Source organism: Amycolatopsis sp. NPDC102389 (assembly GCF_044765885.1).
Lineage (GTDB): Bacteria > Actinomycetota > Actinomycetes > Mycobacteriales > Pseudonocardiaceae > Amycolatopsis.
Window position 1 is genome coordinate 222,411 of sequence record NZ_JBIWKX010000002.1, and the last position, 113,640, is coordinate 336,050.

The following is a 113,640-nucleotide window of genomic DNA, read 5'->3' on the forward strand; positions in this document are numbered from 1 at the left end:
CGTGCACGTGGATGCCGCGGTCCTTCAGATCACCGACCGGGAGTTCCAGTTCGGCGCCGTGCGAGCGCAGGTACGACAACGCGATCTGCACCGATTCCTTCATCACTTCGCCCAGCTGACCGGTCAGCTGCAGCCCGGTCGACCCGGATTCCGGATCCGCCAGCGACGCCTCGATGTAGAGGACGTCACCGCCGGCGCCGGTCACCGCCAGCCCGGTCGCCACACCCGGGGTCGACGTGCGCTGTGTCGACGCGGGCAGCGAGGACTCCGGCAGGTGCCGCGGGCGGCCGAGGTAGGTCTCCAGCCCGTCGGCGTCGATGGTCAACGGCAGCTCGACTTCGTCCAGCGCGACCTTCGTCGCCACCTTCCGCAGCACCTTCGCGATGGTCCGGTTCGCGTTGCGCACCCCGGCCTCCCGCGTGTATTCGGCGGCGATGCGGCTGAACGCGCCGTCGGTCAGCGTGACGTCGTCCTTGCCGAGACCGGCGCGCTCCAGCTCGCGGGGGAGCAGGTGGTCGCGGGCGATGGTGACCTTCTCGTGCTCGGTGTAGCCGTCGAGGGTGACCAGCTCCATCCGGTCCAGCAGCGGGCCGGGGATCGTCTCGAGCGCGTTCGCCGTCGCCAGGAACACGACGTCGGACAGGTCCAGCTCGACCTCGAGATAGTGGTCGCGGAACGTGTGGTTCTGCTCCGGGTCCAGCACCTCCAGCAGTGCGGCCGTCGGGTCGCCGCGGTAGTCGGCGCCGACCTTGTCGATCTCGTCGAGCAGCACGACCGGGTTCATCGAGCCAGCTTCCTTGATGGCGCGGACGATCCGGCCGGGCAGCGCGCCGACGTAGGTGCGGCGGTGACCGCGGATCTCGGCCTCGTCACGGATGCCGCCGAGCGCGACGCGGACGAACTTGCGGCCCATCGCCTTCGCCACGGACTCGCCGAGCGACGTCTTGCCGACCCCGGGAGGGCCGGCGAGCGCGAGCACGGCGCCCGAACGGCGTCCGCCGACCGGGCCGAGCCCCGACTCCGCGCGACGTTTGCGCACGGCCAGGTACTCGATGATGCGTTCCTTCACGTCGTCGAGACCGGCGTGGTCGGCGTCGAGGATGTCGCGCGCGGCGGCGATGTCGTGGACGTCGGTGGTGCGCTCGTTCCACGGCAGTTCGAGGACGGTGTCCAGCCACGTGCGGATCCAGCCGCCCTCGGGGGACTGGTCGGAGGTGCGCTCCAGTTTGTCCACTTCGGACAGTGCGGCCTTCTTGACCGCGTCCGGCAGCTCGGCGGCCTCGACGCGGGCGCGGTAGTCGTCGTCGTTGGCCGTGCCGTCGAGTTCGCCCAGCTCCTTGCGGATCGCTTCGAGCTGGCGGCGCAGCAGGAACTCCTTCTGCTGCTTCTCCATGCCCTCCTGGACGTCCTTGCGGATGGTGTCGGTGACCTCGAGTTCGGCCAGCTGCTCGCGGCTCCATTCGAGGGCCTTTTCGAGCCGTGCCGAAACAGCGAGCGCGGTGAGCAGTTCGAGCTTCTGCTCGGTGTTCAGATACGACGAGTTGCCCGCGAGGTCGGCGAGCGCGGACGGATCCTCGACCTCCTGGACCGCGTCGATCATCTGCCAGCCGCCACGCTGCTGGAGGATCGCGAGGACGACGCTCTTGTACTCGGAGGCGAGCTTCGCGGAGTTGTCGTCGGTGGTCTCGGTCGCGACCTCGGCGTGGACCCAGCGGGCGGCGCCGGGACCGTCGGCGATACGGCCGACGACGGCGCGGCGGGTGCCACGCAGCAACACCGCCGTCTTGCCACCGGGCACGCGCCCGATGCGCTCGACGGTCGCGATGGTGCCGAGTTCGGCGTACTCGCCGTGGACGCGGGGGACGATCAGCACTTCGGCCTTGGTGGCGGCGCTGGACCGGATCCCCGGGAAGGAAGCCTGGGCAGGCGTGTTGGCCTGGGCGGACTCCACCGCGGCGCGCGTCTCCGTGTCGGCGAGGTCGAGCGGGACGATCATGCCCGGCAGCACGACGTCGTCATCGAGCGGGAGGACGGGCAGGAGGCGGTTGTCGGTCATCTGTGCACTCCTCGGTTAGTTGAGTCTGCCTAGCTCAACTCTCCGATCGACCCGTTTGTTTCCTTTCCGCGTTCGCCGTCAGCGATCACCAGCCCCTCCGACCTCTGCGCCCAACGCGTCGCGTTTAGCCCGCTAAACGCGACGCGTCCAGGCGAGAGGTCGGATGTCAGGGGTGGACCGAGACGCCACACCAGGCGAACGGCCGGGCGCCTTCCTCGTCCCGTCGCAGCTCACGCACGGGCCGCCAGTCGGGCAGGTGGACGACGCCGGGTTCCAGCAGCGGCCAGTCCCCGAAGAGCGGCTCGATCTCTTCGCGGTCCCGCATCCACACCGGATTGCTCGTCTTCCGGTACTGCTCGACCATCCAGTGGAGCCCGTCGGCTTCCTTGCCCGTCTGGCCGCCGAAGCTCATATGCGACAGCCCCAGCCAACTGCCCGGCGCGAGCGCGTTCCGGTACGTCGCGACCAGCGCGGGCGGATCGTCGTGCGGCCCGGCGAAATGCAGGACGGCCATCATCATCAGGCACACCGGCCGGTCGAAATCGATCAGCCGCAGCGTCTCCGGATGCCGCAGGACGTCCTTCGGCCGCCGCATGTCCGCATGGACGATCCCGGCCCAATCGGTCGCCTCGTGTCGTTCGAGGATCAGCTCCGCGTGCGCCACCGCCACCGGCTCGTAGTCGACGTACACGACCTTCGCCGCGTCGCCGGGCTCCAGTTCCTCCTGGACGATCTCGTGCACGTTCCCGGCGGTCGGGACACCGGAGCCCAGATCGATGAACTGCCGGATCCCGGCGTTCAGCGCCGCGCGCACGACGCGGTTCATGAACTCGCGGTTGTGCCGCGCGCCCGGTTTGACCCAGCGCCACTGCTTTTCCAGCGCGCGGGCGAACTCGCGGTCGACCGCCCAGTTGTGGGTCCCGCCGAGGAACCAGTCGTAGATCCTCGCCGCGGACGGCTTTTCGGTGTCGACCCCGGTCGGCGCCACCGGGGCCGCGTCATCGTCCCTCTTCACGAAAACGAGCCTATCCGGATCAAGGCACCGCGGGCCGCCGCTGCCAGTACGTCCAGAGCGGCCGATAGCCCTGCGCGTACCAGAACGGCGTCGAGCGCGGGTTGGCCAGCGCGTGGTGCAGCAGCACGACTTCGGTGCCGCATTCGTCGAAGACCTGGTGCGCGTGCGCGGCGAGCGCCGTCCCGACGCCGCTCGAACGCGCCTGTTCCGCCACCGCCAGCGACGACAGATAGCCGACCTTCTCGGCCGCGACCCGCCCGCGGATCCACGCCGTCTCGCCGGGGAACTGCACCCGCACCATGCCCAGCGGACGTCCGTACAGCTCGGCGATCCACAACGTCGGATTTTCCCGGCCCAACTGTTTCGACAGGTCCTTTGTGATCGTTTCCTCGGCGCCCTCGCGCAAAGTGACAGAACCGAACTGCGCGTCATAACGCTGCAATTCGAGTTCGAGTCCGACGGCGGTTTCGAGATCATCCGCTTCGGCAGGCCGGATGTGCACGCCGGGAGTGGCGGGCGGTCCGGTCGCGGCGAGCCGGTCGGCCGGGCGGACGGCGATCACCAGCACCGGCGCGAAGCCGCGACGGAGCAATTCGGTCGAGCCGGGGGAGTCCCGGCTGGGCCGCACCACGGTCGCCGCCGTCTCGACATCCCCAGGTGGGGCCACGGTCTTCAGATGTTCATCCCATCGGGTGAGTAATGCGTCGAGGGCGGCTTCCGGGTGGGGTCCGGTGAGGCGGGCTTCGAGGCGATGTTCGACGAGCGCCCGCCACGGAGAGTCAACAGAATCGGGACCCGCCTCGGTCCGTACCGACAATCCGGCGGCGGCCGAGTCGCCTGCCGTCGCGGAGAGTGACACGGAGTCCTCGGCAGGCTCCAGTGCAGGCATTTCAGGGAGCAGGGCGTCCACGGTGGCCAGCCGCTCGGCATGCCCGGCGGCGATGGCGTGGCTATTCATAGGCCTATTCAAGACCCTACTCACGGGTCCGCCGGGAACTTCACGAGATTGGCCGGAGCGTGGCGCCAGGTGACTTCCGGTAGTCGGAGGGAACGCGAATAACGCTCCCATTTCACCCCTTGGTCCACGCAGGTCAGCGCGACGCGCCCATTGTTAACCCTGGGGTGATCTCATACTGTCTCGAATGGGACTCGGGTACGCCCTCCGGGGTACTGTATTGCCCTCGTCCCCGAGGTCGCGGTAGGACAAGACCGGTTGGGCAGCCGGGAAGGAAGGTCGGATGCCGGACACGAACGGCAGGCCCGGGAGCGCCGCACAGGCGGCGACGGGCAAGGGAGGCGCCGTTACGGAGGCTCGTACCGACGAGCGACGGTTCCGCGTCTACACCTTCGCGGTCCTCACCATGGGCATCGCCGCCGCGGCCGCGGTCAGCCTCTGGCTGGACTTCGAGGCCTCGGACGATCTGCTGTGGATCGGGCCGATCCTCGCGCTCGCGTTCCTGCTCGCCGAACAGCTCGGCATCAACGTCGACGTCCGCAGCGGCATCTCGTGGACGATCTCGTTCACCGAGATCCCGCTGGTCATCGGATTCTTCGTCGCTCCCTTCGAAGTCGTGCTCGCCGCGCATCTCGCGGCGGGGATCGGGACACTGCTGGCCCGCAAGGTCGCGGGCCGCGTGCTCTACAACGCCGGCGCCTTCCTGCTGGAGATCACCGGCGCGTTCGCCGTGGCAGGGCTGGTGAAACAGGCCTCCGGCGCCCACGACATGACCTGGATCGCCGCGCTGGCCGGGACTTTGACCGCGCCGCTGGTCAGCACGCTGCTCGCGCTCGCCGCCGTCCGCGTGCTGCGCCGCCGCATGCGGGTGAGCACCGCGATCCGGCTGACCGGCCGCATCCTCGTCGTCGGCTTCGTCAACGCTTCGGTCGGTCTTTCCGGATATTTGGTCATTTCCGGGACGCCGAAGGCCTGGCCGCTCGTGCTGGCCGTCTTCCTCGGGCTCACCGCGTTGTACTGGGCGTACTCCGATCTGCTCCGCGAGCAGCGCGACATGGAAGCGCTGTCCGACGTCAGCCTGATGGTCGCGCGATCCGGTCAACAGGCCGCCGCGCGCCCGGCCGGCCGGGCCGACGAACTCGTCGGCGGCGTGGACGTCCGCGAGTGGGCGACGATCGCCGAACGCATCAAGGACCAACTGGCCGCCGGCCGCGTCGTGCTGAGGCTTCGCTTGGAACCGAAGGACACCATGCGGATGGTCGTCGCGGGCGACGAACTGCCGCCCGTCGACCCGGCCGCCGACGATCCGTTGCTGCGCCTGCCCGGCGCCCACGTCCGGCACTTCCGGATCACCGAAGCCAACCCCGACGTCCGCTCCGCGCTGCTCGATCGCGGCGCGCAGGAGGCGCTGGTCGTCCCGCTCCGCAGCGCGAACCAGCTCCTCGGCGTCGTCGAAGCGCACGACAGGCTGTCCCGCTGGCGCGGGTTCGGCAAATACGACGTCCAGCTGCTCGGCACGATGGCCAGCCACCTCGCGACGTCGCTGGACAACCGGCGCCTGCTCGCGACCCTGCGCCACGACGCCTACCACGACCCGCTGACCGGCCTCCTCAACCGGCCGGGCTTCCGCCAGGTCGCCAAGGAACCGTTGCGGGAACAGGTCGACGCGGTCGTGCTCCGGGTCGATCTGGACGTCTTCTCCACCGTCAGTGACGCCCTCGGTTACGTGTGGGCCGACCGGATGGTCATCGCCGCGGGCCGCCGGATCCGTGACGCGCTCGGCCCCGACGTCCCGCTCGCCAGGCTGGAAGGGGCGTCCTTCGCGGCGCTCCTCGTCGGCTGCGCGCCGGAACGCGCCCAGGCCGCCGCGGAACTGCTCCGCGCGGAACTCGTCGCCCCGTACCCGGTGGACCGGCTCTCCGTCGAAGCCAACGCGATGATCGGCTACGCCACCTCGTCGGCGGAAGACGACGACCAGGTCGACGTCGACGGGCTCCTGCAGCGCGCCGACGTCGCCGTCCGCGCGACCAAGGGCGGCGAAGAGGTCCGCGGCTACATGGCCAGCATGGGCCAGATCTTCATGCGCCGGTTCCAGATGGTCACGCAGTTCCGGCAGTCGCTCGAAGAAGGCCAGCTGAGCGTCCACTACCAGCCGAAGATCACCTTGCCGAACCGGCAGATCCAGGGCGTCGAGGCGCTCGTGCGCTGGGTGCATCCGGAGTTCGGCAGGCTCGGCCCGGACGAGTTCGTCCCGGCGATCGAAGCGGCGGGCCTCATCGGCGTCCTGACGTCGTTCGTGCTCGAAGAGTCGTTGAAGCGCGTGCGGAAGTGGCTCGACGAGGGCCTGCGCATCTCCGCCGCGGTGAACCTGTCGGTGCGGAACCTGGCCGACGAGGACTTCCCGACGAAGGTCGCGCGCGAGCTGGACCGCTTCGGCATCCCGCCCGAGCTGCTCACCTTCGAGCTCACCGAGTCCGGCGTGATGTCCGACCCGCAGAAGGCACTGCCGATCCTGCGGGAGCTGCATTCGCTGGGCATCGTGCTCGCCGTCGACGACTTCGGCACCGGCTACTCGTCGCTGGCGTACCTGCGGCAGCTCCCGGTCGACCAGGTCAAGATCGACAAGAGCTTCGTCCTCGGCATGGGCACCGACCTCGGCGACCTCGCCGTCGTGCGCTCCATCGTCGAACTGGGCCACTCGCTCGGCCTCACGGTCGTGGCGGAGGGCGTCGAGGAGGACGTCGCGCGGGATCAGCTCGAGGCGATGGGGTGCGACGTGGCGCAGGGTTATCTCATCTCGCGGCCGCTGCCGGAGGACCGCCTGGAGGCGTGGCTGCAGGCCCGCACGGCACGCTCGCCGGGGCGGCACTCCGAGACCGTCCTGACCCTGCTGACCTGAGGTTTTGCGGTAAACCGCCCCCCGTGACGACCCCCCTTCGAGGGCTTGGTAATCTTTCCAAGTCCTCGCGAGAGGGCAAGGCCCCTTTAGCTCAGTCGGTAGAGCGTTTCCATGGTAAGGAAAAGGTCTACGGTTCGATTCCGTAAAGGGGCTCGCAACCTTAACCGCGTCACGCAAGCGTGTCGCGGTTAAGGTTATGTAAGGCGGTGTAGCTCAGCTGGCAGAGCAAGCGGCTCATAATCGCTGTGTCGCCGGTTCAAGTCCGGCCACCGCTACGCGGTAATCCTGGGTATCCCAGGCCTAGTAGAGAAGGAAATGCTGTGGCTGCCACTGACGTGCGACCGAAGATCACGCTCGCGTGTGAGGAGTGCAAGCACCGCAACTACATCACCAAGAAGAACCGGCGCAACAACCCGGATCGCCTGGAGATGAAGAAGTTCTGCCCGAACTGCGGTACGCACCGGACTCACAAAGAGACCCGCTGAGCGTCTAGCGGTTCTACCTGTCTTACCCGAAGCCGCCCTGGTCACCAGGGCGGCTTCGGGTATTTTTCGGGTTCGGTAGCCTGCTCGGGTGGCCTTGGACCAGTCGTTCACCGGGCGGGTGTACCCGCCGACCAGTACCTATGAAGTGAGTCGCGAGAAGATCCGGGAGTTCGCCGACGCGCTCGGCGACGCGAACCCGCTCTACCGCGACCCCGAAGCGGCGAAGGCGGCCGGCTACCCCGACGTCATCGCGCCGCCGACGTTCCTGACGATCATCAACCTCGCCTCGATCAACGCGATCGTCACCGACCCCGAGCTGGGTCTCGACTACGCGCGGATGGTCCACGGCGATCAGCGGTTCACCTACACGCGGCCGGTGCACGCGGGCGACGTCCTGTCGCTCACCACGTACATCGACAACATCATGACCCGCGCCGGGAACGACTTCATCAACCTGCGCGCCGAGATCTCCGGCGCCGACGGTGGCCCGATCGCCACCACGTACGCCCAGCTCGTGGTCCGAGGGGAGGGCGCGTGAGCACGTTCACCGCCGGAGAAGAACTGACGCCGCTGACCATCGACGTCACCCGCGAGCAGCTGGTGCGCTACGCCGGCGCTTCGCTGGACTTCAACCCCATCCACTGGAACGAGGCCTTCGCCAAGGAGGTCGGCCTTCCCGACGTCATCGCGCACGGGATGCTGACCATGGCGCTCGGGGCGCGGCTCGTCACCGACTGGCTCGGCGACCCCGGCCGCCTCGTCGACTACTTCGCGCGCTTCACGCGCCCCGTGGTCGTGCCGAACGACGGCGCGGCGACGATCGAGTTCACCGGGAAGGTCGCCGTGGTCAACGACGACGGCACCGCCCGCGTCGACATCACCGCCAAGTTCGAGGGCAAGGCCGTCCTGGGCAAGGCGCAGGCGGTCGTCCGCGCCTGACCTCAAAGCGGGAGCAAGGGACCTTTGCTCTCACTCGCTTAGCGTGCCTAAGTAAGTGGGAGCAAAGGTCCCTTGCTCTACGCGAGCTTGAGCAGCTTCTCGATGACCTCCGCCATCCCGGCCGCACCCCGGGCGTTCGGGTGCAGCGGCGCCGCGGGCACCGACGGCGCGGGCCCTTCGACCCATCGCCGGTTCGCGGCGCTGCACATGTCCCGCCCCTTGCTCGCGGTCGACATGTCGGCGAAGCCCGCTTCGTGGGCCTTCGCCGTCTCCTGCAGGGCCGTGTTCAGCCGTTTCAGCGAGTCGCGGAAGTAGGCCACGTCCCCCGCGCCGACCGGCAGGACCGGCCAGCAACCAGCGTCGTCGTCCGGAAGGACCGTCGGGTACCCCACGACCACGACGCGCGCCGAAGATGCCTTCGCACGAATCTGGTCCAGGATTCCGCCGAGCCGGTCCGCCGCGGTCGTGATCCGTTCGGCGAGCTGGTCGCGTCCGCCCGCGGTCAGCTGGGTCTTGCAGGGCGAAGCGGTCTGCACCTGCGTCGCGCACTGGCTCGCGAAGCCGACGAAGCCCACGTCGTTGCCGCCGATCCCGACGGTCACCAGTGTCGTGTCGCCATCGACGGCGTCAAGCTGCGGGGCGTTCGTGCCGTCCCGGGTCTTCTGCTCGCCGGTGAGATGCTCGGTCGTGGCACCGCCGCAGCTGACATCGACGAACTCGGCCGGACGCAGCTTCGCGGCGAGCAGGCTCGGGTAGTTGTTGTCCGAGCGATCGCAGCCCGCTGGCGCGCCCACAGGCCGTCCGGTGCCCGGCGAAGCCGTGTAGGAATCGCCCAGCGCCACGTACCGGCCCGTGCCGTCCGAAGTGGTGACGCCCGCGGGCGTCACCGACGTTCCCCGCTCCCACAGGTGGTAAGCGATCCCCAGGACGGACAGCACGATCACCAGGAAGAGGCAGCCGCCGCCCGTTCTCCGCTGCGTCACCCGTTCGTTGTACGCGACCCGGGTCACGTTTGTCATCGGTCCGACCGTCGGTGAACTGAGCGTGAACGGGTGATCTCCGGTTGCCTGAGACGTGGATCACGTTCAGGGTGGTGCGCGTACCTGCCCCGAGGAAAGGCGAAAACCGTGAGCCTGAACTTGAACAAGCTGGTCGACAAGGCGTGGGAGGACAAGGGGATCAGCGAACTGCTGGACGCGCCCCCGTCCGCTCTCGAGGGCCTGACCAAGAAACACGACGAACTCCTCGCCGAGCTCAAGATCAAGACCATCCGGGACCTCGGCAACTGGAAGTACGCCGCGAAGGCCCACGCGCTCGTCCAGCTCGCCGACGGCGAATCCTGACCTTCTGAAGGCCCTTCCCGGGTGAACCGGGGAGGGCCTTCAGTGGCGGGGGACCAGATCGCGCAGCTCGGCGGCGAGATCGAGGGCGTGCGTGACGTCCCGCGCGAGGTAGTGCGGGTCGACGAAGGCTTCGGTGATCCCGGTTTCGGCGGCCGCCTCCAGTTGCGCCGCCACGTCCTTGAGATCCGTTTCCGGCTTCGGGTTGATCCGCAGCACCCGGCGCAGCGTGCCGGGGTCGCGGCCCGCCTTCTCGGCCGCGGTCGCCACGGTCTCCCAGAGCTTCGCCAGATACGGCGCGGGCAGCCCCGCCGGAAGCCAGCCGTCCGCGCGACGTCCGACGCGGTCCAGCGCCGCCGGGGAAAGCCCGCCGAGCAACACCGGCGGATGCGGGCGCTGCGCCGGTCGCATCCCGACCTTCGACGCCGGGATCCGCCAGCGTTCGCCTTCGTGCTCGACGGGGTCGCCGGTCCAGAACTTCCGGAGGACGTCGAGAAGCTCCTCCAGCTGCCTGCCACGGCCCTGCCAGGGCGTGCCTGTCGCGGTGTACTCGTCGCGAAGCCAGCCGATGCCCAGCCCGACGTCCAGGCGGCCCCCGCTCACCTGATCCAGTGAAGTGAGCATCCTGGCGAGCACGACGGCCGGATACACCGTCCCGGTGAGGGTGCTGGTGCCCAGCCGGACCTTGTTCGTGACGCTCGCGGCCACCGTCAGCAGGATCAGCGGATCGGCGAAGGTGACGAATTCGGGCGGGTACGGCCGTTCCGGTGTACCGCCGGGGTAGAAGTCCGACGGCGAGACCGGGGCCAGCACCCGATCCCCGACCCACAGGGACTCGTACCCGAGTTCTTCGGCCGCCGCGGCGAAACCGGTGACGGCGTCCATCGACGCGAGGGGGCCGTACTGCGGAAGGGCGATTCCCAGGCGCATCGCGGTCACCGGGCTTCCGCGAGCAGCCGGCCCATCCTGGTGATCCCCTCGGCGAGATCGTTTTCGTCCAGCGCATAGGAAATCCGGAAGTATCCGGGGGTCCCGAACGCCTCACCGGGCACCACGGCCACTTCGGCTTCGCGCAGGATCAGATCCGCCAGCGCCACCGTGTCCGCCGGACGCTCACCGCGGATCTCCTTGCCCAGCAAGGCTTTCACCGACGGATACACGTAGAAAGCGCCGAGTGGCACCGGAGTCTCGACTCCCGGGATCTCGGAAAGCAGGGAGAGAGCCTTCTTGCGCCGGGAATCGAACGCTTCGCGCATCGCGAAAACGGCGTCGAGCGGTCCGCTCACCGCCGCCAGCGCCGCTCGCTGCGCGACGTTCGAAACGTTGCCGCACAAGTGGGACTGGTACGCCGTCGCCGCCTTGACCACGTCCTGCGGACCGAGGAGCCAGCCCACCCGCCAGCCGGTCATCGAGTACGTCTTCGCGACCCCGTTGAGGACGATCGTCCGATCGGCGAGTTCCGGGACCAGGACCGGCATCGAGGGCGCTTCGGCGCCGTCGTAGACCAGGTGCTCGTAGATCTCGTCGGTGATCACCCAGAGCCCGTTCTCGTGCGCCCAGCGCCCGATCGCCTCGACCTGCTCGCGCGGGTACACCGCGCCGGTCGGGTTCGACGGCGACACGAACAGCAGCACCTTCGTGCGCGGCGTCCTGGCGGCTTCGAGCTGCTCGACGGTGACCAGATAGCCCGTCGTCTCGTCCGCCGTGACCTGCACCGCGACGCCGCCGGCGAGGGCGATCGACTCCGGGTACGTCGTCCAGTACGGCGCGGGCAGCAACACCTCGTCGCCGGGGTCGAGCAGCGTCGCGAACGCCGAATAGACCGCCTGCTTGCCGCCGTTGGTCACCAGGACGCGGCCCGGGTCGACCTCGAACCCGGAGTCGCGGACGGTCTTCGCCGCGATCGCCTCGCGCAGCTCCGGCAGCCCGCCCGCGGCGGTGTAGCCGTGATTGACCTTGTCCCGGACGGCTGCTTCGGCGGCTTCGAGCACGTTGGCCGGGGTCGGGAAGTCCGGCTGCCCCGCGCCGAACCCGATCACCGGACGCCCCTGCGCCTTGAGCTCCCGTGCCTTCGCGTCGACGGCCAGCGTGGCCGACGGCGTGATGCCGCCGATCCGGGCCGAAACGCGGGCGGCGGGTGAAGACGAGGGTGCGGGAGCGCTCATGGCGACATCGTGGCACGATCATGGGGTCGGCCGTGGGGGAGTTTCCCCGCGGAAGGCTGCTCCGCGCCGCTTTGAGGGGCGCGGTTGCGAAGCTGTTCGGGGGTTGCCGTAGACTTCTGGTCTCGGAACGCACTACGGTCATCCCCGCCACGGCGGTGGGGACGATGGAATGCGTCCTCCGGAGCTCCAGAGCATCGGGGTTCCAAAGGGGTGTAGCTCAATTGGCAGAGCAGCGGTCTCCAAAACCGCAGGTTGCAGGTTCAAGTCCTGTCACCCCTGCGTAAGCGAACTGGTGAAGGCGGAGGAGTGGTCGTGAGCGACAGCGACGCCAGCGGTGAGAAGGCGCAGGACGGCGCCGGGCAGAAGCCCGACGAACAGTCCCGCCCGGTGACCGCCGCTGCCCGGCGTGAGCGCCGTGCGTCCGCGCGCCCGTCCGGTAAGGCCGACGCCAAGTCGGACGACAAGACCCGCCCCGCCGGCAAGGCGAAGGCCGGGGACAAGACCGAGAAGTCCAAGGACGCCAAAGGCACGGCGACCCCGAAGCGCGACCGCAAGCCGAAGCAGGCGTCGATCTTCGCCCGGCTCATGCGCTTCATCCGTGAGGTCTGGGCCGAGCTGCGCAAGGTCATCTGGCCGAACCGCAAGCAGATGGTCACCTACACCGCGGTGGTGCTGGTCTTCGTGGTGTTCATGGTGGCGCTGGTGAGCGGCCTCGACCTGGCCTTCAAAGAGGTCGTCGGTGCCGTCTTCGGCAGCTGAGGCAGCCGGTCGCGGCGCCTGAGCGGCACCGCACGCCTGCCCTGCGCCACGGCAACCGATCAACTGAGAGGACGGAACGTGACCTCCGACAACGGCACAGCAGCCGGTCATGAGCTGACCGAGCTTTCCGACGAGCAGGTGCACGCGGCACTCGGCGACGAGCAGTCCGAGCACCTGGACTCCGTCGAGGTGCCCGCCGCAGGCGACGAGGTCGACGAAGCCGGAGATGTCGCGGAGGCCGAAGAGGCGTCCGTCGAGACCGACGACAGCGCAGCCGACGACAGCGCCGCCGAGCCCGAGGCCGAAGAGGACGTCGACCCGGTCGCGAAGCTCCGCGCGGAACTCAACGCCGCTCCCGGTGAGTGGTACGTCGTGCACTCGTACGCGGGTTACGAGAACAAGGTGAAGACCAACCTCGAGACCCGGACCCAGACGCTGGACGTCGAGGACTACATCTTCCAGATCGAGGTCCCGACCGAAGAGGTCACCGAGATCAAGAACGGCCAGCGCAAGCAGGTGCAGCGCAAGGTGCTGCCCGGCTACATCCTGGTCCGCATGGACCTGAACGACGCCTCGTGGAGCGCGGTGCGCAACACACCGGGTGTCACCGGGTTCGTCGGTGCCACGTCGCGTCCGTCGCCGCTGACCGTGGACGAGGTGCTCAAGTTCCTCGCGCCCAAGGTCGAGACGGCCGCTCCCGCCAAGCCCGGCAAGGGCGAGGCCGCTTCCGCCGAATCGCAGCTGGGTGCCCCCGCGGTCGAGGTGGACTTCGAGGTCGGCGAGTCGGTCACCGTCATGGACGGCCCGTTCGCGACGCTGCCCGCGACGATCTCCGAGGTCAACGTGGACGGACAGAAGCTGAAGGTCCTGGTGTCGATCTTCGGCCGGGAGACCCCGGTCGAGCTGTCGTTCAACCAGGTCTCCAAGATCTGACGGCCGCCAGACGGCCGGCAGTCCCCGCGTACTGGCAGGTGTGCGGGGGACTCAAGTCAGTAAGAAGGAACAAACGAAATGCCACCCAAGAAGAAGAAGCTTGCGGCGATCATCAAGCTGCAGATCAAGGCGGGTGCGGCCAACCCCGCGCCGCCGGTCGGCCCCGCGCTGGGTCAGCACGGCGTCAACATCATGGAGTTCTGCAAGGCCTACAACGCCGCGACCGAGTCGCAGCGCGGGGACGTCGTCCCGGTCGAGATCTCCGTGTACGAAGACCGTTCGTTCGACTTCAAGCTCAAGACGCCGCCGGCCGCGAAGCTGCTGCTGAAGGCCGCGGGCGTGGAGAAGGGCTCCGGCGAGCCGCACAAGACCAAGGTCGCCAAGGTCACTTGGGATCAGGTCCGCGACATCGCGAAGACCAAGGAATCCGACCTGAACGCGCACGACGTCGACCAGGCCGCGAAGATCATCGCCGGCACCGCCCGCTCGATGGGCATCACGGTCGTCGACTGAGTTCCACCCAGCACCACCGTGGGAGAGCCAGTGCTGGCTCCAACACCACACTGATCCGTTGAAGAGTTAAGGACAGAAGCAATGCCCAAGCACAGCAAGGCCTACCGCAAGGCTCTTGAGCTGGTGGACCGCGAGCGGCTCTACGCCCCGCTCGAGGCCGCGAAGCTGGCCAAGGAGACTTCCTCCGCGAAGATGGACGCCACCGTCGAGGTCGCCATGCGCCTCGGTGTCGACCCTCGCAAGGCCGACCAGATGGTCCGCGGCACCGTGAACCTGCCGCACGGCACCGGTAAGACCGCCCGCGTCATCGTTTTCGCCGTTGGTGACAAGGCCGCCGAGGCCGAGGCCGCCGGCGCGGACGTGGTCGGCACCGACGAACTGATCGAGCGCATCCAGGGTGGCTGGCTCGAGTTCGACGCCGCGATCGCGACGCCGGACCAGATGGCCAAGGTCGGCCGTATCGCCCGCATCCTCGGCCCGCGTGGCCTGATGCCGAACCCGAAGACCGGCACCGTGACCCCCGCGGTCGCGAAGGCCGTCGCGGACATCAAGGGCGGTAAGATCAACTTCCGCGTGGACAAGCAGGCCAACCTGCACTTCGTCATCGGCAAGGCCTCGTTCGACACCGAGAAGCTGGTGGAGAACTACGCGGCCGCGCTGGACGAGATCCTCCGCGCCAAGCCGTCGTCGGCGAAGGGTCGCTACCTGAAGAAGGTCACGATCTCCACGACGATGGGCCCGGGTGTCCCGGTCGACCCGGCCCGGACCCGCAACCTCCTCTCCGAGGACGCGTGAGTCTGAGTTAGACATCACTGAGAAGGGGGCGGTCCCGCTACGGCGGGGCCGCCCCCTTTTCGTGTTTGCTGGAGAGCATGCCTACCTTCGCGTCGTTCGACGGGCTTCAGCTGAGCTACACCGTGTGGGAAGGCCGTGGACGCCCGGTACTGCTGCAGCACGGCTTCGCCGCGGACACGAACGCCAACTGGATCGCTCCCGGCGTCGTCGACACCCTCCAGGACGCGGGACTGACCGTGATCAGCCTGGACGCGCGCGGCCACGGCCGGTCGGCGAAACCGCATGACGAGGCGAGCTACGGCGACGACGCGATGGTGCGCGACGTGTCGGCGCTGCTCGACGCGCTGGACCTCGACGAGGTGTCGATGGTCGGCTACTCGATGGGCGCGATGATCGCGCTCGGCGCGGTGGCCGCGGACCCGCGGATCCGGTGTCTCGCGATCGGCGGGGTCGGGTCGGGGATCGTCGACTTCGGCGGCGTCGACACCCGCGTCGTCACGCCGGAGGCGATCAGCGAGGCGTTGCTCGCTTCGGACCCTTCGACGCTTCCGCCGTCTTCGGCGCCTTTCCGGGCGCTGGCCGACGCGTTGCGGGCGGACCGGATCGCGCTGGCGGCCGTCGCGCGCGGGACGGCGAACCCGAAACTGGACCTGACGGCGATCGCCGTGCCGACCCTGATCCTCGCCGGGGACACCGACCCGCTGGCCGCGGAACCCGAACGCCTGGCCGCCGCCATCGCCGGCGCGCGCCTCGTCCGCGTCCCCGGCGATCACATGGCCGCCGTCATGCACCCCGCCTTCGGCTCCGCCCTGACGGGCTTCCTCACTTCGCACGACCTCTGACGCGACCTGCGTTTAGCCCCCTAATCGCGATCCGGCGCCCGCACCTGCGTTTCGCGGGCTAATCGCGATCTGGGGGCGTGTCGCCTTTAGCGGGCTAAACGCGATCTGAACCTGAAGACGCCCAGGTCAGTTGCCGGTCGGCGGGGCGGGGCAGGGTTCGGGGGAGTTCGAGTGCCCGGTGATCAGCCACTGGCCCATCTCGACTTCCTGCAGGGTGAAGCTGCCCAGCACCGGGCCACCGCGGATGTTGTACCAGCAGGAGTGGATCGTCAGGTTCTGCCGCGGGACCACGCTCGACATCGGGCGAACCGCGTAGATGTACGGCGTGATGTCGGTGACCTTGGCGTTCAAGGCCGGGACGGCGGTCGCGCAGTCCGGATAGCCGAGGTCGCGAGCGAACTGGGCCTGGGCCTGTTCGCTCATCGACAGGCAGACCTTCTCGACGCGGGTGGCGGGCGGGTACGGCTTGCCGATCGTGTCGTAGATGGCCCGCACGGCTTCCCAGGGGTTGGTCGAAAGCACCTGGTTCGTGTGGTGCTTGCCTCCGCCGCCCTGGACGAAGGTCGCCGTGTCCTGCCCGGCGTCGCTCGGGAAGATCTGCCGGTAGGCGATGGTGGCGCCGATGCAGATCAGCAGGATCACGATCACCCACGCGAGGAGCTTCCCGCCAAGACGTCGCAGCCAGCGCGGCATGCGCGGCCGAGGCGCGTGCACGAGCTCGCCGGGAGGCGGTCCCGGAGGCCCTGGAACTTGCCCTCCGTAGTGCTGGGTCACGGGCTGTGCGGGCTGTGACGGCACAAGGCCCTGCTGCTGCGCCTCGGTGAACTTCAGATAGTCCTGGAACTGCTGAAACTGCTGGAACTGGCGCAGTTGCTCCTCGTCCAGCCTGGGCGCGGGCTGACCTCCCGCCTTGGGCTCGATGTCCGTGCCGGGCTCGTTGCCCGGCTTTCCGTCATCACGCTGCTCCGCCACGTCACCATGATGCCTCGCGAGGACTCCCGCGCACTCCGCCGGTCGCGTTTAGCCCGCTAAACGCGATCTGGCAGGGGTCCCTGCGGAGGCCGAAAGAGGGTCACGTACTCTTGTCAAGGTTCTACCGAAGACCGCTGGTCTTCTCCTGGTCATCTGGCCTGGAGAACGAAGGCCCCGCTAGGGCGGGCGACCCGCGCAGGAGGAACGAGGCTCGCCCGCGACGCATCCCGTCGTGTGCCCTGACGCCCCGCGCCTGTCTGCGCTGGGGCGTTTCGTCGTTTCAGGGCTCTCAAGGCCAGTGGACCACTAGCCAAGAGAGGAGGCGACCATGGCGAAGCCCGACAAGGAGGCGGCCGTCGCCGAGATCGCGGAGAGCTTCCGCAGCAGCTCGGCCACAGTCGTTACCCAGTACACCGGCCTCTCCGTGTCCCAGCTGTCCCAGCTGCGCCGCGCTCTCGGCACCAATGCCAAGTACCGGGTCGCGAAGAACACCCTCGTCAAGCGTGCCGCCACGGACGCCGGCATCGAGGGTCTCGAGGACCTGTTCGTCGGCCCGACCGCGATCGCCTTCGTCGAAGGTGAAGCTGTTGACGCCGCGAAGGCGCTTCGCGACTTCGCGAAGGACAACAACGCGCTTGTGATCAAGGGCGGCTACATGGACGGCAAGACGCTGTCCGTGGACGAGATCACCCAGATCGCCGATCTCGACAGCCGTGAGGTCCTGCTCGCCAAGGCGGCGGGCGCGTTCAAGGCGAAGCTGTCCCAGGCCGCCGCGCTGTTCCAGGCGCCGGCGTCCCAGGTCGCTCGCCTGGCTGCCGCGCTGGAGGACAAGCAGCGCAACGCCGGTACCGAAGCAGCCGAAGCACCCGCCGAGAGCTGAACACCCCCCCACCCCGAACTTTTAGTTCGTTTCAGAGAGGAAAGCCACCATGGCGAAGCTGAGCACCACCGAGCTGATCGACGCCTTCAAGGAGCTCACCCTTCTTGAGCTGTCCGAGTTCGTGAAGGAATTCGAGACCACCTTCGACGTGACCGCGGCCGCCCCGGCTGCCGTCGTCGCCGCCGCCCCGGGTGCCGCCCCGGCCGCGGCCGCCGAGGAGCAGGACGAGTTCGACGTCGTCCTCGAGTCCGCCGGTGACAAGAAGATCCAGGTCATCAAGGTCGTCCGTGAGGTCGTCTCGGGCCTGGGCCTGAAGGAGGCCAAGGAGCTGGTCGAGGCCGCTCCCAAGGCCCTCCTGGAGAAGGTCGACAAGGAGGCCGCCGAGGCCGCCAAGGAGAAGCTCGAGGCCGCGGGCGCCAAGATCGCCATCAAGTGATCTCGGGCGCGTCAGCGCCTACCGCAACACCGTCGAAGGGGCGGGCATCCACCACGGATGCCCGCCCCTTCGCTGTCTCCAGCCCCCGCCCCGACCTGCGTTTAGCCCCCTAATCGCGACGCGTAGCCACGCTAAGCATTCGGGCGCGCCCAGGACGCCGGATCGCGTTTAGCCCGCTAAACGCGATCAGGCCGGGCGCCCGGGGGTCGGTTGGGGGAGGCGCCGCTGACCTGCGTTTAGCGGGCTAATCGCGCTCCCGACCTGGGCGCGGGCCGGGGTTGTGGATCTGCGCGCGGGAGTGACGTGCACTACGGTGCTGCAAGCGGTGCACGGGCAGGCGGCGGGCTGCGCGAAAAGTTACCCGCGGGTCTGGCCAGAAAAGAAAACTGGTGAGTAACCTGTTCGCACTCAGCTCGTTGCACCTGGTTGACGCGGGTATCGCTGCGCGAACGCATGCGTCCTCTCGGGCCAGTGGCACGGGAAGGCAGTGCGCGACGACGCGGAACAGCTCCTGGAGGTGCGATGGGTGCCGAGGTGGTCATCGAAGGTCTTTCCAAGTCCTTCGGTAAGCAGGCCATCTGGCGGGACGTCACGCTGACCCTGCCTCCGGGCGAGGTCTCGGCGATGCTCGGTCCGTCCGGAACCGGTAAGTCCGTCTTCTTGAAGTCGATGATCGGTCTGCTCAAGCCCGACAAGGGCCGGTGCATGATCAACGGCGTCGACATCGTGACGTGCTCCGAACACCAGCTCTACGAGGTGCGCAAGCTCTTCGGCGTCCTGTTCCAGGACGGCGCGCTGTTCGGGTCGATGAACCTCTACGACAACGTGGCGTTCCCCCTGCGGGAGCACACGAAGAAGTCGGAGACCGAGGTCCGCCGGATCGTGCTCGAGAAGCTCGAGATGACCGGTCTCAACGGCGCCGACAAGAAGCTGCCCGGCGAGATCTCCGGCGGTATGCGCAAGCGCGCCGGTCTCGCCCGCGCCCTGGTGCTGGACCCGCAGATCATCCTGGTCGACGAGCCGGACTCCGGTCTCGACCCGGTCCGCACCACCTACATCTCCCAGCTCTTCCTCGACGTCAACGCGCAGATCGACGCGACGTTCCTGATCGTCACGCACAACATCAACCTCGCCCGCACCGTCCCGGACAACCTGGGCATGCTCTTCCGCAAGGAACTGGTCATGTTCGGCCCGCGTGAGGTACTGCTGACCAGCGAGGAACCGGTCGTCAAGCAGTTCCTCAACGGCAAGATGGACGGCCCCATCGGCATGAGCGAGGAGAAGGACTCGGCCCAGCTCGCCGCGGAGCGCGCGATGTTCGAGGCCGGTCACCACGCGGGTGGTGTCGAGGACGTCAGCGGGGTGCCGCCGCAGATGCAGCCGACGCCCGGCGTGCCGACCCGGATGGGCGCGGTCCGCCGCAAGGACCGCGTCATGCAGATCCTGCACGGCCTGCCGCCCGAGGCGCAGGAGAGCATCATCGAGTCGCTTTCGCCGGAGGAGCAGCAGCGGTACGGCGTCCGCCCGCAGCGGCTCGCGGCCGCCGGCCACCGGTCGGCGCCGGTCGAAAGCTCGATCCCGAACCACCACCAGGGGCAGCTGCCCGACGATCAGGTCGCCTCCATCCCGCATCCGGGGAGACCGGGCAACCACCGTTTGCGGCCGCATGATCCGGGGTCAGGTGGCGCGTGAGCTCTCCCGCTTCATCGGCGAAGATCCCCGGGATCGGCATGTTGCGCGAGACCGGGAACCTGTTCGCTCTCGGCCTCGACATCGTTCGTGGCATCTTCCAGCGCCCGTTCCAGCTGCGGGAGTTCATCCAGCAGGCCTGGTTCATCGCGAGCGTCACGATCCTGCCGACGGCGCTCGTCGCGATCCCGTTCGGCGCGGTCATCTCGCTGCAGTTCGGTTCGCTCGCCCGCCAGCTCGGCGCCCAGTCCTACACGGGCGCCGGGTCGGTGCTCGCCACCGTGCAGCAGGCCAGTCCGCTGGTCACGGCGCTGCTGGTCGCGGGCGCCGGCGGTAGCGCGGTCTGCGCGGACATCGGCGCGCGGACCATCCGTGAAGAGATCGACGCCATGGAGGTGCTCGGCGTCTCCGCGGTGCAGCGGCTGATCGTGCCGCGCGTGCTCGCGATGATGCTGGTGGCGCTCCTGCTGAACGGCATGGTCAGCGTCATCGGCGTGCTCGGCGGCTACTTCTTCAACGTCGTCCTCCAAGGCGGGACGCCGGGCGCGTACCTGGCGAGCTTCTCCGCGCTGGCCCAGCTGCCGGACCTCTGGGTCGGCGAGCTGAAGGCGCTGATCTTCGGCTTCATCGCCGCGGTCGTCGCCTCCTACCGGGGACTGAACCCGTCCGGCGGCCCGAAGGGTGTCGGGGACGCGGTGAACCAGTCGGTCGTCATCACGTTCCTCATGCTGTTCGTGGTGAACTTCGTGATCACGCTGATCTACCTGCAGATCGTGCCCGGAAAGCTGGACTGACGCATGACCTTCCTCCAGGGCGCCAAGCGGGTCGCCAACCGTCCTTTACAGACTCTGGACAACCTCGGTGACCAGATGTCGTTCTATGGCCGCGCGTTGCTGTGGACGCCGAGGACGCTTCGCCGCTACATGAAAGAAGTTCTGCGGCTGCTGGCCGAGGTGAGCTTCGGTTCCGGCTCGCTCGCCGTCATCGGCGGCACGGTCGGCGTGATGGTCGGCCTGACGCTGTTCACCGGTGTCCTCGTCGGTCTTCAGGGTTATTCGGCGCTGAACTCGATCGGCACTTCGGCCTTCACCGGCTTCCTGACCGCGTTCTTCAACACCCGCGAGATCGCCCCGCTGGTCGCCGGTCTCGCGCTTTCGGCGACGGTCGGCGCCGGGTTCACCGCCCAGCTGGGCGCGATGCGGATCTCGGAAGAGATCGACGCGCTCGAAGTCATGGGCGTGCCGAGCCTGCCGTACCTGGTGACCACGCGGATCATCGCCGGTTTCGTCGCGGTCATCCCGCTGTACGTCATCGGCCTGCTGAGCTCGTATCTCGCGTCCCGGTTGGTCGTTATCTACATCTACAACCAGTCAGCGGGTACCTACGACCATTACTTCGACCTGTTCCTACCACCACAGGATGTGTTGTATTCGTTCATCAAGGTGCTGTTGTTCAGCGTCTTGATCATCCTGTCCCATTGTTATTTCGGATACCGGGCCTCCGGTGGCCCCGCCGGTGTCGGCGTGGCCGTCGGTAAAGCGGTCCGGCTGAGCATCGTCACGGTGTCCATCATGAACTTCTTCATCGGTTTCGCGATCTGGGGAACCGACGTCACGGTGAGGATCGCAGGATGATCGCGACAGTCCGGCGCAGGCTACTGGGCCTGCTTCTGGTCGCCGTGCTCATCGGCGGGGTCGCCCTGAGCATCGCGCTGTACCAGAAGGCGTTCACGCCCGTCGTCAGCGTGAAACTCCAGTCGGGCAACATCGGGAACCAATTGCTGAGGCAGTCCGATGTGAAGGTCCGCGGGCTCATCGTCGGTTCGGTACAGGACATCGCCGCGACCCCGGATGGCGCCGAGCTCACGCTCGCGTTGAATCCGGAGTCGGCGAAACTGATCCCCCAGAACGTTTCGGCGCGATTCCTGCCGAAGACGTTGTTCGGTGAGCGCTTCGTTTCCCTCGAGATCCCGGACGCGCCGTCGGAGAAGACGATCTCCGAGGGTGACGTGATCACGCAGGACCGCACGTCCGGCGCTGTCGAGCTGGAGCAGGCCTTCGCGCATCTGATGCCGGTCTTGCAGGCCGTCCAGCCGCAGAAGCTGTCGAGCACGCTTTCGGCGATCTCCACCGCGCTCAACGGCCGCGGCGACCAGCTCGGCGACACCCTCGCTCAGCTCGGCAGCTACGTCGGGCAACTGAACCCGCACGAGCCGCAGCTCCAGCAGAACCTCAAGGAGCTCGCGAAGTTCTCGGACAACCTCAACGCCGTCGCCCCGGATCTGGTGCAGACCTTGGACAACCTGAGCACCACCACCCGCACCGTGGTGGACCAGAAGATGAACCTGGCGAACCTGTACGGCAGCGTCACCCAGGCTTCGGTCGATCTGCAGACGTTCCTGCAGAACAACGCCGACAACCTGATCCGGCTCGCCGACACGGCCCGCCCGACGGCGGAGCTGCTGGCGAAGTACGCGCCGGAGTACCCGTGCGTGATCGGGCAGATGGCGGCCAACCTGCCGAAGATCGACAAGGCCCTCGGCAAGGGCACCGACCGGCCGGGCCTGCACGCGACCATCGAGGTCACCGTCAACCGCGGGCCGTACCTGCCGGGCAAGGACGAGCCGAGGTTCGAGGACAAACGCGGTCCGCGCTGCTACGACCTGAAGCAGTTCCCGCAGCCGTTCCCGCAATACCCGCCGGACGGCCCGATCAAGGACGGCAGCACGGTCAAACCGCCGGCACGCTCGGCGAACGACGGTCTTTCGCCGTCGAACGGCTTCGCGAACGTCGGCGGTTACAACGGCGGGGGAGCGCCCGGCGGTAGCCCGTCCTACAGCGCGTCCGAATCGGACTTCCTCGCGCAGCTGGTCGCTCCGCAGGTCGGCATGTCCGCCTCCGACGTGCCCGGCTGGGGATCGCTGCTCGTCGGTCCGCTTTACCGTGGAGCGGAGGTGCACGTCCAGTGAGGGGATTGCTCGCACCGCTGATCAAGCTCTGCGCCTTCATCGTCGTCACCGTGCTGTTCACGACGATCCTCGGGATCAGCATCGCCAACGTGAACACCACCAGCACCAACGCCTACAAGGCACGGTTCAGCGACGCGACCCTGTTGCTGCCCAACGACGACGTCCGCATCGCCGGCGTCCGGGTCGGGCAGGTCAAGGACGTCCGCATCGTCGACCGGCGCCAGGCGGAGGTCGAGTTCGAGGTGGACGCCGGCCGCAAGCTGCCCGCCGGGGTCACCGCGCAGATCAAGTTCCGGAACCTGGTCGGCCAGCGCTACGTCTCGCTCGGGCAGGGCACCGACTCCTCCGGCAAGAACCTGGAGCCCGGTGGGAACATCCCGCTGGAGCGGACCACGCCCGCGCTCGACCTGACGCAGCTGTTCAACGGGTTCAAGCCGCTGTTCACCGCGCTCAACCCGGACGACATCAACAAGCTGTCCTACGAGGTCATCCAGGTCCTGCAGGGCGAGGGCGGCACGATCGAAAGCCTGTTGAAGCACACCGCGTCGCTGGCCACCACGATCTCCGACAAGGACAAGGTGATCGGCGAGGTCATCGACAACCTGAACTCGGTGCTCGACACGGTCAACGCGCACACGCCGCAGCTGAACGACCTGATCGTGCGGTTGCAGCAGCTGGTCTCCGGGCTGGCCGCGGACCGCGAGCCGATCGGTGACGCCATCGACTCGCTCGGCACGCTCGCCAAGACGACCTCCGGTCTGCTCGGCGAGGCCCGCGAGCCGCTCAAGCAGGACATCGCCGCGCTCGGCACGCTGTCGAAGAACCTCAACGACAGCCAGCCGATCGTCGAGCACTTCATCCAGTTCCTGCCGCAGAAGGTGACGGCGCTGACCCGCACCGCCGACTATGGCTCCTGGTTCAACTTCTTCGCCTGTGAGATGACGGGAGCCGTCGCCCTGCCTCCGCTGATCAACGAGCCGATCAACCTGCCGCTCCTGCCGGTGAACCGGGCGAGGTGCACGGCATGAAGTCGTTCCAGAAACGCAATCCGATCCCGATCGCGCTGGTCGGTATCTCGGTGCTGCTGCTCGGTTTCATCGCCGCGCTCAACTCCGAGGACCTGCCGGTCATCGGCGGCGGGACGACCTACACCGCGGACTTCAGCGAGGCTTCGGGCCTGCAGGAGGACAACGACGTGCGGGTCGCCGGGGTGAAGGTCGGGAAGATCTCCGAGATCAAGCTCGACGGCGACAAGGTCCGGATCTCGTTCAAGGTCAAGGACGCCTGGCTGGGCGACAAGACCAGCGCGGCGATCAAGATCAAGACCGTCCTCGGCCAGAAGTACCTGGCGCTCGACCCGCAGGGGCAGCGCACGCTCGACCCGAGCGCGACCATCCCGCGGGAGCGCACGGCGTCGCCGTTCGACGTCCTCGACGCTTTCCGCGGCCTTTCGCAGACCGTCGACGACATCGACACGACGCAGCTCGCGAAGAGCTTCGACGTCATCACGGAGACCTTCGCCGACACCCCGGCCGACGTGAAGGGCGCGCTGACCGGCCTTTCCCGTCTCTCGGACACCATCGCCAAGCGTGACTCGCAGCTGTCGAGCCTCCTCGCGAACACGCGGCAGGTCTCGCAGACGCTCGTCGACCGTGACGCCGAGTTCCAGAAGCTCCTGGCCGACGGCAACAAGCTGCTCGGCGAGGTCTCCCGGCGCAAGGAAGCGATCTCCGCGCTGCTGGAGGGCTCGCGCAACCTCGCCACCCAGCTCAAGGGCCTGGTCGACGACAACGACGCGCAGCTCGACCCGGTGCTCACCCAGCTCGACCAGCTGACCTCGATGCTGCAGCGCAACCAGGACGCCCTCGGCCAGGGCATCGCGCGGTTCGCGCCGTTCATCCGCGTGTTCACGAACACGATCGGCAACGGCCGCTGGTTCGACAACTACATCTGCGGACTGGTCCTGCCGTCGTTCGGGCCGATCAACGACAAGGGGTGCTACGAGAAATGAGTACCCGTCTCGGTTCCAGCCTCGCGCGCGGCTTCACCATCGCGATCGTGCTCGCGCTGGTCGTCGCCGGCGCGCTGTGGTGGACGCTCAAGGACGCGGGCCGCAACCACGTGACCGCGTACTTCGCGGGCACCGTCGGCCTCTACGAAGGCAACAGCGTCCGCATGCTCGGCGTGGACATGGGCACGATCACCAAGATCCAGCCGATGGGCAACCAGGTCCGCGTCGAACTCGAATACGACCGTTCGGTGGCGGTGCCCGCGGACGCGAAGGCGATCATCGTGTCGCCGTCGCTGGTCAGCGACCGCTACGTGCAGCTAGCCCCGGCCTACAAGGGCGGCCCGCGGATCGCCGACGGCGCCGTCATCGGGCTCGACCGCACCGAGGTCCCCCTGGAAGTCGACGAGCTCGCCGCCAGCCTCTCCCGCGTCAGCAAGTCGCTCGGGCCCAACGGCGCCAACAAGAACGGTTCGCTGTCGAACCTGCTCGACACCGCCGCGAAGAACTTCGACGGCAACGGGCAGGCGCTGCACGACACGATCACGAAACTCGGCCAGGCCGCGGGCACGTTGTCCGGCAACAAGGACGACCTGTTCAAGACCGTCGAGAACCTCGGCTCCTTCTCGCAGACGCTGGTGAACAGCGACAAGCAGGTCCGCGACTTCGAGCGGCAGCTCGCCGACGTCAGCGGATTCCTCGCGGGGGAACGGCAGAACCTCTCGGCGACGGTGAAGCAGCTGTCCGACACGCTGACCGCGGTGCAGGCGTTCATCGAGAAGAACCGCGACCGGCTCAAGTCCAATGTGGACAAGCTGGCCAGCGTGACCAAGGTGCTCGTGGACCAGCGCGGCGCGCTCGCCGAGATCCTCGACGTCGCCCCGGTCGGCCTCGGGAACCTGGTCAACACCTACAACGCCTCGTCGGGCACGCTCGACGCGCGCGCCAACCTCAACGAGCTCACCCAGCCGCCGCTGGTGATGGTGTGCAACCTGCTCAAGCAGACCCCGGACGCGCTCGACGCGCTGGGCGACGCGTGCAAGGGGGTCGCCGGACTGGTCGACGGGCTGGTGCCACTGCCGTCGATCGCGCAGGTGATCCAGTCGTCGCAGGCGGGCCAGCTGCCGCCGCTACCGCTGCCGATCGCCGGTCAGCTCTACGGAACGGCGGCCAAGTGATGAAGAAGTCTCTCGCTCTCATTGCTGTTGGAACCGTCGCCGCGCTGACGTTGAGCGGCTGCGGGTTCAACGGGATCTACGACGTCCCGCTGCCCGGCGGCGCCGAACTCGGCGACCACCCGTACACGGTCAAGGTGCAGTTCCGGGACGTCCTCGACCTCACCCCGCAGGCCGGGGTGAAGGTCAACGAGGTCTCCATCGGCCGCGTCGAAGCGATCGGCCTGACCCCGGACGGCTGGAACGCCGAGGTCACCCTCCGCGTCAACGGCGACGTCAAGCTGCCGGCGAACGCGCTCGCCAACGTCAAGCAGTCGAGCCTCCTCGGCGAGAAGTACGTCGAGCTGGCCGCACCCGCCGGCGGACAGGGCAAGCTCGCCGACAACGCGGTGATCCCGCTGGCCCGCACGAACCGCAGCGTCGAGGTCGAAGAACTGCTCGGCGCGCTTTCGCTGCTGCTCAACGGCGGCGGGGTGGAACAGCTCAACACCATCACCAAGGAACTCAACAACGCCACCACCGGCCGCTCGCCGGAACTCAAGGCGCTGCTGAACAACACCAACGAGCTGGTCACGAGCCTCGACAAGCAGTCCGCGAACATCACGCGGGCGCTCGACGGGCTGAACCGGCTCTCGCTCACGCTGAACGGCCAGAAGGACAAGCTGGTCGGCGCGGTCGACAACCTCGGCCCCGGCCTCGGTGTGCTGGAGCAGCAGCGCGGCCAGCTGGTGACCATGCTGAACGCGCTCAACCACCTGTCCGGCGTCGCCGTCGACACGGTGAACAAGAGCAAGGAAGACCTCGTCGCCGACCTCAAGGCGCTGCAGCCGACGCTGCAGAAGCTCGGCGAAGCGGGCGCGGACCTGCCGAAGGCGCTGGAGATCCTGTTGACCTTCCCGTTCAGTGACGCCGCCTACGACGGCGTGAAGGGCGACTACTTCAACCTGTTCGCGAAGATCGACCTGAACCTGAACGAGATCCTCAAGAACCTCGGCCGCAGCCGGGAGAACCCGCTCAAGGACGTCGTCCCGGTGCCGGGTCTCACCGGCGGAACCGAGGGCGCGGGCGCGAATCCGCCGCTGCCGATCCCGGACAGCGTCGGCGGTGTCGCCGGTGGCCAGGCGAGCGCGCCGCGGGGCGGCGGGCAGCCTCAACAGACCGGACCCGCCGGTATCTTCGGCGTGCTGTCGGGAGGTGCCGGCTGATGCTGGTCCGTAGGACGAAGATCCAGCTGGTCGCGTTCGCGATCATCTCCGTGGTCGCCATCGTGTACGCGCTGATCCGGTTCGCCGGGCTCGGCCAGGTCTTCGGCGACGAGGGCTACACGGTGAAGCTGCAGCTCAAGCAATCGGGCGGCATCTTCACCAACGCCGAGGTCACGTACCGCGGCTTCAACATCGGCAGGGTCGGCGAACTGCGCCTGACCAAGACCGGGCTGGAAGCCGACCTCAACATCGCGCCGGACGCCCCGCGGGTGCCCGCCGATCTGGACGCCGTGGTCGCGAACCGGTCGGCGGTCGGTGAACAGTTCGTCGACCTGAAGCCCAAGAGCGAGCAGGGGCCGTTCCTGAACGCGGGTTCGGTCATCCCGGCGGACAAGGTCAAGACGCCGGTGCCGACCGAGCAGCTCATCGGCGACCTCGACAGCCTCGCGGCGTCGGTGCCGACCGACTCACTGCGCAAGGTCGTCGACGAGTCGTACAACGCCTTCAACGGCACCGGCCCGGACCTGCAGCGGCTGCTCGACACCGCGCGGAGCTTCACCACGACCGCGCAGGAGTACCTGCCGCAGACGATCCAGCTGCTGGAAAAGGGCGGACAGGTCCTCGAAACGCAGAACGACATGTCGAGCTCCATGAAGTCGTTCAGCGCGGACCTCAACAAGCTCTCGGGCACGTTGAAGGACTCCGACGCCGACATCCGGAAGCTGATCGGGATCACCCCGCAGGTGGCGAATCAGATCAGCTCGGTGCTCGCCGAATCCGGACCGGGGCTGGGCGCGCTGACGGCGAACCTGCTCACGACGTCGAACCTGCTGGTGACCCGGCTCGACGGGCTCGAACAGGGCCTGGTGACGTATCCGATGCTGGCCGCGGGCGCGAACAGCGTCGCCAACGACGGCACCGCGCACCTGGGCCTCGCGCTCAACCTGTTCAACCCGCCTTCGTGCACCAAGGGCTACCTCGGCCTCGACAAGTACCGCGAGGGCACCGACACGAAGCCTCGCGCGCCGAAGGACGACGCGTACTGCGCCGAGCCGAAGGGCAGCCCGATCAACGTGCGCGGTTCGCAGAACGTGCCGTACAACGGGGTCCCGCAGATCCCGTCGGAAGGCGACGTCGCGGCGAACGCGGGCCGCTCCGCCGAGGAACTGGCCAGCCTGCGCGCGGCGCAGGGCATGCCGAGCGTCCTGCAGAGCCCCGGGGTCAGCCTGCCCACCCTCGGCACGCTGCTGGGCCTGCCCGGCTGAGCCCGAGACCGTATACCTACCCTGGAGTGTCATGAGTTCTTCTCGATCGCGGACCCTGGTCCTGGGGGCGGCGGCGTTCGCGCTGGCCGCCTTCCTCGCCGCGGCGATCTTCGGTGTCATGTGGGCCGTGGCCGCGTCGGACGACAATGCCGACCTGGCGCGCTCGCGGGACGACGTGGTCAAGGCGGGCGGCACCGCGATCAAGGCGTACACCGAGGTCGACTTCGAGAAGCTCGACGAGTTCTTCGCCAAGCAGAAGGCCGTCTCCGACGACAAGATGAGCCAGCAGCTGGCCCAGCTGGAGCCGACCTACCGCAAGGCGCTCGGCGACGCGAAGACCAAGGTCGTGACCACCATCCAGGACATCGCGGTCGAGGAGCTCGACGACCACGAGGGCAAGGCGAGCTTCCTCGCCGCCATCTCCACCCAGGTCACCCAGGGCGACAAGGCGAGCTCGAAGGCGTTGCGCCTGGAGGTCTCGATGACCCGGGTCGGCGATGAGTGGAAGCTGTCCGGGATCGACAACGTGCCCCTCGTCGCGGCCGGTCAGTAAGAGCGTCACCTAGAACGGAGCCACGTAGTGCCCCCCTCCCGTCGCCAGCCCCCTCGCAGCACTCCGCCGGTGCGCCGCCCCCGGGTGGCCGGCCTGCGACGGCCTAGTGCGTCTCCCGCCTCTCCGGAAGGCTCTGCTTCGGAGGTCGAGGTCTCCGGGGTCGACGTCTCCGGGGTTGAGGTCGACGAGACGCCGGTGGCGAAGCCGGCGCCGGTCCGTCGTCCGTCGCCGCGGCCCGCTCCGCTTCCTGAGCCCACGCCTGAGCCTGAGCCTGTCGAGTCCGAGTCTGTCGAGTCCGCTGAGGTCGTGGAGTCCGATGAGGACACTGAGGACGCTGCTGACGAGGCTCCTGAAGCTTCCGAAGCACCCGAAGACGAGGTCGCCGCGAAGCCGACTCCGCGCGCGAAGGCCCGCGCAGTCGCCGAAGAGAAGCCTGACGACATCGAAGAGGCCGAAGCCGAGGTCGCCGAGTCTTCGTCGAAGGCCGGGAAGAAGCCGGGCTCCAAGCAGCTGATCCTGGCGGGCGCGCTGGTCGTCGTCGGGTTGCTGCTGGCCGCGACCGCGGTGCTGTTCAAGATCCAGGCCGACGACGTGTCCAGTTCGACGAACAACACGGCGCTGCTGGACGTCGCGAAGACCGCGCAGGTCAAGGACCAGGTCGCGAAGGCGACCGAGGCGCTGTTCTCGTACGACTACAACAACATCGCGAAGACCGAGACCGCGGCGGGTGACCTGCTGGTCAACGACGAGGTGCGGGCGAAGTACAACCTGCTGATGGGCGAGGTCAAACGGCTGGCTCCGCAGCAGAAGATGGTCGTGACCTGCAAGGTCACCCGCAGCGCCGTCATCCGGCTGGAGGGCGACCGGGCCGACGTGATGGTGTTCGTCGACCAGAGCTCGACGCGGGCCGACACGAACAAGACGACCGCCGGGAGCGCGCAGCTGCACTTGAACGCGGAGCTGCAGGGCGACAAGTGGAAGATCACGGCGATGAACACCTACGCCGCTCCGCCGAACCCGACCGCCTCCTCGGCCCCCGCCGCACCCCCGGCCTCCCCGGCCCCCTCGAAGTGACCGGCCCGGAGCGCGTTTAGCCCGCTAAACGCGATCCGGGTCCGCGACGGCGCCCTATTCCGTGAAGGCCTCCTTAACGGACCCAGAGTCCCTCAAGGAGGCCTTCACGGCTTTCCGGCGCCTGCCCCCGCTGACCTGCGTTTAGCGGGCTAATCGTCACGCGTCGGCGCGCTGACCAGGGGGCTCAGACGCCGCTGGACCGGAGTTTGTAGCTCGCCTTTCGCGCCTTCTTGGCCATGTTCCGGTCCGGGTGTTCCGCACCGACGACCTTCAGGAGTTCGAGTCTGTCCGGGTGGTCGGAGGACGTCAGCAGGTCCACGACGTCGAAGCCGCCGTCCATGTCGGCGAGCTGATGGACGAAGGCGCCGAGCGCGTGCATCGCCGCGAAATGGTCGGCCATCCCGAGGACGACCTCGTCGCGGTTGACCGTTTCCGGGCCGACCGCCCCCTGCTCGGACAGCCACATCGCGGCGACCGCGCCGATCAGGCCGCCTTCGGCTCGGACTCCCACAGCGGTCTCGAGGCCGATCTCGCCGGTTTCCCCGAGTGCGATCAGGGCGAACAGTCGTTCTTCGGGAAGCCGCGCGGCGCGGAGGAACCCGCTCGCCTCCGCTGCCGCTTCCGAGGGCGACCGATGCCGGACCCAGGCCTTCAGCTCCGCGTCGATGATCTCGGGCGCGGCGTCGACGAGGCGTGGGCTCAGCTCGCCGAGACTCTCTTCCGCGGCCTCACCGATGACCGGCGCGTCCATTCCGGCCTCGCGGAGTTCCCTGTTGATCGCCCAGACGGCGATCGGGGTGAGGCTGACGAGGGACGAGGAGGGATTCGGCTTGCCGGCGATCTCAGCGATCTTCGCGAGCACGGCCGGGTCCGCGGTGCTGTGTTCGATCGCGCCGAGCCGGTCCAGCAAATCCAGCGTGACGGCTGTCGCGTACCGCGTCGGCTCGTCAGCCGCCTGCCCGAGACCGAGGGCCGAAGCCAAGACCTCGAAGAGAAGCTCGACCGGCACCGGGACCGGACCCGACTGGTAGAGCGTGAGGGAGATCGATGAGACGAGGTGGGGAAACAGTCTCGCGAAGCCCGGTGGCAAGGCATCGTCCTGGGAGGCGATGCCGAACCCGGCTTCACCGATCGTCGAATACAGCCGCTCCCAGAGCCGGAGAGGGTCGTCGAGGAGCTTCGCGTTCTTCTTGAGGGGCACATGCCTGCCCTTGATGACCCGGACCAGCCCCGCGGCCTCCGCCCACCGAGGGACCAGCGTGCGGCCCGGCTCGCTGTGCTCGTCCAGCCCGGCGACGTAGCCGCGGAGATCGTCGAGGAGCAGACTTCGCTCCGCGGCGAGCCGCAACTCCTCCTCCGGCCGCAAGAAGACCGGGGGCAATGCCGGTGTCACCTCGGCACTGGCGTCCTGCTCGCACATTTCGCACACGCGGCCCAGTCTGGCAGCGTCCGGCGGATCGCGTTTAGCGGGCTGAACGCGATTCGGGAGGCCCTCCCTGTGCGCCGCACCAGAAGACCCACCGGCCACAACCGCCACACGGGACGAGTCCGCCCAGGGCACCCGCCGGTCGCCTGGCCCGACCCGGTGACACTCCAGGAAGCCCCGGCGGCCGGAGCGCGATTAGCCCGCTAAACGCAGGTCGGCGCCCCAACGCCGTCACCTGCGCGTACCGGGCGGTAACCAGGATGATCGTCCTGTGAAGCGCCCCGCGCGGGGCTACTTCCACGCTGCGCCAACCGGCGGGACCACCGCGCGGCATCTTGACTCAGAGCCCCTGTGGGGTCACGCTTACTGGCAACGGTGAGAACCGGCGGTGCCCTTGCGGGAGGGACGGTCCGGGGAGGCCGAGGAGAGGCATACCTGAAGACGTTGCGATGCAGGCTGGGCCCCATCAGGAGCGCCCCCTGGACAGACCGCGACGTTCGGGCTAGACTGCTTCTTTGCGCTGCCCTCTTTCAGGCTGCCCGGAGCCGGTAGTTAGGATAGTGGGCACACGGCACCCTTGACAGACCGCATCAGCTGTTGCTGACGCGGCTGCTCACCGCTCATTGTCCCCGGAAGGACGCATCTTGGCAGTCTCTCCCGCGAACCAGGCCACTGCTGCGACCACCTCGGCTGTATCTCGCTCGGAGTCCACGGGAATCCCGGGAGCCCCCAAGCGGGTCTCCTTCGCAAAGATTCGCGAGCCGCTCAGCACCCCGAACCTGCTCGACGTGCAGATCAGGTCCTTTGAATGGTTCACCGGCGACGAGGCGTGGTTCGAACGCCGCGTCGAAGAAGGTGAAGAAAACCCGGTCGGCGGCCTGGAAGAGGTCCTCAACGAGATCTCGCCGATCGAAGACTTCTCCGGATCCATGTCGCTGTCCTTCTCCGACCCGCGCTTCGACGAGGTCAAGGCCTCCGTCGAGGAGTGCAAGGACAAGGACATGACGTACGCGGCCCCGCTGTTCGTGACCGCCGAGTTCGTGAACAACAACACCGGCGAGATCAAGAGCCAGACGGTCTTCATGGGCGACTTCCCGGTGATGACCGACAAGGGCACCTTCGTCATCAACGGCACCGAGCGTGTCGTCGTGTCCCAGCTGGTCCGTTCGCCGGGTGTGTACTTCGACACCAGCGTCGACAAGACCACCGACAAGGACGTCTTCAACGTCCGCGTCATCCCGAGCCGGGGTGCCTGGCTCGAGTTCGACGTCGACAAGCGCGACACCGTCGGCGTCCGCATCGACCGCAAGCGCCGCCAGCCGGTCACCGTGCTGCTGAAGGCGCTCGGCTGGACCACCGAGGCGATCCGCGAGCGCTTCTCGTTCTCCGAGACGCTGCTCGCCACCCTCGAGAAGGACCACACCGCCGGCACCGACGAGGCGCTGCTCGACATCTACCGCAAGCTGCGCCCGGGCGAACCGCCCACCAAGGAGAGCGCGCAGACGCTGCTGGAGAACCTGTTCTTCAAGCCGAAGCGCTACGACCTGGCCAAGGTCGGCCGGTACAAGCTGAACAAGAAGCTCGGCCTGACCACGCCGTACGACACCGGGACGCTGACCGAAGAGGACATCGTCTCGACGATCGAGTACCTGGTCCGCCTGCACGCGGGCGAGGACAAGGCGACCGTCGGCGACCAGGTCATCCCGGTCGAGACCGACGACATCGACCACTTCGGCAACCGTCGTCTCCGCACCGTCGGCGAGCTCATCCAGAACCAGATCCGCGTGGGTCTGTCCCGGATGGAGCGCGTCGTCCGCGAGCGGATGACCACCCAGGACGTCGAGGCGATCACGCCGCAGACCCTGATCAACATCCGTCCCGTCGTGGCGGCGATCAAGGAGTTCTTCGGTACTTCGCAGCTGTCGCAGTTCATGGACCAGAACAACCCGCTGTCGGGGCTGACGCACAAGCGTCGTCTGTCCGCCCTCGGCCCGGGTGGTCTGTCGCGTGAGCGCGCCGGCATGGAGGTCCGTGACGTCCACCCGTCGCACTACGGCCGCATGTGCCCGATCGAGACGCCGGAAGGCCCGAACATCGGCCTGATCGGTTCGCTCTGCTCGTACGCGCGGGTCAACCCGTTCGGTTTCATCGAGACCCCGTACCGCAAGGTCGTCGAGGGCCGCGTCACCGACCAGGTCGACTACCTCACCGCGGACGAGGAAGACCGCTTCGTGAAGGCGCAGGCCAACGCGCCGATCTCGGAAGACGGCACCTTCGTCGAGGATCGCGTCCTGGTCCGTAAGAAGGGCGGCGAGGTCGAGCTGATCGACCCGCTCGACGTGGACTACATGGACGTCTCGCCGCGGCAGATGGTCTCGGTCGCGACGGCGATGATCCCGTTCCTCGAGCACGACGACGCGAACCGCGCGCTCATGGGCGCGAACATGCAGCGTCAGGCCGTTCCGCTGCTGCGCAACTCGGCCCCGCTGGTCGGCACCGGCGTGGAGCTGCGTGCCGCGGTGGACGCCGGTGACGTGCTCGTCGCCGAGCAGGCCGGTGTGGTCGAGGAGCTCTCGGCCGACCTGATCACGATCATGCACGACGACGGCACGCGGAAGAGCTACGGACTGTACAAGTTCCGTCGCTCGAACCACGGCACCTGCTTCAACCACCGCCCGATCGTCAACGAGGGCGACCGGGTCGAGCAGGGTCAGGTCATCGCCGACGGCCCGTCCACCGAGAACGGTGAGATGGCGCTCGGCAAGAACCTGCTCGTCGCGGTCATGCCGTGGGAGGGCCACAACTACGAGGACGCGATCATCCTCTCCGAGCGCCTGGTGCAGGACGACGTGCTCACGTCGATCCACATCGAGGAGCACGAGATCGACGCCCGCGACACCAAGCTGGGCGCCGAGGAGATCACCCGGGACATCCCGAACGTCTCCGAGGAGGTCCTCGCCGACCTCGACGAGCGCGGCATCATCCGCATCGGTGCCGAGGTCCGCGACGGCGACATCCTGGTCGGCAAGGTCACGCCCAAGGGCGAGACCGAGCTCACCCCGGAGGAGCGCCTGCTCCGCGCGATCTTCGGCGAGAAGGCCCGTGAGGTCCGCGACACCTCGCTGAAGGTGCCGCACGGCGAGACCGGCAAGGTCATCGGCATCCGCGTGTTCTCGCGCGAGGACGACGACGAGCTGCCCCCGGGCGTCAACGAACTGGTCCGCGTCTACGTGGCCCAGAAGCGGAAGATCCAGCCGGGCGACAAGCTCGCCGGCCGCCACGGGAACAAGGGTGTCATCGGCAAGATCCTCCCCGCCGAGGACATGCCGTTCATGGAGGACGGCACGCCCGTCGACATCATCCTGAACACCCACGGTGTCCCGCGTCGTATGAACATCGGCCAGGTCCTGGAGCTTCACCTGGGCTGGCTGGCGTCGCAGGGATGGAAGATCGAGGGCGAGCCGGACTGGGCGAAGAACCTCAACGAGGAGCTCTACGACGTCGACCCCGGCACGAACACCGCGACCCCGGTGTTCGACGGCGCCAAGGAAGAGGAACTCACCGGGCTGCTCGGCGCGACCAAGCCGAACCGCGACGGCGAGCGCATGGTCAAGCAGAACGGCAAGGCCACGCTGCTGGACGGACGCTCCGGCGAGCCGTACCCGTACCCGGTCTCCGTCGGCTACATGTACATCCTGAAGCTGCACCACCTGGTCGACGACAAGATCCACGCCCGGTCCACCGGTCCGTACTCGATGATCACGCAGCAGCCGCTGGGTGGTAAGGCGCAGTTCGGTGGCCAGCGGTTCGGCGAGATGGAGTGCTGGGCGATGCAGGCGTACGGCGCCGCATACACCCTGCAGGAGCTCCTGACGATCAAGTCGGACGACGTGGTCGGCCGCGTCAAGGTTTACGAGGCCATCGTCAAGGGGGAGAACATCCCCGAGCCCGGTATCCCCGAGTCGTTCAAGGTGCTCCTGAAGGAGCTCCAGTCGCTATGCCTCAACGTCGAGGTGCTGTCCAGCGACGGCGCCGCGATCGAGATGCGCGACTCCGACGACGAGGACCTCGAGCGTGCCGCGGCCAACCTCGGCATCAACCTGTCCCGCAACGAGTCGCCCTCGGTGGACGACGTCGTGCACTGACCCGCGATGAGGAGGGAGCCTGCCTCCCGTGGGCTCCCTCCTCCGCTCGCCAACTCCTCTAGTCGCATCAACCCCAAGGGGATGTAAAGACGTGCTGGACGTCAACTTCTTCGATGAGCTCCGCATCGGCCTCGCCACCGCCGACGACATTCGTCAGTGGTCCTTCGGCGAGGTGAAGAAGCCGGAGACCATCAACTACCGGACGCTCAAGCCCGAGAAGGACGGCCTCTTCTGCGAGAAGATCTTCGGCCCGACCCGGGACTGGGAGTGCTACTGCGGTAAGTACAAGCGGGTCCGCTTCAAGGGCATCATCTGCGAGCGCTGTGGCGTCGAGGTCACCCGCGCCAAGGTGCGCCGTGAGCGGATGGGCCACATCGAGCTGGCCGCTCCCGTCACCCACATCTGGTACTTCAAGGGTGTTCCCTCTCGCCTCGGCTACCTGCTCGACCTGGCGCCGAAGGACCTCGAGAAGATCATCTACTTCGCGGCCTACGTGATCACCGGTGTGAACACCGAGCTGCGGCACAACGACCTGCCGACCCTCGAGAACGAGATCGGCGTCGAGCGCAAGAACCTCGAGACCAAGCGCGACGCGGACATCGAGGCACGGGCGCAGAAGCTGGAAGCCGACCTGGCCGAGCTGGAGGCGGAGGGCGCCAAGTCCGACGTCCGCCGCAAGGTCAAGGAAGGCGGCGAGCGCGAGATGCGTCAGCTGCGTGACCGCGCCGGTCGCGAGCTGGACCGTCTCGAGGAGGTCTGGACGACCTTCACCAAGCTCGACGTGCGTCAGCTGATCGCCGACGAGCTGCTCTACCGCGAGCTCGTCGACCGGTACGGCGAGTACTTCACCGGCGGCATGGGCGCGGAGGCCATCCAGAAGCTGGCCACCGAGTTCGACGTCGCGGCCGAGGCCGAGAGCCTGCGCGACACCATCCGCAACGGCAAGGGGCAGAAGAAGCTCCGCGCGCTGAAGCGGCTCAAGGTCGTCGCGGCCTTCCAGGCCACCGGCAACGACCCGCGCGGCATGGTGCTCGACGCCGTCCCGGTGATCCCGCCGGACCTGCGCCCGATGGTCCAGCTCGACGGTGGCCGCTTCGCCACCTCCGACCTGAACGACCTCTACCGCCGGGTCATCAACCGGAACAACCGGTTGAAGCGGCTGATCGACCTCGGCGCGCCCGAGATCATCGTGAACAACGAGAAGCGGATGCTGCAGGAGGCCGTCGACGCGCTGTTCGACAACGGCCGCCGCGGCCGCCCGGTCACCGGTCCCGGTAACCGCCCGCTGAAGTCGCTGTCCGACCTGCTCAAGGGCAAGCAGGGCCGGTTCCGTCAGAACCTGCTCGGCAAGCGTGTCGACTACTCGGGCCGTTCGGTCATCATCGTCGGTCCGCAGCTGAAGCTGCACCAGTGCGGTCTGCCGAAGGACATGGCGCTCGAGCTGTTCAAGCCGTTCGTCATGAAGCGGCTGGTCGACCTGAACCACGCGCAGAACATCAAGTCCGCCAAGCGGATGGTGGAGCGGTCGCGGCCGCAGGTGTGGGACGTGCTCGAAGAGGTCATCACCGGCCACCCGGTGATGCTGAACCGTGCGCCGACCCTGCACCGCCTCGGTATCCAGGCCTTCGAGCCGCAGCTGGTCGAAGGCAAGGCCATCCAGCTGCACCCGCTGGTCTGTGAAGCGTTCAACGCGGACTTCGACGGTGACCAGATGGCCGTGCACCTCCCGCTGTCCGCGGAGGCGCAGGCCGAGGCCCGCATCCTGATGCTGTCGGCGAACAACATCCTTTCGCCGGCGTCGGGCCGTCCGCTCGCCATGCCGCGTCTGGACATGGTGACCGGTCTGTTCCACCTGACCCGGTTGAACGAGAAGGCCGAGGGCGCGGGCAACGCGTACTCGTCGCCCGCCGAAGCGATCATGGCGTACGACCGCAAGGCGCTGAGCCTGCACGCCCCGATCAAGATCCGCGTCACCGACCGTCAGCCCGCCAAGGCCGACGAAGCGGCGCTCGCGGAGAAGGGCTGGGAGCCGGGCAAGGCTTGGCTGGCCGAGACCACCCTGGGCCGCGTGCTGTTCAACGAGCTGCTCCCGGCGGACTACCCGTTCATCAACGAGCCGATGCCGAAGAAGCGTCAGGCCGCGATCGTGAACGACCTCGCCGAGCGCTACTCGATGACCCAGGTCGCGCAGACCCTGGACCGCCTGAAGGACGCCGGTTTCTACTGGGCGACCCGTTCGGGTGTCACGGTCGCGATCTCCGACGTCCTCGTCCCGACCGGCAAGAAGGCCATTCTGGACGAGTACGAAGGCAAGGCCGACCAGGTCGAGAAGCGGTACCAGCGTGGTCAGCTGTCGCACGCCGAGCGCAACAACGAGCTCGTCAAGGTGTGGACGCAGGCCACCGAAGAGGTCCACAAGATCATGGAGACGGCGCTGCCGGACGACAACCCGATCGCGATGATCGTGAAGTCGGGCGCGGCGGGCAACATGACGCAGGTCCGGTCGCTGGCCGGTATGCGTGGCCTGGTGTCGAACCCGAAGGGTGAGTACATCCCGCGTCCGATCAAGGCCAACTTCCGTGAAGGCCTGTCGGTGGCGGAGTACTTCATCGCGACGCACGGTGCCCGTAAGGGTCTGGCGGACACGGCGCTCCGTACCGCCGACTCGGGTTACCTGACCCGTCGTCTGGTGGACGTGTCGCAGGACGTCATCGTCCGCGAGGTCGACTGTGGCACCACCCGAGGCATCAACATGCCGATCGGTGAGGACATCGGCGACGGCAAGGTCCTGCGCGACCAGCACGTCGAGACCAGCGTGTACGCGCGGAACCTGGCGACCGACGCGGTCGACGCCAAGGGCAACGTCGTGCTCAACGCCGGTGACGACATCGGTGACCCGGCGATCGACAAGCTCATCTCGAGCGGGATCTCCAAGGTCAAGGTGCGTTCGGTGCTGACCTGCGAGTCGGCCGTCGGTATCTGCGCCACCTGCTACGGCCGGTCCATGGCGACCGGTCAGCTCGTCGACGTCGGCGAGGCCGTGGGTATCGTCGCGGCCCAGTCGATCGGTGAGCCGGGTACGCAGCTGACGATGCGTACGTTCCACCAGGGTGGTGTCGCCGGTGACGACATCACGACCGGTCTGCCCCGTGTCCAGGAGCTGTTCGAGGCCCGGGTGCCGAAGGGCAAGGCGCCGATCGCCGACGTCGATGGCCGTGTGCGCATCGAGGAGAGCGAGCGGTTCTGGAAGATCACGCTGATCCCGGACGACGGCAGCGAAGAGATCGTCTTCGACAAGCTGTCCAAGCGTCAGCGGCTCGCGAACACCCCGAACGGCCCGCTGGGCGACGGTGACCGCGTCAACGTCGGTCAGCAGCTGCTCGAAGGCACGCCGGACCCGCACGAGGTCCTGCGGGTCATGGGGCCGCGCGAGGCGCAGATGCACCTGGTGGACGAGGTCCAGAAGGTGTACCGGGCGCAGGGTGTGTCGATCCACGACAAGCACATCGAGGTCATCGTGCGGCAGATGCTGCGCCGCGTGACGATCATCGACTCCGGTGCCACGGACTTCCTGCCGGGCGAGCTGCCCGAGCGGACCAAGTTCGAGGCGAAGAACCGCGCGTCGGTCGCCGAAGGCGGCGAGCCGGCTTCGGGTCGCCCGGTGCTGATGGGGATCACGAAGGCCTCGCTGACCACGGACTCGTGGCTGTCGGCGGCCTCGTTCCAGGAGACCACGCGTGTCCTGACCGACGCGGCCATCAACGGCCGTTCGGACAAGCTCGTGGGCCTCAAGGAGAACGTGATCATCGGTAAGCTGATCCCGGCCGGTACCGGGATCAACAAGTACCGCAACATCCAGGTGCAGCCGACCGAGGAGGCGCGGGTCGCCGCTTACGCGATCCCGTCCTACGACGACGGTTACTACACCCCGGACGTGTTCGGCTCCACGCCGGGCGCCGCGGTGCCGCTGGACGACTACGACTTCGGCCGCGACTTCCGCTGACCGAAGCGAAATCCACGAGAAGGGCCCTCGCCGATCCGGCGGGGGCCCTTCCCGTTTCCGAGCCGTTCCCGGATCGCGTTTAGCCCCCTAAACGCGATCCGGCCGACGATCGGTGCGGTATCCGCCTGGATGCGCGACGGATGGCGGGCGATCCCGGGACCGGCCGTCGAAAGGATGGTCGATATGGAATCCCTTGTGACAGAAGAGAACTCGGCCATGAAGAACCTGCGGTCCGCTTTGGACGACGTCCAGCGGGCGGGGGTGCCGGGGGTGTTCGCCGAGGTGCGGGCGGGTGAGCGGCTCTGGCGTGGCGCCGCCGGAGTCGCCGACCTTGAAACCGGCCGTCCCGTCGAGACCGGGATGCGGCAGCGCGTCGGCAGTATCACCAAGACCTTCGTCTCGGCCGCGGTTCTGCGGCAGGTCGAGGAGGGGCGGCTCGAGCTCGACGCGCCGATCGGTGACTTCCTGCCGCGGCTGGTCCCCGGTGAACGGGGCCGGACGATCACGATCCGCATGCTGCTCAACCACACCAGCGGGCTCGCGGAGTACCTGCCGTACGCGTTCCCGTCGCTCAAGGAGCTCGCCCCCGGGAGCCTCGACGACAATCGGTTTCGGGAGTTCCGCCCGGCCGAGCTGATCGCGCTGGGTGTCGGCGCGCTCGCCACCGGCGAGCCGGGCAGTACTCCCGGGATCTACTCCAACACGAACTACCTGCTCCTGGGCGAACTGCTGGAGCAGTTGACCGGTGCCCCGGTGGAGGAGCACATCTCCCGCGCCATCATCGAACCCGCGGGCCTCGCGAACACCGGTTTTCCCGCCGGTCCGCATATCGAGGGACCGCACTCGCGGATGTACGAAGCGCTGTTCGGCGCGATCGATCCGCCGCGCGACTACAGCGTCTACAACATGTCCTGGGTGATGACCGGCGCCGGCCTGGTGTCGACCGTCGAGGATCTCAACCTCTTCTACCGCAAGCTGCTGGACGGGGAGATCGTCAGCCCGTCGTCGCTGGCGGAGATGCAGCGTCTGGTCCCGGTCATCGCGCAGGACGGACGGCTGATCGACTACGGGCTCGGCCTGTACAAGACCGAGATCCCGGGGCACGGCGTCTTCTGGGGGCACGACGGCACGGTGTGGGGAGCGCTGACGATGGCCTGGGCCGGTGCCGACAGCGGGCGGCAGTTCTCCGCCGCGATGAACTTCGTGCGGTGGCGCAAGCCGGACGCCGAAGGAACCCCGCACCCCATCGACGACGCCCTGGCGGCCTTCAAGCACCAGGCCCTCTGCGGCCCCGCGGCCGGATCGCGTTTAGCCCGCTAAAGGCGATCCGGTGCCGACCTGCGTTTAGCCCCCTAAACGCGATCCGGGGTGGCGGAGCGCAGGTCGGCGCCGCTGAAGGCTCCTCGGCACGAGAGTTCCCGGGATTGAGTAACGAAATCATAACGGCCTTGAGAGTGTCCGATGTGGGTTACTGGTCCGTTGTGACCTGCGGTAGCGCCGCCAAGTGGCCTAATTCCCAGTGCTCGGAAAACCGCCACCCGTTCGGCCCAATGGTCCATCCGCATGGTGGGAAATTCACCCGGCCGTGGCATGTCCCATTCTTTGATCACTGGATTGACACCCCGGCGGCTTCACACGAGTATTTCGCCCATGCAATCCCCAGTCGCCTTGGTGTGGCGCCGGCACGTTGACTTGCGGCAGCAAGCAAGCGCGCTGTGTATGGATTCCTGACCTATTCCGGACTGTCGCGGCGCGGGCGGATTCGCGTATCCGAAACGGATGCGCCCGTTCCTCGCGCGCTGACGTTTTCCGCTGTGCCGCAACGGTTCCCTGTGCGAACCGGCGGTTGATTGCTTTCCCCTTCGATCGGCGCGGTGACGCCTGCGCGAAATGGGGGAGAGGTGTGCCGATTGTCTGGCGCTTCGGTAGCGAAAACAGGGAGAAAGAATGCTATCCAACTCGCCCAAGTGGCGAAAAGTGGTGATAGGCGCCTTGGCGGCGGCACTCGCCGCGGGCACGGTGACCTATACCGGCTCCACGACGAGTGCCTACGCCGACGTCCAGGTCGTCAAGGACGCGAAGAAGGCGGCCGACGGCAAGGAGTACTGGGTCCAGAACCACCTGGTGTCCAAGGACGTCGCGGCGTCCCGGAGCGCGGACGGCAAGCGCAAGAAGTGGCTGCTGGTCTGGGCCGGTGACGAGAACATCGCCGACACCCTGGTCAAGGACGTCAAGAACCTGCCGGGTTCGCTCGGCGGCGGGTTGAACAAGATCAAGAACGCGTTGCCCGGTCCGGACTTCCTCACCGTGATCGACGCGACACAGGGTTCGCCGACCTACGGCAAGGTCGTCAACACCGCCACCGTCGGTCCGCTCGTCGAGAACGAGCCGCACCACATGCAGTACGTGTGGCACAAGGGCGACACGATCTACGCCGGCGCGCTGTTCGCCGCCGCGACGTACGCCTTCGACGTCTCCGCGTTGCCGCAGCTGAAGCTCAAGGGCGTCAGCCTCCCGACCCAGACCCTCGGCGGTTCCGTGCCGGACGCGTACTGGGTGCTCAAGGACGGCACGGCCTACGGCACGTACATGGGCGGCCCGGTCGTTCCCGGCCCGCACACCTACGCCAACGGTTCCACCGTGGTGGGCAACGGTTTCGCCGGCAGCCCCGGTGAGGTCGTCCGCTTCGACCAGAACGCGCAGGTGCTTTCCGAGTCACCGGCGGCCACGCCGCAGGGCGACAACAAGAAGCTGTGCGACAACCTCCCGCAACTGGACAAGCCGACCTGCGCCAACCCGCACGGCATCCAGGCGCGCGAAGATCTCAACACGCTGGTCACCAGTGACTACGCCGAGCCGCGCAACATCATCCTCGACCCGGTGAAGCAGCCGTCGCCGTATCTGCGGCGCCCGACCGTCCGCACGTGGGACATCTCCGACCGCAACAAGCCGAAGCTCAAGACGGTCTCCTACCTGCCGGACGGCCCGAGGGCCGATCCCGCGGACCCGCTGCACGCGGAAAGCCGCGCGGTCATGGAGACCACGGTGACGAACCTGCCGGGGCACAAGGGCGCGTTCGCCCAGACGATGCAGGGCGGCGCGGTGTTCTACACGCCGGACATCACCGCCAAGGAGCCGCACTGGATCCAGGTGTTCGACGACGGCGCGGCCAACAAGGCGATCCACCCGAACAACGACTCCAACGGTGGCGGGTCGAACGGCGGCTGGATCCAGACCAGCCCCGACGACAAGTACCTCTACCGCGCGATCACCGGACGATCCAAGGGCGCGCTCGGCCCGGACGACCCCGGCACCACCGGTGGCGTGTACATCCTCGACATCCAGAAGCTGCTCGCCGCCGGCGACAAGGTCGAGAACATCAAGGGCCGGATCGACACGAAGGAGAAGTCCCAGCAGGGCGGTGGCGGCGACCTGCCGACCGTCGTCGGCGCGGCGCCGATCAACCCGGGCACGCCCGGTGGCGGCCCGCACTGGGGCGCGTACGACAACTTCGTGCTCGGCGCTGATGGCTACTACCACGAAACCGACAAGCCGCAGCACCTCGCGGTGTCGAACTACTTCGTCGCACGGTCCGGTTTGGACGGTGACCACAAGGTCAACCTGCTGAACCTCGGCGAGGACGGGAAGATCGCGGTCGATCAGAACTTCCGGGACGAGTTCACCGGACAGGTCGGGATCAACTTCAACCGGAAGACCTGGCCGCACGGGTCCTTCGGCAACGCGAAGCCGCACTCCGAACTGTTCGTCGTGGCGGACGCGGATCTCAAGTAACCCTGCTCGGCGCGGAAGGTCGTGGGTGGCGGGCACACTCCGCCACCCACGGCTCCGCCGATCTGCTCGGAGAAGGTCCCCATGGATCACCACGTCATACCGGCGAGCTCGGGTTCGGCCGGCGTCGACATCGCCCTCGTCCTGCTCCGGCTCGGACTCCTGCTGGCGACCGCTTTCCTCGCGGGCACAGGGATTCTGCGCCCATTGGTGGGTGAACTGCCCACCCGCCTGCGTCTCGTCATCGCCGCCCTCGGCGGGGTTTCCGCCGCGCTCGCGGCGGTTTCCTCCTTCGCGACCGACGTCAACGTCGTCGCGTTGATCGTGCATCTCGTGCTCGCACTGGCGATTCCCCTTCTACTCCGCCGTCCGTCGGCGGGCCGTTGGGCCTCCCTCGCGCTCGCCGCGTTGGTGGTGCTCGAAACCTCGCTCGGGCGGACAGGCGTCGAATTCGCCATCGACACCGTCTACGTCGCGGCCACGGCCTTGTGGTTCGGCGTCACCGTTCTTTCCGTCTGGGTGCCCGCGGACCAGTGGCGCCAGACGAACTTCCGGCTCGGCCCGCTTTCCTTGACACTGGGCGGACTTCTCGTCGTCGCGGGTGCGGTCCAGCTGTTCACCTCCGGTCTGGGCTTCGACCGCCGGATCTACGGCACGCTCTTCGGACTCACGTTGCTGGTGATCGCCCTGCTGCCGATCGCCGCCACCGTGGTCGCGGGCTTCTTCTTCTCAGGCAACGAAGCCACGCGTGCCTATCGGTTCGGCGCGGCCGCCGTGGCCGTCGGTTTTGTCGCCTGGAGCGCCCTCGCGGCCATCCCCAAACCGCCCGAACTCCCGGCGCCCGGTGTCGCGTTGCTCGCCGACGCCGCCCTCGGCGAGCAGCGGTTCCCCGTACTGGTGAGCCCGCAGCGGCCCGGCAAGAACCTCGTCCATTTCCCCGCGAGCGCGGGAGAAGACCTCTCCGCCGGAATCGAAGGCGGCCTGATCGGCAAGGCCATCGTGCGTCCGGGCGCCGAAGGCACCTGGGCCGAGGTCGACCTGCCGAAGGGCCGCAGCGACCTGATCATCAGCCGTGGCGAGGAGAAGACCACGATCGAGGTCGATGCGGGGGAGGAGCCAGGCTTCGCCATCGAGGACGCCGACGCGCCCGAATGTGCTTCGGCCGCTCTGGGCGGGCTGATCGCCGATCGCCGCGAAGTCCTCACCTCGTGCCCCGCGGACGCGCTTTCCGGTGAGGACAGCGGTTCTCTCGTCAAGCTCGTCGAATTCCTCGCCGGGCGCAAGCCTTCCGCGCTCACCCTCGTCGAGGACACCTCGCCGCGCAGCGCGGCCGCCGCGAAGCTGGTCCGCGAGACCGCCGCGCGAACCGGAGTGCCGGTGCAAGCCGAGGCGGGCCCGAACACCGCGCTGGTCGTCGTGTCCGGCTGGGCCGGCGGCTACACGGCGATGACCCGCGCGGCCGAGTCCCAGCGGCTCAAGCCGACCCATCAGTACGGGCTGTACCTGGCGCCGTGGCTGCTGAACGGGCCGATCGTCAACTCCGTCGCGAGCTCCTCGGTGCCGCTGAGGTTCGACCCGCGTGAGCAGGTCGCCGTCAGTTTCGCGGTCGCCGCGGGCAACGCCTTCGGCGGTGAAAGCCCCACGCTCGGCGGCTTTCGAAGCTGGCTGGGCGACCAGGGAAGGTCGATCAACGGCGACGTCCAAATCTTCGCGGCGGCACAGGTCAACGCCATGCCGATGTACCCGGGCGAACCGCACGCCGTCGGGATGATCGCCGACCGGAACTACGCGGGGCAATGGATCCCCGACGGAACGATCGTGCCGGTCAGCTCGGTACTGCGATGAAGTTCGATTTCACCAAAGGAATGGGAGAAGAAATGAAGCGAATCGCGGCCCGTGTGCTGCTGCCGCTCGCCATCGCGGGCGCGCTGTCCGGACTCGCCGGCGGGGTGGCCTCGGCCGACCCGCTGCCGGGGCTGCCGACCGGTGGCGGAGGCCCGGCGCTGTGGCTGATCCCCGGCGTCGACCTCGGCGGACTGCTCGGACCGGCCGTCCCCGTGCCCACCGAGGTCCTCGCCCCGATCTACGGGATCATCACGCCTATTTCGTAAAACCGTTACCAGCAAAGGAGAATCTCATGAAGAAGACCTTCGTGCGCGCGGTCACCGGTGCCGCGCTCGCCGGCCTCGTCGTGCTCGGCTCGGCCGCTCCGGCGCTCGCCGCGCAGGGCGAGCCGAACGATGTCGTGGTCGTCGACGAGCCCGACACGAGCGACCTCAACAACATCTGGACGTTCGCGCCGCTCGGCGTCCCGGTGCTGGGCCTCATCCAGTCGCTCAACGGCGTCCCCGGCCGGCTGCTGCCGTCCTGACTTCCCGCGGCGGCGCGGCTCCCGGGCCGCGCCGCCGCTTTCGGTGAGGAGGACCGATGGCCGACAGACAACTGATCGGGCGCATCGCCATCGCGGGGATCGTGGTGGCCGCGCTCGCGACCTGTGTGGTGCTGCTCAACGGCGGTGAAGAGCCGCGGGCCGAGACTGTGGCCGTGGTCGGCGAGCCGACGGAGGCCGCGCCGTCGCGGGGTCCGGATCGCACGATCACGCGGACGCTCAGCCAGGCGCAACCGCAGCCGGTGTCGAACGACTGGCGGATCGCCTATGAGCTCGTCGGGACGGGGACCGCGACCGTGGTCTACGACTCGAACGGGCTGGGGCTGGTGCACCAGGAGTTGCAGGTGACACTGCCGTGGCGTAAGGAGCTCACGTGGAAGAACACCGGCACCCCGCCGACCGTCCAGCTGATGGGGCAGGGCGAGGGGGTCGTCGAATGCCGGGTTGCAGTCGGCCGCGCCGTGGTCACCTCGGAGAAGTCCGCCCCCGGCGAGGTGGCGACCTGCGCCGGCCGCCTTGCCCCCTCGTGACCTGCGTTTAGCCCCCTAATCGCGATCCGGCGGCGGAGGGAAAACCGGTGGCGGGGGTAGGCAGAATGTAGCCATGACCTGGAGCTTCGAAGTCACCCCCGTCGATCACCCGGACGCCGCCCAGCTGCTGCGCGAGTACCTGGACGAAATCGCGTCCCGCTTCTACGAGCGCCAGGTCACCGAAGAGGAGCTCGACGACTTGCTCCTGGAGCACCACAGCCGGGATCTGATCCCACCGACCGGCACCTTCCTGCTCGCGTGGCGCGACGGGGTGCTCGCCGGGTGCGCCGGTCTGCGGGTCGCCTCGCCCGAGATCACCGAACTCACCCGCGTCTTCCTGCGGAAGCCCGAACGCGGCAAGGGCGGCGCCGCGCTGCTCGTGGCCGCCGCCGAAGACGTCGCCCGTGACCTCGGCGCCTCGGTGATCCGTCTCGACACCCGCCGCGACCTGGTCGAGGCGAGGGCCCTGTACGCGCGTCTCGGCTACGACGAGGTCGAGCCCTTCAACAACGAGCCCTTCGCCCATCACTTCTTCGCGAAGTCCCTGGAAGTACCGGATCGCGTTTAGCCCGCTAAACGCGATCCGGCGGGGTGGTGGTGAGAGGGGCCCGGTCAGCGACGTCGGCCAGGTAGTCCAAGGTGCGCAGGAGCTGCTTCTCGCTCGGCAGCACCTTCGGCACCACCGCCACCGTCCGCCCGGACGTATGGAACTCGCGGCACCGGCCCGCGTTCGCCGTCAGCCACTGCCGGACCTCGGGGCGCAGGACGAACGCGGGATTCGAACAGTCCACTTCGGATCCGCTGATCGAGAGCGTGCAGTCCGGCATGGCCGTGCCCACCTCGACGTGCACGACCGTCCGCAGCGAACCGGACTCCCGGGTGCCGTCCTGGCGGAATCCGGCGCCCGGCTGGTGATACCGGTAAACCCCGAAGGGCCTCCCTCGGTGCGAGCCCACCACCGCCTGGTCGATCGACTCGCCGGCGCGCCGCAACGGGGCGGGCGCACGGCCACGGGCGGGCTGCTCGTGCCGCCCGCCCGCGGCGCCGTGCCCGAGCCGGGCACCGCTGTAGAAATCCCAGCCCCGTTCCCGGGCCAGCGTGGCCAGCCCGCGTTTCTTCGCCGCCCCGGCGAGGATCCACCAGGTGGCGAGCACGATCGGCAGCGCCACCGAAACGATGGCGATGATCCACGCGGTCACGGCTCAGAAGTCCAGGTTGTCGGAGGATTCCTCGGTCGTCTGTTCGTCGTCACCCACGGAACCGTACTGGCCCGCCTTGATCCCGCCCGACGTGTACGTGCCGACCTTGCCGGCGACACCCGCCGCGACCTCACCCTTCTCGCGGCCCGTTTCCGGCGTCTTCCAGCTGCCGTCCGAATTGGTGGCCTTGCCGAGCCCGACGGTGTTCAACCCGGCCTTCTTCGTGGCCGACGTCATCCGCTCACCGAAACCGTCCGCGAGCCTGCCGCCCATGGCGCCGTCCTTCGAGGCGAACTTGCCCCACGCGGACGCGCCCGGCCCGGCCGCCAGCTGCGCGGTGGACTTGTTGTGGGCCATCAGTTCCTTGTAGTTGCCCTTCCACTTGCCGAAGAACTCCTTGAGCTTGCCCAGGAACTGCTTGATCTTGTCGAGCAGCTGGCGGAGCTTGTTCAGGAACTTCTGCACCTTCGACGTCGTGGAGACCGCGCGCGTGGCCGTCAGCCCGCCCGCCGTCGCCGTCGAACCGCCACAGGTCGGGACGGCCGCGGCCAGCGCCGGGATCCAGATCATGATCAGCCACGTGATGAACTCGGTGAGGATCGCCTTGATGAACTCCTCGATCACCGTCATCACCATGCTGGAGATCTGCAGCAGCTGGGCGATGTCCCCCGCCTGCGCGGCGATCCCGTCGATGCCGTGCGCGAACTTCGCCAGCTTGTCGCCCGCCGCGTTCGCCGCGTCACCGGTCCACTGGGACAGCGACGTCTTCGCGTCTTCCTCGAACTTCTTGCTGTAGTTCTGCAGATAGACGCCGATGTTGTTGAAGTTGCCGGCCGCGTTCGACAACGCCGGACCGTCCCCGCTCACCATGTGGATGGCGTCCTGGATCGGCTGGCACACGTTCATCAGGAAGCTGAGCCCCTGGCCGACCAGCCAGCCGATCGGGTCGCTCGCGATATCCGCCACGCCCATGCACGAGCTGACGAAGCCGGCGCCGCTGGCCGCGATGGTCCCGATGTCGCTCGCCTGGAACCCGTCCGCGGTCGCCTTCTTGACGGTGTCGAAGGTGCTGAAGCCACTGCCGAGCGGTCCCGGCAGCGAGGTCAGCATCTTGTCCGTGCGGATGGTGTCCGGGTTGTAGTCGTTGATCTCGATCTTGGTGTGTTCGCCGGTGATCTTCTGATCGGCCACGATCAGTCCCCCTCGCTACTTGGCCGGCCCCATCTTCGGTGTCCTCGATTGCGCGGGCTGCTCCAGCAGCTTGAGGATTTCGTTGAGCGCCTTGACGTTGTCGTCTTCGTTCCGCTCGTAGGCGGTGGCGGCGTTGCCGAGCTTCTCCGAGGCCGCGGTCAGCCCCGCGGACATCTCGATCAGCAGATCCTGCAGATCGGTGAGCGTCGCCGTGTACTCGTGCTTCACGAACAGGCCGACCACCCCCCAGGATTCGTCGCCGACGTCGGACTGCTGCACCAGCCGTCCGACCTCGTTCGGGATCTGCACGTCCTGCCCGAGCTTGCCCGAGTAGGTGCGCAGAGCGCTGATCACCACCTCATGCCCTCCGGCCATCGGCGGTCCCTCCCTTCGCGCACCTTCCGATGCGGCTCGTCGTGATCGGCGCCTTGGACCCCGAAGCGTCGCCCGCGGTTCCAGGAGCCGGCGGATCGCGTTTAGCCCGCTAAACGCGATCCGGCTCAGTGGTCGTCGTCGAAGAGGTTCTTCAGGAAGCGGTCGCCGTCCGAGGCGCTCGACGCCGGGGGCTGCGGGGCCTGCGGCCGCTGCGGCTCGTCGGCGGACTTGAGGACGGAACGCTCGGAGTAGTCGTCGGACTGCTCCGCGGCCCGCCGCGACGGCGACTCCTCGTCCATCCGCGCCCGCATCTCCTCGACGGTGGTGCCGAACAGCTCCGCCTGGGTCTCCAGCACCTGGTCCACGATGTTGAGGTCGTCACCCATGTGCTCTTCGACGATGGCGGCCTGCTTGCGCGCCGATTCGGCCACGGCCTGCTGGATGGTCGACATCAGGGCGGCCGAAAGCGCTTCCGGACGCTGGCGAAGGGCGTCGTCGGTGAACTTGACGTCCATGATCGCGCCGCCGGGACCCGCCACCACGGTCACCGAACGGTCCGGGGAGGACGCCGTCGCCTCGAGCCTGCTGAGCTCGTCCTGCATCCCGCCGATGTTCGCGAACCGATCGTCGACGTTCTGCAGGTTGGATTGGAACTTCTCGAATTCGGCGACCAGCTGTTCGAACTCGGCCGACATGGAGCCTCCCCGTACGTGCGGTGCGTCCCTCTGGAGCGACGCTGTGACCAGTCTCATCGTGACTCATTCACCGGTTCGACGCGACGGGGTGGTTCTTGGATCCATTCGGCTCACCCGATAGGGGAATAGGTAGCGTGGTCCGCCGAGCAGGGCGGTATCAGTACGAACGAGGGGAGGCGTCGTGGACGCCGAGCAGCAGGAAAGCACCGAGGAACCCAAGCGGGGGAGTCACGCGGCGCCGGAGGGGGCTCCCGTGCATCCGCTGATCGACCTTTCCCGGGACCCGCATCCGGGCCGGGCCGATCACGCCAAGCCCGACGAGGAATGAAACGGCCCGAAACGCCGTTCCATCAGGGTGGCCGCGGCGTGACGCCCGGCACGATATAGTTATCGACCCCCCGATTTGGTCGGCCAGGAAGTGGCCGGGTATCTTTGGAGACCGTGCCCGGCAGGCGTCGGGCCGTCCCGTGTGCCGTGCGGCACGGACGGGGTGCTCAGGCATCCGGTCCGAAGGCTTCGCCCACGCGGGATCCGACGGAAAATCCCTACGGGAAGTTACCGGTCGCAAGACCGTGACGCGGGCCGACACGCCCGACCGCGGGGGCCGGAGACAACACGTAGTAGCAAGATCGCGAACAGAAAGCTGGTCCATTGCCCACGATCCAGCAGCTGGTCCGTAAGGGCCGCCAGGACAAGGCTGCCAAGCAGAAGACCGCGGCCCTCAAGGGGAGCCCGCAGCGGCGTGGCGTGTGCACTCGCGTGTACACCACAACCCCCAAGAAGCCGAACTCGGCGCTTCGCAAGGTCGCTCGTGTGAAGCTGACCAGCGGCATCGAGGTCACCGCCTACATTCCCGGTGAAGGCCACAACCTGCAGGAGCACTCGATGGTGCTCGTGCGCGGTGGTCGTGTGAAGGACCTGCCGGGTGTCCGCTACAAGATCATCCGCGGTTCGCTCGACACCCAGGGTGTCAAGAACCGTAAGCAGGCGCGCAGCCGGTACGGCGCGAAGAAGGAGAAGAGCTAATGCCCCGCAAGGGTCCGGCCCCGAAGCGGCCGCTGATCTCTGACCCCGTCTACGCATCCCCGCTGGTCACCCAGCTGGTGAACAAGGTGCTGAAGGACGGCAAGCGGTCCCTGGCCGAGCGCATCGTCTACGGCGCCCTCGAAGGCGCTCGCGAGAAGACCGGCACCGACCCGGTCGTCACGCTGAAGCGCGCCCTCGACAACGTGAAGCCCACCATCGAGGTGAAGAGCCGCCGCGTCGGTGGTGCCACCTACCAGGTGCCGATCGAGGTCAAGCCGGGCCGCTCGACGACCCTCGCGCTCCGTTGGCTGGTCTCCTTCTCGCAGGCCCGTCGCGAGAAGACCATGATCGAGCGTCTGCAGAACGAGCTCCTCGACGCGAGCAACGGCCTCGGCGCCAGCGTGAAGCGGCGTGAGGACACGCACAAGATGGCCGAGTCCAACAAGGCCTTCGCGCACTACCGCTGGTGATATCCGCCCGGCTGCCGATCAAAGCCTTGCCGGGCCCCAATTTTGAGACAGGGGAACACTCTCGTGGCACGTGAAGTGCTGACCGACCTGAACAAGGTCCGCAACATCGGCATCATGGCCCACATCGACGCCGGTAAGACCACCACCACCGAGCGGATCCTGTTCTACACCGGGATCAACTACAAGATCGGCGAGGTGCACGACGGCGCCGCGACGATGGACTGGATGGAGGAGGAGCAGAAGCGGGGTATCACCATCACCTCGGCTGCCACCACCACCTTCTGGGCCGACCACCAGATCAACATCATCGACACCCCGGGTCACGTCGACTTCACCGTCGAGGTGGAGCGTTCGCTGCGGGTGCTCGATGGTGCCGTCGCCGTCTTCGACGGCAAGGAAGGTGTCGAGCCGCAGTCCGAGCAGGTCTGGCGTCAGGCGGACAAGTACGAGGTTCCTCGTATCTGCTTCGTCAACAAGATGGACAAGCTCGGCGCGGACTTCTACTTCACCGTCCGCACCATCGAGGAGCGCCTCGGCGCCCGTCCGCTGGTCATCCAGCTGCCGATCGGCGCCGAGAACGAGTTCGAAGGCGTCATCGACCTGGTCCGCATGAAGGCGCTGACCTGGCGCGGCGAGGTCCAGAAGGGCGAGGACTACTCGGTCGAGGACATTCCCGCGGAGCTGGCCGACAAGGCCGCCGAGTACCGCGAGAAGCTGGTCGAGGCCGTCGCCGAGACCGACGACTCCCTGATGGAGAAGTTCCTCGAGGGCGAGGAGCTCACCGAGGCCGAGATCAAGTCCGGCATCCGGAAGCTCACCGTGAACCGCGAGGCGTACCCGGTGCTCACCGGTTCCGCGTTCAAGAACAAGGGCGTCCAGCCCATGCTCGACGCGGTCATCGACTACCTGCCGTCGCCGCTGGACGTTCCCGCCGTCGAGGGCACGCTGCCCGACGGTGAGACCGTCGTGTCGCGCAAGCCGTCGACGGAGGAGCCGTTCTCCGCTCTGGCGTTCAAGATCGCCGCGCACCCGTTCTTCGGCAAGCTGACCTACATCCGGGTGTACTCGGGCAAGGTCTCCTCCGGCGCGCAGCTGATCAACGCCACCAAGGAGCGCAAGGAGCGCATCGGGAAGCTCTTCCAGATGCACTCCAACAAGGAGAACCCGGTCGACGAGGCCCAGGCCGGCCACATCTACGCGGTCATCGGCCTGAAGGACACCACCACCGGTGACACCCTCGCCGACCCGCAGAACCCGGTCGTCCTCGAGTCGATGACGTTCCCGGCGCCGGTCATCCGCGTCGCGATCGAGCCGAAGACCAAGGCCGACCAGGAGAAGCTGTCCCTGGCGATCCAGAAGCTGGCCGAAGAGGACCCGACGTTCCAGGTCAACCTGGACGAGGACACCGGCCAGACGATCATCGCCGGTATGGGCGAGCTGCACCTCGAGGTGCTGGTCAACCGCATGAAGTCCGACTACAAGGTCGAGGCGAACATCGGTAAGCCGCAGGTCGCCTACCGCGAGACGGTGCGCAAGACGGTCGAGAAGCTCGACTACGTGCACAAGAAGCAGACCGGTGGTTCCGGTCAGTTCGCGAAGGTCATCGTCAAGCTCGAGCCGCTCGAGTCCACCGACGGTGCCCTCTACGAGTTCGACAACAAGGTCACCGGTGGCCGCGTGCCGCGGGAGTACATCCCGTCGGTCGACGCGGGCGCGCAGGACGCCATGCAGTACGGCGTGCTGGCCGGCTACCCGCTCGTCGGGTTGAAGTTCACCTTGTTGGACGGCGCGTACCACGAGGTCGACTCTTCGGAAATGGCCTTCAAGATCGCCGGTTCCATGGCGATGAAGGAAGCCGCGAAGAAGGCCGGTCCGGTCATCCTCGAGCCGCTGATGGCCGTCGAGGTCACCACGCCCGAGGACTACATGGGCGATGTGATCGGCGACCTCAACTCCCGCCGTGGCCAGATCCAGGCCATGGAGGAGCGCGCCGGTACCCGTGTCGTCAAGGCACTGGTCCCGCTGTCGGAGATGTTCGGTTACGTCGGCGACCTGCGTTCGCGTACGCAGGGACGTGCCAACTACTCCATGGTGTTCGACTCCTACGCCGAGGTTCCCGCGAACGTCGCGAAGGAAATCATCGCGAAGGCGACGGGGGAGTAGTTCCCGTCCGCTCGCGGGCATAAGGAACACTCCTGAACGTCCGCAGCATCCGTCAAGAAACGAATCCCCGTCCGACAGCCACGTTGGCCGGTGAGTAAGCAAAACAGTCCAGGAGGACATTCCAGTGGCGAAGGCGAAATTCGAGCGGACCAAGCCGCACGTCAACATCGGGACCATCGGTCACGTCGACCACGGTAAGACCACTCTGACCGCGGCGATCACCAAGGTTCTGCACGACAAGTACCCCGAGCTGAACACGGCGTCGGCGTTCGACCAGATCGACAACGCGCCGGAAGAGAAGCAGCGCGGTATCACGATCAACATCTCGCACGTCGAGTACCAGACCGAGAAGCGTCACTACGCCCACGTGGACGCCCCCGGTCACGCGGACTACATCAAGAACATGATCACCGGTGCGGCGCAGATGGACGGCGCGATCCTCGTGGTCGCGGCGACCGACGGCCCGATGCCGCAGACCCGTGAGCACGTGCTGCTCGCGAAGCAGGTCGGCGTGCCCTACATCGTGGTCGCGCTGAACAAGGCCGACATGGTCGACGACGAGGAGATCCTGGAGCTCGTCGAGCTCGAGGTCCGCGAGCTGCTGTCCTCCCAGGACTTCCCGGGTGACGACGCTCCGGTCATCAAGGTCTCCGGCCTGAAGGCCCTCGAGGGCGACGCCAAGTGGGGCGAGAGCGTTCTCGAGCTGATGGAAGCCGTCGACGAGAACGTGCCGGACCCGGTGCGCGAGCTCGACAAGCCGTTCCTGATGCCGATCGAAGACGTCTTCACGATCACCGGCCGTGGCACGGTCGTGACCGGCCGTATCGAGCGTGGCCGCGTCAACGTGAACGAAGAGGTCGAGATCGTCGGCATCAAGGAGAAGTCGACCAAGACCACCGTCACCGGCGTCGAGATGTTCCGCAAGCTGCTCGACCAGGGTGAGGCCGGCGACAACGTCGGTCTGCTGGTCCGCGGCATCAAGCGCGAGGACGTCGAGCGCGGCCAGGTCGTCGTGAAGCCGGGCACCACCACCCCGCACACGGAGTTCGAGGGCTCGGTCTACATCCTGTCGAAGGACGAGGGTGGCCGTCACACCCCGTTCTTCAACAACTACCGCCCGCAGTTCTACTTCCGTACCACGGACGTGACCGGCGTCGTCACCCTCAAGGAGGGTGTCGAGATGGTCATGCCGGGCGACAACACGGACATCAGCGTCGTGCTGATCCAGCCGGTCGCCATGGACGAGGGCCTGCGTTTCGCCATCCGTGAGGGTGGACGGACCGTCGGCGCCGGCCAGGTCACCAAGATCATCAAGTGATTTAGACGCCCCGCCCGGGGGCAATACACCCCCGGGTTAGGGGCGTCAAATCACGTGTGCGACACTATTCAGGTTGCTCGTCCTGGGGCGGCCGAACTCGTACTTCTTCGGAAGACAGGTTCCGGCCGCCCTGGTATGAGCGGCCACGGTCCGCGGAGCACTTCCTTCGGGTGAGGCTAGCGGGCAAGGGCGTTTGAGACGGCGATCAAGCATTTCCGCCGGCTCGATGCCTCCTCACGTTGAGGAAGACCAGGCAAGACGAAGATCCCGCGGGATCCGTCTGTGCGTCGGGCACGACACGCCCGACCGCGTGGACCGGGGACAGGGCCGTTGAACTGGGAAAACCTCAGCCAGGCTGAGGTTTGAAAAGACAAAAGCGGCACGAGACGACAAGGAACGAGCAGCCACCATGGCGGGACAGAAGATCCGCATCCGGCTCAAGGCCTACGACCACGAGGCGATCGACACCTCGGCACGCAAGATCGTCGAGACGGTCACGCGTACCGGCGCCCGTGTTGTCGGGCCGGTGCCGCTGCCCACCGAGAAGAACGTTTACTGCGTCATCCGCTCGCCGCACAAGTACAAGGACTCGCGCGAGCACTTCGAGATGCGCACGCACAAGCGTCTGATCGACATCCTCGACCCGACGCCGAAGACGGTCGACGCGCTCATGCGCATCGACCTGCCGGCGAGCGTCGACGTCAACATCCAGTAGCAGCGGCTGGCGAGCGGCGGAGAGTAAGAGACTCATGTCTGACAGGCAAGTGAAGGGCATCCTGGGCACCAAGCTCGGCATGACCCAGGTCTTCGACGAGAACAACCGGGTCGTCCCGGTGACCGTCGTCCAGGCCGGGCCGAACGTGGTCACCCAGGTTCGGACCCAGGAGAACGACGGCTACAAGGCCGTGCAGCTGGCTTTCGGCGCGGTCGACCCGCGCCGGGTGAACAAGCCGCGCACCGGCCACTTCGACAAGGCGAGCGTGACCCCGCGTCGTTACCTTGCGGAGCTGCGTACCACCGACGCCGAGACCTACGAGGTCGGCCAGGAGATCACCGCCGAGGTGTTCGAGGCCGGTATCGAGGTCGACGTGACCGGTACCAGCAAGGGCAAGGGCTACGCCGGTGTCATGAAGCGTCACGGCTTCAAGGGCCAGGGCGCGAGCCACGGTGCCCAGGCCGTGCACCGCAAGCCCGGCTCGATCGGTGGCTGTGCCACCCCGGGCCGCGTCTTCAAGGGCCTGCGCATGGCGGGCCGGATGGGCAACGACCGGGTCACCACGCAGAACCTGACCGTGCACGCGGTGCGTGCCGAGGACGGCCTGCTGCTGATCAAGGGCGCCGTGCCCGGTCCCAAGGGCGGCCTGCTGTTCGTGCGCAGCGCCGCGAAGGGTGGTAACTGAACATGACCAGCGTCGAGCTGAAGACCCCGGCCGGTAAAGCCGACGGCACGGTCGAGCTCCCCTCGGAGATCTTCGACGTGCAGGCCAACGTGCCCCTCATGCACCAGGTCGTGGTGGGCCAGCTGGCCGCCGCGCGCCAGGGCACGCATGACACCAAGACCCGCGGTGAAGTCCGCGGTGGTGGCAAGAAGCCGTACCGCCAGAAGGGCACCGGCCGCGCCCGCCAGGGTTCGACCCGTGCGCCGCAGTTCGTCGGCGGTGGTGTCGTCCACGGCCCCACGCCGCGTGACTACACCCAGCGCACCCCGAAGAAGATGAAGGCCGCCGCCCTGCGTGGCGCCCTCTCCGACCGGGCCCGTGCCGGACAGCTGCACGTCGTCACCGAACTGGTGACCGGCGAGAAGCCGTCCACCAAGTCCGCCAAGGCCGCCATCGCCGCGCTGACCCAGGCCAAGCGCGTTCTCGTGGTCCTGCACCGCGACGACGAGCTGAGCTGGAACTCGCTGCGGAACCTGGCCGAGGTCCACATCATCACGCCCGACCAGCTCAACACCTACGACGTGTTGGTCAACGACGACGTGGTGTTCACCAAGGCCGCTTACGACGTGTTCGTCGCCGGTCCCGTCAGGGGCAAGGGCGCGAAGGCTTCGGCTCGGTCGAGCGAGGTTGAAGGGAGTGACGAGCAGTGAGTGCGATCGCCATCCCCGATCCCCGCGACATCTTGCTCGCGCCGGTGATCTCCGAGAAGTCCTACGGGCTGCTCGAGGACCACAAGTACACGTTCATCGTCCGCCCGGACGCCAACAAGACCCAGATCAAGATCGCGGTCGAGAAGGTGTTCGGCGTCAAGGTGGTCAGCGTCAACACGGCCAACCGCCAGGGCAAGCGTAAGCGGACTCGCGCCGGCTTCGGCAAGCGCAAGGACACCAAGCGCGCCATCGTGACTCTTTCGGCTGAGAGCAAGCCGATCGAGATCTTCGGCGGACCCACCGCGTAAAGGACTGAGCTGACACATGGGCATCCGCAAGTACAAGCCGACGACCCCGGGTCGTCGCGGTTCCAGCGTCTCCGACTTCGCCGAGATCACTCGGTCCACCCCGGAGAAGTCGCTGCTGCGTCCGCTGAGCAAGTCCGGCGGCCGTAACTCCAGCGGCAAGATCACCACCCGCCACAAGGGCGGTGGCCACAAGCGCGCGTACCGGCTGATCGACTTCCGCCGGAACGACAAGGACGGCGTTCCCGCCAAGGTCGCGCACATCGAGTACGACCCCAACCGGTCCGCTCGTATCGCGCTCCTGCACTACGCCGACGGCGAGAAGCGCTACATCATCGCGCCGGAGAAGCTCAAGCAGGGTGACACGGTCGAGAACGGCCCCCGCGCCGACATCAAGCCGGGTAACAACCTGCCGCTGCGCAACATCCCGGTCGGCACCGTGATCCACGCGATCGAGCTCCGCCCCGGTGGCGGCGCGAAGATGGCGCGGTCCGCCGGTGCCAAGGTGCAGCTGGTGGCGAAGGACGGGCCTTACGCCCAGCTTCGTCTCCCGTCGGGCGAGATCCGCAACGTCGACGTGCGCAACCGCGCCACCATCGGCGAGGTCGGCAACTCCGATCACTCCAACATCAACTGGGGCAAGGCGGGCCGTAACCGCTGGCGCGGCAAGCGTCCCACCGTCCGTGGTGTCGTCATGAACCCGGTCGACCACCCGCACGGTGGTGGTGAGGGTAAGACCTCCGGTGGTCGCCACCCGGTGAACCCGAACGGTAAGCCCGAAGGCCGCACCCGCCGCCGCAAGGCTTCCGACGCCATGATCGTCCGCCGCCGGCGTACCGGCAAGAAGCGCTGAGCAGGGAGGTAGAAGAACATGCCACGTAGCCTCAAAAAAGGCCCCTTCGTGGACGACCACCTGCTCAAGAAGGTGGACGCTCTCAACGAGTCGGGCAAGAAGACCGTGATCAAGACCTGGTCGCGTCGCTCCACGATCATCCCGGATTTCCTGGGTCACACGATCGCGGTGCACGACGGCCGCAAGCACGTCCCGGTGTTCGTCACCGAGGCGATGGTGGGTCACAAGTTGGGCGAATTCGCGCCGACTCGGACCTTCAAGGGCCACATCAAGGACGACCGCAAGTCGCGCCGCCGCTGAGCGGGCACGAGAGAACAAGGAACTAGCGATGAACGCCCAGAACGACGTGGCCGAGGCTTTGCCGACGGCTTACGCGCGGGCTCGCTTCGTCCGGGACTCGCCTACCAAGGTGCGCCGGGTGATCGAGCTGATCAAGGGACGTAGCGCCGCCGACGCCTTGGCCGTGCTCCAGTTCGCCCCGCAGGCGGCAAGCGAGCCGGTCGCGAAGGTGCTCGCCAGCGCCATGGCCAACGCCGAGAACAACCTCGATCTCGACCCGGACACCCTCTGGGTCAAGAACGCCTACGCCGACGAGGGCCCGACCCTCAAGCGCATCCGTCCGCGGGCCCAGGGCCGCGCGTACCGGATCCGCAAGCGGACCAGCCACATCACCGTCGAGGTGGAGTCGCGTCCGAAGGCCGAGGCCAAGAAGGCACAGGGCAAGAAGAAGGCAGGTGGCCGGTAGTGGGCCAGAAGATCAACCCGCACGGCTTCCGCCTGGGTATCACCACGGACTGGAAGTCGCGTTGGTACGCCGACAAGCAGTACGCGGAGTACGTGGCCGAGGACGTCAAGATCCGGAAGCTGCTGTCCACGGGCATGGAGCGCGCCGGGATCTCCAAGGTCGAGATCGAGCGCACTCGTGACCGGGTCCGCGTCGACATCCACACCGCCCGGCCGGGCATCGTCATCGGCCGTCGCGGCGCGGAGGCCGACCGTATCCGCGGCGCGCTGGAGAAGCTGACCGCCAAGCAGGTCCAGCTGAACATCCTCGAGGTCAAGAACCCCGAGGCCGACGCCCAGCTCGTCGCTCAGGGTGTCGCGGAGCAGCTGAGCAACCGTGTGGCGTTCCGCCGCGCGATGCGCAAGGCGATCCAGACCTCCATGCGTTCGCCGCAGGTCAAGGGCATCCGCGTGCAGTGCGGCGGTCGTCTCGGCGGTGCCGAGATGTCCCGCTCCGAGCACTACCGCGATGGCCGCGTCCCGCTGCACACGCTGCGTGCCGACATCGACTACGGCTTCTTCGAGGCCAAGACGACGTTCGGTCGCATCGGCGTGAAGGTGTGGATCTACAAGGGCGAGCTCGTGGGTGGCCTCAAGGCCAAGGAGGCGCGTGACGCCGCCGCGGCCGCCGAGCGCGCCCCGCGCCGTGACCGTGGTGACCGCCCGTCCCGACCGCGCCGTTCCGGCTCGTCGGGCACGACGCCGACCTCGACCGAAGCCGGCCGGGCCGCCGCCGCCGCGAAGAGCGGCGACGCTCCCAAGGGCGACACGGCCACCGAGGCCCCGGCTGCTGAGACTGCAGAAAAGACGGAGGGCTGACACGTGCTCATCCCGCGCAGGGTCAAGCACCGGAAGCAGCACTCCCCGAAGCGCCACGGTGCCGCCAAGGGCGGTACGAAGGTGAACTTCGGCGAGTACGGCATCCAGGCGCTTGAGCACAGCTACGTGACCAACCGGCAGATCGAGTCCGCTCGTATCGCCATGACGCGTCACATCAAGCGTGGCGGCAAGGTGTGGACGACCATCTACCCGGACCGCCCGCTGACCAAGAAGCCGGCGGAAACCCGCATGGGTTCCGGTAAGGGTTCGCCCGAGTGGTGGATCGCCAACGTGAAGCCGGGCCGCGTGATGTTCGAGATCTCGTTCCCGAACGAGGAGACCGCCCGCGAGGCGCTCCGTCGCGCGATCCACAAGCTGCCCATGAAGTGCCGCATCGTGACCCGTGAAGGTGGTGAGTTCTGATGGCGAAGGCAGGTGCCGCCCAGGCATCGGAGCTGCGTGAGCTCACCGCGGAAGAGCTCGTTCTGCGTCTGAAGGAATACAAGGAGGAGCTCTTCAACCTCCGCTTCCAGATGGCGACCGGACAGCTCGACAACAACCGCCGTCTGCGCACCGTCCGCACGGACATCGCGCGGATCTACACGGTCATGCGCGAGCGTGAACTCGGCCTGTCCGTTTCCCCTGACGCCGAGAGTGAAGGTGCCGCATGAGCGAGCAGCCCACTGAGGCGGCCGGCCGCAACGACCGCAAGGTCCGTGAGGGCTATGTCGTCTCGGACAAGATGAACAAGACGATCGTGGTCGAGCTCGAAGACCGCAAGAAGCACCGTCGTTACGCCAAGGTTCTCCGCAGCACCAGCAAGGTCAAGGTGCACGACGAGAACAACGAGGCGGGCGTGGGCGACCGGGTCACCCTGATGGAGACCCGCCCGCTGTCGGCGACCAAGCGCTGGCGTCTGGTGCAGATCGTGGAGAAGGCCAAGTAAGTAGGGCTCTTTTGAGTCCCTTAGTTCCGCAAGGCTCGCGCTTCGACGCGAGAACCAGCGCGACATACAGGAGTAGACGTGATCCAGCAGGAGTCGCGGCTTCGGGTTGCCGACAACACGGGCGCGAAGGAAATCCTTTGCATCCGCGTTCTCGGTGGCTCGGGGCGGCGCTACGCGGGCATCGGCGACATCATCGTCGCCACCGTGAAGGACGCCATGCCGGCCGCCGGCGTGAAGAAGGGTGACGTCGTCAAGGCCGTCATCGTTCGCACGCGCAAGGAGCGCCGTCGTCCGGACGGTTCTTACATCCGCTTCGACGAGAACGCTGCTGTGCTCATCAAGAACGACAATGAGCCCCGCGGCACCCGCATCTTCGGGCCGGTCGGCCGCGAGCTGCGCGACCGAAAGTTCATGAAGATCATTTCGCTCGCGCCGGAGGTGTTGTAGAGCATGAAGGTGAAGAAGGGCGACACGGTCGTCGTCATCGCCGGCAAGGACAAGGGTGCCAAGGGCAAGGTCATCCAGGCCTACCCCGAGCGCGAGCGCGTGCTGGTCGAGGGCGTCAACCGGATCAAGAAGCACACGCGGATCTCCCAGACCCAGCGCGGCGCGCAGTCCGGCGGCATCGTCACGCAGGAGGCGCCCATCCACGTCTCGAACGTGATGGTCGTCGACTCCGACGGCAAGCCGACCCGGGTGGGCTACCGCATCGGCGAGGACGGCAAGAAGGTCCGGGTCTCGCGCCGGAACGGTAAGGACATCTGATCATGACCACCGCAGAGAAGATCGCCCCGCGCCTCAAGGTGCGGTACCGCGAGGAGATCAAGGGACAGCTCCAGGAGGAGTTCTCCTTCGAGAACGTCCACCAGATCCCGGGCGTCGTCAAGGTCGTCGTGAACATGGGTGTCGGAGACGCCGCCCGTGACAGCAAGCTGATCGAAGGCGCCATCCGCGACCTGGCCGCGATCACCGGGCAGAAGCCCGAGGTTCGCAAGGCTCGCAAGTCCATCGCGCAGTTCAAGCTGCGTGAGGGCCAGCCGATCGGTGCGCGCGTCACGCTGCGCAACGACCGCATGTGGGAGTTCCTCGACCGGCTGCTGACCATCGCGCTGCCGCGTATCCGTGACTTCCGCGGGCTTTCGCCGAAGCAGTTCGACGGCAACGGCAACTACACGTTCGGTCTCAACGAGCAGTCCATGTTCCACGAGATCGACCCGGACGCCATCGACCGCCCGCGCGGTATGGACGTCACTGTCGTCACCACCGCCAACACCGACGACGAGGGCCGCGCGCTGCTTCGCAAGCTCGGCTTCCCGTTCAAGGAGAACTGAGTCGATGGCCAAGAAAGCACTGGTCCACAAGGCCGCGAAGACGCCGAAGTTCAAGGTTCGCGGTTACACGCGCTGCCAGCGGTGCGGTCGCCCGCACTCGGTGTTCCGCAAGTTCGGGCTCTGCCGGATCTGCCTTCGCGAGATGGCACACGCGGGCGAGCTGCCCGGCGTCCGCAAGTCCAGCTGGTAAGAGTCTTTTTTAACTCCCACTTCGCCACAGGCCCCGCATCGAGTGCAGGGAACCAGGGCGAGAAAGGTTGACAGGTCACCATGACGATGACCGACCCCATCGCAGACTTCTTGACCCGTCTGCGTAACGCGAACTCGGCTTACCACGACGAGGTCGTGCTTCCCCACTCGAAGATCAAGGCGAACATCGCCGAGATCCTCAAGCGCGAGGGTTACATCTCGGGCTACCGCGACGAGCCGGGCGAGAAGCACAAGAACCTCATCGTGGAGCTGAAGTACGGCCCCAACCGTGAGCGCAGCATCGCCGGCCTCCGCCGCGTGTCCAAGCCCGGCCTGCGGGTCTACGCAAAATCGACCGAACTGCCGTCGGTTCTCGGTGGCCTCGGCGTCGCGATCATCTCGACGTCGTCCGGCCTCCAGACCGACCGTCAGGCCAAGCGCAACAGCGTGGGCGGCGAAGTCCTCGCCTACGTCTGGTAAGGAAGGGGGCACAGACATGTCACGCATTGGAAAGCTGCCGGTCGCCGTCCCCTCCGGGGTCAAGGTGACCATCGACGGTCAGCAGATCAAGGTCGAGGGGCCCAAGGGCACCCTCGAGCACACCATCGCCGAGCCCATCACCGTCGAGCAGGCCGAAAACGGCACGCTCGAGGTCAAGCGGCCCGACGAGGAGCGCACCAGCCGTGCCCTGCACGGTCTCACCCGGACGCTGGTCAACAACCTCGTCGTCGGTGTGACCGAGGGCTACGAGAAGAAGCTCGAAATCCACGGTGTCGGTTACCGCGTGCAGGCCAAGGGCTCGGACCTCGAGTTCGCCCTCGGCTACAGCCACCCGGTGAAGATCGAGGCCCCGGAAGGCATCACCTTCAAGGTCGAGACCCCCACCCGGTTCTCGGTCTCGGGCATCGACAAGCAGAAGGTCGGCCAGATCGCCGCGGTCATCCGCAAGCTGCGCCGCCCGGACCCGTACAAGGGCAAGGGCCTGCGCTACGAGGGTGAGAAGATCCGCCGCAAGGTCGGAAAGACGGGTAAGTGATCATGAGCGACACGACTACGAAGCGCAAGCCGGTCGGCAAGGACATCTCGACCCGCCGCCGCGTCGCGAAGGCCCGTCGGCACTTCCGCCTTCGCAAGAAGATCAACGGCACGGACCAGCGTCCGCGCCTGGTCGTCAAGCGTTCGTCGCGGCACATCGCCGTGCAGCTGATCGACGACCTCGCCGGCAAGACCCTGGCGTCGGCGTCCACCCTCGAGGCGGACGTCCGCGCGCTGGAAGGCGACAAGAAGGCCAAGGCCGCCAAGGTCGGGGAACTCGTCGCCGCCCGCGCCAAGAACGCCGGTGTCTCGACCGTGGTGTTCGACCGTGGTGGCAACGCCTACCACGGCCGCATCGCGGCGCTCGCCGACGCCGCGCGTGAGGCGGGGTTGGAGTTCTGATGCAGCAGATGCTCGTGAATGGAAGGAAAGCCTGATGCCGGGACGTACACGGCAATTCGGCGGTGGCCAGGGCGGACCCGGCGGACAGGGCGGCAACGACCGCAATGACCGTCGCGACCGCCGTGACCGGCGCGACAGCGGCCGTGGCGGGGCCGGCCAGGAAAAGACCCCGCACCTCGAGAAGGTCGTGACGATCAACCGCGTCGCCAAGGTCGTCAAGGGCGGTCGTCGCTTCAGCTTCACCGCTCTGGTGGTCGTCGGTGACGGCGACGGTCAGGTCGGCGTCGGCTACGGCAAGGCCAAGGAAGTTCCCGCGGCCATCGCCAAGGGCGTCGAGGAAGCGAAGAAGAACTTCTTCCGCGTTCCCCGCGTCGGTGGCACCATTCCCCACCCCATCCAGGGTGAGGAAGCCGCCGGTGTCGTGCTGCTGCGTCCGGCTTCCGCCGGTACCGGTGTCATCGCCGGTGGCCCGGTGCGCGCGGTGCTGGAGTGCGCGGGTGTCCACGACGTGCTGTCGAAGTCGCTCGGCTCCGACAACGCGATCAACATCGTGCACGCGACCGTGGCGGCCCTGAAGGGTCTGCAGCGTCCCGAAGAGGTCGCGGCCCGCCGCGGTCTCCCGCTCGAGGACGTCGCCCCGGCTCGGATGCTGCGCCAGCGTGCGGGCCAGGGGGTCTGACATGACTCAGCTCAAGGTGACCCAGGTCAAGAGCAAGATCGGCACGAAGCACGCTCACCGCGAGTCGCTGCGCACCCTCGGGCTGCGCAAGATCCGCCAGAGCGTCGTGCGTGAAGACACTCCCCAGGTTCGCGGCCTCATCCACACGGTCCGCCACCTGGTGGAGGTCGAGGAGGTCAAGGCATGACTGCCATCAAGATCCACCACCTTCGTCCGGCTCCGGGCGCGAAGCGCGACAAGATCCGCGTCGGCCGTGGTGAGGGCTCGAAGGGCAAGACCGCCGGTCGCGGTACCAAGGGCACCAAGGCCCGGAAGAACGTGCCCGCCGGTTTCGAGGGTGGGCAGATGCCCATCCACATGCGGCTCCCGAAGCTTCGCGGCTTCAAGAACCGCTTCCGTACCGAGTACCAGCCGGTGAACGTGGGCGACATCGCCCGCGTCTTCCCGGAGGGTGGCAAGGTCGGCGCCGAGGAGCTCGTCGCGAACGGTCTGGTCCGCAAGGGCAAGCTCGTGAAGGTGCTCGGCAACGGCGACGTGAACGGCGTCAAGCTGGACGTCACCGCCGACGCTTTCTCCGGCTCCGCCAAGGAGAAGCTCTCCGCCGCCGGTGGCTCCGCCACCACGCTCTGAGCTCTCTTCGCTCGCTTCACCGAAAGGCCCGCCAGGCTCCGCCAGGCGGGCCTTTCGCTTGCGCCCCTCCGGCGGCACCGACCTGCGTTTCGCGGGCTAAACGCGATCTGGCCCGTTTCGCCCGGCCCGCCCGCCGACCTGCGTTTAGCCCCCTAATCGCGATCTGACGGTCGCCCAGGTGCCCGCGGCCCCGGATCGCGTTTAGCCCGCGAAAGGCGATCCGGCCGGCGTGGCGGAGGGGTGCCTGAGCTGGAAGGATCGTGAGGTGGCCACACCTCCCGGGCAGGATCCGCAGCCCTTTCAGCAACAGCCGGACGCCCCGCCGATGGTTGTGTCGGTTGCGGGCCCCATGGAGCCCGTAAGCGAGCCGGCGCGGTCTGGCCGGGTCGAGCCCCGCAGACTGGTCGCGGCGGGATTAGCCGCACTGGCCGTGGTGCTGACACTCGTGGGCTGCTTCTTCCCGTTGTTCAGCACCGAGCATCGGCTCACCTTCGATTCCAGCGAGCCGGTCGTGCTCGTGTTCGTCCAAGGCGCGTGGGACATGACGGTGGATCAGGTCGACCGACCCGCCACCACCACCTCGTCGGCGCCCCTCGGTATCCCACTCCTGATCGCCGCGACGATCCTCCTGGCGGCCACGGTCGTCAGTGCCCGCGCAGCCGGGCTCCGACGTCCGGGCGCTTTGGACAGATGGCTCGCCACCATCGCGGCGGTCTTCCTCGTCGGAGTCGTCATCAGTGTCGCCATGATGGGATACGGACGCGAGATGGGAGACGACATCAAAGTGACACAGACCTTTGGCGCAGGTCTGTGGGCGCTCTTCGCCGCGGTCGCCGCCGCGGCGGGGGCGGCGGTCATGAGTCACCGCGTCCAGGAGGTCCCGATGAGCGGCGACTCCGCTCTCGCGGAAATGCCCACACCTAAGGACGGCATCTCCATCACGGTGCTCCCACCTGAGCCAAAGCAGGAGACACCGGACTATTCAGCCTTCGCACCTCCGCCGACTCCCGGCGCGAAAGAGCGCGATTAGCCCGCTAAACGCGTTCGCGGTCGCCGATACGGTGGGGGAGGAGGTGGCCGATGACTTGGGCGGTGGTCTTTTTCGGAGCGGCGGTGCTCGTGGCTTTTACGCCAGGGGCGAACAATCTGCTCGGCCTGCATCACGGCATGACGCAGGGGGCCTGGAAAGGCCTCGCCGGGCTGCTAGGCCGATTGGTCGCGTTCACGGTGCTCATCGCGGCTGTCGCGGCAGGGCTCGGCCAGCTCCTCGCGGCATCCGAGCTTGCACTCACGGTGATCAAATGGGCGGGCGTCGCCTACCTGGCCTGGATCGGCGGCCGGCTGCTGTGGTCGACGTTCCGCGCCGGACGCGCGACGCTCACCCCGGCGCCCCGAGGCACTGAATCCGTACCGGCACTACGGATCGCCAGGAAGGAATTCGTCGTCGCGATCACGAACCCGAAGGCGATCCTCATCTTCACCGCGTTCGTGCCCCAGTTCATCGACGCAGCTCACGGCTCCTTTTCCGCCCAGATCGCGATTCTCGGCGCCGTCTACCTGCTCGCCGAGTTCGTCGCGGGCGCGACCTACATCGGTGCCGGCGCGCTCGTGAAGACACTCCGGCTGTCCCGCCGGGCTAGTCGCAACGTGGACCGCGGCACCGGCGTCGTGCTCCTCGGCATGGCGGGCGTCCTCGCCGCTTCGAGCTCCTGACACCCCTTCCCTGATCACAGCGCGTTTAGCGGGCTAACTGCGATCCGATGGGTCGAAAAAGTGAGGAACGGCAGGGCGTTCTGTCAAGGTTTCGGAGCGAGAAGCGCAAGTCGATCAACCCCGCGGACCAACCTTCGTCCGGAAAACCCACACGCACTGCGGACACGCCCTGTGAAGCTGTTAGAGTCGGCGACACGCTTCGGGACGAGTGTGCCCCGAAGCGTTCCTGGCTTGTGCCAGAAAGCTGTGTGTTCCCGCCGGCCCCAGGCCGGCCAAGCCGATCGTCGGTAAGACAGCCGACGACGCCGAGGAGGTTCCCCGCGTGCTCAGCGCCTTCCGCTCGGCTCTAGCGACGCCGGATCTACGTAAGAAGATCCTGTTCACGCTAGCCATCGTCGCGGTCTACCGAATCGGTGCCACCATTCCGGCCCCGGGTATCTCGTATTCCGCCGTGCAGCAGTGCACGGAGACCGGGTCGCAGGAGGGCGTCTATCAGCTGCTGAACCTGTTCAGCGGCGGCGCACTGCTCCAGCTGTCGCTGTTCTCGACCGGCATCATGCCGTACATCACGGCCAGCATCATCGTCCAGCTCCTCACCGTGGTCATCCCGCGGTTCGAGGAACTGAAGAAGGAAGGCCAGGCCGGCCAGGGCAAGCTGACCCAGTACACCCGGTACCTGACGATCGCCCTCGCGATCCTGCAGGCGACCGGTGTGGTGGCACTCGCCGACCGCAAGCAGCTCTTCCCGCAGTGCGACACCGCGATCATCCCGGACAACAGCGTCTACACGCTGGCCATCATCGTCATCACGATGACCGCCGGTACCGCCGTCATGATGTGGCTGGGTGAGCTGATCACCGAGCGCGGCGTCGGCAACGGCATGTCCGTCCTCATCTTCCTGAACATCGCGGCCCGGATCCCGATCGAGGGTGGCAACATCCTCAGCAGCGCGGGTGGCGTCGTCTTCGCCCTGATCTGCGTGTTCGGCCTGGTGATCATCGCCAGCGTCATCTTCGTCGAGCAGGGTCAGCGCCGGATCCCGGTGCAGTACGCCAAGCGCATGATCGGCCGCCGCATGTACGGCGGGACCTCGACGTACCTGCCGATCAAGGTGAACCAGGCCGGTGTCATCCCGGTCATCTTCGCCTCGTCGCTGCTCTACCTGCCGGACCTGATCAGCCGCCTCGTCGGCGACGCCAACAGCAACGCGGGCTGGCAGGTCTTCATCCAGAACTACATCGTCAACCAGTCCAGCTGGGCGCACGTCCTGCTGTACTTCGCGTTGATCATCTTCTTCACGTACTTCTACATCACGATCACGTTCAACGTGGACGAGCGTGCGGAAGAAATGAAGAAGTTCGGTGGCTTCATCCCGGGTATCCGACCGGGCCGTCCCACCGCGGAGTACCTCAGCTACGTCCTCGGCCGCATCACCCTGCCGGGCTCGCTGTACCTGGGCATCATCGCGATCCTTCCGAACTTCTTCCTGTCCGTCACCGGCAGCGGGAACAACCAGAACTTCCCGTTCGGTGGCACGGCTGTGCTGATCATGGTCGGTGTCGGTCTCGACACCGTGAAGCAGATCGAAAGCCAGCTGATGCAACGTAACTACGAAGGGTTCTTGAAGTGACGCGCCTGGTTCTCGTTGGCCCTCCTGGCGCGGGCAAAGGTACTCAGGCGGTAGCACTGTCGGAGAAGCTCCGGATCCCGCACATCTCGACCGGCGACCTGTTCCGCGCCCACGTGGGCGAGCAGACGCCGCTGGGCCAGGAAGCCAAGCGCTACCTGGATTCCGGCGAACTCGTGCCCGACTCGGTCACGAACGAGATGGTGCGCGAGCGCCTCGCCGAACCTGACGCCAAGGTCGGTTTCCTGCTCGACGGGTTCCCCCGGAACACGAAGCAGGCCGACGTTCTCGGCGAGATCCTCGGTGAGGTCGACACCAAGCTCAACGCGGTCATCCAGCTCCAGGTCTCGGAAGACGTCGTCGTCGAGCGGCTGCTGTCCCGCGGCCGCTCGGACGACACCGAAGAGGTCATCCGTCGGCGTCAGCAGATCTACGTGTCCGAGACGGCTCCGCTGCTCGAGTACTACGCGGACATCCTGGTCACGGTCGACGGCGTCGGCTCGGTCGACGAGATCTCCGCCCGCGTGCTGGAAGCGCTGCGCGACCGCACGTGAATCTCGGAGGACTGCGTGTACTGCAACGGCTTCGTCGTGGGCGCATGATCGAGCTCAAGACCCCTGGCGAGCTCCAGGCGATGAGGGCCGCCGGTCTGGTTGTCTGGCGCACTCTTACCGCGGTGCGCGAGATCGCCAAGCCGGGGGCGACCACGGCCGATCTCGACGAACTCGCCGAGCAGACGATCCGTGACGCCGGCGCGGTGCCCTCGTTCAAGGGCTACCACGGCTTCCCGGCGTCGATCTGCGCTTCGGTGAACGAGCAGATCGTCCACGGCATCCCGTCGAAGACGCAGGTCCTCAACGACGGCGACATCATCTCCGTGGACTGCGGCGCCATCCTCGACGGCTGGCACGGCGACTCCGCGGTCACGCTCGCGATCGGTGAGGTGTCGAAGGCGGATCTCGCGCTCTCGGCGGCCACCGAGGCCGCGATGTGGGCCGGGATCGCCGCGGTGTCGTCGGGCGGCAGGCTCACGGATATCTCGCATGCGGTGCAGACGGCCGCCGAGAAGGCGAGCCGGGAAGACGGCATCGAGTACGGGATGATCGTCGAGTACGGCGGTCACGGGATCGGGCGCCAGATGCATATGGACCCGTTCCTGCCGAACCTGGGCAAACCGGGCAAGGGGCCGCGGCTCAAGACCGGTATGGCGCTCGCGATCGAGCCCATGCTGACCGGTGGCGGCGGGGAGACCGTCGAGCTCGAGGACGGGTGGACCGTCGTGACCGCGGACGGCTCGCGCGCCGCGCACTGGGAGCACACCGTCGCCATCACCGATGACGGCCCGTGGGTGCTGACCGCCCCCGAAGACGCCTGACCTCACCTCTCACCCGTCGGACCGCGTTTAGCCCGCTAAAGGCGAACGCGCGTCCGGAGCGCGGTTAGCCCGCGAAACGCGAGTCGGCCCGCCGTCGGCGCAGTGCCCAGGCCTGCCCGTCGGCGCGCTCGCCCGCTGCCCCCATCGGGTAGACCTCGGCCGCCAAGCGCGCCAGGTCACGGCCGCACCGGAGCGCGTTTAGCCCGCTAAACGCAGGTCGACGGGGGCGTACGATGGGGAGGTCGCATCAGGCGGGCTCAGGGGTCACCTAACACAGTCACCCCCCGTTTGGGGCTCACGACACGGGTTGCGTACACTGTCAAGTCGGTGTACTCATCGCGCCCGGATCCTGCGCGCTCGTGAATTCTCGCGAACGGACATTGGAGCCGGGTAGGAGTGTGCCGATGCACCACCCAGCCAAGCACTCAAGCTCTGACTGATAACACAGCGTAGCGACAGGAAATGCGGAGGACATGGGCAAGAAAGACGGGGCCATCGAGGTCGAAGGCCGCGTAGTCGAGCCGCTCCCCAACGCGATGTTCCGCGTCGAGTTGGAGAACGGCCACAAGGTCCTTGCACACATCAGCGGCAAGATGCGGCAGCACTACATCCGCATCCTGCCCGAGGACAGGGTTGTCGTGGAGCTCTCGCCCTACGACTTGTCTCGTGGTCGCATCGTCTACCGCTACAAGTGATCACGACGAGTTAGCACAAGCAGGAGAGCAGGAGACGTGAAGGTCCAGCCGAGCGTCAAGAAGATCTGCGACAAGTGCAAGGTGATCCGCCGTCACGGCCGGATCATGGTGATCTGCGAGAACCTGCGGCACAAGCAGCGGCAGGGCTGATCACTCGCACTCGTACAGAGTGGATTGACGGCTACACAATCTCCCCGCACCTGCCGGGCCGTGCGAACGGCCCGGTTCACCCTCGGACTTCAGGCCGAGGCCGGGACACCCGAAGCGCAAGCCAAGGGCACGACAGGCGAGTCGGTCCCGGGACCGGACGGGGAGCAGACCTGAAGATGAATTCTATGAAGGAGCATCAACGCCAATGGCACGACTCGCTGGCGTAGACCTCCCCCGCGAAAAGCGGTTGGAGATCGCGCTGACCTACATCTACGGCATCGGCCGTACCCGCTCGAAGCAGCTCATCGCTGCCGCCGAGCTCAACGCGGACACTCGCGTCAAGGATCTGAGCGATGACGACCTCGCCAAGCTGCGGGTCTACATCGAGGAGAACTTCAAGGTCGAGGGTGACCTTCGCCGTGAGGTGAACGCCGACATCCGTCGGAAGATCGAGATCGGGTGCTACGAGGGCCTTCGCTGGCGTCGCGGACTTCCCGTCCGTGGTCAGCGCACCAAGACGAACGCCCGCACCCGTAAGGGTCCGAAGAAGACGGTCGCCGGCAAGAAGAAGGCTGGCAAGAAGTGAGCGTCCAGGGCAAGAAGGTCGTGCAGATGGGCGGCGTCCGCCGTCGTGGCTCGGCTTGTGTCTCGCCCAAGGCGCTCTACGCCCGCCCGATGGCGCTCCGCAACCTGTACACCGACGCCGGTTCCATCATCCGGCGCGGCCAGGCCGAAGCGGTCGCCGCTCACCAAGAGAACGCGCGCTAACAGGAGAACCCTCAGAACATGCCACCGAAGTCTCGTACTGCGGCGGGGGCCAAGAAGGTCCGCCGTAAGGAAAAGAAGAATGTCGCGCACGGTCACGCGCACATCAAGAGCACCTTCAACAACACCATCGTCTCGATCACGGACCCGACCGGTGCCGTGATCGCGTGGGCGTCGAGTGGTCACGTGGGCTTCAAGGGCTCGCGTAAGTCCACCCCGTTCGCCGCGCAGATGGCCGCCGAGAACGCCGCCCGCAAGGCTGCCGAGCACGGCATGAAGAAGGTCGACGTCTTCGTGAAGGGCCCGGGTTCGGGTCGCGAGACGGCGATCCGCTCGCTGCAGGCGGCCGGCCTCGAGGTCGGCACCATCCAGGACGTGACCCCGCAGCCTCACAACGGCTGCCGCCCGCCCAAGCGGCGCCGGGTCTGAGGAACGGGGAGGAGTAAGAAGAAATGGCTCGTTACACCGGCCCCGCGACGCGTATTTCGCGTCGCCTCAAGGTTGACCTCATCGGCGGCGACCAGGCTTTCGAGCGTCGCCCCTACCCGCCGGGCCAGCACGGCCGCGGGCGCATCAAGGAGTCCGAGTACCTCCTGCAGTCGCAGGAGAAGCAGAAGGCTCGCTACACCTACGGCGTTCTCGAGCGTCAGTTCGTCCGGTACTACAAGGAAGCCGTCCGGCGTCCGGGTAAGACCGGTGAGAACCTGCTGCAGATCCTCGAGTCCCGTCTGGACAACGTGATCTACCGCGCCGGCATCGCCCGCACCCGCCGTCAGGCGCGTCAGCTGGTGAGCCACGGCCACTTCCTGGTCAACGGCGTCAAGGTCAACGTCCCGTCCTACCAGGTCACGAAGTGGGACATCATCGACGTGCGGCCGAAGTCGTTCGCGATGCTGCCCTTCGTCGCGGCCAAGGAGTCGTTCGGCGAGCGTCCCGTTCCCGCGTGGCTCCAGGTCGTTCCGTCCAACCTCCGGGTGCTGGTCCACCAGCTTCCGGAGCGCGCTCAGATCGATGTTCCGGTCCAGGAACAGCTGATCGTCGAGCTCTACTCGAAGTGATCCATCATCGGGCCGGGGTTTCCCCGGCCCGATGTGGGCACGGGCGGCGGCGCCCGGAGTGCGCCGCCGCTTCGCCATCCCTTTCGGTGTCATATGGCGGGCGCCGTTTGGAAAGGAACTAGGAAAGATGCTGATTTCCCAGCGACCGGCTCTCGGCGAAGAGACGGTCAACGAGACCCGCTCCCGGTTCACCATCGAACCGCTGGAGCCCGGCTTCGGCTACACGCTCGGCAACTCGCTGCGTCGTACGCTGCTGTCGTCCATTCCGGGCGCGGCCGTGACGAGCATCCGCATCGACGGCGTGCTGCACGAGTTCACCACCGTTCCCGGGGTGAAGGAAGACGTCACCGACATCATCCTGAACCTCAAGGAACTCGTGGTCTCCTCGGAAGAGGACGAGCCGGTCACCATGTACCTGCGCAAGCAGGGCCCCGGTGAGGTCACCGCCGCCGACATCGTGCCCCCGGCCGGTGTCACCGTGCACAACCCGGATCTGCACATCGCGTCGCTGAACGGCAAGGGCAAGCTCGAGATCGAGCTCGTCGTCGAGCGCGGCCGCGGTTACGTTCCGGCCCTGCAGAACAAGCAGGCGGGCGCGGAGATCGGCCGGATCCCGGTCGACTCCATCTACTCCCCGGTGCTGAAGGTGACGTACAAGGTCGAGGCGACCCGTGTCGAGCAGCGCACCGACTTCGACAAGCTGATCCTGGACGTGGAGACGAAGCCGTCGATCACGCCGCGAGACGCCGTCGCGTCGGCCGGTAAGACGCTGGTGGAACTGTTCGGTCTCGCGCGCGAGCTGAACGTCGACGCCGAAGGCATCGAGATCGGCCCGTCGCCGCAGGAGGCGGACACCATCGCCGCCTACGCGATGCCGATCGAGGACCTGGACCTCACCGTCCGGTCGTACAACTGCCTCAAGCGCGAGGGCATCCACACCGTCGGCGAACTGGTCTCGCGCAGCGAGGCCGACCTGTTGGACATCCGCAACTTCGGTGCGAAGTCGATCGACGAGGTCAAGCTCAAGCTCGTCGGTCTCGGCCTCGCGCTGAAGGACAGCCCGCCCGGGTTCGACCCGACCGCGGCCGCGGCCAGCTACGACGGTGAAGGCTGGTCCGAGGGCGTCGACAGCATCACGGACGGAATTTCGGACAACGGCCACGACGATGGCCAGGACTACGCAGAGACGGAGCAGCTGTAAGGCCAGCTTCGGCTCCCTCACCGGTAGGGGTGGGGGAGCCCCGGCCTCCAGCTGTGAGCTGAACGAGGAGAACCGATGCCCACCCCCACAAAGGGACCCCGTCTCGGCGGGTCGCCCGCGCACGAACGGCTGATCCTGGCCAACCTGGCCACCCAGCTGTTCGAGCACGGCAAGATCACGACGACCGAGGCGAAGGCCCGGCGGGTGCGCCCGCTGGCCGAGAAGCTGATCACGAAGGCGAAGCGGGGCGACCTGCACAACCGTCGTCAGATCCAGCGCATCGTGCGCGACAAGGACGTCGTGCACAAGCTGATCGCCGAGATCGGTCCGTTCTTCGCGGAGCGTCCGGGTGGCTACACCCGGATCACCAAGACGATGGCGCGCAAGGGCGACAACGCCCCCATGGCCGTCATCGAGCTGGTTGCCGAGAAGACCGTCACCGCCGAGGCCGAGGCCGCGCGCAAGACGAAGTTCGCCAAGGACGAGCCGAAGGCTGCCGCCCCGGCCGCCGAGGAGACCACCGAGGCCCCTGAGGTTGCCGACACGGCCGCCACCGAGGCTCCGGAGGCCACCGAGGCTCCCGCCGCCGACGAGGCCGCTGAGGCCCCCGCCGCGGACGCGGACAGCAAGAAGGACTGACGTCCTGACGGCACCGAACACCCCGGACGAGCCCGCCACTCCCACTGCGGAGGGCGGGCTCGTTCGTCTGCGTCTGGATGTCTCCTACGACGGCACCGATTTCTCCGGCTGGGCGCGGCAGCCCGGACGGCGCACGGTGCAGGGCGTCCTCGAAGAGGCGCTCGCGAAGCAGCCTCCGGGAGCGTCGGTCCCGAAGTCCGTCGTCGTCGCCGGCCGCACCGATGCCGGTGTGCACGCTTCCAGCCAGGTGGTCCACGTCGACGCGTCGCCTTTAGCGGGCAAAACGCGATCCGGTCGCCTGGAACTGGACGAACAGGGCATACCGGACCTGGGGCGGATGCGTCACCGCTGGAATCGGTACCTGCCGGGCGACGTGCGGGTGCTGGATGCCCGCGTGGCGGCTCCTGGGTTCGACGCGCGGTTCTCGGCCGTGCGGCGGCACTACCTGTACCGCGTTTCGGACGCGCCTTGGGGTGTGGATCCGTTGCGGCGGCACGACACTCTGGCCTGGGGCCGTTCGCTCTCGATCGACGCGATGAACGAGGCGTCGACGGCTCTCTTGGGGCTTCAGGACTTCGCGGCCTTCTGCAAGCAGCGCGAAGGCGGGACGACCATTCGCGAGCTGCAGCGGCTCGAATGGCGGCGGACCGGACCGCACGCGGTCGAGGTCGCCGTCTCCGCTGACGCGTTCTGCCACTCGATGGTGCGCAGCCTGGTGGGGGCACTGCTCTTGGTCGGTGACGGCCGTCGTCCGCGCGATTGGCCCGGCGACGTCTTGGAGAGCCGGACGCGCGACAGCGCCGTCGCTCCCGCACACGGCCTGACGTTGGTGGCCGTCGACTACCCGCCGGACGCCGAACTCGCCGCCCGTGCCGATCAAACGCGCGCTATGCGCACTCCCTCCTGACCCGGACCCGGCGCCTTTAGCGGGCTAAACGCGCTCCGGCGGGCCTGCCAGACGGCTTCGACGATGCCCTTGAAGTCGTTCGCCAGGTCTTCCGCGGTGGCGATGACGAATCGCCATCCCTCGGCCTCCACGCGTCTTCGGCGTTTGCGGTCATAGGCTTGTTCCTTCGGTGTGTTGTGCCATCGGCCGTCGTACTCGATGGCGACTCGGAACTTCTCGTCCGCGAGGTCGAGACGAGCGAGGAAATGACCGGTCCGGGCAGTGACCTCAAGCTGAGGTGTCGCCGTGATGCCGCCGGCGGCCAGCACGATGCGGAGTTCCGATTCCGGAGGCGACTCCGCACGAGGATCCGACAGGCGTAAAGCGTGCCTGGCCAAGCGAATTCCCCGATTGCGGCGACCGTAGAACTCGCCGTTGAGGTGCAGATCGGTCAGGTTCTCGGCCCTCATGAACTGATCCAGATCCGGAACGCCGATGCGGAGCCGTCGTACCCACCCGGATTTGCGCGGAGAAAGCCGGAGCAGGAGATCCAGCGCTATTCGGCGTTTCCGTGCGATGCGAATGCCGTTCCAGGGTCTCGATTCTTCTGGCCTGACCTCTGTTCGCCGAACCTTGATGCCGACGATCGGGCCGAAGCGATTCTTCTCCGGCACGATCATCTCGACGGGATCGTTGGGTTTGGCCAGCTCGACGCCGTGAACGGTCGCGGCCGATCGCCCGGTCAGGACTGCTTCCGGAGGTGCCAGCAGTGCGGCGCCTCGGCATCGCAGCTCGTGTGTGACCTCGACGCCGGCGCGCGTGTAGACGTCCTGAAACAGCCGCCGGACGCTCGAGCCGCGCAGCTGGCTGGCCGTGATGAGACCCGCCTTGCGTGCCTCTGAGCCGCGGAAAACATCGGGGAGATGAGATGAATCGAAGGGTTTGGTCATATTGACACGGTGACCGACAAGACCGACAGCCCGCCGTCGTCACTGCTATTTCCGGGCGGTTTATCCACAGCCCCCGGCTTATCCACAGCCGACGCGATTGCCCCTTGACTGACAAACCCCACGCCCCGGATCGCGTTTAGGGGGCAAAACGCGACGCGCGGCGGGACGCGAAAGGGGGCACCGTCCGATATGGACAGTGCCCCCGCAGAGCACGATTAGCCCGCTAAAGTCGAGGCGGGCGGGTTAGTCGCCGCGGCGCACGGGGCCCAGGATCTGCTGCTCTTTCGCCGTGGTGACCAGGCGAAGCGGGCGCCAGAGGTTGCGGCCCAGGGCGACGACCTGGTCGTCCTTCAACGTCGTGAGCTGCTTCATCATCTGCGGCGGGAGCCGCCAGATCCGCGCGGCCAGTTCGGCCTGACCCGGCGGGAGCCGCTGCATCAGCACCAGGTCGGCCGCGTTCGCGGTCGCCCCGGCCTGCGGGTGCAGGTACGGCAGCACGTAGACCGTCGTCTGCCACGGCGACCGCGGCGGGAACAGGTCCTGCGGTGTCGGACCGCCGTCGGTCACGACCAGCAGCGGTGCGTCCTCGGAGGGACGCGGGAGGTCCACCGGCGACAGCCGCCGGATCTGCACCAGCGGCGAAGGCCTGCCGTTGGGCTGGTTTCCCGCGGCTTGGGGGAGCACCTGCCACGCGGCCGGACGCCCGGTCGCCACGACGACCCACGCCCCGACCGCCATCGCCCGCAACGCCACCTGGCGAGCCAGATAGAGACCACCGACCAGCACGATCCGGGTCGGTGTCGAGCGCAGCGCGGAGATCGTCAGCGGCTCGCCCTTGAGCCCGGAGCCGAGGACGATCCCGCCGCGGTCACCGGATGGGCTGATCGCGTCGAGCATCGCCGGGTCGACGGTGAATTCCGGGGCGACACCGGCGCTCTGGCCTGCGTCGCGCATGCGGGTGCTCATGCCGTGCCTCCGATCGGCAAAGTCGCGGAGAACCCGGAGATCTGCAGGCCGCGCAGCGGCGTCAGCGTCACACCCAGCCGGTCCGAGACGCCCTGCAGCCGCTGGTCGGCCGCGTCCAGTTCACGCGGGTTCCGCGCGCTCAGGCGAACGATCCCCCGCAGGCCGATCTTGCCTTCGTCCGCGGACGGCGAGATCGACATCGCGACCGTCGCCGACAGCGCGCGGACACTGGTCAGCGCGTTCAGGCTGCCGCTGATCTTGCCCTTCGGCCAGCTGGTGATCGCGTAGCTCGCGTGCCCGATGCCGGCCGCGGTGACGCCGGTCCAGCGCTCCTGCAGCCCGACCTTCCCCTGCGAACCGGCGACCGCGGTCAGTTCCGCGGCCGAAATGCTGGACCGCAGCAGCTCGTCCGGGTCCAGCGGCCGGGTCGGCACGCCCTGCGATTCCAAGGCGTTGCGCACCCGCGACAGCGCACCGATCAGCGCGCGGTGCGCACCGACGACGCCGCCGCCGCGTTCGCGGATGGCGGCCGGACACCGGCGCGGGTCGAGCCGGATGGCGACCCACGTCGTACGCCGCGCGGCGGCGGGAAGCGGGCCGAGCACCTCCATGTAGGAGCTGAGGGCGGGCGAGTCCGACGGAAGCGCGGCGCTGCCCGGGTAGCAGTGCCAGATCATCTGGATCGAGTCGAGGACCACGCCGCGGTCTTCGAGGCACGGGGCCAGCGCGGACAGCGGCAGGCTCGGCGCTCCACCCGCCTGGGTGATCAGCGCGGGCGCGGGTTCGACGAGCAGGACGGCGGTCCACGTCCCGTCGTTCCACGCGAGGCCGACCTGCTGGCGTTCGTGATCCACGCCGTGCGCGACGACCAGATCGGGAACGGCGAGGCGAAGCAGGTTCACGCGGGCGTCGTCAGGACCGGTGACGGCGTCCTCTTCGGCGGCGAGCGACTCGATGCTGCTCGGCGGAAGCGGATTCGCCACCCGATCGTGCGAACGGAACATGTACCGCATCGTGAGTCCAGCCCATTGGGTGAACCAGCGGCCGCCCCAGCGCAGGAACGCGACGATGATCGCGAGCCCGAGCACGCCGATCGCGACGTACTTCAGCTTCATGTTGATCGCGAGCAGAACGAGGCCGATCGCGAGCCCGAGCTCGAGGACGACCAGATTCGCCACGGGCAGCGGGCCGAGGTTGATCCCACCGGTCCGGCGCCGCGCGGGCGCGGCGATCCGTGTCGCCGGAGCGGGCGGAGGGCCGGACTGCGGGCCGGGGCCGCCGGACGGAGGACCGCCCGGGCCGCCTGGCCCACCGGGTCCTCCAGGACCGCCCGGACCACCAGGTCCGCCGGGTCCCTTGGGTCCTCCCGGACCACCGGGGCCACCAGGGCCGGGGCCACCGGGGCCCTGCGGTCCGCCAGGCCCTCCAGGGCCGCCTGGGCCCCCGGGGCCGCGAGGAACACCGGGACCTCCCGGGCCTCCGGCCGGGCCGCCCGGACCACCCGGTCTGCCGGGCCTTGGCGGCGGCCCCGGCGGACGACCAGGAGGTTGAGACCCCGGAGGGCCGGGCGGACGTGGAGGAGTGGTGACGGACATCCGCGCTTTCTCTTCCCCTCGTGCTTGCTGCGTACCCGGAAAGCCGGTCCCGAGGAACTTGACACTAGCTGGAGTTGGTAGAAACCCCACACCAGACGGTCCCCGTACGGCTATCCTGCGGAACCGTACCGCGACGGGGAGGACTGTAGGTCGAGAATGCCATCAACACCGACTACTAAGTCTCAAGTTCAGGCTTATCAGTTCGTTCTGCGACGGATGCAATCCGCGCTGGTCCGTCGCGACGCCGTCATGCTCCACGACCCGATGCGCACGCACACGCGGGCCACCATCGTGGGTGTCGTGCTGGCCGCGCTGGGCGTCCTGGTCTTCGTGATCTGGGGCCTGCTGAGCCCGAAGCCCTCCGTGCCGGACGCGGGCAACATCGTCATCGGCGAGCAGTCCGGAACGGTGTACGTCGTGGCCGGGAACCCGAAGAAACTGATTCCGACCTTCAACCTCGCCTCCGCGCGGCTGCTGATCATCGCGCAGTCGAAACAAGGGGCGCAGCAGGCCGGGGCCAAGCCTTCCGGACCCGCGCAGGCCTCCGAAGTGAAGAACCCCACAGTCGTTTCGGACGAACAGCTGAAGAACATTCCCCGCGGCCAGCTCATGGGCATTCCCAACGGCCCGCAGCTGATGCCGACGGACACCCAGCGCGTCTCCCCGGACTGGGGCGTGTGCGACGAGGTCATGTACGACCCGTCGGTGCCCCAGCCGGATCTCTCGAAGACGGAGACGACCGTCTACGCGGGTGTGAAGCAGCTCGGGAACCGTGAACTCGGCCAGAACGAGGCACTGCTGGCCAAGGGCGCCAACGGCCGGGAGTACCTGATCTACCGGCAGACGCCGGATCCCAACGCCCGGAACGCGAACGCGGTCAAGGCCGAGATCAAGCCCGACGCCAACGCCGTCCGTTCCGCGCTGAAGCTGTCCGATCAGCCTCGCGGTATCTCCCAGGGCCTGTTGGACGCGATCCCCGAGGTGCCGGAGCTGAAGCTCCCGGACGTCCCGGGCAAGGGCGAGAGCCCCAATTACGAGATCGAAGGCATGAAGGTCGGAGACGTCTTCTCCACCGAGCAGGCCGAGGGGCGGAAGGACTTCTACCTCATCACGAAGGAAGGGATCCAGCCCATTTCGCCGGCGGTCGCCGACATCGTGCAGACCGGGAAGAACGACGGCAGCACTTCGGTCATGTCCGTGCCACTGGGCAAGATCCGCAACCTCACGCGTGTCTCCCAGGTCGTCGAGCTCGGCGCCTACCCGCAGACCGTGCCGACGGTGCTCAACGCGACCCAGGGTTCCCGGGTCTCCTGCCTGAGCTGGTCCGTGGCGGGCGAAGGCGCCAGCCGGGACGGTCACACGGCGGTGTTCGTCGACGACAAGCTGCCGAAGGGCAGGAACGCCGACGGCTCCGCGCCCGGCGTCAAGATCGGTACCCCCGGCCCGGTCGGCGCGCCGATCAACAGCTTCTACATGGAGCCCGGCTACGCGGCCGTCGTCCAGTCGGCGACCGGCAAGGAGACCTTCGACAAGGGGCCGATCCAGCTGATCTCCGATCGAGGGATCCGTTACGGCGTGCCTGACGCCGTCACGGCTGATTCGATCGGGCTCAACAAGCGAGTGCCGGCGCCCGAGGCCATCGTCAGGATCCTGCCCACCGGCGCTTCGCTGAACACGCAGGATGTGCTCCGGACGTTCGACACGGTGCCGATCGACGACCGGGCCGGTTCGGTCGCCACGCAGTCGCAGCAGGCTCCGGCGGGTAACTGAGCGCGGGAACCCCATGGGCGGCGCGAGCGTCTCAACGCCCGAGCGGTATCGGGTGAGTGGAGGGTGCAGTGGCCGGCCTGAAGATCGACGGCAACGTCGTCGGTGACTATGCGAAGCGGGTGGACGCGGCCGCCGGAGAGCTCGACCTGGCGGCCGCGGAGGTGACCGGCGAAGGTGTCACCGTCGAGTCCCACGGCACGCTGGGGGAGGAATTGGGCCTCGGTGCGTCCTACGGGCGTGCGACCGAGGCCATCCGGCGTCAGCTGGTGGAGGGCGCGGCCGCGTTGAGGTCGGCGTCCGAGGCCCTGCACACCGTGACCGCGCGGCATGCCGGGCACGACGACGAGGCCGCGCAGATGATCAAACGCGCCGTGGAGCTCTGAACCGCATGATCGCCGAATCGGAGAACCCGACGGATTCCATCCCGCACCCGATGGCGGCCACGCGCCCGGCCGCTCCCGAGCCGCCCCCGAGCGCGTTTAGCCCGCTAAACGCGACCGGCTCGGGCGGTGAGGAGCTGGTCGAGGCCGCGGCACCGCATCTCGCCTTCGTGTCGGAGCTGGCCGGCCATCTGGGGCTGATCGATCCGGTCGAGACCTACCTGATGCCGTTGGTGGGGCGCTGGGAGGACTTGAAGGACGAGGCGGATCTCCTCCGGAAAGCGGCGAAGACCGCGGGCAACGTTTCGAAGGAACTGTCCGAGGACCTCGGGCGCCTCGACGCCGGATGGTCCGGCAAGGACGCCGACGCATTCGTCGCGTACATCGTGGACATCCACGCCGCGGGCTCCGACGTCGAAGACGCCCTCACCACGTTGGCGAGTTCGCTCGACGAGCTGGTGCTGTCGATCCGTCGCATCCTGACCGACCTCGTCGAGGTTCTCGTCGACACGGCGGAACTGACCTCCGAGACCGCGATGCTGCCGGTCGGCGGCGTCCGGCGGGCGCGAACCCAGCTGGAGGAGGCGCAGGAGTCGGCCAAGGCGCTCTTCGAAGCCGCACGCAACGTCCTCGAGGGCTTTGTACGGTTCTGCGACGGTGTCGACGATCCTGACGCCGGCTCGCGGAGTATCGAGATCGCTCACCGGTACCCGCAGGACGAGTTCAAGCTCCACGACGATTCCGAGGCGCCGGGTGCGCCGGTCCAGGAGAAGGCCGCGGCTGAGACCGACTCCGATTCCGGTGCCGCGTCCGACGACCAGTCGACGTCGCCGTCCGCGGCCGAAGGCAGGCAGACCGGATCGCAGGACCCCCTGATCGAGCAAGGGCAGGCGCTGATCCCGGAGGTCGCGCCCGTTCAGGCCGCTCCGGCTCCCGGGCCGGGTGCCGCCGGGGCCGGATCGGCGATGATGCCGATGGGGATGGCGCCCATGATGGGGATGGGTGGCATGGGTGGTGGAGGCCAGACGGCACACCAGTCCAAGACGCGGCCCGCTTCGAAGCCGTCCGATGTGGTCGGTGAACCCGGCCAGGTCGTCCCGCCCGTCATCGGCGAGGACGAGACCCCGCCGAAACCCGCTCCGAAGCCCAAGCCCGCCAAGTAGGAGCCCCAGGGGCAGAGCGACTTTCGCGGGCTAAACGCGATCTGGGCGGCTCGGTGGCGAGGCCAGGTCAGATCGCGTTTAGCCCGCGAAACGCACGTGCTACGGGGTTTTGCGGGCTGGTGAGGTGGTCGGCCGGTTGCGGCGGACCGAGTGCACCACGAACAGCGTGATGAGCAACGCCACCAGGCCCCCGCCGGTTCCGGCGAGCGCGACGATCATCGGGGCGGGGTCACGGTCGTTCGCCGGCGGCAGATTCGCGGGCAGCTGGACCGGCTTGGCCTTGTCCGCCTCCGACGGCACGATCGCCGTCAGCGCCGCGATCGGGTCGATGACGCCGAAGCCGACGAAGTTGTCCCGTCCGCCCGGCGCCGCGGGGTGCTGCGCCGTCGCCTTGATCCGGGTCATCACGTCGCGAGCCTTCAGCCCCGGGAACTTCGCCCGCACCAGAGCGGCCACGCCCGCGACGTACGGGGCGGCGAAGCTGGTCCCTTGGATCGCACCGGGCTTCCCGTTGCCTTCGATGGTCAGGTTGGCCAGGCTGCTGGAGCCCTCCGCCGGGTCCAGCGAGATGATCTTGGTGCCGGGAGCGGCGACACTGACCCACGGCCCGTGGACGCTGAATTCCGCGACACCGCCGGTGTCGTCGATCGCCGCGACCGACAACACGTCTTCGGCGAACCACGGCGGCGTGACGATCATCTTGGGGGACTTGGGGTCCGGCTGATCGTTCTGCGGGCATTTGTCACCGACGTTGCCCGCCGCCGCGACGACGACCACGTCGTGATCCACGGCGTAGTTCACCGCCGCCTGAAGCTGCTGCTCGCCCTCGGTGATGCCGCCGGTGGCCGGGCGACAGTTGTCGACCGACATGTTGATCACGTTGGCGCCCTTGTCGACGGCCCGGACCACGGCCTGCGCGAGCGTCTTCAGCGTGCCCGCGGTCTTGCCCTGTTCCTGCTGTCGGCCGCCCGTGTCCTGCCCTGGCGCGGTTCCGCCGATGGCGCCGTTCCCTCCGGCGGAGGGCGGAAGCTGCGAACCCGGATTGTTCGACGAAGCCGGCGGAGCCGAGTTGGAAGGGGAGGGCGGCGGCTCGGACTTCTTCTCCGCTTCCTCGTAGTTCTGGCTGGACTGACGGATCGACATGATCGTGGCGTCCGGCGCGACCCCTCGGAACCCGATGCTCGCGTCGGGCGGGTTCGCGGCGATGATCCCCGCCACTTCGGTGCCGTGGCCGTCGCAGTCCTCAAGCCCCGGTGCCTTGCCGCCGCCGGGTGTCGCGACGTAGTCGCCACCCGATTCGACGGGATTCTTGAAGTACGGGTGTGCGGAAACGCCGGTGTCGATCACCGCGACCTTGACGTTCGCGCCGACCGAACCGGTGGCGCCGCGCATCAGCTGGTGCACTTTTTCGATCTGCAGGTACTCCTGGCCCCACGGCCGGTTCTTGATGTCGACCTGGTCGCCGCCGAGCTTGCTGCGCTGGACGCACTCGGTCTTCTTCTCGTAGGTCTTGTCCGGCTTGCCCTCGTCGTTCGGCTTCTTGGACTTGTCCACCGGAGGCGGGGTCGCGTAGTAGCCGCCGGCGTCCGGCGCGACGCTGCTTTGCTGCGCCCACGCGGGAAGAGCCACCGACGCCGGCGAGAGAACACCGATACCGGCCGCCAGCAGCACCGTTCCGGTACGTCCGGCGAGGCCGAGGTGGCGGACGCGCGTCCCCCTGGACTTCCGCGCTACGGCCATCAGAGCATCATCCGATCGGGTCGTCACTTGAAGTTGAGTTGGCGCAGCGTGGTGTAGAGATCCATGACGCCGAGCGCCAGCGGGAGCACCGTCGCGATGAAGACGGCTTCGAAGATCTCCACGGTTCGCCGCAGCGGCGGCGAGAAGCGCTGGTTCGGGAAGATCACGCCGACCACGAGCGCGCCCGCGCCGATCAGCAGCAGCGCGCCGAACACGAACAGGACGCGGTTCAGCGGGCTCGCCGACCACATCCAGCCGAGCAGGATGCCCGCGCCGGAAACCATGCCGGTGGTCAGCAGGGCGATGGCCTGCGCGCCGTTCGCGTACGCCCGCGCACGGAGGAGCAGGACCAGCGTGGCGATCACGCCGAGGATCGGGCCGAAGATCGTCGGCGACGTCGAGGCGATGATCGCGAACAGTGCCGTGGCCGCGCCGCAACCGGTCAGCAGGCCGGTCATGTACTCGTGGGCGACCGCGGTGCGGCGCTCGATGGCGCGGTAGTCCGGGAAGCCCGAGTCTTCCTTGAGTTCTTCGGCGCTGCCGGGAACGTGCGGCGTCGGCAGGGCCGCGAGCTTGATCGTCGCACGCGGCAGGATCGAGATGCAGGCCAGCGAGAACGCGGTGGCGCCGGCGGCGACCCCGGCGATCGGGGTGTCGATCAGCGTCGCGGCCAGGAACGTCAGCGCCGAGATCGTGGCCGTCGTCGCGGCCGCGATGAAGGTGGTGATCCCGTGCCCGATGACGAGGATGCAGACCGCCGCCACGATGATCACGAGCGTGCTTCCGAGCAGCAGGTTCGCCCACAGGGACAGCCCCGGAACGATGTAGAACCCGCTGACGAACGCGAGCGGCAGACCGCCTGCCGCGGCGATCAGCACGCCGGTCGCCTCGGCCTGGTAGGCCTTGGCCAGTGTCGCGCCGATCGCGACGCACGCGATCGCGCCGACACCGCCGGCGATCGCGGCGGCGAGTGCGTTGCCGCCGTAGAAGGATCCGCTCGTGAAGAGCGCGAGGGCCGCGAAGAACAGCGCCAGACCGCCCGCGATGTGCCCGAAGCGGCGCGCCGTCTCCTTCGTCCACGGACGGAAGCTGTCCGGGGACGACTCGGCGATCGCGTCGACGACGTCGTCGTACAGCGGAGGCGGCGGGTTTTCGTTGCGCTTGCGCAGCTGAAGCAGCTCGCCGTCGACGACACCGAGGGACGCGAGGGTCCGGCTCGGGTCGAGTGGCGCGTCGCCCAGCTTCGCCAGTGCCCAGCCGCCGTGGCGGGCGCCGCCGTCCGGCGTCGCCTCCTTCGCCATCTCCAACAGCATGGGCAGCAGGTCCGCCACCGCGACGTCAGCCGGCAAAGCCACGTCGATCCGGGTGCGTGGCGCGACCACCGTCACCCTGCTGAATACCGTCGTGCCCGTTGCCACTGCCTTCCCCCTGCCCTGAGAGTCTGCTCCCGGGGGAACCTATACCGAACCCGGGTGCCCACATCATCGACTGTCGGAAAAAGACCGGCAAAAGTAAGAGGGGCAACCTCCGGAAGACCTCCGAACCCCCGCTGACCGGCTGCCGGCGCGTCGACTTTAGCGGGCTAATCGTGACGCGCCGGGAGCCTGGGCACCTGACCGGGCCCCGGCCGCCGGATCGCGATTAGGGGGCTAAACGCACGTCGGGCGTCTGGGTGCCGGATCGCAGTTAGCCCGCTAAACGCACGTCGGCGCGGGCGGAGCCCTACACTCCCGACATGCGTATGGTCCCGGTCGGGGCCGTTCTCGGCGTTGTCCGGATTTAGTCGGTCACGTTCGATAGGTTGTCTCGCGCACCAGTACGCGCACCAACGGTGGCCGCCATCGTCGAGTTTGAAGAGGGGTCCTTCGATGAGCACGCTGCAGTTCAAGAAGTCACCGCGTCTGGCGGCACCGCGCCCGCCGGGCGGCGAGGTGCATCTCGAACCGCCGCCTGAGGTGCCGCGCACCATCCCGGGCAACATCGTCATGAAGCTGCTCCCCGCGGTGATGATCGTCGCCTCCCTCGGGATGATGGTCTTCATGTTCACCACGGGTGGACGCAATCCCATGATGATGATGATGGGCGGCATGATGGTGCTCAGCACCGTCGGCATGATGGCCGGCGGCGCGGGCAAGGGCGGCGGCGCCAAAAAGGCCGAGATGGACGAGGACCGCAAGGACTACCTGCGCTACCTCGGCCAGATGCGCGACAGGGCCCGTGAGGCCATGGTCGACCAGCGCGCCGCTCTCGAATGGGTCCACCCCGACCCGCAGACCATGTGGTCGCTGGCCGCGAGCCGCCGGATGTGGGAACGCCGCCAGAACGACCAGGACTTCCTCCACCTCCGCGTCGGCCGCAGCTCGCACCGTCTCGCGACGCGGCTGGTGCCGCCGCAGACCGGCCCGGTCGACGAGCTGGAGCCGATCGCCACGCTCGCCCTGCGCCGGTTCGTCCGCGCGCACTCGATCGTCCCGGATCTGCCGACCCAGATCACCCTCCGCGGGTTCGCCGCGGTCAGCATGCAGGGCGACCGCGGCCTCACCCGCGGTCTCACCCGGGCGATGCTGGCCCAGCTGGTCACCTTCCACAGCCCCGACGACGTCCTCATCGCGGTCGCGACGGCGGGCCGCGCCAAGGAGGAGTGGGAGTGGGCGAAGTGGCTGCCGCACGCCCAGCATCCGGCGCTCGCCGACGGTATCGGCCAGCTGCGGATGATGGCGGGTTCGCTCGCGCAGATCGAGCAGTGGCTCGACGAAGAACTCCGTGACCGCCAGCGGTTCTCCCGTAACGCGACGCCTGCCCCGGACCAGCCGCACGTCGTCATCATCGTCGACGACGCCGAGGTCACCCGCGAGGAGCAGATCATCCTCGAAGAGGGTCTGGTCGGCGTCACCCTGATCGACCTTTCCGACTCCATCGGCAACCTCGCGGCCCGTCGTGGTCTGCGACTGGTCGTCGAGGAAGACCGTCTGGGCGCGCGCAGCGCCGGCGGCGTCGAATGGTTCGGCCGCCCGGACACGCTCAGCGTGGTCGAGGCCGAAGCGCTGGCCCGGCTCCTCGCCCCGTACCGCGTCGGCACCGCCGCGCAGGACGCCGCCGAGGAAGAGCCGCTGCTGTCCAACCCCGGTCTGCTCGAACTGCTGGGCATCCCCGGCGACCCGATGACCTTCGACGTCCAGCAGGCCTGGCGGCCGCGCCCGGTCCGAGACCGCTACCGCGTCCCGTTCGGCGTAGGCGAGTACGGCCAGCCCGTCGAACTGGACATCAAGGAAGCCGCGATGGAGGGCATGGGCCCGCACGGCCTGTGCATCGGGGCGACCGGTTCCGGTAAGTCGGAGTTCCTCCGCACGCTGGTGCTGGGCATGCTCGCCACACATTCGTCGAGCACGCTGAACTTCGTCCTCGTCGACTTCAAGGGTGGTGCGACGTTCCTCGGTCTGGACGCCGCTCCGCACGTCTCCGCGGTCATCACCAACCTCGCGGACGAGGTCACGCTGGTCGACCGGATGAAGGACGCGCTGGCAGGCGAGATGAACAGGCGCCAGGAGGCGCTGAAGAACGGCGGTAACTTCAAGAACGTCTGGGAGTACGAGAAGGCCCGCGAGAACGGCGCCGACCTCGACCCGCTGCCCGCGCTCTTCATCGTCTGTGACGAGTTCTCCGAGCTGCTGGCCGCGAAGCCGGACTTCATCGACCTGTTCGTCGCCATCGGCCGTCTGGGCCGGTCGCTGCAGATGCACATGCTCCTCGCGTCGCAGCGGCTGGAAGAGGGCAAGCTGCGCGGTCTCGACTCGCACCTTTCCTATCGCATCGGTCTGAAGACCTTCTCCGCCGCGGAATCCCGTGCCGCGATCGGCGTGCCCGACGCGTTCGAGCTGCCGTCCGTGCCCGGTGGCGGTTACCTCAAGTACGACACCTCGACGCTGGTTCGCTTCAAGGCTTCGTACGTCTCGGGCCCGTACCGGCCCGCGGGCATTAAGGCCGCCGGCCCGGTCGCGACCGTGGTCCGCGCGGACAAGCGCCCGCAGCTGTTCGTCCCGGACTTCGTCGAACTGCCGAAGGAGCCGGAGCCGCAGCAGATCGAGGCCGCGCCGGTGGAAGAGGCGAAGTCGGAGGAGGCCGTCGAGCCCAGTGAGCTCGACGTCATCGTGTCCCGGCTGATCGGCCAGGGCCCGCCCGCGCACGAGGTCTGGCTGCCGCCGCTCAAGGAGCCGAACTCGCTCGACACCCTGCTCCCGAACCTGAACCCCACCGACGACCGCGGTCTTTCCCCGGTCGGGTTCTTCGGCAACGGACGGCTGCAGGTGCCGATGGGCATCGTCGACCGCCCGTACGAGCAGCGCCGCGACCTGCTGTGGGCCGACTTCTCCGGTGGCGCCGGGCACGGTGTGATCGTCGGCGGTCCGCAGTCGGGCAAGTCGACCATGCTCCGGACGCTGATCATGTCCATGGCGCTGACCCACACCCCCGAGGAAGCGCAGTTCTACGCGCTCGACCTCGGTGGCGGTACGTTGGCCGGTCTCCAGGGCCTGCCGCACGTCGGTGGCGTCGCCGTCGCCCGGCGCGAGCCGGACAAGGCCCGCCGGATCGTGGCCGAGCTGACCACCCTGCTCACCGAGCGGGAAGGCCGGTTCGGTGCGATGGGCATCGACTCGATGAACGAGTTCCGCAACCGGAAGCGGCGGGGCGAGATCAAGCCCGAGGAAGACGCCTTCGGTGACGCCTTCCTGATCGTCGACAACTGGAAGGCGCTGCGGGACGACTTCGACGAGCTGGAGACCTCGATCACCAAGCTCGCCACCCAGGGTCTTTCCTACGGTGTGCACGTCATCATCGCGGCGAACCGGTGGGCGGACATCCGGCCGGCGATCAAGGACATGATCGGTACCCGGTTCGAGCTCCGCCTCGGTGACCCGAGCGAGTCGGACATCGACCGCCGGGTCGCGGTGAACGTCCCGGCCGGCCGTCCCGGCCGTGGTCTCACCAGGGACAAGCTGCACCTGCTGACCGGTCTGCCCCGGATCGACGGATCGAGCAACCCGGACGACGTCGCCGCCGGTGTCGCCGACGCGGTCGCGAAGATCAAGGCCGCGTGGAAGGGCCGCCCGGCGCCGCAGGTCCGCCTGCTGCCGGAGATGGTCACCTACGACGAGGTCCTGGCCATCGACTCCAAGCGCAACACGAAGCTGGTGCCGATCGGCGTCAACGAGGAAGACCTCCAGCCGATCTATCTCGACTTCGCCGCCGATTCGCACTTCTACGCGTTCGCGGACGGCGAGTCGGGCAAGACGAACCTGCTGCGCCAGATCACCAGGGGCATCACCGAGCGGTACACGACGCAGGAAGCGGTCATCATCCTCGTCGACTACCGGCGCACGATGCTCGGTTTCGTCGGCGGGGACCAGTTGCTCGGCTACGCGGTGTCCGCCGCGCAGCTGGACAGCATGGTCAAGGACGTCCACGGGTCGATGACCCGGCGGCTCCCCGGTCCGGACGTCACGCAGGAGCAGCTGAAGACCCGGTCCTGGTGGACCGGTCCGGAACTGTTCGTCATCGTCGACGACTACGACCTGGTCGCCACGCAGACGAGCAACCCGCTGAAGCCGCTCGCGGAGTTCCTCGCGCAGGCGAAGGACGTCGGTCTGCACATCGTCGTCGTGCGCCGCAGTGGTGGCGCGAGCCGGGCGATGTTCGACCCGATCCTCGGCAAGCTCAGGGAGATCGCGGCGCCCGGTATGGTCATGAACGGCTCACGGGACGAGGGCAACCTCGTCTCCAACGTGAAGCCGAGCCAAATGCCGCCGGGACGGGGAAACCTCGTGACCCGGAAGCACGGCAAGCAGCTCATGCAGGTCTCGTGGATCCAGCCGGACTGACCTCCCGCGGAACCAGGTGAGGGACGGGCCGGGCGTGGGGTGACGACGACGATCTGCGGGAGTGGCTTGTGACAGTGCGGGTTGCGGTGGACTTCGGGACATCGAGCACCTGCGTAGTCGCTTCGATCAACGGCCGCGAGCCGCAGGTCGTCGTGGTGGACGGGCAGCCCTTGATGTCGTCGGCGGTCTACGCCGCGCCGGACGGGACGTTGTTCGTCGGTCAGGAGGCGGAACGGCAGGCGGCGGTGGACCCGTCGCGCTACGAGCCGAATCCGAAGCGCCGGATCGACGAGGGCGACCTGCTGCTGGGCGACAACGTCCTCCGCGTGACCGACGTCGTCCACGCCGTGCTGAAACGCGCGGTGACCGAGGCGCGGCGGCTCGCCGGTGACGCCGAGGTCGAACTGCTCGTCCTGACCCACCCCGCCGATTGGGGCGCGACCCGGACCCGGCTGCTCCGGCAGGCCGCGGGCGGGCTCGCGCGCCAGGTCGCGCTGGTGCCGGAGCCGGTCGCCGCGGCGGTCTATCACGCGGCGACGTTCGCCCCGGCCGATCTCAACTCCGAGCGCACCGTCGAGTTCAGCGGTCGTCCGGGAGACGCACTCGCGGTCCTCGACCTCGGTGGCGGCACCGTCGACGTCTCCGTGGTGCAGCGCATGCCCGGCAGCCCGGCGGATCGCAGTTCGCCCGCTAAACGCGCCGGGTTCCAGGTGCTGGCCACCCGGGGGGATCCGAGCTTCGGGGGAGCGGACGTCGATCAGGCGCTCCTGGAGCACGTGGGTTCGCTGGTGTCGGCCGCCGATCCGCCGGAATGGCGGAAGCTCGTCGAAGGCCGTGAACTCACGGACCGGCGGCGGCGCCGAGTGCTACGGCAGGACGTGCGCGGCGCGAAGGAGACGCTGTCCCGGCACGCGTACACCGACGTCCCGATGCCGCCGCCGTTCGCCGACGCGCACGTGACTCGGGAGGATCTCGAGCGGCTGATCGCGGGTCCGCTCGGACGCGCGGTCGAGCTGACCGTCGCCGCGATCGGCGATTCCGGGCTGCGGCCGAAGCAGCTGACGGCGATCTTCCTCGTGGGCGGGTCGAGCCGGATCCCGATGGTGTCCCGGCTGGTGCACGAGCGGACCGGGGTCGTCCCCACCACGCTGGACCAGCCCGAGACCGTGGTCGCCCGCGGCGCGCTGCGTGCCGTGCTGATCGACCCGGACCGGACGGGTTCACTGGCGGGCTCCGCCGTCTCCCGGGTCGGTGGCGCCCCCGCGCCCGCCCCCGCGGACCGGCGTCCCGATGCCCCGCGCCCTCCGTTCCCTCCCGGCCCTCACCAGCCCGCCCCGCCTCCGCAGAGCGCGTTTAGCCCGCTAAACGCGACGCGACAAGGGCCGCCATCGCCGCCGAGGGGGCAGCAGGGGCCGGTGGCCCCACCGCCGTGGCGGCCGGGTGAGCCCGCCCGGGAGACCAAGCCCGCCGAGCGTGGCGGGAAGAAGAACAAGACGCCTTGGATCATCGCCGCGGCGGTGGTGGCCGTGGCGGCGATCGTCGGCGGCGTCCTCTTCGCGGTCAACAGCGGGGAAGCCGAGCCGGAGGGCCGGACGCTCGCCCAGTACGACTACCGCTTCGTCGCGCCGATGGATTGGACGCAGACCGACGACCGCGTCGCCAAGCGTCAGGTGGTGATCCACCCGAGCGACTCCCTCACCGGCGACGACCTCGTGGTCGCCCAGGAGAACGTGATGGACTACGACGCGACGGCCGACAGACAGAAGCTCGTCGACGAACTCGGCGGTCTGGCACGGCTGGAGCCGGACAAGTACAGCGGCTTCAACGGCGCCGCGGAGTACGCCGGTAAGTCCGTCATCTACTACCGCGAGAGCAAACCGAGTGCCCGCGTCGACTGGTACGTCGTCGCTCAGGGAAAGATCCGCGTCCACATCGGTTGCCAGTACGGCACCGGCTCACCTCATGAACAGCGGGTGAGCGCGGCCTGCGAGCAGGTCGTCAAAACGATGGTGGTCGTCAACTGAAGGGGGAGGCTCATGCCACCCGAACCCGAGACCGCCGCTGAGCATTTCGCGCGCACAGGACGCGACGCGGTCACCTATGCCCGGCAGGTCGCTCGCACGGCCAAGGCGCGCTACGAACGCCGCCGGGGCGAGAACGCCGAACTGGCGAAGCAATTCGGCAAGGGGCGGCTCGCGGGCGGTGAGACCGCGCCGACTCCCGCCGTCGTCCGGAACGCCGCGAAACGGTTCCGCGCGAGCGCCGGTCTTCCGGTTCCCGCCTTGCCCACCGCGGCCGATTTGGTTCCCCTTCGGCCGGAACCCGTGTCCAGACGGCCACGTGTGGGTGACGACGACGAGGACTTTTCGCAGTCGCGAATCATGAGCCGGGGCGATTGACCGCCCCTGTGCGTTTGCTAAATCGCGTGGTGAAAGCCCTTTTCTTGGCGCGATTCGCAGCGTGCCGCCCGGGTTTCCGCGTTCGGTTCCCGCCGGGAGCGTTAACGCAAGCAACTACTTGAAACCAACGAGCGACAAGAGGGAACCAGACGTGGCAGTGTCTCCGTCGTAGGTCCGTACCAAACGAACTTCACCAAGTACGGATAAACCACGAACGAAGGGGGTAGCTCCCATGGCTGGCGGATTTACCGGGACAGTTGAGCAGTTCACCGAGGCCGAGAAGCGCGTGACCGAGGTCCGCGTTTCGATGGACCAGAACCTGAGCAAGCTTCGCGACAACATCGAGGCCACCCGCGCGGGCTGGACCGGCGACGCGGCGCTCGCGTTCAACAACGTCATGACCCGCTTCGACGGTGCTGGCCGTAAGCTCAACCAGTCCCTCCAGAACATCGGTGACCTGCTCGAGCAGGCCGGTTCGAAGTACAACGCGACCGAGCAGCAGCAGCAGGAGCTCATCAAGTCGGTCAACCAGGGCTTCGGCGTCCTCGGCTGATTCGGCTACACCGCACCAAATCCAAGACTTTTTTCTGAACACTGGAGGAACTTATGGGCGAGATGAAGGTCGATTACGCCACGATCCACGCGGCGGCCGACGACTGCAAGAGCACCGGTGGCGAGCTGGAAGGCCTCTTCGGGCAGCTGAAGAGCGACCTGTCGCCGCTGGTCAACACCTGGGACGGTGACGCGAAGGTCGCGTACATGGCCGCTCAGCAGGAGTGGGACAACAGCTTCGAGGAGCTCAAGCAGCTGCTCGCGCAGGTCGCCGGCGTGCTGCCGCAGCTGGCCGACGGCTACCAGGCCACGGAACAGGGCGTCACCGGCCTGTTCTGAGTCTTCCGGCTCCGAACGAGCAACGGCGGGCAGGCATCTTCGGATGCCGAGCCCGCCGTTTCGTTTGTGTCAAAGGAAAAGCCGCGACGGGTTCGTCGCGGCTTTTCCCGTGTCCGGTGGAGATCAGTGCGGCGCGCCGACCTCGAATTCCGGGGTGGTGTTCAGCACCCGGACGGTGACCTTCTTCTGCTGTCCCGAAAGATCGATCGAGCAATCGAACGTGGCGCCGTTCTCCACGGGTTGGCCGGAAGGACACGTCACGTTCTTCACGTCCGGCTCCCCGTAGTGTTCGTTGAGCACTCGGACGACACCGTCCTGGACCGACTTCTGGTCGAGCGTGTCGCCCGAGAACGCGCCGAGCAGCCAAGCGCCGACGCCGCCCGCGATCACCACGGCCGCGGCGATTCCGCCGATCAGCAAGGTCTTCTTGGAGGCCTTGGGTTTCTTCGCCGTTTCCGCTCCGAAAGCGCCGAGGCCGCCGTACTGCGAAGGCTGTGCCTGCTGCGCTGGCTGGAACCCTCCACCGTACTGTCCTTGCGGGGGAGTACCCGGAACCTGTTGCTGTGCCTGCCAATCCTGCTGCTGAGGCGCTTGCTGCTGCTGCGGTTGCTGCCACGCCGTGCCCGGCGCGGGAGTGCCGCTTTGCTGCCAGGGCCCGGAAAACGAGCCGGTGACGCCGGGCTGCTGCTGCCACTGGCCCGTGTACGAACCGGTGGTCGCCGCGTTCGGGTCGTTCTGCTGCCACTGCCCGGCATGCGGTCCGGTCGCCTGGCCCTCCTGCTGCCAGCCCTGCTGCTGGTTCGCGGGATTCGCCGGTGGCTGCCACCACTGCTGCGGCTGCTGGGGCTGCTGTTCGGGGGGCTGGCTCATCGGTGGTCACCTCGGGACTTCGGGAACTTCACGGCGTCGGGACGAACGGGGGCCATGCCTCAGACGCCCTTCAACTCGTTGAAGCGGCGGTTGAAGTCGTCCTTGGCCGCCTTGTCCGGCAGCACGGTGATCTGCGAGGCGTCCGGCAGCTTCGGCAGGTCCTGCGTGCTCGCCTTGCCGGTGAAGCGGAAGTCGTAGCGCAGCTCGATCTTGTGCCCGCCGCCCTCGATCTTGGCCTCCATCACGATCTGGCTCAGCGTCCCGTCCGGGTTGAGCGAGACGGTGGTGTGCACCGGGGCCTTCTTCATCTCGGGGGTGACCGCGCCGCTGATCGACGTCGGCAGGATCTCCACGCGCCGTTCCATGAACTTGCCGAACGGGACGTCGGCGGTCAGCTCGATCCGGTTCTCCGGAAGGCTTTTGGCGCCCTTCACGATCTTCTTGTCCGCGTTGTAGGACACGGCGATCGCGTCGGCCATCTTGCAGGCGGTGATGATGCCGACCCACGCGCAGGGCAGGACCAGTCCGGCTTCGGACTTCGGCATCGAAACCCACGGGGTCGGGGCGAGGCTCTTGTAGACGGGCCCGAGGTACACGTACTCGACGGCCCCGTCGCCCGGGGTGTACCAGTCGATGCTGTCGTCCGGGTTCTTCTGCGAGCGCTGGCGGCTGACCCGGCTTTCCGGCGAACCGGTGCGAGCCGAGGAGAGCGTGCTGCGGATGTACTTCTCGTCGAAGCGGAAGTAGGCGCCCGACTCGCTGGTGACGTCGCGCTGGTCGCCGATGGTGTCCTGCAGCTTGTTCATCGCCGTTTCGAACTTCGTGCCGACGTAGGTCGCCGCGTCGTCACCCTTCGGCACGGCCGTGCCCGCGCGCCCCTGGCCGCAGGCGGTGGTCAGCATCAGCACGGCGCTCAGCACGCACAAGATGGTCGTTGGACGTTTGTTCATCGCCGTTCCCCTGATCGAGTCCCCCGCGCGCGGTGCGCGTCCGGATCGTCTCATCCTCTCCCGCGAACGGTGATGCCGTGGGCGGTTCCGCCACACCGGGGAGGTACAGTTGCGGGGCGCCCGCCGGGCGCCGGTCCTAGTATGGGACCCCGGACCGACCCCCGCTTCGCAGTAGGGTCGGGCGTGGGGGTATCTTCATATGTCGTTGTGCGCTGCGGCGCGTAAGCGCTAGGCCCGCACAGAACCCACACGCAATGTTGACGACGAGGTAGACCCTTGCCCACGTACAGCCCCAAGCCCGGCGACGTCACTCGTGCCTGGCACGTGATCGACGCCGAGGATGTCGTGCTCGGCCGGCTCGCGACCGAGGTCGCCACGCTGCTGCGCGGCAAGCACAAGCCGACCTACGCCCCGCACGTGGACACCGGTGACTTCGTCATCATCGTCAACGCCGAGAAGGTCGCGCTCACCGGTAACAAGCGCGAGCAGAAGTTCGCGTACCGGCACAGCGGTTACCCCGGTGGTCTGCGTAAGCGCTCCTTCGGCGAACTGCTCGACACCAAGCCCGAGCACCTGCTCGAGAAGGTCGTCAAGGGCATGCTCCCGAAGAACAAGCTCGGCCGCGCCCAGGCGAAGAAGCTCAAGGTCTACGCCGGTGCCGAGCACCCGCACGCCGCGCAGCAGCCGCAGGCGCGCGAGATCACCAAGATCGCGCAGGTCGCGCAGTGAGTGAGGAACAGACTGTGACCAGCACCGAGACCGAGGCCGTCGAGGCTGTCGCGACCACGGAGACCGCTCCGGTCGGCGACGCCGTCGCGACCAGCGAGACCCCGGCCGCCCCGCGTCCGTCGCGTGCCGCCGGTGGCAACGCCCAGACCGTCGGCCGCCGCAAGGAAGCCGTCGTCCGGGTGCGCGTCGTTCCCGGTACCGGTGAGTTCAAGCTCAACGGCCGCACGCTCGAAGAGTACTTCCCGAACAAGGTGCACCAGCAGCTCATCCGTGAGCCGCTGGTGACGGTCGACAAGCCCGACTCGTTCGACATCTTCGCCAACCTGCACGGTGGCGGGATCTCGGGCCAGGCCGGTGCGCTTCGTCTCGCGATCGCTCGTGCGCTCGTCGAGGTCGACGCCGACGACCGCCCGGCCCTGAAGAAGGCCGGCTTCCTGACCCGTGACGCTCGCGCCACGGAGCGGAAGAAGTACGGCCTCAAGAAGGCCCGTAAGGCTCCGCAGTACAGCAAGCGCTGATCGCGCCTCTGGCGCAACCCGCGGAAGCGCCCATCCGTCTCTCGGATGGGCGCTTCCGTGTTTCCGGGGTCCCTTCGGTCCCCGCTCGCCCCCAGTCTCATCAGTCACACCCGCCCCATGCGCCCCACCCGCGTCGCGTTTAGCCCGCTAAAGTCGCGCGCGTCGCGTTTAGCCCGCTAAAGGCGAGACGGGGGCCCGGGCAGGCAGGCAAGGGGACTGGCTAGGTTGTCGTGGTGGTTTTTCAAGGAGGTCGACAGATGGCTCGTCTATTCGGTACCGACGGCGTACGTGGCCTCGCCAACGAGGAGCTGACCCCGGAGCTGGCGCTCTCGCTCGCCGCCAGCGCCGCTCGCGTCCTCGCCGCCCACGACCGCTCCCACCGTCCGGTCGCGGTCGTCGGTCGTGACCCGCGCGCCAGTGGCGAGATGCTCGAAGCCGCCGTCGTGGCAGGCCTCACGTCCGCCGGAGCCGACGTGCTCCGCCTCGGCGTCCTCCCGACGCCCGCCGTCGCGTACCTGGTCGGCGCGCTCGAAGCGGATCTCGGCGTGATGATCTCCGCCTCCCACAACCCCATGCCCGACAACGGCATCAAGCTCTTCGCGGCGGGCGGCCACAAACTTCCCGACGGGATCGAGGACGAGATCGAAGCCGGTCTCGCCGCTCCCGTCGCCCGCCCGACCGGCATCGGTGTCGGCCGGGTCAAGGACGTCCCCGACGCGGGTGACCGCTACATCCAGCACCTGCTGTCGGCCACCCCGCACCCGCTCGAGGGCCTGCGCGTCGTCGTCGACTGCGCCAACGGCGCGTCTTCCTTCGCCGCCCCCGAGGTCTACCGGAAGGCCGGCGCCGAGGTCATCGCGATCCACGCCGACCCCGATGGCGTGAACATCAACGAACACTGTGGGTCGAATCACCCGGACGCGTTGCGCGCGGCCGTCGTCGAGCACGGCGCCGACCTCGGGATCGCGCACGACGGCGACGCCGACCGTTGTGTCGCGGTCGACGCCGCGGGCGAACTCGTCGACGGCGACCAGATCATGGCCGTTCTCGCGCTCGCCCTCGCCGAGACCGGCGAGCTGACCAAGAACACTCTGGTCGCCACCGTGATGAGCAACCTCGGCCTGCACCTGGCGATGCGCGCGCACGGCATCGACCTCGTCACCACCGCCGTCGGCGACCGCTACGTCCTCGAAGAGCTCCGCGCGAGCGGGTTCGCGCTCGGCGGAGAGCAGTCGGGCCACGTCGTCCTCCCCGCCTACGCGACCACCGGTGACGGCCTCCTCACCGCGCTGCGGGTGATGAGTCGCATGGCGTCCACCGGCAAGTCGCTCGCCGACCTCGCCGCCGTCATGAACCGCCTGCCGCAGGTGCTGGTGAACGTCCCGGTGGCGGACAAGGCGGCGGTCGCCGTCTCGGCCGCGGTCCGCGACGCCGTCGGCGCCGTCGAGGCCGAACTGGGTGAAGAAGGCCGTGTCCTGCTGCGCCCGTCGGGCACCGAGCAGCTGGTCCGCGTCATGGTCGAGGCCCCCGCGCACGACACCGCACAGGCGGCCGCGGACAGGCTCGCAGGAGTCGTCTCCTCCGCTTCGTAAGCCCTCTCACGATCTTCCCAAGTGGCTGCGCGGGGGTGACCGGCCCGGTACATTCCGTGTGCAAGGAACGGCACCGGGAGGGCTTGGGCCACGTCTGATCTCCGACGCAGATCGTTGCCCAGGGTGAGGGGGAGACATGGCCGGCGGCCACAAGGTCGATCCGCAGGCGTTGACGCAGGCGGCCAAGGCACTGAGCGACATTCCGAAGCACGCTTTGGAACAGCCATTGGCCGCGGTCAAGGACATCCAGCTGATCGCGATGGACTTCGGGCAGGGGCATCAGGAGAGCTACGGTCCGTACCGGCCCGCCGTCACGCGGCTGGCGAACATGGCCGACAGCTACCTCAAGGCCGCTGACCTGTTCGCGCAGAAGCTGAACGCCTCAGGCGGCAAGTACGAGGCCAACGAAGCCGACGCGAATCAGGCCGTGAAAGCGAGTGGCCGGTGACCGCCCAGGAAGAAGACGACCTCCCGACCCGTGCCGAGGTCGAGCAGATCATCAACGACGAGCGGATCCCGTGGGACGTCCGGCGTGATCTCGCTCTCCAGTACATCGACTACATCGAGGACGAGGATCCCGATGAGGTCGGCTTCGCCAGCGATGAGGACAAGAACGGTTTCCGTGACGCCGTAAAGGCGCAGATGAAGATCAGCGAAGGCGATCTCAACGGGAACAACTTCTGGGGCGGGATGCTGTCCGACATCCCGGTGATCAACAGCCTGGAAGAAAGTGTTCAGGTCGCGTACGGCAATGCCAAGGGCTATGTCGACAAGTTCGCCGAAGAAGGCCGCCAGGCGAACCAGAAGGCCAACGCCGACGCCAGGGCGGGCCTCGACCAGATGGCTTCCAAGGCGACCGCGACCAATCCCGCCGCGGAGACCTCGGACCAGATCCTGGACTTCGGCAAGGCGTCGTTCCAGAACATCGAGATCTTCGTGCCGCTCTACAACCGTTCGGTCGCGGCGGTGCATTCCGGTGCGCCGGCCGACATCAACCAGTTGCGTGAGCAGTACGACCAGCAGCGGAAGATCCCCTTCGGCAAGTTCGCGGCCGGTGCCGACGAGTTCACGAAGCTGAAGGAAGCGGTCACCACTTCCTCCGGTGATGTTTCCGGGGAGATGAAGAAGAACCTCGGTGGCTGGGAGGGAGCCGCGGCCGACCAGGCGCGGACCTATCAGCAGAACTACGAGGCCAAGACGAAGGTCGTCGCCGACGGCGCGGAGCACGCGGCCGTCGCGATGATGACTGCGGCCGGATCGGTCGCGAAGTTCTGTCGTGACAAGGCCGACTGGATGATCAAGGCGTCGTGCGACCGGCTCGGCGAGGTGACAGCGCAGGACCTGGACCGGATCATCCGCATCGCGGAGCTCGGCAACAACGCCAGCCAGGACGATTTCAAACACTGCTCGAAGTTCCTCGACCAGCAGTCGCGCGACATGATCAACGACGACGACTGCGACCTCGACGAAGACACGATCAATCACATCATCGAGCAGGTCAAGGCCTACCTGTCGGGGACCTTCAACCCGTTCTACTCGAAGTACCTGAACGACTTCCGGACCATGTGCGCCAACACGCACACCGCGGTCGCCGGGGCTTGGCAAGGGCTGACCGACTTCTTCAGCCAGCTCGAAGAGAACCCGTTCGTCAATCTCGACGCGGCCGCCGGGACCTCGGGCGGCGGGTTCAAGACCGGCGGAGGCCAGGAGAACGGCGGCGGGCACACCGGCGGCCCTGGCTCAGGGCCCGGTAGCGGTGGCGGTGGCGACACCACGCCGAAGCCTCCCGCCCCTCCGGCGCCGCCGAGCCCGCCGGATCCGAACATCAACCCGGTCACGGACAAGCCGCTCGAAGTCGACCCGGAGACCGGCGAGGCGTACCCGATCGATCCGCGCACCGGAGAGGCGGTCAAGCCGGAAGGCCCGGAATCCGTCACCGTCGAGCAGGGCGATCACAAGATCTCCATGGCCGAGCCCGGCAAGGACGGCAAGATGGGGATCTCCGTCGACGACGGCTCAGGGCAGCCGAAGGACTACAAGCTCGACTTCGGCGACTCGCGGCCGTTGCCGGACGACACCCCGAACCGCGGACCCGGCGGCGAAGCGGCGGGCGGCGCGATCCATCGCGACACCGCACAACGGCCGGACGCTCCGCACGCCGGCGACCAGGCGTTCAAGCCCGGCCCGGACGGCAAGATCCACATCGAGGACGGCGGTCTCAAGATCACCGCCGAGCGGCCGGACGGTCCCGATGGGCCCACGCGCGTGACGGTCGACGACGGCAGCGGAAAGCCGACGACGTACACCCTCGGCGAAGAGAGCGCCGCGCCGAAGACAACGGCCGGGGGCGCCTCCGACGCTCGTCCGGACGCCGCGGCGCCGGGCGGCAGGCACGTCGCCGAACACGTTCCCGGTCAGCCGGCGGAAGCGGCGGCGAGGGACCACGCGACGGCGCAGGCGACTCCGGAGCCGGCGTCGCACGGGGAAGCCCAGTCCGCGCGAACGCACGATGTTCCGGCTTCCGGCGCGGTCGAAGTCCCGGCGGCGGCCACAGAGCAGACCTCGCCGGCAGCGGCTTCGGAGTCGACGTCACCGCAGTCGCTGAGCAACCCCATGGGTGACGCAGACGGCCTCGGCGAGATCTCCGATCCGGCGGGTGCCGGAGGTGGCGCGTCCACTTCCTCGACCTCGGGGCTCGGCTCGGCGCCGGGCGGTGGTGGCGATCAGTCCGCCGCCGCCATGGGCGGTGGAATGGGCATGATGGGCGGCGGCATGATGGGCGGTGGCGGCGCGGGCGGCGGCGGTGGCGAAGATCAGCAGCGCTCCTCGAGTGGATACCGCGTCGACGGCGGTCTCTTCGACACGGCGACGTCGAGCAGCCGGATCAGCGGTTCTCTCGACGACGACGGTGTCATCGGGTTCCGCTAGCGGCCGGTATCAGCGAGGGAGGACTGACCGTGGGTTCCGAGGACGCGCTTGCCGCGATGAAGAGCAAATTGGCGAATCTGGAGAGTGAGAACTCCGCCAGGATGGCTCTGCTCGACAAACGTCGTGAAGAGGCACTCGCCGAGGCCAAGGAGAAGTTCGACAAACAGTCGAAGATCCAGGGCGGCGTCATCGTCCGGTTGCAGGAGCGCAACCGCAAGGCCAAGGCCGCGGGTGGCTGGGCGACCGAGTCGACGCTGAGCGAGAAGGTCGAGGACGACGGCGACTTCGGGTTCGAGGAAGACGAGACCGAGAACGAGCGCCGGGCCGGGTACCGGACGGCCGAGGAGCCGCCGATCGCGTACCGGCCCCCTTCTCCCGCGCCGCAGACGCCGCCTCCGCCGCCGGTCCCGGCCCCGGTCACCGAAGAGCGTCCGGCCGGGCGGCACCGGCGGGCGGCCGCCGCGCGGGGTGACGACGACGATTTCGCCAACACCGACTGGCTGGCGACCTGAGCGGTCAGGTCCGCAGCGCGACTATGGCCCGCTCGACGCCGTGGAAGACGGCGTGCGTCTTGTATCGCACGTCTTCGGCGACGTGGTCGGGAGTCAGGATCTCGGCGAGAGCGCGAAGCGCGAACTCGCCCTCGGCGACCGCGACTCGCGAGCCGGGACAGGTGTGCCGGCCGAGGCCGAAGGCGAGTTCGGCGTCGGGGCCCAGCGGGATGGCCAGTTTGTCCCCGGTCGTGAAGTCCTTGCCCGCCAAGGAGAACCGCGTGATCACGCGGCGGGCGGCGAAGCGGGTTGGTGCGATTTCGTGGATCAGGCCGCGTACGTCGTCGAGCACGTCAGGGCGGCGTAGGAGCTCGAGGCCGGCGAGGGCGAGGAAGTTCATGGAGTTCTCGTACGCCGCATGGGCGAGCATCACCGGCGTGATCATCAGCTCGTCCTCGGTGATCCGGCCTGCTTCGTGCGCTTCGCGGAGCAGCGCCAGCCCACCGCCTTCGACGGCCGCCGCCTTGAGGAAGAACATCGCGACCCTGAGCGCGGCGGTGTCGGCTCCGGCAGGCCCGCCCGACCAGACGTCCAGGTTCGCGGCGGTCTCCGAAAGGTTCGTCAGCAGCTTCTCGCCGAGTGGCTCGACCGTGCCGAGTACCGCCTCCGTCACCCTGGCCGCCGCCGGCCTGGCGAAGTCGGCCACCAGGTCGAACCGCGGGAGCGACTTTAGCGGGCTAATCGCGACGCGCAGGTCCGTGAGCAGGGCGTCCGGCAGTGGCTCCACCAGGGCGATGACCTCCTTGACGACCGCGCGCAGCCGCCGGTGGTCCGCGCCGTCCATCAGCAGGAGGTTCGGGGTCTCGGCCGCGGCGCCGCCCGGGTTCGAGCTGAGCTCGCGGTCGCGCAGGGCCTTGACGCGATCCGCCGGATCGTCCAGCACGAAGAAGTCGTCCACGTTCGTATGATGCCCATGCCGCGGCCGGAGGATGTGCCAGTGCTCTCAGAAGTGCCCGAAGAAGTTTTGCGGACCCCGCTCGTGCACCGCCTGCTCGAACGCGCCGAGGACGAGCGTCCGGCGTACACGCACCTCGATTGCTCGAACCGGCACGAACCCGTCGAGGAGACGCTGACCTGGGCGGAGCTGCTCGTCCACGTCCGGGCGGTCGCGGCGAAGCTGCGTGAGGTGATCCAGCCGAGAGACCGCGTCGCGATCACAGCGCGGCAGGACCTCTCTTACGTCGTCGCGTTCTTCGGCGCGTTGTACGCCGGTGCCGTCGCGGTGCCACTGTCCGCACCGGACGTCCGCGCTCACCGCGAGCGGCTCGTCGGGGTCCTCAACGACTGCGACGCCGACATCTGGCTCACGTCGGAGGCCTTGGTCGAGCGCCTGACGGAGTTCGCCGGGGCCGAGCCGGTTCCGGCGCCGCGCGAGATCATCGCCGTCGACACCCTGCCACCGGACCCGGGCGACCAGTCGCCGCCGTCGCCGGTCTCCCCCGAGGACCCCGCCTACCTGCAGTACACCTCCGGCACGACGCGATCTCCCGCCGGCGTCATCATCACGCATCGGGCGCTGTCGGCCGCGTGCCGGCAGATTTGCGACGCCTACGACGTCGACGAGCGCACCACGTGCGTCGGGTGGATCCCGTTCTTCCACGACATGGGGCTGGCGCAACTGATCGCGGGGACGATGCACTCCGGCGGCCGGACGGTGTTCATCGCGCCGCTGGAGTTCATCCGGCGACCGGAGCGCTGGCTGCTGCTGATGTCGTCGTATCCGAACACGCTCACGGCGGCCCCGAACTTCGCGTACGACCTGGTGACCGAGGCCGTGCCCGAGGCGAAGCGCGCCGAGTACGACCTCTCGACGGTGTCGATCGCGCTCAGCGGCAGTGAACCGGTCCGGGCGGCGACCGTCCGGGCGTTCCTCGCCGCTCATGAACCCCACGGCTTTCCGCGCGGCGCGTTCCGGCCGTCCTACGGCCTGGCCGAGGCCACGGTCTACGTCGCCAGCGGCGATTCCGAGGGCCCGGTGGTGACCGAAGTGGACGGTCGGGAAGTCGTCGAGATCGGCCGGCCAAGGGGGCAGCGGGTCCGCGTCGTCCCGGCGCCGGATCGCGTTTTGCCCGCTAAAGGCGAAGTGGGCGAGATCTGGGTCAAGGGGCCCAACGTGGCGGCCGGGTACTGGCGGCGTCCGGAGCTGACCGCCGAGATGTTCGGCGCCGAACTCGACGGCGAGGGCGGCTGGCTCCGCACCGGCGACCTCGGCACGATCCGCGACGGCAGGCTGTCGGTGACCGGCCGCATCAAGGACCTGATCATCATCGACGGCCGTAACCACAGCCCTCACGACATCGAGGAGACGGTCGCCGCCGCGCACCCCCTCCTCGGCCCCGAGCGGGTCGCCGCGTTCTCGGTCGACGGCGACGAAGGCGAGGGCGTCGTCGTGGTCGCCGAGCGTGCCCGGAAGGCCGCCGACTTCGACGAAGCCGAGATCGCGCGGGCCGCCACCCGCGCCGTCGCCGAGCGGCACGACGTGCGCCTCCGCGCCTTCTTCCTGGTGAAACCCGGCGGCCTGCCGAGGACCTCCAGCGGCAAGGTCGCGCGTTCCGCGGCCAGAACGCGGTACTGGACCGCGGATGGGACAGAATCCACCCATGGCAGCTGACGCGAGCGAGTACGTCGACGAGATCAAGGCCCTCGTCTGCGAGACCTTCGACGTCGATCCGGACACCATCGACGAGAACACGCCCTTCGCCGAGATGGGCGTCGACTCCCGGCGCCGCGTCCGGCTCCTGGCGACGGTCGAGGTGGAGTTCGGCATCGACATCGACCTCGACGAGCTGGATCGCCTGGTCGACATCCGCGGCGCGGCCACCGTGCTCGCCGAAGCCATCGAAGCGGGCGCGAAACCGCGAAAACGCGGTCTACCAGGCTTCTTGCGCCGAAATCGTTTGAGTTAGCAAAGGTGTGAATGTCCCTGCGGTCCTGATGACCGCTGGGTACATTCTGTGTGCATATGCGATGGCACCTGATGCCGCCGGCGTGCGTCGTAGGTAGGACAACGAGGCGGATACAGCGGGACGAAGGGGGCACCGGTCATGCCGGACGGGGGCTACAAAGCCGATTCAGAGGCGATGCTCACGGCGTCGACGTCGTTGGATCGCGCGGCTGAGAACACGACGTCCGAGGCGGGGAAGGTGGGGCCGACGCAGGTCCAGCCCGCGGACTTCGGCCGGGTCCACAAGGACTACCAAAAGGGCTATGCCACCGGGATCCTCGCCATTTCCGACGCGATGAAGGGTTACGCGGGACAGCTCACCCAGCTCGCCGGCGGGGTCAGCACCGCGTCGACCCGCTACACCTCATCCGACCAGGCGAACGCCGCGGCTGCCAACAAGGCGGGGACGCAATGAGCAAGTACACGTGGGAGCAGAAGCAGGCCCTCCTCGACGACCCGTACATCACACAGGGCACGAAGGACAAGCTGCTCTTCGGCGGGGACGAGGCCTACGAGAAGGCCATCGCCGAACGTGACTCGAACGCGGCGGCGGACAAGAAGCAGGCGAACGAAACGAAGCAGGCCGACAAGGATCTCGACTCCATGTCCCGGCCGGCCGCGGGTGGCTCCACCACCAAATCCGACCAGGTGCTCGACCTCGGGAAGCCGGCGCTCGACTTCTTCTCCGACTGGGCCGAGCAGGTCTGGAACAAGATGCCGGACAAGCCGTACGAGATCAGCTACAAGACCGACATCTGGGACCGGTTCCACGAGAACCGTGAGATCAACTTCCAGAAGATGTTCGACGAGGTCGAGGATCTCGGCGATGCGAAGAAGGCCGTCGAGCAGACTCAGAAGGACGCGTCGGCGGCGCTGACCACGCTCTTCCACGACTGGAAGGGCGAGGGCGCGACGGCCGCGAAGGTCAAGTACGAACAGCGGATCCAGCCCGACGCGAAGGAACTCATCGCGCAGATGGACGGTGCCATCAAGCTGGTGCCGTCGACCATCGACAAGATCTACAGCGCGCTCAAGCTGAAGGTCGACGAAACGCTGAAGCTGCGTGTCGACAAGGTCGCCACGGCGCCGCTGTTCACGGCGAAGCAGGTCGTCGAGATCGCGAACGGCAAGGTCGACTCCAAAGAAAAGCTCATGGACGTCGCGTACTGGCTCGACTCCGCGTGTCCGGGCAACAATCTCGCCGAACGGCTGCGTGACGACGACTGCAAGCTGAACGACGAGAACAAGGACTACGCGATCGGGGCCGCGAAGCAGTGGCTGAAGGGCTCGTTCGCCACCGAGTTCGGTGAGCGGTTCGAGAACTTCAAGAAGCTCTGCAAGAACGCGACCGACACGATCAACACGCAGTACCACGAGCTTTCGCGGTTCATGGAGGACTACACGAACCCGTTCCCCGCGCCCGGCTCCGAGAAGGCGCCGCCCCCTGACGACGGCAAGAACAAGGGCGGCGGCGACACTGGTGGCGGCAGTGGCGGCGGAAGTGGCAGTGGCAGCGGCGGTGGAAGCGGCAGCGGCAGCGGTGGGGGCAGCGGAAGTGGCGGCGGCGGTACTCCGCCGGCGGCCACGGTTCCGGACGCGCCGAAGCCCGAGGACAAGCCCGCCGAGGGGACGAACCCGGTCACCGGCAAGCCGCTCGAGCTGGACCCCGAAACCGGCAAGCCCTACCCGATCGACCCCGCGACGGGTGAGGCGATCAAGGACGGCATCGACGGTCAGGACACCATGACCGTCGAAAAGGGCGACAACAAGATCGAGATGACCGAGCCGGATAAAGACGGCAAAATGGACATCAAGGTCGACGACGGCAAGGGTAACGAGAAGGACTACAAGCTCGACTTCGACGACCCGAAGGGCGAGGACGGCAAGCCCGGCGAAGAGGGCAAAGACGGTAAGGAAGGCGAGTTCGGGCCGAAGGGCACGGTCAAGGAGGGCGAGCCCGGCGCCGACGGCGTCTACCGGCCCGGCCCGGACGGCAAGATCCACATCCAGGACGGCAACCTCAAGATCACCGCTGAGCAGCCGGACGGCCCGAACGGCCCGACCGTGGTGACCGTCGACGACGGCAAGGGCGAGCCGACCACTTACACCCTCGACGAAAAGGGTGAGAAGAAGGACCTCAAGGTCGGCGACGACCTCAAGACCGATGACCTCAAGAACGGCCTCGACGACCGGAATCCCGGAAACCCGCAGCCCGGCAAGCCCGACGACATTCGCACGATGCCCGCCCCGGTCGACGGCGGCATGGCGCCCGGCGGCGGCGGTGGCAGTGGCTTCAGTGCTCCGGGCGGCGTCGAGGTCGGTGTCGGCGCCGAAGGGACCGGCGCGGTCGCCGCGGGAGCCGAAGCTTCCGCCGGTGGTGGCGCTTCAGGTGCCGATGGCACCGTTCCGACCGCCAGTGGCGGCGGAGGCGGAGGCAGTTTCGAAGGTGCCCTTGGTGGCGCCATCGACGGTGGTTCCGCGGGGTCGCTGAACGAGGCCGGTTCGCTGGAACCGGGCATGCAGTCCGGGGGCGGCGCGCAGCCGGCCGGGGCCGAAGGCGGTCTCGGGATGGCTCCCGGCGGCATGGATCCGGCGCCCGCGGGCGCCGGCGGCGGTGCCGGAAGCTCGCCCGCCGGAATGGGCGGCATGATGGGTGGCATGGGCGCCATGGGCGGCGCGGCCGGTGGTGGCGGGGGTGACACGCAACGCGGGTCGAGCCAGTACCGCGTCGAGGGTGGCATTTTCGAGACCAGTGGCGCGGGCGGCCGGATCAGCGGATCGCTCGACGACGAGGGTGGCGACCGTTCGATCAGTTACGAGCGATGATCGCCTGACCGGGGAACGAGGGAGGACCGATGAGCGCTGTTGACCGGTTGGCGGCCGCCATGTCCAGGCAGGACGCCGCCATCACGGAGCAGTTGGAGCAGCGCGGGCTGCGGGAGCGGCATCTCGCCGACGCCAAGGCCCAGGCGGTGGACACCATGCAGAAGGACGCCGCCATCCACGACAAGTACGCCGCTCACATGCAGGAGCTGGGGAAGCGGAGCAAGGAGGCGGGCGGCTGGCTGACCGGCAAGACGACCGCCGACCGCAGCCACACGATCGGCTTCGACATCGAGGACGACGACAAGCCGGACGCCAGGTTCGCCGAGTTCTCCGCGCGTCCTGATGCGTCAAGGCCGGTGGCTCCGCCGCCGCCACCTCCGGTCGCTCCTGGTGTGCCCGGAATGCCGACGACGGTGGACGTCCCGCCCGCGGCGCCGACGCCCGCTCCGAGTGTCGCGGCCGCGCCGCCTGAGGCGCCCGGCACACCCGCGCGCCGTCGAGGTCGTCACGCCCGTGACGACAAGGGCTTCGACGACGACGATTTCTCGAACAACTCGTGGATGGTCGACTGACCTGGTTCACCGCGTTCAAGGGCCCGGCTCGCCAGAGCCGGGCCCTTCTCGTTGCCCTGGTGCCGGATCGCGTTTAGCGGGCTAAACGCGATCCGGGGGGTCAGGCGGCGGGTTCGTCTTGGAGCTCGATGGGGGCGCGTTTGACGTCGGCGTCCAGCAGGGGCTGGTACTTCGTCGTCCCCGTCAGGTGAGTAAGGAAGAAGGCGGTGAACAGCGCCCGCGCCAGCTGCTGGGTCCCGCGATGCGGCTTCCCGTGCAGCAGCAGCTGACTCCAGTGCCTGCCTTCGGTGACGCCGAGGTGCGACGACTTGCCGAGCGTCCGCAGCTGCACCGGCCCGCCCCACGCGTCCGCGATGGCCTCGGCATGGCCGACCGGCGGCGCGACCAGGTCTTCGCTCGCCGCGAGATGCAGGCCGGGCACGGTCACCGACCGGGCCGACACCGTCGCCGGCGGCAGCGTCTGCGCGGGGGTGATGGTCGCGACGGCGCGGATCTCGGGCCGTTCGTCGCTCTCGGCCGCCTGCGCGGCGGCCAGCACCGCCGAACCGCCACCGGTCGAGTGCCCGGCCAGGCCGAGCTTCGCCGGGTCGACGCTGATGCCGTCCGGCCCGAGGCGCACCTTCGTGATCAGCTCGAGCGTGGTGAGCAGGTCGCCGGCCAGCAGCCGGTGCGAAGGCAGCGGCCCGCGCTGGGTGGCCGGAGCCGCCGCGACGATGCCCCAGCTCGCGAGGTGCCGGAGCAGGTGCCGGTAGCTCCCGGTCGGCTGCAGCCAGCCGTGCCCGAACGCGATCGCGGGCAGACCGAGCCCGGAGCGGGGGGTGAACACGACGCCGGGCAGTCCGACCAGGGCGAGGTTGCCGCGCAGAACGTCGTGCGGACCTGGGTGGGACAGCTCCGCGAGCAGCTGCTTGGGCTTGCTGGCCATGCTCGTGACCTTACTGCCCGCACCCCCGTCCGGCCCGCGCGCCGCCCCGCGGAGCGCGTTTAGCCCGCTAAACGCGACGCGCGGCCGCCCGGGCGAAGGGGCCGAATTTCCGTCGTTAGGCTGGTGGCCGTGTGTGGAATCGTGGGATACGTCGGACACCGCCCGGCCCTGGACGTCGTCATCGGCGGGCTTCGCCGGATGGAGTACCGCGGCTATGACTCGGCAGGCGTCGCCGTCCTCGACGGCGCCGGCGCGCTGAACGTCGAGCGCAAAGCGGGCCGCCTGGCCAACCTGGAGACCCAGCTCGACACGGTCGGCAGGGACGCCTTCACCGGCACCGCCGGGATGGGCCACACCCGCTGGGCCACCCACGGCGCCCCGGTCGACCGCAACTCGCACCCGCACCGCGACGCCTCCCAGCGCGTCGCCGTCGTGCACAACGGCATCATCGAGAACTTCGCCGCCCTGCGTGCCGAGCTCGAGGCCGACGGCGTCGAGATGGCGAGCGACACCGACTCCGAGACCGCCGCGCACCTGATCGCCCGCGCGTACACCGAAGGCGACACGAAGGGCGACTTCCCGGCCAGCGTCGCCGCCGTCTGCCGTCGTCTCGAAGGCGCGTTCACCCTGGTCGTGACCATCGCCGACCAGCCGGACACCGTCGTCGCCGCCCGCCGTTCGTCGCCGCTGGTCGTCGGCGTCGGCGAGGGGGAACACTTCGTCGCTTCCGACGTCGCCGCGTTCATCGAGCACACCCGCGAAGCGGTCGAGCTCGGGCAGGACCAGCTCGTCGTGATCACCCGCGACGGGTACGAGGTCACCGACTTCCACGGCGACGCCGCTCAGGCCAAGCCGTTCACCGTCGACTGGGACCTGTCGGCCGCGGAAAAGGGCGGCCACGAGTACTTCATGCTCAAGGAGATCGAGGAGCAGCCGGAGGCGCTGGCGAACACGCTGCGCGGCCACTTCGACGGCGGCCGGATCATCCTCGACGAGCAGCGCATCTCCGACCAGGACCTGCGTGACGTCGACAAGGTCTTCGTCGTCGCCTGTGGTTCCGCGTACCACTCGGGCCTCGTCGCCAAGTACGCCATCGAGCACTGGTGCCGCCTCCCGGTCGAGGTCGAGCTGGCCAGCGAGTTCCGCTACCGCGACCCGGTGCTGGATCGCGCGACGCTGGTCGTCGCCGTCTCCCAGTCGGGCGAGACCGCGGACACCCTCGAAGCCGTCCGCCACGCGCGCGAGCAGAAGGCCCGCGTCCTGGCCGTCTGCAACACCAACGGCGCGCAGATCCCGCGTGAGTCCGACGCCGTCCTCTACACGCACGCCGGTCCGGAGATCGGTGTCGCCTCGACCAAGGCGTTCCTCGCGCAGATCGCGGCCAACTACCTGGTCGGCCTCGCGCTCGCGCAGGCCCGCGGCACCAAGTATCCGGACGAGGTCGCCCGCGAGTTCACCGAACTCGAGGCGATGCCCGCGGCGGTGCAGAAGGTCCTGTCCACTGTGGACCAGGTCCGCGACCTCGGCCGCCGGATCGCCGACTCGAAGGCCGTGCTGTTCCTCGGCCGTCACGTCGGTTTCCCGGTCGCTCTCGAAGGCGCGCTGAAGCTCAAGGAGCTCGCGTACATGCACGCCGAGGGCTTCGCGGCCGGCGAGCTCAAGCACGGTCCGATCGCCCTGATCGAAGAAGGCTTGCCCGTCGTCGTGGTGATGCCGTCTCCCAAGGGACGCGCGGTGCTGCACTCGAAGCTGGTCTCGAACATCAGCGAGATCCAGGCGCGCGGTGCCCGCACTATCGTGATCGCGGAGGAAGGCGACGAGACCGTCCGCCCGTTCGCCGACGAGCTGATCGAGATCCCGGCCGTCCCGACCCTGCTGCAGCCGCTGGTCTCCACGGTGCCGCTGCAGGTGCTGGCCGCCGAGATCGCCCGCACGCGTGGGTACGACGTCGACAAGCCGCGTAACCTGGCGAAGTCGGTCACCGTCGAATAGAGACCGGAGGCGTCGTGCAGGGAATCTGGACCACGGAACGGATTCGCGCGGCGGAGGACCGGTTGCTCGCCGTCACTCCCGATGGCGAGCTCATGCGGAGAGCGGCTTTCGGTCTCGCGGTGCACGCCGCCGAGATGCTCGCGGAGCACACGGGATCGGTGTCCGGGCGGCGGGTGACGCTGCTCGTCGGGTCGGGAAACAACGGCGGTGACGCCTTGTGGGCGGGCGCTTTCCTGCGTCGCCGCAACGTGGCCGTTTCGGCGATCCTGCTGAAGCCTGAACGCGCGCACGGCCCGGGTTTGGCCGCCTTGAAGCGATCCGGCGGCAAGGTCGTGTCCCTTGAGGACGGTCCACAGTGGATCAGCCGCGCCGATCTCGTCGTCGACGGGATCGTCGGCATTTCGGCGCGCGGGCCGCTGCGGCCGGACGCGGCCGCGTTGTTGGAGCACGTGAGTTCGCCGGTGCTGGCCGTCGATCTGCCGAGTGGGGTGGATCCGGACACCGGCGCCGTCGATGGCCCGGCTGTCGTGGCGGATCGGACCGTCACCTTCGGCGCGCTCAAGCCGGTGCACGCCCTCGCGCCCGCGTCCTGCGGCGAGGTGTTCCTGGTGGACATCGGATTGCGGCTCACCGACCCCGATCTGCAGCGGCTCGATACGGCGGATGTCGCCGCCGCTTGGCCGGTGCCCGGGCCGGACGACGACAAGTACAGCCAGGGCGTGGTCGGGGTTGCCGCCGGATCGGCGACGTATCCGGGGGCGGCCGTGCTCGCGGCCGGCGCGGCGGTGCGGGCGACGTCCGGGATGGTGCGGTACGCCGGTCACGCGGCGGACGTGGTGCGCGGGCAGTGGCCCGAGATCATCGCGACGGGATCGGTGACCGACGCGGGCCGGGTGCAGGCGTGGGTCGTCGGGCCGGGGATCGGCACCGGGAACGAGGGGCGGGACGTGTTGCGCTTCGTGCTCGGCCGGGGCGTGCCGGTGTGCGCGGACGCCGACGCGACGACGATCATCGCGCGTTCGCCCGACGTGCTCGACGCGCGCGATCCGGACACGCCGCTCGTGCTGACCCCGCACGCGGGGGAGTTCGAGCGGCTGATGGGTTCGCCGCCAGGGGCGGACCGGGTCGAGGCGGCGCGTTCGGCCGCGCGGAAATACGACGCCGTCGTGCTCTTGAAGGGGCATTGCACGGTGGTCGCGGCGCCGGACGGGCGCGCGCTGGTGAACACGCCGCGGGGGTCTTGGCTCGCGACGGCCGGTTCGGGCGACGTGCTGTCCGGTCTGGTCGGGGCGCTGCTCGCCTCCGGGCTCGACCCGTGGCTGGCGGCCGGGGCGGCCGCGCACGTCCACTCGCTGGCCGGGTCCCTCGCCGCCGACGGTGCCCCCACCTCGGCTTCCGGCATCCTCGCCGCGGTCCCGGACGCCATCCGGTCCGTCCGATCCCTGACCTCCTGACCAGGGCTACGACCTGCGTTTAGCCCCCTAACCGCGCTCTGATGGCACCCGCCCGCAGAGCGCGATTAGGGGGCTAAACGCAGGTCGGCCGGGCAGGCGGCGGGAGTGGGAAAAAATTCGGGAGTTATCGAGTTACGTGTTAACTCTGGGCGAATAATCTGGTAAGAAGCAGGTGTGAGCGCCGACACCCACCCCGCCGAGACCGCGAAGGTCCGGGTCGTGAACGGTGTCGCCCATGTCTAAGACCAGGCCCTCGGACGCCGCCGTCGAGCACCGGCGCCAGGAGATCCTCGACCACGTCATCGCCACCGGCGAGGTCCGCATCGACGACCTCACCACCCGGTTCGGCGTCAGCCTGATGACGATGCACCGCGACCTCGACGAACTCGCCGAGCGCCGCCTCCTCCGCAAACTCCGCGGCAAGGTCGAGGCCTACCCCGCGACGACCATGGAGTCGGCGGCCCGCTTCCGCGACACCTTCAATCAGGCCACCAAGGACGCGCTCGGCGAGGCCGCCGCGGCGCACGTCCACTCCGGCCAGACGGTCTTCGTCGACGACTCGACGACGCTCTTCCCGCTGGTCCGCCGCCTCGGCCAGATCGAAGACCTCACCGTCATCACCAACTCGCTCGAAGCCGCCCGCATCCTCGGCCCGGCCAAGAGCGTCGAGGTCGTCCTGGCCGGCGGCCGCTATCACCACGAGTTCGACTCGTGCGCCGGCCCGGACGTCGTCGCGTTCCTCGAGCGCACGCACGCCGACATCGCGTTCGTCTCGGTCGCCGCGGTCGCGGTCGGCCGCCTGTTCCACCCAGTCCAGGACTACGCCGAGCTCAAGAAAGCCGCGCTGCGCACGGCGGATCGCAACGTCCTGGTCGTCGACAACTCCAAGTTCGGCCGCACCGCCACCTACGCGTACGGCGACATCGGCGACTACGACCTCCTGATCACCGATGAAGAGACGCCGACCGAGGAGATCGAGGCGGCGCTGACCGCGGGGACCGCCATCGAGCAGGTCGAATGCGCACCGGAGGGCCCGGAATATGAGTTCTGAGCTGGTCGCCGGAATCGACTCGTCGACCCAGTCGACGAAGGTCGTCGTGTGCGACGCGAACACCGGCGAGATCGTCCGCACCGGTCGCGCTTCGCATCCCGACGGCACCGAGGTCGCGCCCGCCGCGTGGTGGGACGCGTTCCGCGAGGCCACGGACGGCCTGCTCGACGGTGTCGGTGCCATCGGCATCGGCGGTCAGCAGCACGGCTTGGTCGCCCTCGATGAGGCAGGCGAGGTCGTCCGGCCCGCGTTGCTGTGGAACGACACCCGGTCCGCGAAGGCGGCCGAAGATCTCAGCGGCGAGCTCGGTCCGGAGAGCTGGGCGAAGTCCGTCGGCTCGGTGCCGGTCGCCAGCTTCACCGTCACGAAACTGCGCTGGATGGCGGAGAACGAGCCCGAGCTGGCCGATCGCGTCGCCCGTGTCCTGCTTCCGCACGACTGGCTGACCTGGCGGCTGCTGGGCGACGGCGCCGAGCCGGTCACCGACCGCGGCGACGCTTCCGGCACCGGCTACTTCTCGTCCGCCACCGGCGAATACCGCAAGGATCTCCTCGCGCACGCCTTCGGCGGACGGACTCCCGAACTGCCCAAGGTCATCGGCCCCGCCGAAGCCGCGGGCCACACGCCGGACGGGATCCTGGTCTCGGCCGGAACCGGCGACAACATGGCCGCCGCGCTCGGTCTCGAACTCGCCCCCGGCGATGTCGTGGTCTCGCTCGGCACCAGCGGTACCGTCTTCGGCGTCTCCGAGACCGCGAGCGCGGACCCCTCCGGCATCGTCGCGGGATTCGCCGACGCCACCGGCCGTTTCCTCCCGCTGGCCTGCACCCTCAACGCGGCCCGCGTACTGACCGCCACGTCCGCGATGCTCGGCGTCGAGCTCGCGGAGTTCGACAAGCTGGCGCTCGCCGCGACTCCCGGCTCCGGCGGCCTCACCTTCCTGCCGTACCTCGACGGTGAGCGGACGCCGAACCTCCCGGACGCCAGGGGCACGCTCTTCGGCCTGACCCGCGCGAACATGACGCCCGAAAACCTCGCGCGCGCCGCCGTCGAAGGAATGCTGTGCGGTCTGGCCGCCGGTCTCGACGCCCTGCGCGAGCAGGGGCTCGAAGTCCGTCGCGTCCTCCTGATCGGTGGCGGCGCGCAGTCGGCGGCCGTTCGCGCGGTCGCGCCGATCGTGTTCGGCGTGCCCGTCGTC

At 68.0% G+C, this 113,640-nt stretch carries 116 protein-coding genes and 3 tRNA genes (2 of these 119 running past the window's edge); 98 read left to right on the forward strand and 21 right to left on the reverse strand.

Annotated elements, in window-relative coordinates; all coding sequences use genetic code 11:
• From lon to ACIRGA_RS02900, 3 genes are all read right to left on the reverse strand, one after another.
• Positions 1-2,056 carry the 5' portion of an endopeptidase La gene (gene lon, locus ACIRGA_RS02890; RefSeq protein WP_400936010.1) on the reverse strand. It extends 347 nt beyond the left edge of the window, so only the first 2,056 of its 2,403 coding nucleotides appear in the window; its start codon is at positions 2,054-2,056; its stop codon lies off the left edge, out of view.
• A 166-nt stretch (positions 2,057-2,222) separates the two neighbouring features.
• A complete protein-coding gene (locus tag ACIRGA_RS02895; protein ID WP_400936012.1) occupies positions 2,223-3,071 on the reverse strand; it encodes an SAM-dependent methyltransferase in 849 nt (282 codons plus the stop codon).
• A 19-nt stretch (positions 3,072-3,090) separates the two neighbouring features.
• A complete protein-coding gene (locus ACIRGA_RS02900; protein ID WP_400936013.1) occupies positions 3,091-4,029 on the reverse strand; it encodes a GNAT family N-acetyltransferase in 939 nt (312 codons plus the stop codon).
• A gap of 280 nt (positions 4,030-4,309) precedes the next feature.
• Here ACIRGA_RS02900 and ACIRGA_RS02905 point away from each other — a divergent pair, with 280 nt between their 5' ends.
• The 6 genes from ACIRGA_RS02905 to ACIRGA_RS02930 all read left to right on the forward strand — a co-directional run bounded on the left by ACIRGA_RS02905 (position 4,310) and on the right by ACIRGA_RS02930 (position 8,349).
• On the forward strand, positions 4,310-6,925 hold the full coding sequence (locus tag ACIRGA_RS02905) for a putative bifunctional diguanylate cyclase/phosphodiesterase (protein WP_400936014.1): 2,616 nt from the start codon (positions 4,310-4,312) through the stop codon (positions 6,923-6,925).
• 80 nt (positions 6,926-7,005) lie between these two features.
• A tRNA-Thr gene (locus ACIRGA_RS02910) sits at positions 7,006-7,078 on the forward strand.
• A gap of 49 nt (positions 7,079-7,127) precedes the next feature.
• Positions 7,128-7,200, forward strand: a tRNA-Met gene (locus ACIRGA_RS02915).
• 45 nt (positions 7,201-7,245) lie between these two features.
• Entirely contained in the window at positions 7,246-7,410 is a 165-nt protein-coding gene (gene rpmG / locus ACIRGA_RS02920) for a 50S ribosomal protein L33 (RefSeq protein ID WP_005152047.1), read from the forward strand.
• A gap of 88 nt (positions 7,411-7,498) precedes the next feature.
• A complete protein-coding gene (locus tag ACIRGA_RS02925) occupies positions 7,499-7,948 on the forward strand; it encodes a MaoC family dehydratase N-terminal domain-containing protein (protein ID WP_400936015.1) in 450 nt (149 codons plus the stop codon).
• Entirely contained in the window at positions 7,945-8,349 is a 405-nt protein-coding gene (locus ACIRGA_RS02930) for a MaoC family dehydratase (RefSeq protein WP_007030997.1), read from the forward strand. Before ACIRGA_RS02925 ends, ACIRGA_RS02930 begins: the two co-directional genes overlap by 4 nt.
• Before the next feature lie 77 nt (positions 8,350-8,426).
• On the opposite strand, the gene ACIRGA_RS02935 is transcribed toward ACIRGA_RS02930, so the two are convergent.
• Positions 8,427-9,359, reverse strand: coding sequence for an SGNH/GDSL hydrolase family protein (locus tag ACIRGA_RS02935; RefSeq protein ID WP_400936191.1), 933 nt, complete (start codon positions 9,357-9,359; stop codon positions 8,427-8,429).
• A gap of 117 nt (positions 9,360-9,476) precedes the next feature.
• Between ACIRGA_RS02935 and ACIRGA_RS02940 the strand changes: the two genes are divergently transcribed.
• A complete protein-coding gene (locus ACIRGA_RS02940) occupies positions 9,477-9,692 on the forward strand; it encodes a hypothetical protein (RefSeq protein WP_240595847.1) in 216 nt (71 codons plus the stop codon).
• A gap of 39 nt (positions 9,693-9,731) precedes the next feature.
• Here ACIRGA_RS02940 and ACIRGA_RS02945 read toward each other — a convergent pair whose 3' ends face one another.
• Both ACIRGA_RS02945 and ACIRGA_RS02950 read right to left on the reverse strand, forming a co-directional pair.
• Positions 9,732-10,628, reverse strand: a complete 897-nt coding sequence (locus ACIRGA_RS02945) for a TIGR03619 family F420-dependent LLM class oxidoreductase (protein WP_400936017.1) — start codon at positions 10,626-10,628, stop codon at positions 9,732-9,734.
• Positions 10,625-11,854 carry a pyridoxal phosphate-dependent aminotransferase gene (locus ACIRGA_RS02950; RefSeq protein ID WP_400936019.1) on the reverse strand — a complete coding sequence of 410 codons (1,230 nt, stop codon included), beginning with the start codon at positions 11,852-11,854 and terminating at the stop codon, positions 10,625-10,627. The genes ACIRGA_RS02945 and ACIRGA_RS02950 overlap by 4 nt, the downstream gene beginning before the upstream one ends.
• Before the next feature lie 206 nt (positions 11,855-12,060).
• On the opposite strand from ACIRGA_RS02950, the gene ACIRGA_RS02955 reads away from it, so the two are divergent.
• From ACIRGA_RS02955 to ACIRGA_RS02980, 6 genes are all read left to right on the forward strand, one after another.
• A tRNA-Trp gene (locus ACIRGA_RS02955) sits at positions 12,061-12,133 on the forward strand.
• A 27-nt stretch (positions 12,134-12,160) separates the two neighbouring features.
• Positions 12,161-12,613: a preprotein translocase subunit SecE gene (secE, locus tag ACIRGA_RS02960; RefSeq protein WP_007031001.1), complete on the forward strand. Its 453-nt coding sequence runs from the start codon at positions 12,161-12,163 to the stop codon at positions 12,611-12,613.
• A gap of 78 nt (positions 12,614-12,691) precedes the next feature.
• Entirely contained in the window at positions 12,692-13,546 is an 855-nt protein-coding gene (nusG, locus tag ACIRGA_RS02965) for a transcription termination/antitermination protein NusG (protein WP_400936020.1), read from the forward strand.
• A gap of 78 nt (positions 13,547-13,624) precedes the next feature.
• Positions 13,625-14,059: a 50S ribosomal protein L11 gene (gene rplK / locus ACIRGA_RS02970; RefSeq protein WP_076164368.1), complete on the forward strand. Its 435-nt coding sequence runs from the start codon at positions 13,625-13,627 to the stop codon at positions 14,057-14,059.
• Positions 14,060-14,140: 81 nt separating this feature from the next.
• The gene (gene rplA / locus ACIRGA_RS02975) at positions 14,141-14,854 is read left to right on the forward strand and encodes a 50S ribosomal protein L1 (RefSeq protein WP_400936022.1); all 714 of its coding nucleotides are present in this window, start codon (positions 14,141-14,143) and stop codon (positions 14,852-14,854) included.
• Between the two features lie 77 nt (positions 14,855-14,931).
• Positions 14,932-15,696, forward strand: a complete 765-nt coding sequence (locus ACIRGA_RS02980; protein ID WP_240595842.1) for an alpha/beta fold hydrolase — start codon at positions 14,932-14,934, stop codon at positions 15,694-15,696.
• Between the two features lie 126 nt (positions 15,697-15,822).
• On the opposite strand, the gene ACIRGA_RS02985 is transcribed toward ACIRGA_RS02980, so the two are convergent.
• The gene (locus ACIRGA_RS02985) at positions 15,823-16,668 is read right to left on the reverse strand and encodes a hypothetical protein (RefSeq protein ID WP_400936024.1); all 846 of its coding nucleotides are present in this window, start codon (positions 16,666-16,668) and stop codon (positions 15,823-15,825) included.
• 328 nt (positions 16,669-16,996) lie between these two features.
• Here ACIRGA_RS02985 and rplJ point away from each other — a divergent pair, with 328 nt between their 5' ends.
• From rplJ to ACIRGA_RS03050, 13 genes are all read left to right on the forward strand, one after another.
• A complete protein-coding gene (rplJ, locus tag ACIRGA_RS02990) occupies positions 16,997-17,548 on the forward strand; it encodes a 50S ribosomal protein L10 (protein WP_400936025.1) in 552 nt (183 codons plus the stop codon).
• Positions 17,549-17,597: 49 nt separating this feature from the next.
• Positions 17,598-17,984: a 50S ribosomal protein L7/L12 gene (gene rplL, locus ACIRGA_RS02995; protein WP_191257298.1), complete on the forward strand. Its 387-nt coding sequence runs from the start codon at positions 17,598-17,600 to the stop codon at positions 17,982-17,984.
• A gap of 522 nt (positions 17,985-18,506) precedes the next feature.
• Positions 18,507-19,676, forward strand: coding sequence for an ABC transporter ATP-binding protein (locus ACIRGA_RS03000; protein ID WP_400936027.1), 1,170 nt, complete (start codon positions 18,507-18,509; stop codon positions 19,674-19,676).
• Positions 19,677-19,714: 38 nt separating this feature from the next.
• Positions 19,715-20,467, forward strand: a complete 753-nt coding sequence (locus ACIRGA_RS03005; RefSeq protein ID WP_020633292.1) for an ABC transporter permease — start codon at positions 19,715-19,717, stop codon at positions 20,465-20,467.
• A gap of 3 nt (positions 20,468-20,470) precedes the next feature.
• Entirely contained in the window at positions 20,471-21,307 is an 837-nt protein-coding gene (locus ACIRGA_RS03010; RefSeq protein ID WP_016331063.1) for an ABC transporter permease, read from the forward strand.
• The gene (locus tag ACIRGA_RS03015) at positions 21,304-22,641 is read left to right on the forward strand and encodes an MCE family protein (RefSeq protein WP_400936029.1); all 1,338 of its coding nucleotides are present in this window, start codon (positions 21,304-21,306) and stop codon (positions 22,639-22,641) included. The genes ACIRGA_RS03010 and ACIRGA_RS03015 overlap by 4 nt, the downstream gene beginning before the upstream one ends.
• On the forward strand, positions 22,638-23,669 hold the full coding sequence (locus tag ACIRGA_RS03020) for an MCE family protein (RefSeq protein WP_400936031.1): 1,032 nt from the start codon (positions 22,638-22,640) through the stop codon (positions 23,667-23,669). The genes ACIRGA_RS03015 and ACIRGA_RS03020 overlap by 4 nt, the downstream gene beginning before the upstream one ends.
• Positions 23,666-24,652: an MCE family protein gene (locus ACIRGA_RS03025; RefSeq protein WP_400936033.1), complete on the forward strand. Its 987-nt coding sequence runs from the start codon at positions 23,666-23,668 to the stop codon at positions 24,650-24,652. The genes ACIRGA_RS03020 and ACIRGA_RS03025 overlap by 4 nt, the downstream gene beginning before the upstream one ends.
• On the forward strand, positions 24,649-25,827 hold the full coding sequence (locus ACIRGA_RS03030) for an MCE family protein (RefSeq protein ID WP_400936035.1): 1,179 nt from the start codon (positions 24,649-24,651) through the stop codon (positions 25,825-25,827). Before ACIRGA_RS03025 ends, ACIRGA_RS03030 begins: the two co-directional genes overlap by 4 nt.
• On the forward strand, positions 25,827-27,029 hold the full coding sequence (locus ACIRGA_RS03035; protein ID WP_400936036.1) for an MCE family protein: 1,203 nt from the start codon (positions 25,827-25,829) through the stop codon (positions 27,027-27,029). Before ACIRGA_RS03030 ends, ACIRGA_RS03035 begins: the two co-directional genes overlap by 1 nt.
• Positions 27,029-28,294, forward strand: a complete 1,266-nt coding sequence (locus ACIRGA_RS03040; RefSeq protein WP_400936038.1) for an MCE family protein — start codon at positions 27,029-27,031, stop codon at positions 28,292-28,294. Before ACIRGA_RS03035 ends, ACIRGA_RS03040 begins: the two co-directional genes overlap by 1 nt.
• A gap of 31 nt (positions 28,295-28,325) precedes the next feature.
• Positions 28,326-28,847, forward strand: coding sequence for a hypothetical protein (locus ACIRGA_RS03045; RefSeq protein WP_400936040.1), 522 nt, complete (start codon positions 28,326-28,328; stop codon positions 28,845-28,847).
• Between the two features lie 306 nt (positions 28,848-29,153).
• Positions 29,154-29,921: a hypothetical protein gene (locus ACIRGA_RS03050; RefSeq protein ID WP_400936042.1), complete on the forward strand. Its 768-nt coding sequence runs from the start codon at positions 29,154-29,156 to the stop codon at positions 29,919-29,921.
• Between the two features lie 184 nt (positions 29,922-30,105).
• On the opposite strand, the gene ACIRGA_RS03055 is transcribed toward ACIRGA_RS03050, so the two are convergent.
• On the reverse strand, positions 30,106-31,341 hold the full coding sequence (locus ACIRGA_RS03055; RefSeq protein ID WP_400936192.1) for a hypothetical protein: 1,236 nt from the start codon (positions 31,339-31,341) through the stop codon (positions 30,106-30,108).
• A gap of 650 nt (positions 31,342-31,991) precedes the next feature.
• Between ACIRGA_RS03055 and ACIRGA_RS03060 the strand changes: the two genes are divergently transcribed.
• The 9 genes from ACIRGA_RS03060 to ACIRGA_RS03100 all read left to right on the forward strand — a co-directional run bounded on the left by ACIRGA_RS03060 (position 31,992) and on the right by ACIRGA_RS03100 (position 46,771).
• Entirely contained in the window at positions 31,992-35,492 is a 3,501-nt protein-coding gene (locus tag ACIRGA_RS03060; protein WP_400936044.1) for a DNA-directed RNA polymerase subunit beta, read from the forward strand.
• A gap of 91 nt (positions 35,493-35,583) precedes the next feature.
• Positions 35,584-39,495: a DNA-directed RNA polymerase subunit beta' gene (locus ACIRGA_RS03065; RefSeq protein WP_400936046.1), complete on the forward strand. Its 3,912-nt coding sequence runs from the start codon at positions 35,584-35,586 to the stop codon at positions 39,493-39,495.
• Positions 39,496-39,690: 195 nt separating this feature from the next.
• The gene (locus tag ACIRGA_RS03070) at positions 39,691-40,815 is read left to right on the forward strand and encodes a serine hydrolase domain-containing protein (protein WP_400936048.1); all 1,125 of its coding nucleotides are present in this window, start codon (positions 39,691-39,693) and stop codon (positions 40,813-40,815) included.
• A gap of 627 nt (positions 40,816-41,442) precedes the next feature.
• Complete coding sequence (locus tag ACIRGA_RS03075; protein ID WP_400936050.1) at positions 41,443-43,287, forward strand: hypothetical protein; 1,845 nt, start codon at positions 41,443-41,445, stop codon at positions 43,285-43,287.
• Between the two features lie 81 nt (positions 43,288-43,368).
• Positions 43,369-45,129: a hypothetical protein gene (locus tag ACIRGA_RS03080; protein ID WP_400936052.1), complete on the forward strand. Its 1,761-nt coding sequence runs from the start codon at positions 43,369-43,371 to the stop codon at positions 45,127-45,129.
• A 32-nt stretch (positions 45,130-45,161) separates the two neighbouring features.
• Positions 45,162-45,395 carry a hypothetical protein gene (locus ACIRGA_RS03085; RefSeq protein WP_400936053.1) on the forward strand — a complete coding sequence of 78 codons (234 nt, stop codon included), beginning with the start codon at positions 45,162-45,164 and terminating at the stop codon, positions 45,393-45,395.
• Positions 45,396-45,421: 26 nt separating this feature from the next.
• On the forward strand, positions 45,422-45,655 hold the full coding sequence (locus ACIRGA_RS03090; protein ID WP_400936055.1) for a hypothetical protein: 234 nt from the start codon (positions 45,422-45,424) through the stop codon (positions 45,653-45,655).
• Positions 45,656-45,711: 56 nt separating this feature from the next.
• The gene (locus ACIRGA_RS03095) at positions 45,712-46,203 is read left to right on the forward strand and encodes a hypothetical protein (RefSeq protein ID WP_400936057.1); all 492 of its coding nucleotides are present in this window, start codon (positions 45,712-45,714) and stop codon (positions 46,201-46,203) included.
• A gap of 73 nt (positions 46,204-46,276) precedes the next feature.
• Positions 46,277-46,771: a GNAT family N-acetyltransferase gene (locus tag ACIRGA_RS03100; RefSeq protein WP_400936059.1), complete on the forward strand. Its 495-nt coding sequence runs from the start codon at positions 46,277-46,279 to the stop codon at positions 46,769-46,771.
• 4 nt (positions 46,772-46,775) lie between these two features.
• Here ACIRGA_RS03100 and ACIRGA_RS03105 read toward each other — a convergent pair whose 3' ends face one another.
• The 4 genes from ACIRGA_RS03105 to ACIRGA_RS03120 all read right to left on the reverse strand — a co-directional run bounded on the left by ACIRGA_RS03105 (position 46,776) and on the right by ACIRGA_RS03120 (position 49,663).
• Entirely contained in the window at positions 46,776-47,402 is a 627-nt protein-coding gene (locus ACIRGA_RS03105; protein ID WP_400936061.1) for a hypothetical protein, read from the reverse strand.
• A gap of 3 nt (positions 47,403-47,405) precedes the next feature.
• Positions 47,406-48,593 carry a hypothetical protein gene (locus ACIRGA_RS03110; RefSeq protein WP_400936063.1) on the reverse strand — a complete coding sequence of 396 codons (1,188 nt, stop codon included), beginning with the start codon at positions 48,591-48,593 and terminating at the stop codon, positions 47,406-47,408.
• 15 nt (positions 48,594-48,608) lie between these two features.
• On the reverse strand, positions 48,609-48,968 hold the full coding sequence (locus tag ACIRGA_RS03115) for a hypothetical protein (protein ID WP_395877509.1): 360 nt from the start codon (positions 48,966-48,968) through the stop codon (positions 48,609-48,611).
• A gap of 125 nt (positions 48,969-49,093) precedes the next feature.
• Positions 49,094-49,663: a YbaB/EbfC family nucleoid-associated protein gene (locus ACIRGA_RS03120; protein WP_400936065.1), complete on the reverse strand. Its 570-nt coding sequence runs from the start codon at positions 49,661-49,663 to the stop codon at positions 49,094-49,096.
• A 181-nt stretch (positions 49,664-49,844) separates the two neighbouring features.
• Between ACIRGA_RS03120 and ACIRGA_RS03125 the strand changes: the two genes are divergently transcribed.
• From ACIRGA_RS03125 to truA, 40 genes are all read left to right on the forward strand, one after another.
• Positions 49,845-49,991, forward strand: a complete 147-nt coding sequence (locus tag ACIRGA_RS03125; RefSeq protein WP_400936067.1) for a hypothetical protein — start codon at positions 49,845-49,847, stop codon at positions 49,989-49,991.
• 323 nt (positions 49,992-50,314) lie between these two features.
• Complete coding sequence (gene rpsL / locus ACIRGA_RS03130; RefSeq protein ID WP_003102113.1) at positions 50,315-50,689, forward strand: 30S ribosomal protein S12; 375 nt, start codon at positions 50,315-50,317, stop codon at positions 50,687-50,689.
• Positions 50,689-51,159: a 30S ribosomal protein S7 gene (gene rpsG, locus ACIRGA_RS03135; protein ID WP_007031033.1), complete on the forward strand. Its 471-nt coding sequence runs from the start codon at positions 50,689-50,691 to the stop codon at positions 51,157-51,159. The genes rpsL and rpsG overlap by 1 nt, the downstream gene beginning before the upstream one ends.
• Before the next feature lie 63 nt (positions 51,160-51,222).
• Positions 51,223-53,322: an elongation factor G gene (gene fusA, locus ACIRGA_RS03140; RefSeq protein WP_400936069.1), complete on the forward strand. Its 2,100-nt coding sequence runs from the start codon at positions 51,223-51,225 to the stop codon at positions 53,320-53,322.
• 124 nt (positions 53,323-53,446) lie between these two features.
• Complete coding sequence (gene tuf / locus ACIRGA_RS03145) at positions 53,447-54,640, forward strand: elongation factor Tu (RefSeq protein WP_007031035.1); 1,194 nt, start codon at positions 53,447-53,449, stop codon at positions 54,638-54,640.
• Between the two features lie 409 nt (positions 54,641-55,049).
• Positions 55,050-55,355, forward strand: a complete 306-nt coding sequence (gene rpsJ, locus ACIRGA_RS03150; protein WP_003102098.1) for a 30S ribosomal protein S10 — start codon at positions 55,050-55,052, stop codon at positions 55,353-55,355.
• A 34-nt stretch (positions 55,356-55,389) separates the two neighbouring features.
• Positions 55,390-56,040 (forward strand): 50S ribosomal protein L3, encoded by a 651-nt coding sequence (gene rplC / locus ACIRGA_RS03155; protein ID WP_007031036.1) that lies wholly within the window; start codon positions 55,390-55,392, stop codon positions 56,038-56,040.
• Positions 56,041-56,042: 2 nt separating this feature from the next.
• Positions 56,043-56,729 carry a 50S ribosomal protein L4 gene (gene rplD / locus ACIRGA_RS03160; RefSeq protein ID WP_400936071.1) on the forward strand — a complete coding sequence of 229 codons (687 nt, stop codon included), beginning with the start codon at positions 56,043-56,045 and terminating at the stop codon, positions 56,727-56,729.
• The gene (rplW, locus tag ACIRGA_RS03165; RefSeq protein ID WP_005166778.1) at positions 56,726-57,037 is read left to right on the forward strand and encodes a 50S ribosomal protein L23; all 312 of its coding nucleotides are present in this window, start codon (positions 56,726-56,728) and stop codon (positions 57,035-57,037) included. The genes rplD and rplW overlap by 4 nt, the downstream gene beginning before the upstream one ends.
• A 16-nt stretch (positions 57,038-57,053) precedes the next feature.
• The gene (rplB, locus tag ACIRGA_RS03170) at positions 57,054-57,887 is read left to right on the forward strand and encodes a 50S ribosomal protein L2 (RefSeq protein ID WP_076163002.1); all 834 of its coding nucleotides are present in this window, start codon (positions 57,054-57,056) and stop codon (positions 57,885-57,887) included.
• A gap of 18 nt (positions 57,888-57,905) precedes the next feature.
• Complete coding sequence (gene rpsS, locus ACIRGA_RS03175) at positions 57,906-58,187, forward strand: 30S ribosomal protein S19 (protein WP_003102083.1); 282 nt, start codon at positions 57,906-57,908, stop codon at positions 58,185-58,187.
• 28 nt (positions 58,188-58,215) lie between these two features.
• A complete protein-coding gene (gene rplV / locus ACIRGA_RS03180; RefSeq protein WP_007031038.1) occupies positions 58,216-58,632 on the forward strand; it encodes a 50S ribosomal protein L22 in 417 nt (138 codons plus the stop codon).
• On the forward strand, positions 58,632-59,489 hold the full coding sequence (rpsC, locus tag ACIRGA_RS03185) for a 30S ribosomal protein S3 (RefSeq protein WP_037332686.1): 858 nt from the start codon (positions 58,632-58,634) through the stop codon (positions 59,487-59,489). Before rplV ends, rpsC begins: the two co-directional genes overlap by 1 nt.
• A gap of 3 nt (positions 59,490-59,492) precedes the next feature.
• The gene (gene rplP / locus ACIRGA_RS03190) at positions 59,493-59,912 is read left to right on the forward strand and encodes a 50S ribosomal protein L16 (protein ID WP_005166782.1); all 420 of its coding nucleotides are present in this window, start codon (positions 59,493-59,495) and stop codon (positions 59,910-59,912) included.
• Positions 59,912-60,160 (forward strand): 50S ribosomal protein L29, encoded by a 249-nt coding sequence (rpmC, locus tag ACIRGA_RS03195; protein ID WP_007031040.1) that lies wholly within the window; start codon positions 59,912-59,914, stop codon positions 60,158-60,160. Before rplP ends, rpmC begins: the two co-directional genes overlap by 1 nt.
• Positions 60,157-60,435: a 30S ribosomal protein S17 gene (rpsQ, locus tag ACIRGA_RS03200; RefSeq protein ID WP_005166784.1), complete on the forward strand. Its 279-nt coding sequence runs from the start codon at positions 60,157-60,159 to the stop codon at positions 60,433-60,435. Before rpmC ends, rpsQ begins: the two co-directional genes overlap by 4 nt.
• A 78-nt stretch (positions 60,436-60,513) precedes the next feature.
• Positions 60,514-60,882 carry a 50S ribosomal protein L14 gene (gene rplN, locus ACIRGA_RS03205; RefSeq protein WP_005166785.1) on the forward strand — a complete coding sequence of 123 codons (369 nt, stop codon included), beginning with the start codon at positions 60,514-60,516 and terminating at the stop codon, positions 60,880-60,882.
• 3 nt (positions 60,883-60,885) lie between these two features.
• Positions 60,886-61,200 carry a 50S ribosomal protein L24 gene (gene rplX, locus ACIRGA_RS03210; protein WP_005166786.1) on the forward strand — a complete coding sequence of 105 codons (315 nt, stop codon included), beginning with the start codon at positions 60,886-60,888 and terminating at the stop codon, positions 61,198-61,200.
• A gap of 2 nt (positions 61,201-61,202) precedes the next feature.
• Complete coding sequence (rplE, locus tag ACIRGA_RS03215; RefSeq protein WP_016331092.1) at positions 61,203-61,766, forward strand: 50S ribosomal protein L5; 564 nt, start codon at positions 61,203-61,205, stop codon at positions 61,764-61,766.
• 4 nt (positions 61,767-61,770) lie between these two features.
• Complete coding sequence (locus ACIRGA_RS03220) at positions 61,771-61,956, forward strand: type Z 30S ribosomal protein S14 (RefSeq protein ID WP_005166789.1); 186 nt, start codon at positions 61,771-61,773, stop codon at positions 61,954-61,956.
• Between the two features lie 80 nt (positions 61,957-62,036).
• Positions 62,037-62,435: a 30S ribosomal protein S8 gene (rpsH, locus tag ACIRGA_RS03225; RefSeq protein WP_005166791.1), complete on the forward strand. Its 399-nt coding sequence runs from the start codon at positions 62,037-62,039 to the stop codon at positions 62,433-62,435.
• Between the two features lie 16 nt (positions 62,436-62,451).
• Entirely contained in the window at positions 62,452-62,991 is a 540-nt protein-coding gene (gene rplF, locus ACIRGA_RS03230; RefSeq protein WP_005166793.1) for a 50S ribosomal protein L6, read from the forward strand.
• Between the two features lie 2 nt (positions 62,992-62,993).
• Positions 62,994-63,392 carry a 50S ribosomal protein L18 gene (rplR, locus tag ACIRGA_RS03235; RefSeq protein ID WP_007031045.1) on the forward strand — a complete coding sequence of 133 codons (399 nt, stop codon included), beginning with the start codon at positions 62,994-62,996 and terminating at the stop codon, positions 63,390-63,392.
• Positions 63,393-63,426: 34 nt separating this feature from the next.
• The gene (rpsE, locus tag ACIRGA_RS03240) at positions 63,427-64,071 is read left to right on the forward strand and encodes a 30S ribosomal protein S5 (protein WP_005166795.1); all 645 of its coding nucleotides are present in this window, start codon (positions 63,427-63,429) and stop codon (positions 64,069-64,071) included.
• 1 nt (position 64,072) lies between these two features.
• Positions 64,073-64,258 (forward strand): 50S ribosomal protein L30, encoded by a 186-nt coding sequence (gene rpmD / locus ACIRGA_RS03245; RefSeq protein ID WP_005166796.1) that lies wholly within the window; start codon positions 64,073-64,075, stop codon positions 64,256-64,258.
• Complete coding sequence (rplO, locus tag ACIRGA_RS03250) at positions 64,255-64,701, forward strand: 50S ribosomal protein L15 (protein ID WP_034304258.1); 447 nt, start codon at positions 64,255-64,257, stop codon at positions 64,699-64,701. The genes rpmD and rplO overlap by 4 nt, the downstream gene beginning before the upstream one ends.
• 349 nt (positions 64,702-65,050) lie before the next feature.
• Positions 65,051-65,731 carry a hypothetical protein gene (locus tag ACIRGA_RS03255; RefSeq protein WP_400936075.1) on the forward strand — a complete coding sequence of 227 codons (681 nt, stop codon included), beginning with the start codon at positions 65,051-65,053 and terminating at the stop codon, positions 65,729-65,731.
• A 50-nt stretch (positions 65,732-65,781) separates the two neighbouring features.
• A complete protein-coding gene (locus ACIRGA_RS03260) occupies positions 65,782-66,414 on the forward strand; it encodes a LysE family translocator (protein WP_400936077.1) in 633 nt (210 codons plus the stop codon).
• Between the two features lie 322 nt (positions 66,415-66,736).
• Positions 66,737-68,044, forward strand: coding sequence for a preprotein translocase subunit SecY (gene secY, locus ACIRGA_RS03265; protein WP_400936078.1), 1,308 nt, complete (start codon positions 66,737-66,739; stop codon positions 68,042-68,044).
• Positions 68,041-68,595, forward strand: a complete 555-nt coding sequence (locus tag ACIRGA_RS03270; protein WP_007031052.1) for an adenylate kinase — start codon at positions 68,041-68,043, stop codon at positions 68,593-68,595. The genes secY and ACIRGA_RS03270 overlap by 4 nt, the downstream gene beginning before the upstream one ends.
• Positions 68,596-68,639: 44 nt before the next feature.
• The gene (map, locus tag ACIRGA_RS03275) at positions 68,640-69,416 is read left to right on the forward strand and encodes a type I methionyl aminopeptidase (RefSeq protein ID WP_400936080.1); all 777 of its coding nucleotides are present in this window, start codon (positions 68,640-68,642) and stop codon (positions 69,414-69,416) included.
• A gap of 473 nt (positions 69,417-69,889) precedes the next feature.
• Positions 69,890-70,111 carry a translation initiation factor IF-1 gene (infA, locus tag ACIRGA_RS03280; protein ID WP_005166804.1) on the forward strand — a complete coding sequence of 74 codons (222 nt, stop codon included), beginning with the start codon at positions 69,890-69,892 and terminating at the stop codon, positions 70,109-70,111.
• A 36-nt stretch (positions 70,112-70,147) separates the two neighbouring features.
• The gene (rpmJ, locus tag ACIRGA_RS03285; RefSeq protein ID WP_004558882.1) at positions 70,148-70,261 is read left to right on the forward strand and encodes a 50S ribosomal protein L36; all 114 of its coding nucleotides are present in this window, start codon (positions 70,148-70,150) and stop codon (positions 70,259-70,261) included.
• Positions 70,262-70,466: 205 nt separating this feature from the next.
• On the forward strand, positions 70,467-70,847 hold the full coding sequence (rpsM, locus tag ACIRGA_RS03290) for a 30S ribosomal protein S13 (protein WP_005166805.1): 381 nt from the start codon (positions 70,467-70,469) through the stop codon (positions 70,845-70,847).
• Positions 70,844-71,029: a hypothetical protein gene (locus tag ACIRGA_RS03295; RefSeq protein ID WP_034304268.1), complete on the forward strand. Its 186-nt coding sequence runs from the start codon at positions 70,844-70,846 to the stop codon at positions 71,027-71,029. Before rpsM ends, ACIRGA_RS03295 begins: the two co-directional genes overlap by 4 nt.
• Positions 71,030-71,047: 18 nt before the next feature.
• On the forward strand, positions 71,048-71,455 hold the full coding sequence (rpsK, locus tag ACIRGA_RS03300) for a 30S ribosomal protein S11 (protein ID WP_004558885.1): 408 nt from the start codon (positions 71,048-71,050) through the stop codon (positions 71,453-71,455).
• Positions 71,456-71,478: 23 nt separating this feature from the next.
• Positions 71,479-72,084: a 30S ribosomal protein S4 gene (gene rpsD, locus ACIRGA_RS03305; protein WP_007031054.1), complete on the forward strand. Its 606-nt coding sequence runs from the start codon at positions 71,479-71,481 to the stop codon at positions 72,082-72,084.
• A 127-nt stretch (positions 72,085-72,211) separates the two neighbouring features.
• The gene (locus ACIRGA_RS03310; RefSeq protein ID WP_005166811.1) at positions 72,212-73,285 is read left to right on the forward strand and encodes a DNA-directed RNA polymerase subunit alpha; all 1,074 of its coding nucleotides are present in this window, start codon (positions 72,212-72,214) and stop codon (positions 73,283-73,285) included.
• 75 nt (positions 73,286-73,360) lie between these two features.
• Positions 73,361-73,924 (forward strand): 50S ribosomal protein L17, encoded by a 564-nt coding sequence (rplQ, locus tag ACIRGA_RS03315; protein ID WP_020633327.1) that lies wholly within the window; start codon positions 73,361-73,363, stop codon positions 73,922-73,924.
• A 73-nt stretch (positions 73,925-73,997) separates the two neighbouring features.
• Positions 73,998-74,831, forward strand: coding sequence for a tRNA pseudouridine(38-40) synthase TruA (truA, locus tag ACIRGA_RS03320; protein WP_400936194.1), 834 nt, complete (start codon positions 73,998-74,000; stop codon positions 74,829-74,831).
• On the opposite strand, the gene ACIRGA_RS03325 is transcribed toward truA, so the two are convergent.
• The 3 genes from ACIRGA_RS03325 to eccE all read right to left on the reverse strand — a co-directional run bounded on the left by ACIRGA_RS03325 (position 74,801) and on the right by eccE (position 77,904).
• Positions 74,801-75,760: an endonuclease domain-containing protein gene (locus ACIRGA_RS03325; RefSeq protein ID WP_400936083.1), complete on the reverse strand. Its 960-nt coding sequence runs from the start codon at positions 75,758-75,760 to the stop codon at positions 74,801-74,803. The genes truA and ACIRGA_RS03325 overlap by 31 nt on opposite strands.
• 243 nt (positions 75,761-76,003) lie before the next feature.
• Positions 76,004-76,726, reverse strand: coding sequence for a hypothetical protein (locus tag ACIRGA_RS03330; protein ID WP_007031058.1), 723 nt, complete (start codon positions 76,724-76,726; stop codon positions 76,004-76,006).
• A complete protein-coding gene (gene eccE / locus ACIRGA_RS03335) occupies positions 76,723-77,904 on the reverse strand; it encodes a type VII secretion protein EccE (RefSeq protein ID WP_400936085.1) in 1,182 nt (393 codons plus the stop codon). The genes ACIRGA_RS03330 and eccE overlap by 4 nt, the downstream gene beginning before the upstream one ends.
• Before the next feature lie 573 nt (positions 77,905-78,477).
• Between eccE and eccB the strand changes: the two genes are divergently transcribed.
• The 3 genes from eccB to ACIRGA_RS03350 all read left to right on the forward strand — a co-directional run bounded on the left by eccB (position 78,478) and on the right by ACIRGA_RS03350 (position 81,634).
• Positions 78,478-80,091: a type VII secretion protein EccB gene (gene eccB / locus ACIRGA_RS03340; protein ID WP_400936087.1), complete on the forward strand. Its 1,614-nt coding sequence runs from the start codon at positions 78,478-78,480 to the stop codon at positions 80,089-80,091.
• 68 nt (positions 80,092-80,159) lie between these two features.
• On the forward strand, positions 80,160-80,474 hold the full coding sequence (locus ACIRGA_RS03345) for a hypothetical protein (protein ID WP_400936089.1): 315 nt from the start codon (positions 80,160-80,162) through the stop codon (positions 80,472-80,474).
• Positions 80,475-80,479: 5 nt separating this feature from the next.
• On the forward strand, positions 80,480-81,634 hold the full coding sequence (locus ACIRGA_RS03350) for a WXG100 family type VII secretion target (protein WP_400936091.1): 1,155 nt from the start codon (positions 80,480-80,482) through the stop codon (positions 81,632-81,634).
• Positions 81,635-81,733: 99 nt separating this feature from the next.
• On the opposite strand, the gene mycP is transcribed toward ACIRGA_RS03350, so the two are convergent.
• Complete coding sequence (gene mycP / locus ACIRGA_RS03355; protein WP_400936093.1) at positions 81,734-83,374, reverse strand: type VII secretion-associated serine protease mycosin; 1,641 nt, start codon at positions 83,372-83,374, stop codon at positions 81,734-81,736.
• A 23-nt stretch (positions 83,375-83,397) separates the two neighbouring features.
• Complete coding sequence (eccD, locus tag ACIRGA_RS03360) at positions 83,398-84,762, reverse strand: type VII secretion integral membrane protein EccD (protein ID WP_400936195.1); 1,365 nt, start codon at positions 84,760-84,762, stop codon at positions 83,398-83,400.
• A 480-nt stretch (positions 84,763-85,242) separates the two neighbouring features.
• Between eccD and eccCa the strand changes: the two genes are divergently transcribed.
• From eccCa to ACIRGA_RS03385, 5 genes are all read left to right on the forward strand, one after another.
• Positions 85,243-89,250, forward strand: coding sequence for a type VII secretion protein EccCa (gene eccCa, locus ACIRGA_RS03365; protein ID WP_400936094.1), 4,008 nt, complete (start codon positions 85,243-85,245; stop codon positions 89,248-89,250).
• A gap of 68 nt (positions 89,251-89,318) precedes the next feature.
• On the forward strand, positions 89,319-91,274 hold the full coding sequence (locus ACIRGA_RS03370; protein ID WP_400936096.1) for a type VII secretion-associated protein: 1,956 nt from the start codon (positions 89,319-89,321) through the stop codon (positions 91,272-91,274).
• 12 nt (positions 91,275-91,286) lie between these two features.
• Positions 91,287-91,649: a hypothetical protein gene (locus ACIRGA_RS03375; RefSeq protein ID WP_400936098.1), complete on the forward strand. Its 363-nt coding sequence runs from the start codon at positions 91,287-91,289 to the stop codon at positions 91,647-91,649.
• Between the two features lie 232 nt (positions 91,650-91,881).
• The gene (locus tag ACIRGA_RS03380) at positions 91,882-92,202 is read left to right on the forward strand and encodes a WXG100 family type VII secretion target (RefSeq protein ID WP_125790059.1); all 321 of its coding nucleotides are present in this window, start codon (positions 91,882-91,884) and stop codon (positions 92,200-92,202) included.
• A 53-nt stretch (positions 92,203-92,255) separates the two neighbouring features.
• On the forward strand, positions 92,256-92,540 hold the full coding sequence (locus tag ACIRGA_RS03385; RefSeq protein WP_400936100.1) for a WXG100 family type VII secretion target: 285 nt from the start codon (positions 92,256-92,258) through the stop codon (positions 92,538-92,540).
• Between the two features lie 123 nt (positions 92,541-92,663).
• On the opposite strand, the gene ACIRGA_RS03390 is transcribed toward ACIRGA_RS03385, so the two are convergent.
• Together ACIRGA_RS03390 and ACIRGA_RS03395 are read right to left on the reverse strand one after the other, a co-directional pair.
• Entirely contained in the window at positions 92,664-93,410 is a 747-nt protein-coding gene (locus tag ACIRGA_RS03390) for a DUF4333 domain-containing protein (RefSeq protein ID WP_400936102.1), read from the reverse strand.
• A gap of 59 nt (positions 93,411-93,469) precedes the next feature.
• On the reverse strand, positions 93,470-94,360 hold the full coding sequence (locus ACIRGA_RS03395; protein ID WP_400936104.1) for a hypothetical protein: 891 nt from the start codon (positions 94,358-94,360) through the stop codon (positions 93,470-93,472).
• Between the two features lie 276 nt (positions 94,361-94,636).
• On the opposite strand from ACIRGA_RS03395, the gene rplM reads away from it, so the two are divergent.
• From rplM to ACIRGA_RS03425, 6 genes are all read left to right on the forward strand, one after another.
• The gene (gene rplM / locus ACIRGA_RS03400) at positions 94,637-95,089 is read left to right on the forward strand and encodes a 50S ribosomal protein L13 (RefSeq protein ID WP_005166833.1); all 453 of its coding nucleotides are present in this window, start codon (positions 94,637-94,639) and stop codon (positions 95,087-95,089) included.
• Positions 95,090-95,103: 14 nt separating this feature from the next.
• A complete protein-coding gene (gene rpsI / locus ACIRGA_RS03405; RefSeq protein ID WP_034304312.1) occupies positions 95,104-95,607 on the forward strand; it encodes a 30S ribosomal protein S9 in 504 nt (167 codons plus the stop codon).
• Between the two features lie 257 nt (positions 95,608-95,864).
• Positions 95,865-97,199, forward strand: a complete 1,335-nt coding sequence (gene glmM / locus ACIRGA_RS03410) for a phosphoglucosamine mutase (protein WP_400936106.1) — start codon at positions 95,865-95,867, stop codon at positions 97,197-97,199.
• Between the two features lie 136 nt (positions 97,200-97,335).
• Positions 97,336-97,647, forward strand: a complete 312-nt coding sequence (locus ACIRGA_RS03415) for a hypothetical protein (protein WP_037332644.1) — start codon at positions 97,336-97,338, stop codon at positions 97,645-97,647.
• A complete protein-coding gene (locus ACIRGA_RS03420; protein ID WP_400936108.1) occupies positions 97,644-100,127 on the forward strand; it encodes a hypothetical protein in 2,484 nt (827 codons plus the stop codon). The genes ACIRGA_RS03415 and ACIRGA_RS03420 overlap by 4 nt, the downstream gene beginning before the upstream one ends.
• Before the next feature lie 29 nt (positions 100,128-100,156).
• The gene (locus ACIRGA_RS03425; protein ID WP_400936110.1) at positions 100,157-100,639 is read left to right on the forward strand and encodes a hypothetical protein; all 483 of its coding nucleotides are present in this window, start codon (positions 100,157-100,159) and stop codon (positions 100,637-100,639) included.
• A 4-nt stretch (positions 100,640-100,643) separates the two neighbouring features.
• Here the strand turns inward: ACIRGA_RS03425 and ACIRGA_RS03430 are convergent, their stop codons facing one another.
• The gene (locus ACIRGA_RS03430) at positions 100,644-101,576 is read right to left on the reverse strand and encodes a cytochrome P450 (protein WP_400936112.1); all 933 of its coding nucleotides are present in this window, start codon (positions 101,574-101,576) and stop codon (positions 100,644-100,646) included.
• 15 nt (positions 101,577-101,591) lie between these two features.
• On the opposite strand from ACIRGA_RS03430, the gene ACIRGA_RS03435 reads away from it, so the two are divergent.
• The 5 genes from ACIRGA_RS03435 to ACIRGA_RS03455 all read left to right on the forward strand — a co-directional run bounded on the left by ACIRGA_RS03435 (position 101,592) and on the right by ACIRGA_RS03455 (position 107,020).
• The gene (locus ACIRGA_RS03435; RefSeq protein ID WP_400936114.1) at positions 101,592-103,289 is read left to right on the forward strand and encodes a fatty acyl-AMP ligase; all 1,698 of its coding nucleotides are present in this window, start codon (positions 101,592-101,594) and stop codon (positions 103,287-103,289) included.
• Complete coding sequence (locus ACIRGA_RS03440; protein ID WP_233611199.1) at positions 103,279-103,584, forward strand: acyl carrier protein; 306 nt, start codon at positions 103,279-103,281, stop codon at positions 103,582-103,584. Before ACIRGA_RS03435 ends, ACIRGA_RS03440 begins: the two co-directional genes overlap by 11 nt.
• A 138-nt stretch (positions 103,585-103,722) precedes the next feature.
• A complete protein-coding gene (locus ACIRGA_RS03445; RefSeq protein WP_044855706.1) occupies positions 103,723-104,037 on the forward strand; it encodes a hypothetical protein in 315 nt (104 codons plus the stop codon).
• The gene (locus ACIRGA_RS03450; RefSeq protein ID WP_400936116.1) at positions 104,034-106,448 is read left to right on the forward strand and encodes a hypothetical protein; all 2,415 of its coding nucleotides are present in this window, start codon (positions 104,034-104,036) and stop codon (positions 106,446-106,448) included. The genes ACIRGA_RS03445 and ACIRGA_RS03450 overlap by 4 nt, the downstream gene beginning before the upstream one ends.
• A gap of 29 nt (positions 106,449-106,477) precedes the next feature.
• A complete protein-coding gene (locus tag ACIRGA_RS03455) occupies positions 106,478-107,020 on the forward strand; it encodes a hypothetical protein (protein WP_400936118.1) in 543 nt (180 codons plus the stop codon).
• Between the two features lie 100 nt (positions 107,021-107,120).
• On the opposite strand, the gene ACIRGA_RS03460 is transcribed toward ACIRGA_RS03455, so the two are convergent.
• Positions 107,121-107,945 carry a dienelactone hydrolase family protein gene (locus ACIRGA_RS03460; protein WP_400936119.1) on the reverse strand — a complete coding sequence of 275 codons (825 nt, stop codon included), beginning with the start codon at positions 107,943-107,945 and terminating at the stop codon, positions 107,121-107,123.
• A 129-nt stretch (positions 107,946-108,074) separates the two neighbouring features.
• On the opposite strand from ACIRGA_RS03460, the gene glmS reads away from it, so the two are divergent.
• The 4 genes from glmS to xylB form a co-directional block, all read left to right on the forward strand.
• A complete protein-coding gene (gene glmS, locus ACIRGA_RS03465) occupies positions 108,075-109,937 on the forward strand; it encodes a glutamine--fructose-6-phosphate transaminase (isomerizing) (protein WP_400936121.1) in 1,863 nt (620 codons plus the stop codon).
• 14 nt (positions 109,938-109,951) lie between these two features.
• Entirely contained in the window at positions 109,952-111,391 is a 1,440-nt protein-coding gene (locus tag ACIRGA_RS03470) for an NAD(P)H-hydrate dehydratase (RefSeq protein ID WP_400936123.1), read from the forward strand.
• 235 nt (positions 111,392-111,626) lie between these two features.
• Positions 111,627-112,442, forward strand: coding sequence for a DeoR/GlpR family DNA-binding transcription regulator (locus tag ACIRGA_RS03475; RefSeq protein WP_400936125.1), 816 nt, complete (start codon positions 111,627-111,629; stop codon positions 112,440-112,442).
• Positions 112,432-113,640, forward strand: partial view of a xylulokinase gene (gene xylB, locus ACIRGA_RS03480; protein WP_400936126.1) — the 5' portion only. The gene runs 219 nt beyond the window's last position; the window shows 1,209 of its 1,428 coding nt (coding positions 1-1,209); it begins with the start codon at positions 112,432-112,434; its stop codon lies beyond the right edge, outside the window. Before ACIRGA_RS03475 ends, xylB begins: the two co-directional genes overlap by 11 nt.

Coding starts and splice junctions, on each gene's coding strand:
- ACIRGA_RS03005 (WP_020633292.1), top strand. CDS start 19,715: ATGTTGCGCGAGACCGGGAACCTGTTCGCTCTCGGCCTCGACATCGTT.
- ACIRGA_RS03440 (WP_233611199.1), top strand. CDS start 103,279: ATGGCAGCTGACGCGAGCGAGTACGTCGACGAGATCAAGGCCCTCGTC.
- rplA (WP_400936022.1), top strand. CDS start 14,141: ATGCCCAAGCACAGCAAGGCCTACCGCAAGGCTCTTGAGCTGGTGGAC.
- rplX (WP_005166786.1), top strand. CDS start 60,886: ATGAAGGTGAAGAAGGGCGACACGGTCGTCGTCATCGCCGGCAAGGAC.
- ACIRGA_RS03115 (WP_395877509.1), bottom strand. CDS start 48,968: ATGGCCGGAGGGCATGAGGTGGTGATCAGCGCTCTGCGCACCTACTCG.
- ACIRGA_RS03260 (WP_400936077.1), top strand. CDS start 65,782: ATGACTTGGGCGGTGGTCTTTTTCGGAGCGGCGGTGCTCGTGGCTTTT.
- rpsD (WP_007031054.1), top strand. CDS start 71,479: ATGGCTCGTTACACCGGCCCCGCGACGCGTATTTCGCGTCGCCTCAAG.
- rplB (WP_076163002.1), top strand. CDS start 57,054: ATGGGCATCCGCAAGTACAAGCCGACGACCCCGGGTCGTCGCGGTTCC.
- eccCa (WP_400936094.1), top strand. CDS start 85,243: ATGAGCACGCTGCAGTTCAAGAAGTCACCGCGTCTGGCGGCACCGCGC.
- ACIRGA_RS03085 (WP_400936053.1), top strand. CDS start 45,162: ATGAAGCGAATCGCGGCCCGTGTGCTGCTGCCGCTCGCCATCGCGGGC.
- rplQ (WP_020633327.1), top strand. CDS start 73,361: ATGCCCACCCCCACAAAGGGACCCCGTCTCGGCGGGTCGCCCGCGCAC.
- rplE (WP_016331092.1), top strand. CDS start 61,203: ATGACCACCGCAGAGAAGATCGCCCCGCGCCTCAAGGTGCGGTACCGC.
- rpsM (WP_005166805.1), top strand. CDS start 70,467: ATGGCACGACTCGCTGGCGTAGACCTCCCCCGCGAAAAGCGGTTGGAG.
- ACIRGA_RS03390 (WP_400936102.1), bottom strand. CDS start 93,410: ATGAGCCAGCCCCCCGAACAGCAGCCCCAGCAGCCGCAGCAGTGGTGG.
- ACIRGA_RS03010 (WP_016331063.1), top strand. CDS start 20,471: ATGACCTTCCTCCAGGGCGCCAAGCGGGTCGCCAACCGTCCTTTACAG.
- rplR (WP_007031045.1), top strand. CDS start 62,994: ATGAGCGACACGACTACGAAGCGCAAGCCGGTCGGCAAGGACATCTCG.
- ACIRGA_RS02905 (WP_400936014.1), top strand. CDS start 4,310: ATGCCGGACACGAACGGCAGGCCCGGGAGCGCCGCACAGGCGGCGACG.
- rpsE (WP_005166795.1), top strand. CDS start 63,427: ATGCCGGGACGTACACGGCAATTCGGCGGTGGCCAGGGCGGACCCGGC.
- rpsK (WP_004558885.1), top strand. CDS start 71,048: ATGCCACCGAAGTCTCGTACTGCGGCGGGGGCCAAGAAGGTCCGCCGT.
- ACIRGA_RS03385 (WP_400936100.1), top strand. CDS start 92,256: ATGGGCGAGATGAAGGTCGATTACGCCACGATCCACGCGGCGGCCGAC.
- ACIRGA_RS02900 (WP_400936013.1), bottom strand. CDS start 4,029: ATGAATAGCCACGCCATCGCCGCCGGGCATGCCGAGCGGCTGGCCACC.
- mycP (WP_400936093.1), bottom strand. CDS start 83,374: ATGGCCGTAGCGCGGAAGTCCAGGGGGACGCGCGTCCGCCACCTCGGC.
- ACIRGA_RS03100 (WP_400936059.1), top strand. CDS start 46,277: ATGACCTGGAGCTTCGAAGTCACCCCCGTCGATCACCCGGACGCCGCC.
- ACIRGA_RS03330 (WP_007031058.1), bottom strand. CDS start 76,726: ATGAGCACCCGCATGCGCGACGCAGGCCAGAGCGCCGGTGTCGCCCCG.
- rpmD (WP_005166796.1), top strand. CDS start 64,073: ATGACTCAGCTCAAGGTGACCCAGGTCAAGAGCAAGATCGGCACGAAG.
- infA (WP_005166804.1), top strand. CDS start 69,890: ATGGGCAAGAAAGACGGGGCCATCGAGGTCGAAGGCCGCGTAGTCGAG.
- ACIRGA_RS02980 (WP_240595842.1), top strand. CDS start 14,932: ATGCCTACCTTCGCGTCGTTCGACGGGCTTCAGCTGAGCTACACCGTG.
- ACIRGA_RS03435 (WP_400936114.1), top strand. CDS start 101,592: ATGCCGCGGCCGGAGGATGTGCCAGTGCTCTCAGAAGTGCCCGAAGAA.
- ACIRGA_RS03055 (WP_400936192.1), bottom strand. CDS start 31,341: ATGTGCGAGCAGGACGCCAGTGCCGAGGTGACACCGGCATTGCCCCCG.
- ACIRGA_RS03350 (WP_400936091.1), top strand. CDS start 80,480: ATGATCGCCGAATCGGAGAACCCGACGGATTCCATCCCGCACCCGATG.
- ACIRGA_RS03030 (WP_400936035.1), top strand. CDS start 24,649: ATGAGTACCCGTCTCGGTTCCAGCCTCGCGCGCGGCTTCACCATCGCG.
- rplC (WP_007031036.1), top strand. CDS start 55,390: ATGTCTGACAGGCAAGTGAAGGGCATCCTGGGCACCAAGCTCGGCATG.
- ACIRGA_RS03325 (WP_400936083.1), bottom strand. CDS start 75,760: ATGACCAAACCCTTCGATTCATCTCATCTCCCCGATGTTTTCCGCGGC.
- rplJ (WP_400936025.1), top strand. CDS start 16,997: ATGGCGAAGCCCGACAAGGAGGCGGCCGTCGCCGAGATCGCGGAGAGC.
- rpsG (WP_007031033.1), top strand. CDS start 50,689: ATGCCCCGCAAGGGTCCGGCCCCGAAGCGGCCGCTGATCTCTGACCCC.
- map (WP_400936080.1), top strand. CDS start 68,640: ATGATCGAGCTCAAGACCCCTGGCGAGCTCCAGGCGATGAGGGCCGCC.
- ACIRGA_RS03075 (WP_400936050.1), top strand. CDS start 41,443: ATGCTATCCAACTCGCCCAAGTGGCGAAAAGTGGTGATAGGCGCCTTG.
- ACIRGA_RS03080 (WP_400936052.1), top strand. CDS start 43,369: ATGGATCACCACGTCATACCGGCGAGCTCGGGTTCGGCCGGCGTCGAC.
- ACIRGA_RS03460 (WP_400936119.1), bottom strand. CDS start 107,945: ATGGCCAGCAAGCCCAAGCAGCTGCTCGCGGAGCTGTCCCACCCAGGT.
- rplF (WP_005166793.1), top strand. CDS start 62,452: ATGTCACGCATTGGAAAGCTGCCGGTCGCCGTCCCCTCCGGGGTCAAG.
- rpmC (WP_007031040.1), top strand. CDS start 59,912: ATGGCGAAGGCAGGTGCCGCCCAGGCATCGGAGCTGCGTGAGCTCACC.
- ACIRGA_RS03120 (WP_400936065.1), bottom strand. CDS start 49,663: ATGTCGGCCGAGTTCGAACAGCTGGTCGCCGAATTCGAGAAGTTCCAA.
- glmM (WP_400936106.1), top strand. CDS start 95,865: ATGGCTCGTCTATTCGGTACCGACGGCGTACGTGGCCTCGCCAACGAG.
- rpsH (WP_005166791.1), top strand. CDS start 62,037: ATGACGATGACCGACCCCATCGCAGACTTCTTGACCCGTCTGCGTAAC.
- ACIRGA_RS03380 (WP_125790059.1), top strand. CDS start 91,882: ATGGCTGGCGGATTTACCGGGACAGTTGAGCAGTTCACCGAGGCCGAG.
- ACIRGA_RS03220 (WP_005166789.1), top strand. CDS start 61,771: ATGGCCAAGAAAGCACTGGTCCACAAGGCCGCGAAGACGCCGAAGTTC.
- ACIRGA_RS03445 (WP_044855706.1), top strand. CDS start 103,723: ATGCCGGACGGGGGCTACAAAGCCGATTCAGAGGCGATGCTCACGGCG.
- rplL (WP_191257298.1), top strand. CDS start 17,598: ATGGCGAAGCTGAGCACCACCGAGCTGATCGACGCCTTCAAGGAGCTC.
- eccB (WP_400936087.1), top strand. CDS start 78,478: ATGCCATCAACACCGACTACTAAGTCTCAAGTTCAGGCTTATCAGTTC.
- ACIRGA_RS03375 (WP_400936098.1), top strand. CDS start 91,287: ATGCCACCCGAACCCGAGACCGCCGCTGAGCATTTCGCGCGCACAGGA.
- ACIRGA_RS03415 (WP_037332644.1), top strand. CDS start 97,336: ATGGCCGGCGGCCACAAGGTCGATCCGCAGGCGTTGACGCAGGCGGCC.
- rpsJ (WP_003102098.1), top strand. CDS start 55,050: ATGGCGGGACAGAAGATCCGCATCCGGCTCAAGGCCTACGACCACGAG.
- ACIRGA_RS03455 (WP_400936118.1), top strand. CDS start 106,478: ATGAGCGCTGTTGACCGGTTGGCGGCCGCCATGTCCAGGCAGGACGCC.
- ACIRGA_RS03025 (WP_400936033.1), top strand. CDS start 23,666: ATGAAGTCGTTCCAGAAACGCAATCCGATCCCGATCGCGCTGGTCGGT.
- rpsQ (WP_005166784.1), top strand. CDS start 60,157: ATGAGCGAGCAGCCCACTGAGGCGGCCGGCCGCAACGACCGCAAGGTC.
- ACIRGA_RS03035 (WP_400936036.1), top strand. CDS start 25,827: ATGAAGAAGTCTCTCGCTCTCATTGCTGTTGGAACCGTCGCCGCGCTG.
- ACIRGA_RS03395 (WP_400936104.1), bottom strand. CDS start 94,360: ATGAACAAACGTCCAACGACCATCTTGTGCGTGCTGAGCGCCGTGCTG.
- ACIRGA_RS03475 (WP_400936125.1), top strand. CDS start 111,627: ATGTCTAAGACCAGGCCCTCGGACGCCGCCGTCGAGCACCGGCGCCAG.
- ACIRGA_RS03045 (WP_400936040.1), top strand. CDS start 28,326: ATGAGTTCTTCTCGATCGCGGACCCTGGTCCTGGGGGCGGCGGCGTTC.
- ACIRGA_RS03450 (WP_400936116.1), top strand. CDS start 104,034: ATGAGCAAGTACACGTGGGAGCAGAAGCAGGCCCTCCTCGACGACCCG.
- ACIRGA_RS02950 (WP_400936019.1), bottom strand. CDS start 11,854: ATGAGCGCTCCCGCACCCTCGTCTTCACCCGCCGCCCGCGTTTCGGCC.
- rplO (WP_034304258.1), top strand. CDS start 64,255: ATGACTGCCATCAAGATCCACCACCTTCGTCCGGCTCCGGGCGCGAAG.
- ACIRGA_RS03095 (WP_400936057.1), top strand. CDS start 45,712: ATGGCCGACAGACAACTGATCGGGCGCATCGCCATCGCGGGGATCGTG.
- ACIRGA_RS03015 (WP_400936029.1), top strand. CDS start 21,304: ATGATCGCGACAGTCCGGCGCAGGCTACTGGGCCTGCTTCTGGTCGCC.
- ACIRGA_RS03000 (WP_400936027.1), top strand. CDS start 18,507: ATGGGTGCCGAGGTGGTCATCGAAGGTCTTTCCAAGTCCTTCGGTAAG.
- rplD (WP_400936071.1), top strand. CDS start 56,043: ATGACCAGCGTCGAGCTGAAGACCCCGGCCGGTAAAGCCGACGGCACG.
- ACIRGA_RS03090 (WP_400936055.1), top strand. CDS start 45,422: ATGAAGAAGACCTTCGTGCGCGCGGTCACCGGTGCCGCGCTCGCCGGC.
- rplK (WP_076164368.1), top strand. CDS start 13,625: ATGCCACCCAAGAAGAAGAAGCTTGCGGCGATCATCAAGCTGCAGATC.
- rplV (WP_007031038.1), top strand. CDS start 58,216: ATGAACGCCCAGAACGACGTGGCCGAGGCTTTGCCGACGGCTTACGCG.
- ACIRGA_RS03040 (WP_400936038.1), top strand. CDS start 27,029: ATGCTGGTCCGTAGGACGAAGATCCAGCTGGTCGCGTTCGCGATCATC.
- ACIRGA_RS03310 (WP_005166811.1), top strand. CDS start 72,212: ATGCTGATTTCCCAGCGACCGGCTCTCGGCGAAGAGACGGTCAACGAG.
- rpsS (WP_003102083.1), top strand. CDS start 57,906: ATGCCACGTAGCCTCAAAAAAGGCCCCTTCGTGGACGACCACCTGCTC.
- ACIRGA_RS03255 (WP_400936075.1), top strand. CDS start 65,051: ATGGAGCCCGTAAGCGAGCCGGCGCGGTCTGGCCGGGTCGAGCCCCGC.